This is a genomic window from Providencia sp. AGC89, from assembly GCF_053543535.1.
Window position 1 is genome coordinate 1 of record NZ_JBIXLP010000092.1, and the last position, 114973, is coordinate 114973.

The 114973-nt window shown below is 41.0% G+C and carries 97 protein-coding genes, 3 tRNA genes and 1 riboswitch; of the genes, 37 read left to right on the forward strand and 63 right to left on the reverse strand.

Going from position 1 to position 114973, the window contains the following annotated elements:
• Nucleotides 1-341: 341 nt before the first annotated feature.
• Nucleotides 342-908, reverse strand: a complete 567-nt coding sequence (gene gmhB / locus ACIPUA_RS21055; protein WP_071548564.1) for a D-glycero-beta-D-manno-heptose 1,7-bisphosphate 7-phosphatase — start codon at nucleotides 906-908, stop codon at nucleotides 342-344.
• A 171-nt stretch (nucleotides 909-1079) separates the two neighbouring features.
• Between gmhB and metN the strand changes: the two genes are divergently transcribed.
• The 6 genes from metN (at nucleotide 1080) to proS (ending at nucleotide 6724) form a co-directional block, all read left to right on the forward strand.
• A complete protein-coding gene (gene metN / locus ACIPUA_RS21060) occupies nucleotides 1080-2111 on the forward strand; it encodes a methionine ABC transporter ATP-binding protein MetN (protein ID WP_042848958.1) in 1032 nt (343 codons plus the stop codon).
• Nucleotides 2104-2757 (forward strand): methionine ABC transporter permease MetI, encoded by a 654-nt coding sequence (gene metI, locus ACIPUA_RS21065; protein WP_042848959.1) that lies wholly within the window; start codon nucleotides 2104-2106, stop codon nucleotides 2755-2757. The genes metN and metI overlap by 8 nt, the downstream gene beginning before the upstream one ends.
• A 59-nt stretch (nucleotides 2758-2816) precedes the next feature.
• Nucleotides 2817-3638, forward strand: coding sequence for a MetQ/NlpA family lipoprotein (locus tag ACIPUA_RS21070; protein WP_042848960.1), 822 nt, complete (start codon nucleotides 2817-2819; stop codon nucleotides 3636-3638).
• Nucleotides 3639-3765: 127 nt separating this feature from the next.
• Nucleotides 3766-4167, forward strand: a complete 402-nt coding sequence (rcsF, locus tag ACIPUA_RS21075; protein WP_042848961.1) for an Rcs stress response system protein RcsF — start codon at nucleotides 3766-3768, stop codon at nucleotides 4165-4167.
• Nucleotides 4168-4174: 7 nt separating this feature from the next.
• Nucleotides 4175-4894 (forward strand): tRNA (N6-threonylcarbamoyladenosine(37)-N6)-methyltransferase TrmO, encoded by a 720-nt coding sequence (gene tsaA / locus ACIPUA_RS21080; protein WP_042848962.1) that lies wholly within the window; start codon nucleotides 4175-4177, stop codon nucleotides 4892-4894.
• A 99-nt stretch (nucleotides 4895-4993) separates the two neighbouring features.
• Complete coding sequence (gene proS / locus ACIPUA_RS21085) at nucleotides 4994-6724, forward strand: proline--tRNA ligase (protein ID WP_048606330.1); 1731 nt, start codon at nucleotides 4994-4996, stop codon at nucleotides 6722-6724.
• A 54-nt stretch (nucleotides 6725-6778) separates the two neighbouring features.
• On the opposite strand, the gene chbG is transcribed toward proS, so the two are convergent.
• From chbG to nlpE, 7 genes are all read right to left on the reverse strand, one after another.
• Nucleotides 6779-7534 (reverse strand): chitin disaccharide deacetylase, encoded by a 756-nt coding sequence (gene chbG / locus ACIPUA_RS21090; protein WP_048606326.1) that lies wholly within the window; start codon nucleotides 7532-7534, stop codon nucleotides 6779-6781.
• Between the two features lie 31 nt (nucleotides 7535-7565).
• Nucleotides 7566-8921 carry a 6-phospho-beta-glucosidase gene (locus ACIPUA_RS21095; protein ID WP_449060134.1) on the reverse strand — a complete coding sequence of 452 codons (1356 nt, stop codon included), beginning with the start codon at nucleotides 8919-8921 and terminating at the stop codon, nucleotides 7566-7568.
• A gap of 108 nt (nucleotides 8922-9029) precedes the next feature.
• On the reverse strand, nucleotides 9030-9896 hold the full coding sequence (gene chbR / locus ACIPUA_RS21100; RefSeq protein WP_080750946.1) for a transcriptional regulator ChbR: 867 nt from the start codon (nucleotides 9894-9896) through the stop codon (nucleotides 9030-9032).
• Nucleotides 9897-9906: 10 nt separating this feature from the next.
• A complete protein-coding gene (chbA, locus tag ACIPUA_RS21105) occupies nucleotides 9907-10251 on the reverse strand; it encodes a PTS N,N'-diacetylchitobiose transporter subunit IIA (RefSeq protein ID WP_071548567.1) in 345 nt (114 codons plus the stop codon).
• 44 nt (nucleotides 10252-10295) lie between these two features.
• Nucleotides 10296-11654, reverse strand: a complete 1359-nt coding sequence (chbC, locus tag ACIPUA_RS21110) for a PTS N,N'-diacetylchitobiose transporter subunit IIC (RefSeq protein WP_042849009.1) — start codon at nucleotides 11652-11654, stop codon at nucleotides 10296-10298.
• 113 nt (nucleotides 11655-11767) lie between these two features.
• On the reverse strand, nucleotides 11768-12088 hold the full coding sequence (locus tag ACIPUA_RS21115) for a PTS sugar transporter subunit IIB (protein ID WP_042848968.1): 321 nt from the start codon (nucleotides 12086-12088) through the stop codon (nucleotides 11768-11770).
• 375 nt (nucleotides 12089-12463) lie between these two features.
• Nucleotides 12464-13120 carry an envelope stress response activation lipoprotein NlpE gene (gene nlpE, locus ACIPUA_RS21120; protein WP_048606323.1) on the reverse strand — a complete coding sequence of 219 codons (657 nt, stop codon included), beginning with the start codon at nucleotides 13118-13120 and terminating at the stop codon, nucleotides 12464-12466.
• Between the two features lie 271 nt (nucleotides 13121-13391).
• On the opposite strand from nlpE, the gene rof reads away from it, so the two are divergent.
• Nucleotides 13392-13655: a Rho-binding antiterminator gene (gene rof / locus ACIPUA_RS21125; protein ID WP_042848970.1), complete on the forward strand. Its 264-nt coding sequence runs from the start codon at nucleotides 13392-13394 to the stop codon at nucleotides 13653-13655.
• Between the two features lie 63 nt (nucleotides 13656-13718).
• Here rof and tilS read toward each other — a convergent pair whose 3' ends face one another.
• The 19 genes from tilS to rpsB all read right to left on the reverse strand — a co-directional run bounded on the left by tilS (nucleotide 13719) and on the right by rpsB (nucleotide 35708).
• Nucleotides 13719-15068 (reverse strand): tRNA lysidine(34) synthetase TilS, encoded by a 1350-nt coding sequence (tilS, locus tag ACIPUA_RS21130; protein ID WP_449060110.1) that lies wholly within the window; start codon nucleotides 15066-15068, stop codon nucleotides 13719-13721.
• Nucleotides 15069-15081: 13 nt separating this feature from the next.
• Complete coding sequence (locus ACIPUA_RS21135; protein ID WP_042848971.1) at nucleotides 15082-15972, reverse strand: DMT family transporter; 891 nt, start codon at nucleotides 15970-15972, stop codon at nucleotides 15082-15084.
• A 139-nt stretch (nucleotides 15973-16111) separates the two neighbouring features.
• Nucleotides 16112-17071 carry an acetyl-CoA carboxylase carboxyl transferase subunit alpha gene (gene accA, locus ACIPUA_RS21140; protein WP_042848972.1) on the reverse strand — a complete coding sequence of 320 codons (960 nt, stop codon included), beginning with the start codon at nucleotides 17069-17071 and terminating at the stop codon, nucleotides 16112-16114.
• Nucleotides 17072-17083: 12 nt separating this feature from the next.
• A complete protein-coding gene (dnaE, locus tag ACIPUA_RS21145) occupies nucleotides 17084-20566 on the reverse strand; it encodes a DNA polymerase III subunit alpha (protein WP_042848973.1) in 3483 nt (1160 codons plus the stop codon).
• Nucleotides 20567-20577: 11 nt separating this feature from the next.
• A complete protein-coding gene (gene rnhB, locus ACIPUA_RS21150) occupies nucleotides 20578-21171 on the reverse strand; it encodes a ribonuclease HII (RefSeq protein WP_449060111.1) in 594 nt (197 codons plus the stop codon).
• Nucleotides 21171-22328 carry a lipid-A-disaccharide synthase gene (lpxB, locus tag ACIPUA_RS21155; protein WP_042848975.1) on the reverse strand — a complete coding sequence of 386 codons (1158 nt, stop codon included), beginning with the start codon at nucleotides 22326-22328 and terminating at the stop codon, nucleotides 21171-21173. Before lpxB ends, rnhB begins: the two co-directional genes overlap by 1 nt.
• 45 nt (nucleotides 22329-22373) lie before the next feature.
• The gene (gene lpxA, locus ACIPUA_RS21160; RefSeq protein ID WP_042848976.1) at nucleotides 22374-23171 is read right to left on the reverse strand and encodes an acyl-ACP--UDP-N-acetylglucosamine O-acyltransferase; all 798 of its coding nucleotides are present in this window, start codon (nucleotides 23169-23171) and stop codon (nucleotides 22374-22376) included.
• A gap of 1 nt (nucleotide 23172) precedes the next feature.
• Nucleotides 23173-23625 (reverse strand): 3-hydroxyacyl-ACP dehydratase FabZ, encoded by a 453-nt coding sequence (gene fabZ / locus ACIPUA_RS21165; RefSeq protein ID WP_042848977.1) that lies wholly within the window; start codon nucleotides 23623-23625, stop codon nucleotides 23173-23175.
• A gap of 128 nt (nucleotides 23626-23753) precedes the next feature.
• Nucleotides 23754-24791 carry a UDP-3-O-(3-hydroxymyristoyl)glucosamine N-acyltransferase gene (gene lpxD, locus ACIPUA_RS21170; RefSeq protein WP_272692587.1) on the reverse strand — a complete coding sequence of 346 codons (1038 nt, stop codon included), beginning with the start codon at nucleotides 24789-24791 and terminating at the stop codon, nucleotides 23754-23756.
• Between the two features lie 3 nt (nucleotides 24792-24794).
• Complete coding sequence (gene skp, locus ACIPUA_RS21175; RefSeq protein ID WP_042848979.1) at nucleotides 24795-25289, reverse strand: molecular chaperone Skp; 495 nt, start codon at nucleotides 25287-25289, stop codon at nucleotides 24795-24797.
• Nucleotides 25290-25378: 89 nt separating this feature from the next.
• A complete protein-coding gene (gene bamA, locus ACIPUA_RS21180; RefSeq protein ID WP_042848980.1) occupies nucleotides 25379-27793 on the reverse strand; it encodes an outer membrane protein assembly factor BamA in 2415 nt (804 codons plus the stop codon).
• 42 nt (nucleotides 27794-27835) lie between these two features.
• Entirely contained in the window at nucleotides 27836-29188 is a 1353-nt protein-coding gene (gene rseP / locus ACIPUA_RS21185) for a sigma E protease regulator RseP (protein ID WP_042848981.1), read from the reverse strand.
• Nucleotides 29189-29196: 8 nt separating this feature from the next.
• Complete coding sequence (gene cdsA, locus ACIPUA_RS21190) at nucleotides 29197-30057, reverse strand: phosphatidate cytidylyltransferase (protein WP_042848982.1); 861 nt, start codon at nucleotides 30055-30057, stop codon at nucleotides 29197-29199.
• Nucleotides 30058-30069: 12 nt separating this feature from the next.
• A complete protein-coding gene (gene uppS, locus ACIPUA_RS21195) occupies nucleotides 30070-30822 on the reverse strand; it encodes a polyprenyl diphosphate synthase (protein ID WP_042848983.1) in 753 nt (250 codons plus the stop codon).
• A 186-nt stretch (nucleotides 30823-31008) separates the two neighbouring features.
• On the reverse strand, nucleotides 31009-32202 hold the full coding sequence (gene ispC, locus ACIPUA_RS21200) for a 1-deoxy-D-xylulose-5-phosphate reductoisomerase (protein WP_042848984.1): 1194 nt from the start codon (nucleotides 32200-32202) through the stop codon (nucleotides 31009-31011).
• Nucleotides 32203-32348: 146 nt separating this feature from the next.
• A complete protein-coding gene (frr, locus tag ACIPUA_RS21205; protein WP_042848985.1) occupies nucleotides 32349-32906 on the reverse strand; it encodes a ribosome recycling factor in 558 nt (185 codons plus the stop codon).
• Nucleotides 32907-33014: 108 nt separating this feature from the next.
• Nucleotides 33015-33743, reverse strand: a complete 729-nt coding sequence (pyrH, locus tag ACIPUA_RS21210; protein ID WP_042848986.1) for a UMP kinase — start codon at nucleotides 33741-33743, stop codon at nucleotides 33015-33017.
• A 243-nt stretch (nucleotides 33744-33986) separates the two neighbouring features.
• On the reverse strand, nucleotides 33987-34838 hold the full coding sequence (gene tsf / locus ACIPUA_RS21215; RefSeq protein ID WP_042848987.1) for a translation elongation factor Ts: 852 nt from the start codon (nucleotides 34836-34838) through the stop codon (nucleotides 33987-33989).
• A gap of 144 nt (nucleotides 34839-34982) precedes the next feature.
• A complete protein-coding gene (gene rpsB, locus ACIPUA_RS21220) occupies nucleotides 34983-35708 on the reverse strand; it encodes a 30S ribosomal protein S2 (protein WP_004257504.1) in 726 nt (241 codons plus the stop codon).
• A 679-nt stretch (nucleotides 35709-36387) separates the two neighbouring features.
• Between rpsB and map the strand changes: the two genes are divergently transcribed.
• From map to ACIPUA_RS21240, 4 genes are all read left to right on the forward strand, one after another.
• Nucleotides 36388-37185, forward strand: a complete 798-nt coding sequence (gene map / locus ACIPUA_RS21225; protein ID WP_042848988.1) for a type I methionyl aminopeptidase — start codon at nucleotides 36388-36390, stop codon at nucleotides 37183-37185.
• Nucleotides 37186-37293: 108 nt separating this feature from the next.
• Nucleotides 37294-39930, forward strand: coding sequence for a bifunctional uridylyltransferase/uridylyl-removing protein GlnD (gene glnD, locus ACIPUA_RS21230; protein ID WP_449060112.1), 2637 nt, complete (start codon nucleotides 37294-37296; stop codon nucleotides 39928-39930).
• Between the two features lie 62 nt (nucleotides 39931-39992).
• Nucleotides 39993-40820: a 2,3,4,5-tetrahydropyridine-2,6-dicarboxylate N-succinyltransferase gene (gene dapD / locus ACIPUA_RS21235; RefSeq protein WP_449060113.1), complete on the forward strand. Its 828-nt coding sequence runs from the start codon at nucleotides 39993-39995 to the stop codon at nucleotides 40818-40820.
• 432 nt (nucleotides 40821-41252) lie between these two features.
• Nucleotides 41253-41633 (forward strand): DUF3461 family protein, encoded by a 381-nt coding sequence (locus ACIPUA_RS21240; RefSeq protein ID WP_042848991.1) that lies wholly within the window; start codon nucleotides 41253-41255, stop codon nucleotides 41631-41633.
• 82 nt (nucleotides 41634-41715) lie between these two features.
• Here ACIPUA_RS21240 and ACIPUA_RS21245 read toward each other — a convergent pair whose 3' ends face one another.
• The 3 genes from ACIPUA_RS21245 to ACIPUA_RS21255 are packed head-to-tail and all read right to left on the reverse strand — an operon-like array spanning nucleotide 41716 to nucleotide 43290.
• Nucleotides 41716-42168, reverse strand: coding sequence for a flavodoxin (locus ACIPUA_RS21245; RefSeq protein ID WP_042848992.1), 453 nt, complete (start codon nucleotides 42166-42168; stop codon nucleotides 41716-41718).
• Nucleotides 42169-42185: 17 nt separating this feature from the next.
• The gene (gene truC / locus ACIPUA_RS21250; protein ID WP_042848993.1) at nucleotides 42186-42947 is read right to left on the reverse strand and encodes a tRNA pseudouridine(65) synthase TruC; all 762 of its coding nucleotides are present in this window, start codon (nucleotides 42945-42947) and stop codon (nucleotides 42186-42188) included.
• A 7-nt stretch (nucleotides 42948-42954) separates the two neighbouring features.
• Nucleotides 42955-43290 (reverse strand): YqcC family protein, encoded by a 336-nt coding sequence (locus ACIPUA_RS21255; protein WP_042848994.1) that lies wholly within the window; start codon nucleotides 43288-43290, stop codon nucleotides 42955-42957.
• Nucleotides 43291-43538: 248 nt separating this feature from the next.
• Between ACIPUA_RS21255 and ACIPUA_RS21260 the strand changes: the two genes are divergently transcribed.
• Complete coding sequence (locus tag ACIPUA_RS21260; protein ID WP_449060114.1) at nucleotides 43539-44435, forward strand: DUF535 family protein; 897 nt, start codon at nucleotides 43539-43541, stop codon at nucleotides 44433-44435.
• Nucleotides 44436-44962: 527 nt separating this feature from the next.
• Here ACIPUA_RS21260 and syd read toward each other — a convergent pair.
• Nucleotides 44963-45523 (reverse strand): SecY-interacting protein, encoded by a 561-nt coding sequence (gene syd / locus ACIPUA_RS21265; RefSeq protein ID WP_042848996.1) that lies wholly within the window; start codon nucleotides 45521-45523, stop codon nucleotides 44963-44965.
• Between the two features lie 138 nt (nucleotides 45524-45661).
• On the opposite strand from syd, the gene queF reads away from it, so the two are divergent.
• The 3 genes from queF (at nucleotide 45662) to xni (ending at nucleotide 48773) form a co-directional block, all read left to right on the forward strand.
• Nucleotides 45662-46507, forward strand: coding sequence for an NADPH-dependent 7-cyano-7-deazaguanine reductase QueF (queF, locus tag ACIPUA_RS21270; protein WP_042848997.1), 846 nt, complete (start codon nucleotides 45662-45664; stop codon nucleotides 46505-46507).
• Between the two features lie 97 nt (nucleotides 46508-46604).
• A complete protein-coding gene (gene ppnN / locus ACIPUA_RS21275) occupies nucleotides 46605-47972 on the forward strand; it encodes a nucleotide 5'-monophosphate nucleosidase PpnN (RefSeq protein WP_042848998.1) in 1368 nt (455 codons plus the stop codon).
• A 45-nt stretch (nucleotides 47973-48017) separates the two neighbouring features.
• Nucleotides 48018-48773: a flap endonuclease Xni gene (xni, locus tag ACIPUA_RS21280; protein ID WP_042848999.1), complete on the forward strand. Its 756-nt coding sequence runs from the start codon at nucleotides 48018-48020 to the stop codon at nucleotides 48771-48773.
• Nucleotides 48774-48823: 50 nt separating this feature from the next.
• Here xni and rlmM read toward each other — a convergent pair whose 3' ends face one another.
• The 3 genes from rlmM to ACIPUA_RS21295 are packed head-to-tail and all read right to left on the reverse strand — an operon-like array spanning nucleotide 48824 to nucleotide 51285.
• Complete coding sequence (gene rlmM / locus ACIPUA_RS21285) at nucleotides 48824-49927, reverse strand: 23S rRNA (cytidine(2498)-2'-O)-methyltransferase RlmM (protein WP_129466378.1); 1104 nt, start codon at nucleotides 49925-49927, stop codon at nucleotides 48824-48826.
• Entirely contained in the window at nucleotides 49920-50315 is a 396-nt protein-coding gene (locus ACIPUA_RS21290; protein WP_449060115.1) for a DUF423 domain-containing protein, read from the reverse strand. Before ACIPUA_RS21290 ends, rlmM begins: the two co-directional genes overlap by 8 nt.
• 28 nt (nucleotides 50316-50343) lie before the next feature.
• Nucleotides 50344-51285, reverse strand: coding sequence for a transcriptional regulator GcvA (locus ACIPUA_RS21295; RefSeq protein WP_042849002.1), 942 nt, complete (start codon nucleotides 51283-51285; stop codon nucleotides 50344-50346).
• A gap of 697 nt (nucleotides 51286-51982) precedes the next feature.
• Between ACIPUA_RS21295 and csdA the strand changes: the two genes are divergently transcribed.
• Nucleotides 51983-53188 carry a cysteine desulfurase CsdA gene (gene csdA / locus ACIPUA_RS21300; protein ID WP_048606314.1) on the forward strand — a complete coding sequence of 402 codons (1206 nt, stop codon included), beginning with the start codon at nucleotides 51983-51985 and terminating at the stop codon, nucleotides 53186-53188.
• A gap of 30 nt (nucleotides 53189-53218) precedes the next feature.
• On the forward strand, nucleotides 53219-53677 hold the full coding sequence (gene csdE, locus ACIPUA_RS21305; protein WP_048606312.1) for a cysteine desulfurase sulfur acceptor subunit CsdE: 459 nt from the start codon (nucleotides 53219-53221) through the stop codon (nucleotides 53675-53677).
• Nucleotides 53678-53718: 41 nt separating this feature from the next.
• On the opposite strand, the gene tcdA is transcribed toward csdE, so the two are convergent.
• A complete protein-coding gene (gene tcdA / locus ACIPUA_RS21310; RefSeq protein WP_449060116.1) occupies nucleotides 53719-54537 on the reverse strand; it encodes a tRNA cyclic N6-threonylcarbamoyladenosine(37) synthase TcdA in 819 nt (272 codons plus the stop codon).
• A gap of 30 nt (nucleotides 54538-54567) precedes the next feature.
• On the reverse strand, nucleotides 54568-55689 hold the full coding sequence (gene mltA, locus ACIPUA_RS21315) for a murein transglycosylase A (RefSeq protein ID WP_048606311.1): 1122 nt from the start codon (nucleotides 55687-55689) through the stop codon (nucleotides 54568-54570).
• Between the two features lie 232 nt (nucleotides 55690-55921).
• On the opposite strand from mltA, the gene ACIPUA_RS21320 reads away from it, so the two are divergent.
• The 3 genes from ACIPUA_RS21320 (at nucleotide 55922) to ACIPUA_RS21330 (ending at nucleotide 56233) form a co-directional block, all read left to right on the forward strand.
• Nucleotides 55922-55998, forward strand: a tRNA-Met gene (locus tag ACIPUA_RS21320).
• 63 nt (nucleotides 55999-56061) lie between these two features.
• Nucleotides 56062-56138, forward strand: a tRNA-Met gene (locus tag ACIPUA_RS21325).
• Nucleotides 56139-56156: 18 nt separating this feature from the next.
• Nucleotides 56157-56233 (forward strand) — tRNA-Met (locus ACIPUA_RS21330).
• 150 nt (nucleotides 56234-56383) lie between these two features.
• Here ACIPUA_RS21330 and amiC read toward each other — a convergent pair.
• The gene (amiC, locus tag ACIPUA_RS21335; protein WP_042845973.1) at nucleotides 56384-57634 is read right to left on the reverse strand and encodes an N-acetylmuramoyl-L-alanine amidase AmiC; all 1251 of its coding nucleotides are present in this window, start codon (nucleotides 57632-57634) and stop codon (nucleotides 56384-56386) included.
• Nucleotides 57635-57995: 361 nt separating this feature from the next.
• Between amiC and argA the strand changes: the two genes are divergently transcribed.
• Entirely contained in the window at nucleotides 57996-59339 is a 1344-nt protein-coding gene (gene argA, locus ACIPUA_RS21340) for an amino-acid N-acetyltransferase (RefSeq protein WP_071548571.1), read from the forward strand.
• A gap of 122 nt (nucleotides 59340-59461) precedes the next feature.
• On the opposite strand, the gene ACIPUA_RS21345 is transcribed toward argA, so the two are convergent.
• The 13 genes from ACIPUA_RS21345 to rppH all read right to left on the reverse strand — a co-directional run bounded on the left by ACIPUA_RS21345 (nucleotide 59462) and on the right by rppH (nucleotide 78935).
• Complete coding sequence (locus tag ACIPUA_RS21345) at nucleotides 59462-60031, reverse strand: hypothetical protein (protein ID WP_042845977.1); 570 nt, start codon at nucleotides 60029-60031, stop codon at nucleotides 59462-59464.
• A gap of 64 nt (nucleotides 60032-60095) precedes the next feature.
• Complete coding sequence (recD, locus tag ACIPUA_RS21350) at nucleotides 60096-61943, reverse strand: exodeoxyribonuclease V subunit alpha (protein WP_048606307.1); 1848 nt, start codon at nucleotides 61941-61943, stop codon at nucleotides 60096-60098.
• Nucleotides 61927-65556, reverse strand: coding sequence for an exodeoxyribonuclease V subunit beta (gene recB, locus ACIPUA_RS21355; RefSeq protein WP_449060117.1), 3630 nt, complete (start codon nucleotides 65554-65556; stop codon nucleotides 61927-61929). Before recB ends, recD begins: the two co-directional genes overlap by 17 nt.
• Nucleotides 65553-68450, reverse strand: coding sequence for a pitrilysin (gene ptrA / locus ACIPUA_RS21360; RefSeq protein ID WP_042845981.1), 2898 nt, complete (start codon nucleotides 68448-68450; stop codon nucleotides 65553-65555). Before ptrA ends, recB begins: the two co-directional genes overlap by 4 nt.
• A gap of 17 nt (nucleotides 68451-68467) precedes the next feature.
• Nucleotides 68468-71842, reverse strand: a complete 3375-nt coding sequence (gene recC, locus ACIPUA_RS21365; protein ID WP_449060118.1) for an exodeoxyribonuclease V subunit gamma — start codon at nucleotides 71840-71842, stop codon at nucleotides 68468-68470.
• Nucleotides 71820-72206: a type IV pilus modification PilV family protein gene (locus tag ACIPUA_RS21370; protein ID WP_042845983.1), complete on the reverse strand. Its 387-nt coding sequence runs from the start codon at nucleotides 72204-72206 to the stop codon at nucleotides 71820-71822. Before ACIPUA_RS21370 ends, recC begins: the two co-directional genes overlap by 23 nt.
• Nucleotides 72203-72646: a DUF2509 family protein gene (locus ACIPUA_RS21375; RefSeq protein ID WP_042845985.1), complete on the reverse strand. Its 444-nt coding sequence runs from the start codon at nucleotides 72644-72646 to the stop codon at nucleotides 72203-72205. Before ACIPUA_RS21375 ends, ACIPUA_RS21370 begins: the two co-directional genes overlap by 4 nt.
• Nucleotides 72646-73263, reverse strand: coding sequence for a prepilin peptidase-dependent protein (locus tag ACIPUA_RS21380; RefSeq protein WP_048606299.1), 618 nt, complete (start codon nucleotides 73261-73263; stop codon nucleotides 72646-72648). Before ACIPUA_RS21380 ends, ACIPUA_RS21375 begins: the two co-directional genes overlap by 1 nt.
• Entirely contained in the window at nucleotides 73257-73742 is a 486-nt protein-coding gene (locus tag ACIPUA_RS21385) for a prepilin-type N-terminal cleavage/methylation domain-containing protein (protein ID WP_225833046.1), read from the reverse strand. The genes ACIPUA_RS21380 and ACIPUA_RS21385 overlap by 7 nt, the downstream gene beginning before the upstream one ends.
• Before the next feature lie 316 nt (nucleotides 73743-74058).
• The gene (locus ACIPUA_RS21390) at nucleotides 74059-74910 is read right to left on the reverse strand and encodes a thymidylate synthase (RefSeq protein WP_042845989.1); all 852 of its coding nucleotides are present in this window, start codon (nucleotides 74908-74910) and stop codon (nucleotides 74059-74061) included.
• Between the two features lie 109 nt (nucleotides 74911-75019).
• On the reverse strand, nucleotides 75020-75916 hold the full coding sequence (gene lgt / locus ACIPUA_RS21395) for a prolipoprotein diacylglyceryl transferase (protein WP_042845990.1): 897 nt from the start codon (nucleotides 75914-75916) through the stop codon (nucleotides 75020-75022).
• Between the two features lie 235 nt (nucleotides 75917-76151).
• A complete protein-coding gene (gene ptsP, locus ACIPUA_RS21400) occupies nucleotides 76152-78398 on the reverse strand; it encodes a phosphoenolpyruvate--protein phosphotransferase (RefSeq protein ID WP_181468729.1) in 2247 nt (748 codons plus the stop codon).
• A gap of 3 nt (nucleotides 78399-78401) precedes the next feature.
• A complete protein-coding gene (gene rppH / locus ACIPUA_RS21405; RefSeq protein WP_042845994.1) occupies nucleotides 78402-78935 on the reverse strand; it encodes an RNA pyrophosphohydrolase in 534 nt (177 codons plus the stop codon).
• A 112-nt stretch (nucleotides 78936-79047) separates the two neighbouring features.
• A riboswitch (TPP riboswitch) is annotated at nucleotides 79048-79145 on the forward strand.
• A 52-nt stretch (nucleotides 79146-79197) separates the two neighbouring features.
• Here rppH and thiB point away from each other — a divergent pair.
• The 7 genes from thiB (at nucleotide 79198) to ACIPUA_RS21440 (ending at nucleotide 92191) form a co-directional block, all read left to right on the forward strand.
• Nucleotides 79198-80202, forward strand: a complete 1005-nt coding sequence (gene thiB / locus ACIPUA_RS21410; protein ID WP_048606295.1) for a thiamine ABC transporter substrate binding subunit — start codon at nucleotides 79198-79200, stop codon at nucleotides 80200-80202.
• A complete protein-coding gene (gene thiP / locus ACIPUA_RS21415; protein ID WP_449060119.1) occupies nucleotides 80178-81782 on the forward strand; it encodes a thiamine/thiamine pyrophosphate ABC transporter permease ThiP in 1605 nt (534 codons plus the stop codon). The genes thiB and thiP overlap by 25 nt, the downstream gene beginning before the upstream one ends.
• Complete coding sequence (gene thiQ / locus ACIPUA_RS21420) at nucleotides 81775-82485, forward strand: thiamine ABC transporter ATP-binding protein ThiQ (RefSeq protein ID WP_449060120.1); 711 nt, start codon at nucleotides 81775-81777, stop codon at nucleotides 82483-82485. Before thiP ends, thiQ begins: the two co-directional genes overlap by 8 nt.
• Nucleotides 82486-82547: 62 nt before the next feature.
• Nucleotides 82548-84899: a DNA polymerase II gene (locus ACIPUA_RS21425; RefSeq protein ID WP_449060121.1), complete on the forward strand. Its 2352-nt coding sequence runs from the start codon at nucleotides 82548-82550 to the stop codon at nucleotides 84897-84899.
• Nucleotides 84900-85288: 389 nt separating this feature from the next.
• The gene (gene rapA, locus ACIPUA_RS21430) at nucleotides 85289-88195 is read left to right on the forward strand and encodes an RNA polymerase-associated protein RapA (RefSeq protein ID WP_042846001.1); all 2907 of its coding nucleotides are present in this window, start codon (nucleotides 85289-85291) and stop codon (nucleotides 88193-88195) included.
• A 135-nt stretch (nucleotides 88196-88330) separates the two neighbouring features.
• Nucleotides 88331-88984, forward strand: a complete 654-nt coding sequence (gene rluA / locus ACIPUA_RS21435) for a bifunctional tRNA pseudouridine(32) synthase/23S rRNA pseudouridine(746) synthase RluA (protein WP_449060122.1) — start codon at nucleotides 88331-88333, stop codon at nucleotides 88982-88984.
• 468 nt (nucleotides 88985-89452) lie between these two features.
• Nucleotides 89453-92191: a winged helix-turn-helix domain-containing protein gene (locus ACIPUA_RS21440; protein ID WP_449060123.1), complete on the forward strand. Its 2739-nt coding sequence runs from the start codon at nucleotides 89453-89455 to the stop codon at nucleotides 92189-92191.
• On the opposite strand, the gene ACIPUA_RS21445 is transcribed toward ACIPUA_RS21440, so the two are convergent.
• Nucleotides 92168-93355, reverse strand: a complete 1188-nt coding sequence (locus ACIPUA_RS21445) for an MFS transporter (RefSeq protein ID WP_449060124.1) — start codon at nucleotides 93353-93355, stop codon at nucleotides 92168-92170. The genes ACIPUA_RS21440 and ACIPUA_RS21445 overlap by 24 nt on opposite strands.
• A gap of 168 nt (nucleotides 93356-93523) precedes the next feature.
• Between ACIPUA_RS21445 and ACIPUA_RS21450 the strand changes: the two genes are divergently transcribed.
• Entirely contained in the window at nucleotides 93524-94330 is an 807-nt protein-coding gene (locus tag ACIPUA_RS21450; protein WP_449060125.1) for an SDR family NAD(P)-dependent oxidoreductase, read from the forward strand.
• 212 nt (nucleotides 94331-94542) lie between these two features.
• The gene (locus ACIPUA_RS21455; protein ID WP_181468734.1) at nucleotides 94543-95343 is read left to right on the forward strand and encodes a nucleotidyltransferase domain-containing protein; all 801 of its coding nucleotides are present in this window, start codon (nucleotides 94543-94545) and stop codon (nucleotides 95341-95343) included.
• 357 nt (nucleotides 95344-95700) lie between these two features.
• Here ACIPUA_RS21455 and djlA read toward each other — a convergent pair whose 3' ends face one another.
• Nucleotides 95701-96516, reverse strand: coding sequence for a co-chaperone DjlA (djlA, locus tag ACIPUA_RS21460; RefSeq protein WP_042846004.1), 816 nt, complete (start codon nucleotides 96514-96516; stop codon nucleotides 95701-95703).
• Nucleotides 96517-96697: 181 nt separating this feature from the next.
• Between djlA and lptD the strand changes: the two genes are divergently transcribed.
• The 6 genes from lptD to apaH all read left to right on the forward strand — a co-directional run bounded on the left by lptD (nucleotide 96698) and on the right by apaH (nucleotide 103550).
• Complete coding sequence (lptD, locus tag ACIPUA_RS21465) at nucleotides 96698-99070, forward strand: LPS assembly protein LptD (protein ID WP_042846392.1); 2373 nt, start codon at nucleotides 96698-96700, stop codon at nucleotides 99068-99070.
• Between the two features lie 89 nt (nucleotides 99071-99159).
• Entirely contained in the window at nucleotides 99160-100542 is a 1383-nt protein-coding gene (surA, locus tag ACIPUA_RS21470) for a peptidylprolyl isomerase SurA (RefSeq protein WP_071548576.1), read from the forward strand.
• Nucleotides 100523-101518 (forward strand): 4-hydroxythreonine-4-phosphate dehydrogenase PdxA, encoded by a 996-nt coding sequence (gene pdxA / locus ACIPUA_RS21475; RefSeq protein ID WP_042846008.1) that lies wholly within the window; start codon nucleotides 100523-100525, stop codon nucleotides 101516-101518. Before surA ends, pdxA begins: the two co-directional genes overlap by 20 nt.
• The gene (rsmA, locus tag ACIPUA_RS21480) at nucleotides 101515-102324 is read left to right on the forward strand and encodes a 16S rRNA (adenine(1518)-N(6)/adenine(1519)-N(6))-dimethyltransferase RsmA (RefSeq protein ID WP_042846010.1); all 810 of its coding nucleotides are present in this window, start codon (nucleotides 101515-101517) and stop codon (nucleotides 102322-102324) included. The genes pdxA and rsmA overlap by 4 nt, the downstream gene beginning before the upstream one ends.
• 18 nt (nucleotides 102325-102342) lie before the next feature.
• On the forward strand, nucleotides 102343-102720 hold the full coding sequence (apaG, locus tag ACIPUA_RS21485) for a Co2+/Mg2+ efflux protein ApaG (protein ID WP_042846012.1): 378 nt from the start codon (nucleotides 102343-102345) through the stop codon (nucleotides 102718-102720).
• A gap of 2 nt (nucleotides 102721-102722) precedes the next feature.
• Nucleotides 102723-103550, forward strand: a complete 828-nt coding sequence (gene apaH, locus ACIPUA_RS21490) for a bis(5'-nucleosyl)-tetraphosphatase (symmetrical) ApaH (RefSeq protein ID WP_042846014.1) — start codon at nucleotides 102723-102725, stop codon at nucleotides 103548-103550.
• A gap of 58 nt (nucleotides 103551-103608) precedes the next feature.
• Here apaH and folA read toward each other — a convergent pair whose 3' ends face one another.
• A complete protein-coding gene (gene folA / locus ACIPUA_RS21495; RefSeq protein ID WP_042846016.1) occupies nucleotides 103609-104103 on the reverse strand; it encodes a type 3 dihydrofolate reductase in 495 nt (164 codons plus the stop codon).
• A gap of 248 nt (nucleotides 104104-104351) precedes the next feature.
• On the opposite strand from folA, the gene ACIPUA_RS21500 reads away from it, so the two are divergent.
• Nucleotides 104352-104966, forward strand: coding sequence for a LysE family translocator (locus tag ACIPUA_RS21500; RefSeq protein ID WP_042846017.1), 615 nt, complete (start codon nucleotides 104352-104354; stop codon nucleotides 104964-104966).
• 253 nt (nucleotides 104967-105219) lie between these two features.
• On the opposite strand, the gene ACIPUA_RS21505 is transcribed toward ACIPUA_RS21500, so the two are convergent.
• The 10 genes from ACIPUA_RS21505 to ACIPUA_RS21550 all read right to left on the reverse strand — a co-directional run bounded on the left by ACIPUA_RS21505 (nucleotide 105220) and on the right by ACIPUA_RS21550 (nucleotide 114949).
• Nucleotides 105220-105663, reverse strand: a complete 444-nt coding sequence (locus ACIPUA_RS21505) for a GNAT family N-acetyltransferase (RefSeq protein WP_048606288.1) — start codon at nucleotides 105661-105663, stop codon at nucleotides 105220-105222.
• A gap of 134 nt (nucleotides 105664-105797) precedes the next feature.
• The gene (gene ftsP, locus ACIPUA_RS21510; protein WP_048606286.1) at nucleotides 105798-107204 is read right to left on the reverse strand and encodes a cell division protein FtsP; all 1407 of its coding nucleotides are present in this window, start codon (nucleotides 107202-107204) and stop codon (nucleotides 105798-105800) included.
• A 355-nt stretch (nucleotides 107205-107559) separates the two neighbouring features.
• Entirely contained in the window at nucleotides 107560-108297 is a 738-nt protein-coding gene (locus tag ACIPUA_RS21515) for a 1-acylglycerol-3-phosphate O-acyltransferase (protein WP_042846393.1), read from the reverse strand.
• 113 nt (nucleotides 108298-108410) lie between these two features.
• Entirely contained in the window at nucleotides 108411-110666 is a 2256-nt protein-coding gene (parC, locus tag ACIPUA_RS21520; protein WP_105880881.1) for a DNA topoisomerase IV subunit A, read from the reverse strand.
• Between the two features lie 39 nt (nucleotides 110667-110705).
• On the reverse strand, nucleotides 110706-112601 hold the full coding sequence (parE, locus tag ACIPUA_RS21525) for a DNA topoisomerase IV subunit B (RefSeq protein ID WP_042846024.1): 1896 nt from the start codon (nucleotides 112599-112601) through the stop codon (nucleotides 110706-110708).
• Between the two features lie 88 nt (nucleotides 112602-112689).
• On the reverse strand, nucleotides 112690-113271 hold the full coding sequence (gene yqiA / locus ACIPUA_RS21530) for an esterase YqiA (protein WP_449060126.1): 582 nt from the start codon (nucleotides 113269-113271) through the stop codon (nucleotides 112690-112692).
• 7 nt (nucleotides 113272-113278) lie between these two features.
• The gene (gene cpdA, locus ACIPUA_RS21535; protein WP_042846027.1) at nucleotides 113279-114118 is read right to left on the reverse strand and encodes a 3',5'-cyclic-AMP phosphodiesterase; all 840 of its coding nucleotides are present in this window, start codon (nucleotides 114116-114118) and stop codon (nucleotides 113279-113281) included.
• Between the two features lie 322 nt (nucleotides 114119-114440).
• The gene (locus ACIPUA_RS21540; RefSeq protein WP_449060127.1) at nucleotides 114441-114587 is read right to left on the reverse strand and encodes a hypothetical protein; all 147 of its coding nucleotides are present in this window, start codon (nucleotides 114585-114587) and stop codon (nucleotides 114441-114443) included.
• A gap of 34 nt (nucleotides 114588-114621) precedes the next feature.
• Nucleotides 114622-114768: a hypothetical protein gene (locus ACIPUA_RS21545; protein ID WP_449060127.1), complete on the reverse strand. Its 147-nt coding sequence runs from the start codon at nucleotides 114766-114768 to the stop codon at nucleotides 114622-114624.
• 34 nt (nucleotides 114769-114802) lie between these two features.
• Nucleotides 114803-114949: a hypothetical protein gene (locus ACIPUA_RS21550; RefSeq protein WP_449060127.1), complete on the reverse strand. Its 147-nt coding sequence runs from the start codon at nucleotides 114947-114949 to the stop codon at nucleotides 114803-114805.
• Nucleotides 114950-114973 lie beyond the last annotated feature (24 nt).

Consider the following 114973-nt stretch of genomic DNA (forward strand, 5'->3'; position numbering starts at 1 on the left):
AGTCACTCTTCAAGACTTAAAATCAAATATTTTTTTGATAGTGTCCTGTGAGTGCCCACACAGATTGTCTGATAAATTGTTAAAGAGCGTTGCGACTAAATCTGTTTGATTTTCGACTTCGAGGTCGTTGTCGCGAGGAGCCGTATAATACGTTTTCCTCTGTGAGAGTCAAGCAATTTTTTGCTTTTTCTTTTCAGAATCTCTCGCTACCGTTTCAGTGTTCATCGCGCTTTGCGTTGTCTTGTTCCCGGTCAGTGGTGGCGCATTATAGGGAGTCAGAAAAATCTGGCAACCCTTTTTTTGCATTTTTTTTCTGACTGCTTACTTAACACTCAAAACGACTATTTTTTGATTCTTTTTAGGGCTTCTGGTAACTCAGCAATACTATTAATGACAATATCTGCATTCTCCATAGCCTCATCAGTGACCTGCTCACCACTTTTCACTAACACAGTGGTACCAACTTTAGCCGCTTTTCCCGCTAGTATATCCGCGAGTTTGTCGCCAACCATAATAGAAGCAGCCATATCTATATTTAAGAATGATTGCGCATCTAGTAACATCCCTGGCTTTGGTTTGCGGCAGTTGCAGTCTTGGCGATACTCTTCAATTTTCGCATCGATATGATGAGGGCAAAAATAGATACCATCTAAGTCAACACCGCGGTCGGCTAACGACCAATCCATCCACTCTGTTAGCTGCATAAACTGGTTCTCGGTATAAATACCACGACCTATGCCAGATTGATTAGTTACAATGACTAATGCATAACCCATTTTTTTTAATTCTAACATCGCTTCAATCGAGCCTTCGATAAATTCAAAGTCATCGATTTTATGAACATAGCCATGATCGATATTGATTGTTCCATCTCTGTCTAAAAAGACTGCGGGGGTCCCGTTACTCACCGATTTGCTCCTCAAATTTAATATCTTTTTAGTATCTCATGAAAAGAAAAGAAATGAGAATAGAATAAATAGAACAATCTTTATTGACTTAGACGTCTAGACGCCTTAACATCCAACAATATTAGATACACTATCTAAAAAAACAATTCAGATAAAAGTTAGAAAATATAAATGATAAAGCTCTCAAATATTAATAAGGTTTTCCAGCAAGGAAACCGTAACATTCAAGCGCTGACTGACATTAGCTTGCATGTTCCTGCTGGTCAGATATATGGCGTAATAGGCGCATCAGGTGCAGGTAAAAGTACACTTATACGTTGCGTAAACATGCTCGAACGCCCTACTTCAGGCCAAGTCGTCGTTGATGGGCAAGATTTAACAGCAATGACAGAAAAAACGTTGACGAGAGCACGCCGTGGCATCGGCATGATTTTCCAACATTTTAACTTATTATCTTCACGTACTGTTTTTGATAATGTGGCGCTTCCTTTAGAGCTTGATAATACGCCTAAGGAAAAAATTAATGAGCGCGTTAATGAATTACTCGAACTGGTTGGTTTAACCGACAAGAAAGATAGTTATCCTGCTAATCTTTCTGGAGGGCAAAAACAACGCGTTGCTATTGCGCGAGCCTTAGCAAACTCACCCAAAGTTCTATTGTGTGATGAAGCGACCAGTGCATTAGACCCTGCGACAACACGCTCTATCCTTGAGTTATTAAAGGATATTAATCGTCGTTTAGGATTAACTATCTTATTAATTACCCATGAAATGGATGTGGTAAAACGCATCTGTGACCAAGTTGCAGTCATCAGCGGTGGTCAGTTAATCGAGAAAGATAAAGTCAGTGAAGTGTTTTCTCATCCGAAAACACCGGTTGCCCAAGCATTTATTCAGTCAACATTAGTGATTGATATTCCAGATGACTATAAAGCTCGTTTAAAAGCTGAATCAGGCAGTGATTTATCGCCATTAGTGAAATTAGAATTTACAGGGCAATCTGTTGATGCTCCTTTAATTTCCATGGCTGTACGCAAGTTCGATATAGATATTAATATATTGAGCTCCCAAATCGACTACGCAGGCGGCGTTAAGTTTGGTGTAATGTTAGCTGAACTACATGGCATCAATGGTGGAGTAGAGTCCACAATTACATTTTTAAAAGAACACCATGTCAAAGTAGAGGTTTTGGGTTATGTCTGAGGGAATGATTTCACTACTTATAACAGGAACGATTGATACTATCATTATGACTTTCGTATCAGCGATCCTCGGTTTTTTATTAGGTGTACCGACAGGTGTTTTACTTTATGTCACTCGCCGTGGGCAAGTGATGGAAAATACAGCTCTTTATAGTGTAATTTCAGCGGTAGTGAACGTATTTCGTTCAATCCCGTTTATCATTCTATTAGTATGGATTAGCCCATTCACTAAATTCTTGGTTGGTTCGGCCATTGGTATTGAAGGCGCTATTGTTCCATTGACAGTTGGCGCAATTCCCTTTATTGCTCGTATGGTTGAAAATACATTATTAGAAGTACCAAGTGGTTTGATTGAAGCTTCAAGGGCTATGGGGGCAACACCGCTACAGATTATTCGTAAAATATTGTTACCTGAATCATTACCGGGGATTATCAACGCAGCAACTATCACATTAATTATGTTAGTCGGCTACTCAGCAATGGGCGGTGCTGTGGGTTCTGGTGGTTTAGGGCAAATTGCAATGCAATATGGGTATTACACCTACAATCCATTAGTGATGAATACCGTACTTGTTTTGTTAATCATTTTAGTTTTCATCATTCAATACACTGGTGAATACTTAATGAAAAAAGTATCACATCGATAGTAAGTAAAATAGCTGCGCCGTTAGGGTGCTTATAAAGTCCGTTTTAAAGGGGTATATCAATGTCTATTAAATTAAAATCTATCGCAGTTGTCGGCGCGCTATTAGGCACTCTAGTTCTCACAGGTTGTGGTGAGAAAGAAAAAGATGCCAACAGCATTAAAGTTGGTGTGATCATGGGCAAAGAATTAGAAGTTGCTGAGGTTGCACAAAAAGTTGCTAAAGAAAAGTATGGCTTAAATGTTGAATTAGTTTCATTTAATGACTTCGTTTTACCTAATGAAGCATTAAGCAAAGGCGATATTGATGCTAACGCATTTCAACACAAACCGTACCTTGATCAACAAATTAAAGATCGTAACTATAAATTAGTTCCTGTGGGCAATACTTTTATTTACCCAATTGCAGCTTATTCTAAAAAAATTAAATCAGTTGATGAATTAGCCGATGGTTCACAAATTGCGCTACCTAATGACCCGACTAACTTAGGCCGCTCTCTACTATTGTTACAACAGCAAGGTTTGATCAAATTAAAAGAGGGCACAGGTTTAATGCCTACTGTTCTGGATGTGGTTGAGAACCCAAAAAACCTGAAATTTGTTGAATTAGAAGCACCTCAATTACCACGAGCTTTGGATGACCAAAAAATTGCTCTAGCCATTATCAATACCACTTGGGCAAGTAGCGCAACACCAAAATTAACACCAGCAAAAGATGGTTTATTCGTTGAAGACAAAGATTCTCCATATGTGAATGTTATTGTTGCCCGTGAAGATAATAAAGATAACGAAAATGTGAAGAAATTTATCCAAGCATATCAATCGGATGAAGTATCTAACAAAGCTAATGAAGTCTTTGATGGTGGTGCAGTTAAAGGCTGGTAATCTTTTTTATTATTAAAAAAACGATTAAAATACTAGGTGGCGTAATGCCATCTAGTATTTTTTGCAATTTATAGACTACAAAACATAGCAACTTAATTTTAGTAACCATATAAGAAAGGTATAACTTATGAGACTGTTATTGCTCACCTTGGTGGCTTTTACGCTAGCCGGGTGTGGAATTAACCAATACACAAGTCCAGGGCAAAACAAAGGTTTCACTAGTATGAAATTGTCTAAACCTGTACCTCGTGTCACAGAACCAGACACCGCAAATGTCAAATTAATGAATAGCCCTGAAGAGCTGTTAGGCATGCCTTTCAAAGACTTAGGTGTTGTTTCTGGGGAATCTTGCCGTGAAAGTGTTCAAAGCCCTCCGGCAAATCTAAACACAGCAAAAAACAGCATGTTAACCCAAGCTGCTTATATTGCCGCCGATGCAGTGCTTTTACATCAATGCCAAACAATGACCTCACCGGGCTGTTATCAGGCAACCATTTGTGAAGGCAGTGCATTACAAATTGTTGAATAATAAATCAATGCAATCTTTTCAATTTAATGTTATTGGCCATATTGAATCACCTTATAAAGAAAAGTTTGCCATCCCGCGCCAGCCTGGACTCGTTCTAGGCGGTGTAGGACGCCTACATTTACACCCGCCTTATAATGACCCAAACACTGTTCGAGGGCTCAAGCAATTTAGCCATATTTGGGTTTTATTTATTTTTCATCAAACGATGGAAGGCGGTTGGAAGCCTTTAGTTCGTCCGCCGCGCCTTGGTGGCAACCAGAAAATGGGGGTTTTTGCGACGCGTTCAACTTTTAGACCAAACCCTATCGGTATGTCACTTGTTGAATTAAAAGGGATAACGGAAAAAGATAATCAAGTTATCCTTGACCTAGGTAGCCTTGATTTACTTGATGGTACGCCAGTGATTGATATTAAGCCTTATTTGCCCTTCGCTGAAGCGTTACCAGAAGCCATTGCAGGATACGCACAAGAGGCGCCTACAGACGATATGCAGGTTATATTTACTGTACAAGCCCAACAGGAATTAAATCTCTATCAAAGACAATACCCTAAATTGAAGCAATTTATTGAACAAGTACTAATGCAAGACCCTCGTCCTGCTTATAAAAAACAATCTACTGAAATTCGTGACTACGCTGTCCATTTATTAGATTTTAATATTCGCTGGCGAGTAATTCGTGGTGTGACTGAAGTATTCGCTATTGAACCGTATGAAAAAACGCGTTAACCCCTTTTGGCAAATGTCAGTCACTGGTAGACTAGCTCTCTATATACCTTGGTAAGCAAACGACTTATCATAATTTGTTGTTCTAATGGAACCTATACAATGCGTACTAGCAAATATCTGCTCTCAACTCTAAAAGAGACCCCTGCGGATGCAGAAGTTATCAGCCATCAGCTGATGCTGCGTGCAGGAATGATCCGTAAACTTGCTTCTGGTCTGTATGACTGGTTACCCACTGGCGTGCGTGTACTACGAAAAGTAGAAACCATTGTTCGTGAAGAAATGGAAAATGCAGGTGCTATCGAGGTATCTTTACCCGTAGTTCAACCGGCAGATTTATGGCAAGAAAGTGGGCGTTGGGAACAGTATGGTCCTGAATTGCTACGTTTTGTTGACCGTGGTGAACGGCCTTTCGTTCTAGGCCCAACTCATGAAGAAGTCATTACTGATTTAATACGTAATGAAATCACCTCTTATAAACAACTGCCTTTGAATTTATTCCAAATTCAAACTAAATTCCGTGACGAAGTTCGCCCACGCTTTGGTGTCATGCGTTCACGTGAATTTATCATGAAAGATGCATATTCGTTCCACATCAATCAAGAATCGTTACAAGAAACTTACGATGCGATGTACGAAGCGTATAGCAAAATTTTCACTCGCATTGGCTTTGACTTCCGTGCAGTCCAAGCGGATACCGGCTCAATTGGTGGTAGCGCTTCTCACGAATTCCAAGTACTTGCGAAAAGTGGTGAAGACGACGTTGTTTTCTCAACGGAATCTGATTTTGCTGCAAACATTGAATTTGCTGAAGCAGTTGCACCTACGGCACCACGTGGAGCAGCAACAGAAGAAATGCGTTTAGTCGATACTCCAAATGCAAAAACTATTGCTGAGCTGGTCGAACAATTCCATTTACCTATTGAAAAGACAGTTAAAACATTAATTGTTCACGCCAAAAAAGATTCTGGTCATACATTGGTCGCGTTGTTAATCCGTGGTGATCATGAGCTTAATGAAATTAAAGCGGAAAAACACCCTTTAGTTGCGAGCCCACTTGAGTTCGCTTCTGAAGAAGAAATTAGAAATGCGGTAAATGCAGGTCCGGGTTCTTTAGGCCCTGTTAATATGCCATTACCTATCGTTATCGACCGTAGTGTTGCAATAATGAGCGACTTTGGCGCGGGTGCGAATATTGATGGTAAACACTATTTCGGTATTAACTGGGAACGTGATCTACCGACTCCTGACACTTTTGATCTGCGTAATGTCGTTAATGGTGACCCAAGCCCAGATGGTAAAGGGGTACTACAAATTAAACGTGGTATCGAGGTCGGTCATATTTTCCAATTAGGGACTAAATACTCTGAAGCGATGAAAGCTTCTGTCCAAAATGAAGAAGGCCATAATCAAATCGTGACAATGGGTTGTTATGGTATTGGTGTAACTCGTATCGTTGCAGCAGCTATTGAACAAAGCCACGATGAGCGTGGGATCATTTGGCCGGATGCGATTGCACCATTCCAAGTTGCAATTTTGCCAATGAATATGCATAAATCTTACCGCGTTAAAGAAGTTGCAGAAAAACTGTATGCTGATTTAAAAGCCAACGGTATTGATGTTATTTTTGATGACCGTAAAGAGCGCCCTGGTGTGATGTTTGCCGATATGGAATTAATTGGTGTGCCATACACCATTGTTATTGGTGATCGTAATTTAGATAATAACCAAGTTGAATACAAATCTCGTCGCAGTGATGACAAAGACTTGGTTGGTCTAGACAATGTGGTTAGCTTCTTAAAAGAAAAGTTAGCAGCTCGTTTAGTTAAATAACCAAAACAATAAAAAGCCCCCAGCCATTGGTTCTCCAACTATTGGGGTTTTTTTTTAAATATCTCGATATGAACCAATTTTAAAGCCACGCTCTAAGATCCGCATCTTTAAATTCTCTGAGGTCAGCACTTCTAATTCATTCAACCGTGGATAGGCATAATTGCTTTTTAATAAAGCATTATCAATAAATGCAGGATGACTCATTATCTCAATGGAGCGATTTCCATGTAGTTTCGCTTCGTCTAAAATCTGCAAAAATAATGACTCACTAATTTTATCACCATAAAACTCACTACTAAAAGAATCAGTGCTAGCAACTTGATATGACAAAGGCGGCCAATTTTTTTCTAATTGACGATCAACTCGCAATGCAATACCTTTTTCCTGTGCAAAGTTAACAATGATAGGAAAGACCCCTTCTATCATATGCACATGGTGATGGCTATCTATGTGACTTGGCTTTCGACCGAAAACCTCAATAAATTTCTGGTATTGCTGATTTAGCTCTTCTTCAATTTCATTTAATGGCAATTCATTTGTGTCTATATCCCACAACCATTTACCAAGCAAACCATCACGACACAAAGATGGCATCGATGAAAAAGGTTTGCCCGCGGTCAAAACAAAATGCATACCTACCGCTAAATTAGGGTAATCATGACTTAATTTTGCGGCATCCGATATCGCGGGCATATTCATCATAGCCGTAGTTGAATGAACAACTCCATTTCGATGGGATTCAATGATCCCATAGTTTACAGCGCGACATAATCCAAAATCATCAGCATTAACAATAAGTAATGAAGACATAGTATTTCCCTTAACCCTGTATATAATCGCCCTATTTACTTGCCTGCTCTAATTTTTTTATCACTTCATCAAAGTTAGGCAGGTATTTTTTATGAGCAATTAACAATTCTTTTGAAATTAAACGAGCATCTTTATCAGAGTGAATTAATGGATTTAGATTCATAGCCAATAAGACATCATTAAAATCACCATTGGTTGCAGCTCTACTTGTTGCTATTTCAAAGTTTTTCAATGTATAAATTAACCCTAGTACCTTATCATCGAAATGCGTAATTCTTGGATGAGGCATAGCACCATCACGTCCAAGTATACAGGTCATTTCTACAGTCCAATCGCTTGGAATATTATCAATATGGCCATGGTGTGGGATATTTACATAGTGCTCTGTCTTTTTATCATTGTAGATTGCATTTATCACTTCACAGGCAGCATCCGAATAATATGCTCCCCCCCGCAGCTCTAATTCCTTAGGTTTAACATCGAGGGATGGGTTTTTATAAAGCTCGAAAAGTTGATGCTCAACTTTTTGCACAATTTGTGCTCGAGCCCCACCTTTATAATATTCGCCAAGCTCTATTGCTAACATTTCTTTAGGTTTAAAATAGTATAATAAATACGAGCAAGGGATTAGATTTAAGCCTCTGATTAACCCTTCTTCAAAGGCTAGGTCAGTAATGTTTTTTACTGAATTTGCGCTTAATGTCCCTGCGGCAATTCCTTCTAATAGTTCATCAAAGCGTGATACACCATTTACAATAACATCTTTGATAAAAACCATATGGTTTAAACCAAATAGATCTATTGATAACTCATCTTTTTCAGATAGTTGCAAAACATCTGTAATAAACATTTTCATACCGATTGGAATATTACAGACACCAATGAAGCGTTTAAAATCAGTATGACGATATACTGCTTCTGTCACCATACCTGCTGGGTTGGTAAAATTAATCACCCATGCATTTGGGCAAATTTCTTCAACATCTTTAATAATATCGAAAATAACAGGAATGGTACGTAACCCTTTAAATAACCCACCAGCACCGTTAGTTTCTTGCCCTAAATAACCATGTTTTAACGGAATTGACTCATCCAGCTCACGCGCTTTTAATTGACCAACCCTTAATTGAGTCGTAACAAAATCAGCATCTATTAATGCTTCTCTTCGATCTAATGTTTTATATAATTTTAAAGGGACTCCTGCATGTTTAACCATACGCTCACATAAGTTAAAAATAATATCTAACTTTTCTTTCCCTTCTTCAACATCAACTAACCATAATTCCGTAATAGGTAATTCGTGATACCGCTTAATAAAACCTTCTAACAATTCAGGTGTATAGCTACTACCACCGCCAATAGTGACAACTTTTAATTTCTGAGTCATATTAACCTCATTGAACCTTATAAAATGAATATAGAAAAGCACACCATCTTTATCAAAAGATGGTTATGCTTGAGTTTTCTTAAAAGAAAAATTAACTTAAATAAAAAATTAACCCACCATTTTTTGCTCAACACTAAATAGATTTTTTCTATAATCACTTGGTGTTAATGATGTTAACTCTTTAAATTTTTTCACAAATAAACTGGGGCTACTATACCCTGATTCAAATGCAATATCGGTAATTGAATAATTAGTTATTTCAAGCTGTTTTTTAGCAAAATTAATTCTTATATCATTAATAATTTGCATCGGCGTTTTGCCATAATATCGTTTTGTTGCGCGAGTTAAATACTCTTGTGATTTGCCAGTAATTGTTATCATATTTTGCAACGCACTTTCACTAAACATCGCGATATCATGCATTTCTTCCAATGTACTTTTTAACCATTGGGGGGCATCATCCCGCATACTTTTCTCACGAAAATGGCGTAACCGATTAACTACGTTAAATGTAACTAATTCAATAAATTCATTAAATTCACTATCGCGGAAGTTCAATGATGCGATTACCGATTCGATATAAGCCATAAATTCATTTTTTAATTGGTAGCTTTGTGATGCAACAAAGCAATTTGGTAATAATGGCAAATAATGCTTATCGAAAAATGCTTTGCTAATTCCGACATTTAATATCCGTGTAGGACCAAAGTCATAAGCACTTTCATGGTAGGAGCCAATTGGTAGAAATACAAAATCCCCACGCTCTAATAAAACTTTTTTTCCATTTATAATTTGATAACAACGACCAGTTAGAACAATCATATATTCATAATAATCGTGTTGATGCAGTCCACTTGCACTCTCAACTTTATTATAAATAAAGACATGAAAGGTTTTATTATTAAAAAGTTCACTTTCTTGAACCAATTTAATCTCAGCATTAGTGTCGGTTCTATTCATCAGTGTCTGCATCATGAGCCTCTCTCTAATGATTTATTTTTTCATGTAACTCAATTAATTCTGTAATTAATTCACGGGCTAACATAGCATTCATTAAGTGATCTTGAGCATGAACAAGAACTAAACTCACTTTGATTCTCCCTTCTCCCATATCACTTTCAATCAATTGAGTTTGTACTTTATGAGCTTCATTTAATGAAGCATGAGACTGCTCCATTAAACTTTTCGCTGTCACGAAATCACCCGCTTTGGCTTTTTTCAGCGCAGTGTAGGCTAAACTTCGAGCTTGCCCCGCATTAATAATTAACCCCATGACAACTTCTTCTAGTTCATTGCTTGCGTCTTCTTGGATATCATCAAGTTCAAACATATTTTTATCTCGACTTAAATGGGAGGAGCAAGCTCCTCCATATTTTAAAACTTCAGTGCATTCGCAATATCTTCTTCACTTTCTTCTTCATCTATCGTGTTTTGGGCTTTATTCGAAATGACCACAAACGGTAGATAAACAAGAACAGCAACACCAAGGTTGAATAAGGCAAGTAATAAGGCAGCAATACTTCCATTGGTGTTAAAGAAAGCAGCCAAACCTGTTGGCATCGTCCACGGAGCAATATTTGTCACCGGTGGGATGATCCCTAAAGAATATGCTGCCACCATTATTCCTGCCAATAATGGCTGAATCAAAATAAAGGGGATAAACATCACAGGATTCATAATGATCGGTAAACCAAAAATAATAGGCTCATTAATTTGGAAGATACCTGCAGGTAAAGCTAACTTAGCAACTTGGCGATGATCAGCACGACGTGAAGCAATAAAAATTGCAATAATCAGACCTAATGTCGCCCCTGTTCCACCTAAAAATACATAGGAGTCAAGCATAGGCTTCGCCCACATATGGAAGGATTTACCAGCTGCAATTGCTGCGTCAACTGAGCCATACTCTGCATATAAAGAAACGTTTTCTAATGCCCAAGGCGTCATAATACCGCTATCTAACGCCGTTAATGCTAATGAACCATGGATACCAAAAAACCACAGCAGCGACGTAAAGACCACATAAGCCCATCCAACCACATTTCCCATCGATGCTAAAGGCGTTGAAACACTATCCATGATAATTTGATGAAAATTAGTGCTAATCCCCGTTAGCGCCCATGACACTATTCCCATAATAGATAAGATAATAAAACCAGGAATAAGTGCAGAAAACGAACGTGAAACTGATGGCGGAACGCTATCTGGTAATTTGATAACCCAATTACGGCGGACAATAAAAGTGAACATTTCAGCGACGACTAACCCTAAAATAATCCCTGAAATGATATTTGCTCCACCCAACCAATTCGCCCCAACGGCATAGGCACCATTTACATCATAAGGTGTTACTGTCATAAAAGAAGCTATAGCAAGTAACCCTGCAGCTAGCGGGTCAACTTTGCGTTCTTCTGCTAATGCCATGGCAATAAAGAAAGGGGCCATTAGAGACATAATACCTAGTGTCCCATTATAAACATTTCCCCCTATCACTTTAAAACCGTTTAATGTTTCGATTGTTGAAGGTTCTAATCGAACACCTAAAGAATAAAAAAACGACCCTGTATCAAAACTAAGAAAAACATTATTAATTAGTACAAACATAGCCCCAACGAGTGTTAGAGGCATTATTCTAATAAAACCATTCTTTATTGCATTAACATGAGGCTGCTTTCCCAATCGAACCGCGAATGGAAGGAGTACCTTTTCAAGCGAAGTGATAACAAGACTCATAAAAATACCCTCAATTTTTTGAGTATGCTCCATTCTTAATTAGCTAAAGATCGTATTAGCACCAATATCGATGGAGTTATTATGTAATAGAGGTAGTTAGTAGCGCTCTAATATTAACCTGCTGTTTGGTTTTTAATGATTGCCACGGCCGCTTTTAACACTCCTAATCCATCAACCTTGCCGTACAAAAGTGAGTCAATCACCTCAACGGGTTTGTTCGGCAATAATTTTTGAATATCAGATTGCATCCAAGCAATTTGCGGCCCAAGTAATACCAAATCAGCATCGACACCTTTTTCTGCTGCTAAGCTTTCAGGGAAAGCTTCAATGTTGACTGGTACATCATATTTCTCTGCCTGTTGCCTCATTTTGTTAACTAGCAGTGAGGTAGACATCCCCGCAGAACAAAATAAATAGATATTTTTTTTCTTCATTCCTTATCCTTAGATTCGTTCTATCTTTTAATTACCGCTGTAATTTATAAGTTTTTTTGCAGACTTACAGCATTTACTAACACTACAAACTAAAAATAAAAATTCTTTCTAGTTGAATGAAGTATACGTACTTCCCCTAGTTTTCGATATTTCAATGTCATCAAGAATTGTCTCTCATTGACCAATCGTTATGACCCCCCTCACATTTATACAAATATTTTGCGTTAATAAAAAAGTTATATTGATATCAAAAAAGCAAAGGCTGGTGAATATATTGATAAATCGAAGGGATTTTGGCTGATATTTTAGATAGTTAATAAAAGAAAAAGGCTCAATATAACTATTGAGCCTTTAATAGAAATGGATGTACTAAGATTAGTTACAAGAAGCAGATTTATCGAAATTGATGTTACCTGTAGGAACTAATGCAGGATCAAATTGACCATCTTCCATTGATGGACGAACAGTATAATAACCTTCTAACTCAACATACACCGGTGTTCCACCATCAACACCTGTTTCACTATATGCTTTTTCTAATTCAATACCTGATGCTGAATATTGGCGCCCACTTTCACATTCAGTGAACACAGCAGCGTCCGCCATATAACGGTACTGACCTATTTTTTTGCTTGGCTTAACTTTCTCTAACGTATAATTCATTTGCGATTCAATCGGATTACCTTCTAAATCAAGTAAAGTAACCGACTTCCCATCCGCAGCTTGAGAGAAATAAGTATTCTCACCTTTTGGGTTAGTTGTGCGTAATTTGTTATCTTCAATAGCCCATTTACCTGAATCATGGAAAGCACTATCGCCATCCTTTGTTCCTAAATAGATCAATTGCTCAACATAGCTGCCATCTTGGTTAACTAATAAGGTTGCTTCAATACCAGAACAGTCTGCACAAGGTAGTACACCTGTGTAAACATTATCTACTGGTGATGATTCTGTATTTTTTGCAACTGTCTGACAGCCAGCTAACGTGACAGCCCCAACAGCCATTAATACTAACATTAGTGATTTTTTCATTATAATACCCTTAAAATCATACATTTTTATTCGTTAACCGATTTCTCAATCATAACATTTCAAAACTTAAAAAAACGGCAGGGATAAGAAAATTCGGACATTACTGATAAAATACGTTATGAATTAATTTAATGAATAAGAATTGTCTTTTTCCTCTAGCTACGATTATAGTTATTAAATTTACTGTGCTATTATCGTAGCAAGCGCTTTTTTGCTTGATACAACATGTTCAAGGCGGCAATAACCGCCACTAACACAGTGGTGAGGGAATATGTCTACAGATACTGAATATCAACCTATCAATTGTGATGATTACGAATATCTAGAAATTGCATGCCAACGTCAATTAAAGTTACAGATAAAACTTAATGACGGCGAGAATATTGAAGGGCAGGCCAGTGATTTGCTCCTGCGAAAAAAAGTCGAGTACCTGATTGTTGAAACGCATGAAGGAACCAAGGAACTACGACTGGATTGCATAAACTCCTTCAGTCATCCAGAAATCGGCACAATTGTTGTCGACCACTCTCACTAATACTCACATTATTGAGTCCTTCTATCCCCCCTTATGATAATCACAGTCATAAGGGGTTTCTCTTTATAACAGCGCCTTAAATACACTGCCTTGCTGCCAATCAATCGCTATCCCTAATTGTGTCTCATCAGCCAGCCCTTCAGGCGTAATAAAACAACCTACAGCCGTGATAAGCTGGTCATTATAATAAACTAGAGGCACTCGCTCACGCATCCACGGAGCAACCCCCAGTTCTTGCCATAGCTTTTTGCTACTTCTTGAACGATGGCGACCCACGATATTCAATGTGCCTTGCAACCCAAAGCGAATAGTTGCTGTTTCATGAGGCAACGGAGGGCGTATTTGCCCTTGCCCAGCCATAACATGAAGTACACCAAGAGATTCTGGCAATTCAAATGGTTTTGGATAATGCCATTGAAACTGCTTGTTCGCTAAACTATTAATACGCTTAATAACCCATAATGCCCCTTGGTACCGACGAACTTCAAATTGGCCTAATCGGCAAATTGGGTCGGCATCTTGTCGAGCTAAAGCAACTTCTTGCCAAATTCGTTCTAATTGGTTAAAAGGTGGCATCGGGAGTTGATGCAAACCTATCCAACGGCGGATTAATGCATTACGCTTTGATAATGAACAATCTTGTAGGTCATCAATAAATAGCCCACCTCGATAATCCATCATGCCTTCTAGCGTTTCCTTCAATAATTCATCAAGTAACGTTTCTTGTTCAGCACATAAAGCTGCGCTGCGAGCAACAGCATGCGAAAAGTGCGGCCAACGTTCTGTTAATGCAGGCATGATATGTAGACGAAGAAAATTCCTATCATAGCGATCATCTTGGTTACTATCGTCCTCAACCCACGCAAGTTGGTTTTCCTGCATGTAAGTTTCTAACTCAACACGTGGCGTTGAAAGTAACGGGCGCAATAGCCATGTAGCCCCACTCAAAGCAAGAAATGGTAACGATTCAGGCATAGATGATAACCCTGCGGGGCCACTGCCTCTCTTAAGCGCCAACATAAATGTTTCTGCTTGGTCATCAAGATGCTGTGCCGTCACTAGGATTTCATTTGCCATTAACTCTTCACGGTAAGCTTGATACCGCGCATCGCGTGCGGCTGCTTCAACCCCTTTTTGGCTGGGGTCAACCGTCACATGTCGGCAAATAAAAGGGATATCCCACTGTGAGCATAACTGAGCACAATGTTGTTCCCACGCATCCGCTTTATGGTTTAGCCCATGATGAATATGTATTGCGCGGATACTCAATGTAGGAAGGTGAGTTTGCCGAATTTGAAAAAGGGCATGCAATAACACCGTTGAGTCAATGCCGCCACTAAAGCCCACCAATAGCTGCTCAAAACCCTGTATTTTATTTAAAATACGCTCAATGATGATATTTGATTGCTGCACTATTAGCCTACCCTTATTCACGATTTCTGACTTTCCCTTTTATACCAACACATAAAACACCTGAAATGATCACAAGCAACACCCCTATGATATAGGCGATTTCAAACGGATCACTTAAAATTAATACCAACCACAGCACCGATAGTACAGGGGACAAAAACACGACAGAGGCGATTTTTGCCGAATGGCCCGTATTCATTGCTTTAAACCATAGAATATACGAAACGCCGTTGATTAAAATACCATTAATCAGTGTTGGCCAAAAAGCAGCTTTTGAGGGTAACTGTACTTCGCTAAACAGTAGCAGTAGCACAAGCGAGGTCAGTGTGGAGAAGATAAATAGCCATACTGTACTGATATAAGGGTCGATCGAATATTGCCGAGAAAAAACGGACATTAGCGCAAAACAAAAAGCACCACTAAAGACTAATAATAGCGCCGTTGGGTTTTCTACATGCAGCTGAGTAATTTGCCCCTTGGTAAAGGTAATTATCACGGCAATAAACCCAATAATAATGCCAACTATTTGCCTACCCGCTAACTTATCCTTTAATAATACCACTGACAGCAAAATAATAATTAATGGCCAACTGTACTGAATAACTAAGACTGCAATTCCATTTTCGATGGAATAACCGTAATACAATAGTAAGTAGAACAAACAATCCAAAAAACCAAGAATAAACACTTTTTTTATCGTGTTTCTAGGTAAAATAAACAGCTTACTCACTTTATAGCCAGAACCTAAAGCAACAATCACGACAGATATTGCTGATATCAAATTAGACCAAAATAGAAACTGAAAACTATCCATTCCAGCTTGCCCTAAACGGGAAACAATAGGAATAAAGCTCCATATCAATACACAAGCCAAAGCGTACATTAGGTAATTATATTGTCTCACTTTAGTTCCTATCTATTGTTCTTCTTAGCAGATAACCGAATGGCAATTTAGACCTTAACTTATCGGTTATATTAGAAAATAAAAAACGGGAGCAAGCAAAAGCAAACTCCCGTTTTTTTAACTAATTAACGACTCGCAATTAGCAGTAACCGTATTCCATTAAACGTTGGTAACGACGGTTTTTCAACGCTTCCGCGTCTAATAACTCTAATTCGTTAAGGTCTTCAGTGAGGCGAGCTTTTAAATGCTCTGCAATCTCATCATAATTACGATGAGCACCACCTAAAGGTTCAGCCACAACATTATCAATTAGTTTCAATTCTTTCAGACGAGGTGCGGTGATCCCCATCGCCTCAGCCGCTAATGGGGCTTTATCAGCGCTTTTCCACAGAATGGATGCGCAGCCTTCCGGCGAAATAACAGAATAAGTACTGTATTGCAACATGTTGACTTTATCGCCAACACCGATTGCCAGTGCCCCACCTGAACCACCTTCACCAATAACGGTACAAATAACCGGAACGGAGAGGCGTGACATCTCACGTAAGTTACGAGCAATAGCTTCTGATTGACCGCGCTCTTCAGCACCAACACCAGGGTATGCGCCTGGAGTATCAATGAATGTAATAATCGGTAGATTAAAGCGTTCAGCCAATTCCATCAAACGCAAAGCCTTGCGATAACCTTCAGGAGCTGGCATACCAAAATTACGACGGATTTTTTCTTTTGTTTCACGCCCTTTTTGGTGACCAATAATCATCACTGGACGACCATCTAAACGTGCCATTCCGCCCACAATAGCTTTATCATCCGCATAGGCACGGTCGCCCGCTAATTCTTGGAAATCGGTAAAAATGCGCGGAATATAATCCAAAGTATAAGGACGACGTGGATGACGAGCAAGTTTAGCAATTTGCCAAGCACCCAGATCAGAGAAAATTTTACGTGTCAGTTCAACACTCTTTTCACGTAAACGAGCAACCTCTTCATCTAGGTTGACTTCTAAGTTGTTATCTTGACGGCTAACCGCTGTTAGAGAATCAATTTTCGCCTCTAATTCCGCAATTGGCTGTTCAAAATCAAGAAAATCCAGACTCATAATATTCCTATTTTAGTCAAATTCTAATTCTACCTGCTCACTACCCAGCAGAGTTCGAAGATCGTTCAGAAGGGGATCTACGGGTGTCACACGCCAAACAACACCAAATTTAAGCTTAGCTCTGGCATCATCCTTCTGGTAATACAAATGAACCGGGATCGTTCCTGAACGGTGAGGTTCAAGAGTACTACGAAGCCGATTCAGTAATTGATCGTTAATTTGTTTGTCTGACAGTGAAATTGCAAGCCCTCGTGCATATTTTTCCCTTGCTTCACCAATATCCATTAACTCACGCACTGTCATTTTATTACCACCATTGAAATCATCAAAGCTGACCTGACCGGTGGCTATCAGGATATTGTCTTTTTCCAGCAGGTGCTGGTACTTATCGAGTGCATCTGAAAATAGCATAATATCCAGACGACCGGAACGATCATCAAGCGTACAAATACCTATTCTATTACCACGCTTGGTTGTAATCACTTTAGCTGAAAGTACTAAACCTACCACAGTTGTCACTTGACCACGAGGGGTTGGGTTCACATCTTTTAATCTAAGACCGTTAGTATAGCGTTCTATTTCGCTCAAGTATCGTGTTATTGGATGCCCTGTTAAATATAAACCAAGCGTTTCCCTTTCACCATCCAAAACCACTTGCTCGGGCCATTTCGGTACGCTAGCGTAAGAACTTTCCACCTGTTCTGGCGCATCCGCTAATACGCCAAACATATCAGCTTGGCCAATAGCTTCTGCTTTCGCATGTTGATCGGCAGCTTTTAATGCATCTTCTAATGAAGACATTAATGCCGCACGATGAGGGCCTAATCGGTCAAAGGCCCCCGCCATAATCAGTTTTTCCATCACCCGTCGGTTAATTTTTTTTATATCAACACGGGCACAGAGATCAAAAATTTCTTTAAAGAAGCCACCTTGTTGACGAGCTTCAACAATCGCCTCAATCGGGCCTTCACCAACCCCTTTAATCGCGCCAATACCGTAAACTATCTCACCCTCGTCATTGACATGGAAATGATAAAGCCCACTATTGATATCCGGTGGCAATACTTTTAATCCCATTCGCCAACATTCGTCAACTAAACCAACCACTTTTTCTGTATTATCCATATCAGCGGTCATTACTGCAGCCATAAATTCGGCTGGATAATGGGCTTTTAACCATAAAGTTTGATATGAAACTAATGCATATGCAGCTGAGTGAGATTTATTAAACCCATAACCGGCAAATTTCTCTACCAAGTCAAAGATTTTCATTGATAGCTCGCCGTCAACACCATTTTTGATTGCGCCTTCTTCAAAAATGGACCGTTGCTTGGCCATCTCTTCTGGTTTCTTTTTCCCCATAGCTCGACGCAGCATATCTGCACCGCCAAGTGTGTAACCAGCCAAAACTTGCGCAATCTGCATAACCTGTTCTTGGTACAGAATAATGCCATAAGTTGGTTCTAGAACAGGTTTTAATGACTCATGTTGCCACTGTACATCAGGGTAAGAAATTTCTTCGCGACCATGCTTACGGTCAATAAAGTTATCTACCATCCCTGATTGCAAAGGGCCGGGACGAAAAAGAGCAACTAAGGCGATCATATCCTCAAAACAGTCTGGACGTAACCGCTTGATCAAATCTTTCATTCCACGGGATTCTAACTGGAATACCGCCGTGGTTTCTGAGCGTTGTAACATATCGAAGCTTTTTTGATCATGCAATGGGATCGCTGCGATATCAATCGGATCTAAATTTTTCTTGGCTCGACGTGCGTTGATCATTTCCAACGCCCAGTTGATGATTGTCAGTGTGCGTAAACCAAGGAAGTCAAACTTCACTAACCCTGCGTATTCAACATCGTTTTTATCGAATTGAGTAACAGGGTTATTTCCTTCTGCATCACAATACAGCGGCGCAAAATCAGTAATTTTCGTGGGGGCAATAACGACACCACCCGCATGTTTCCCTGCGTTTCGGGTCACACCTTCAAGCTTACGCGCCATATCAATAAGCGCTTTAACTTCTTCATCAGCTTCGTATATTTCTGGCAATTGGGGTTCAGCTTCAAAAGCTTTTTCCAATGTCATACCTGGATCAGGTGGCACTAATTTCGAAATTCTGTCAACAAAACCATAAGGGTGACCAAGCACGCGCCCTACATCTCGGATAACCGCTTTTGCAGCCATCGTACCGAAAGTGATGATTTGCGAAACAGCATCGCGCCCATACATATGAGCAACGTGTTCAATCACTTGGTCACGTTTTTCCATACAGAAATCGACGTCAAAGTCTGGCATCGAAACACGTTCAGGGTTAAGAAACCGCTCAAACAGTAAGTCAAATTCCAAAGGGTCAAGATCAGTAATTTTTAAAGCATAAGCGACAAGTGAGCCCGCGCCTGACCCCCTGCCCGGCCCTACAGGGACACCATTATCTTTTGACCACTGGATAAATTCCATTACGATCAAGAAGTAACCGGGAAACCCCATTTGGTTAATAACGTTTAGCTCAATATCTAAACGCTCATCATACTCGGGCCTCTTTTCTGCCCTAACTTTTTCATCTGGAAAGAGAAATTCTAAGCGCTCTTCAAGCCCTTCTTTTGAGCGTAAAACCAGAAAATCTTCCGTTTTCATATCCCCAGTAGGGAATTGTGGTAAGAAATATTCACCAAGACGGATGGTCACGTTACAACGCTTAGCAATCTCTACACTGTTTTCTAACGCTTCAGGGATGTCAGCAAATAGCTCACACATCTCTTCTTCAGAACGTAAATATTGCTGAGGGCTATAATTTTTAGGCCTTTTAGGGTCGACAAGTGTAAACCCATCATGGATGGCAACTCGGATCTCGTGAGCATCGAAATCACTACTTTCAATAAAACAAACGTCATTGGTAGCAACAACAGGTAAGCCTTTTTTAGTGGCTAGCTCAACGGCTGCGTGTAAGTAGCTTTCTTCATCCGGTCGACCAGTTCTTATTAACTCTAAATAATAACTGTCTGGGAAATGGGTTTCATAAAATTCAAGACATTCATCGACAAGCGCCTGATTACCTCTTAAAAGAAATTGACCGACATCTCCTTTGCGCCCACCTGAAAGTAAAATCAGGCCTTCTTTATGTTTTGCTAACCAATCACGGTGGATTGTTGGGCCTATTGCCCCATAACCTTTTTGATAGGCTTCAGAAATCAGCAAGGTTAGGTTCTGATAGCCTTCATTATTACGCGCTAAAATAGTTAAATGTGAAATTTCATCGCCTAATAATTCACTTTCAACATAAAAATCTGCACCAATAATTGGCTTAATCCCTGCACTATGGGCAGCCCCATAGAACCTAACTAACCCACAAAGGTTAGTAAAGTCTGTGATTGCAAATGCGGGCATTCCCATAGCGGCCACTTTTTTAACTAATGGACCCGTTTTAGCTAACCCATCAATCATGGAATAGTCACTATGGACACGCAAATGAATAAAACGAGGAGATGCCATCGAATTTCTACCTACTGTGTTATATCTAAAGCTCGTCTCACTGGAGCAAAGCTTTTGCGATGGAATTCGGTTGCGCCATATTGCGCTAATTTTTCTAAATGGTAAGCCGTAGGATAACCTTTGTGCTTAGCAAAGCCATATTCAGGGAAGGTTTTATCTAGTTCGACCATTTCGCGATCTCTAATAACCTTCGCCAATATAGAGGCGGCACTAATTTCCTGTACAAGGCTATCCCCTTTGATAACCGCCTGTGCTGGCATCGGTAATTCAGGGCAACGATTGCCATCGATCAAAACAAACTCAGGAACAATTGCTAACCCTGCGACTGCACGTTGCATGGCTAACATAGTTGCATGCAGAATATTTATTTTATCAATTTCTTCAGGTTCTGCACGACCAATGCACCAACACAACGCTTTTTCCTGGATTTCATCAAATAGTTTTTCACGTTTTCTTTCCGTGAGTTTTTTTGAATCAGCGAGACCAATAATTGGATTGTTAGGATCGAGGATCACGGCAGCAGTTACCACAGCCCCGACTAATGGACCACGACCTACTTCATCCACACCAGCAATCAAATTGGCTTTTGGATAGATAAATTCCATTAATTTTTAACCAAATCTAGTACTGCCTCAGCAGCTTGTTTATCTGCATCACAACGAATACGTTGATGCAATTGCAAAAAGGTTTGTTTCAAGCTATCAACCTGCTCTCCGCCATCTAATAATGGAATAAGCTGTTGTGCTAATTGTTCAGGTTGACACTCTTCTTGTAGTAATTCTTTTACTATCTCTTTTTCGGCCAGTAAGTTAGGCAAAGAAACATAGGGTGTTTTTACTAAGCGTTTTGCTAACCAAAAAGTAAAAGGTTTCATACGATAACCCACAACCATTGGGCATTTTGTCAGCATACATTCAAGCGCAGCAGTGCCAGAGGCTAATAAAGTTGCATCTGCAGCTATCATTGCATCGCGTGCTTGACCATCAAGAATATGAACCTGTAATTCAGGCGCAGTACTTTGCTTGATAGCATCAAATTGCTGACGGCGTTTTTCATTCACCAACGGAACGACCACATGCAAGTCAGGAAACCGCTGCTGTAAAATTTTAGCTGTATTGAGAAAGTCTGCGCTGAGCATTTCCACTTCTGAATGGCGACTCCCCGGCAATAATGCTAAACATTTTACACTTTCAGGGATATTTAGACGAACTCTAGCTGCGTGCTTATCTGGATGTAATGGGATTGCATCTGCCATTGTATGACCGATAAAGCGACAAGGGACATTGAAACGATCGTAAAACGCTTTTTCAAATGGTAAAAATGCTAATACTAAATCAGTGGAACGACCGATTTTAAATACCCGTTTTTGGCGCCATGCCCAAACCGACGGGCTTACGTAATGGATCGTTTTGATCCCTTTTGACTTTAAACGACCTTCTAAGGTGATATTAAAATCAGGCGCATCAATACCAACAAAAACGTCAGGTTGCAACTGAGTAAAACGCTGAGTTAAATCTTTACGAATGGATAATAAGCGAGGTAAACGACCAAGGACTTCAACCACGCCCATCACAGCAAGCTCTTCCATTTCATACCAAGCTTCACAACCTTCAGCTTGCATAAGCGGCCCTGCAACACCGACAAAACGTGCATTAGGGACTTGCTCTTTAAGCGCTCGTATAAGGCCAGCGCCAAGAATATCACCAGAAGTTTCTCCGGCAACAAGGCCAATAGTAAGTGGACGGTTGCTATTCACCGAAATTCGCTCCTTAATAAAGGCCTAAGCTCGTTAACCCCAAAGTAGGGATTAACGGATAATACCACGTTTAGATTGCGCAGAATCTTCCAAGAAATCGCTGAATACTTTAACGTACTCATTAAGCTTTGCAGCTTCCGCGATTTCTTCACGAGCTTCCTCTAACGATTTCCCTGAACGATATAACGTTTTGTATGCATTACGAATTGCATGCAACGAGTCTTTTTCAAAACCGCGACGTTTTAAACCCTCAAGGTTTAAACCAAATGGGGTCGCATGATTCCCTTGCGCAATAACATAAGGAGGAACATCTTGTGCAACACCAGAGCAGCCACCGACCATAACATGTGCACCAATTTTACAAAACTGATGTACAGCTGTCATCCCACCAATTATGGCGTAATCACCTAATGTAACATGACCACCTAATGTCCCATTATTGGCAATGATGCATCGATTGCCAATCAGGCAATCATGAGCAACATGGACGTTAACCATTAACAGGTTATCATCACCGATTTTGGTCAGCCCTACGTCTTGGACAGTGCCTCGGTGAATAGTTACGCTTTCTCTAATACGGTTTCTATCACCAATTTCAACACGTGTTGGTTCACCTTGGTATTTAAGGTCTTGGTTTATTTCGCCAATTGATGCGAATTGAAAAATGACATTATCACAGCCGATCTTTGTATGGCCATTGACCACAACGTGGGATTTCAGCTCTGTACCTTCGCCAATTTCAACATTCGCGCCAATATAACAAAAAGGGCCAATTCTAACATTGGCTCCAATACTAGCCCCATCTTCTACAATAGATGAGGGATGGACATAGGCTGTTTTGTCAATCATATCAGACCTCACGACGACGGGCGCACATCATTTCTGCTTCGCAGGCCACTTCTCCATCAACTTTTGCAACACCTTTAAAACGTGCTACACCACGACGTTCTTTAATGAATTCAACCTCTAAGACCATTTGGTCTCCAGGTAGAACCGGACGTTTAAAACGTGCATTATCAATCGCAGCAAAATAGTACAGTTCACCAGGTTCTAATTTACCGGCGCTTTTAAACGCAAGAATACCTGTGGCTTGAGCCATTGCTTCTAAAATTAACACGCCAGGAAAAATAGGTTTGCCTGGAAAATGGCCTTGGAAAAATGGCTCATTAAATGAGACATTTTTTACTGCGCGCAAAGATTTGCCTTCTTCGAAATCTAATACACGGTCAACCAAAAGAAATGGATAACGGTGCGGAAGCAGTTCTAAAATTTCTTCTATATTCAGAGTATGATTATCACTCATCGAAATACTCTTCCTGTCTATTAATACGGTTTAATTAATGAATCGGCCCGCTTTAACCATAAATTAGGTTAACTGGCAGGCCGGAAAACGTAACTCAGATGACTATTTTAGCCTGAATTACAAAATGATTACTGATTTTTTTGATTTTGGCTATCTAATTCACGCTCAACATGTTTCAGTCGCTTATTCATCTCATTGATATTTAAGACTAAAGCAGCTGTTTTACGCCAAGCTTTATTAGGCTGTAAAGGAATACCTGAAGAGTAAACTCCCGGCTCAGTGATTGGTCTCATGACCATACCCATTCCCGTTACCGTTACCTTATCGCAAATTTCCATATGGCCATTGATTACACTGGCACCACCAATCATACAATAACGGCCAATTTTTAAACTGCCCGCCATGATGACACCACCAGCAACTGCTGTATTATCACCAATAATGACATTGTGTGCAATTTGACACTGATTATCGATGATAACCCCATTGCCAATTATTGTGTTATCCAATGCACCACGATCAATCGTTGTATTTGCGCCGATTTCTACTCGTGAACCAATAATTACGGTGCCTAATTGGGGGATTTTGACCCAATTACCACGATCATTTGCATAGCCGAACCCATCGGAACCAATCACTGTTCCGGATTGAACCAAGCATTGCTCGCCAATTTCAATATTGTGGTACACACTCACATTTGCCCACAAGCGGGTCTCTGCACCTATACGTGTGTTTTTACCCACAAAGCAACCTGCGCCAATCACCACGTTATCGCCTAGGGTTACACCACTTTCGATAACGGCATTTGCACCTATTGCCACATTCTCACCGAGTTTTGCGTCTTCTGCAATCACTGCGGAGGGATGGATATTTTCAGCTGGGCTCGGAGTTGTATCCATAATTTGAGCCATGTGCGCATAAGCAAGGTATGGGTTATCCACAACCAATGCTGCGACTTTACAGGCTGCAAGATCTTTTGCTGTGAGAACAACCGCTGCAGCTTGGCAATCAGCCAATTTATCACTATAACGGCTATCAGATAGAAAAGTAATCTGTTGATTATTCGCTGAATGCATTGGAGCAATACTGGTGATGACAATATCGCCATCACCATGTAGTTGCGCATTCAACTGCTGAGCAAGGTCAGCCAATCGAATTGAAGACATCTATTATTTAACCTGTTTTTGAACCTGACTGGTGATGTCTACGCTATCTTTTGCATAAGCAACTGCATTTGCATCGATAACAACATCATAGCCTTCTTTAGCAGCTACAGATTTAATAGAATCCTGAATACGTGTTAAAATTTTAGTACGCTCTTCACCTTGACGACGACGGTTGTCTTCTTCAAATTTTTGAGCTTTTTCAGCGAACTGGTCACGTTTAGTCATGAGTTCTGCTTCAAGTTTTTCACGTTCAGTTTTCTTCATAGTTGCACCATCACGGCGCAATTTATCAACTCGAGCTTGTAAATCTTTCTCTAGATTTTGTAACTCAGTTGCGCGACTTTTGAACTCACTCTCAAGCTGTTTAGCAACGGCTTCACGTGCAGGCATTTTTTGGAAAATTTCACCAACATTTACAATAGCGATTTTCTCAGCATAAGCACCCGCAGACATTGCTAAAGCAATACTAACACCCGCTGCACACAACAATTTTTTCACACTAAACTCCTTAACCCATATGTATGGCTGGAAATTTTGGTTGCTCCCACAAAATTATGGGAGCCTTCATAGATAGAAACTAGAGTAGATTACCACGTTCTACCAATATTAAATTGGAACTGTTCTGATTTATCCCCTTCGTAGTCCTTAATTGGCTGCGCATAAGAGAATACCAATGGCCCAAGAGGAGACATCCATTGTAAAGCAATACCCGCAGAAGCACGGACATTACTTGCTTTACCATAGTCAGGCATACCTGCACGCCAAGCAGCGGGAATACTGTTCCAATTTGTGTCCCATACCGTACCAGCATCGACAAACAAAGAAGTACGAACAGAATTCGAATATTTCTCGTCAATAAATGGTGTAGGGGTAATTAACTCAAATGATGCTGCGTACATAGCATTACCACCGACCGCATCACTTGATGGACTTCCAGGTTCAGGTTGATCTTTACCATTAATTTTCTTCAGGTAAACCGCTTTCGGACCGATATTGTTCGAGCGGAAACCACGAATGGTGCTAGAACCACCCGCATAGAAGTTTTCATAGAATGGCATTTGCTTACTACCGATACCATCCCCATAACCCGCTTGTGCACGGCCAAGAACCACCCACGATTCGTCTTCATCCAATGGGTAATACTGTGCTGTATCAAAACGCAGTTTATAGTATTCGTTATCAGAACCAGGAATAGTCACTTTAGCAGACAAGTTAGTTTTATTACCTGATGTCGGGAAGAAACCGCGGTTTAACGAGTTGTAAGTCCAACCTAAGTTAAGCGTGAAGTCATCTGCATCAAAACTTTCTTTATTACGCCCATTTTCTGTGACTGGTGGATTTTTACCCATAGAATCAAGGTAATCCCACATCGCAGCTTGTGCACGCATATCAGAAAGTCGGTTATGTACATAACCGGCACCAACACGGAAAGAGTTATTCTCATTGAATGGGAAACTTAAGAAACTATCTAAACCATACGTTTTGTTGTTATAGCCTGATAGATCTGCATCTTTCGCACTAAAATCATTATAGAAAATGCGCCCACCTAAACTCACACCGTTAACGGTGAAGTAAGGATCAGTAAATGAGAATTCAACGTTTGTTGAATAGTCATTCTTACTTGCGTTAATACCAACCGCATTCCCCGTTCCTAACCAGTTATCTTGTGTTACACCGACTTGGAAACTTACACCACTCTCAGTACCAAAACCGATACCAAAGTTCATAGAACCCGTATTACGTTCTTTAACTTTGTAGATAACGTCAACTTGGTCAGGGCTTCCTGGTACACGTTGAGTTTCAACATCAACAGTTTCAAAGAAACCAGTACGATTGAGGCGTTCTTTACCTAATTCGACAAGGTCATTACCAAGCCAAGCGCCTTCCATCTGACGCATTTCACGGCGCAGAACAGTATCTTTACTGGTATCATTCCCTTGGAAACGAATTTCACGTACATAGAAACGGTTACCAGCATCAATGTTGAGATGCAACTTAACTGTTTTATCTTCATCATTGATTTCAGGTTGAGTCATAACCCGAGGATAAGCATAGCCATAGCGACCAAACATTTCTTTAATTTGGTTTTCCATGCGTGTCACTTGCGCACCGTTATACAGCTCACCCGGAGTGATAGTGATTAGCTCTTGGATTTCAGCTAAGTGTTCTGCTGTATTACCATTAACCTCAACACCAGAAATTTTATACTGGTCGCCTTCGGTAATGTTAATCGTAATATAAATTCCTTTTTTGTCTGGTGTCAGACTAACTTGGGTTGAATCTATATTGAAACGAGCGTAACCGCGATCAAGGTAAAAACTGCGAAGTGTTTCTAAGTCACCCGCCAATTTTTGTTTCTGATATTTTTGGTCAGCAGCAAGGTTCCACCATGGTACATCATCACGCAATTGCAGTTTATTGACTAATTCTGCAGTCGTGTAATTTTTATTACCAACAATGTTAATTTGCTGAATTTGCGCAGAAACACCTTCAGAGAAAACAAATTTTAGGTCAACACGATTACGTGGTAAAGGCGTTACAACCGCTTTTACTGTCGCGTTATATTTACCTACACTGTAGTAAAAGTCTTCTAAGCCTTTTTCAATATTCGCAATTGTTGTGCGGTCAAGCGCCTCACCAACACGGATATTTGAAGCTTCCAAGTTCTGCTTAAGCATGTCATCTTTGACAGATTTATTACCTGTAAAAGTGATACTTGCGATAGTTGGGCGCTCTTTAACTTGAACGATCAGCGTGTTTCCATCACGCAGGACCCTAACATCTTCGAAGTTACCGGTTGAAAATAGGGAACGAATCGAACGACTGATATCTTCGTTATCAACCGAATCACCGACCCTAACTGGCATGTTCAATAATGCTGCACCAACGGCGACGCGTTGTAGACCTTCGAAACGAATGTCTTTAACTACGAATCCGTCTGAACTGTATGCAGTGGCGCTGCTGAAAAGCAGCGACGCTATGAGCAACTTTTTCATCGCCATCGTTGTTATGCGTATTCCTTACTGGTCCCCAGCTTATAAAAATTAGAAGCGAGAGAAATCATTAAAAAGTGCAAGTCCCATTAACAGAATCAATGCCATTGCACCTATCCGAAAACTAAAGTCTTGTACTCGCTCAGACACTGGACTTCCTTTAATTTTTTCAATTAACAAGAAGAGCAAGTGCCCCCCATCTAAAACAGGCAGTGGAAACAGATTGATGATACCTAAATTGACGCTAATAAGCGCAATAAACATCAAATAATACACCAAGCCTGATTCGGCTGATACCCCCGCACCTTTTGCGATAGATATCGGACCGCTTAAGTTATTGAGTTTGACATCCCCAACAACCAGTTTACCCATCATGTTGACCGTTAATTTCATTAACTGCCACGTTTTATCACTGGCTTGGTAAAACGCAGAAAATGGCCCATACTGCTGTACCATTTTATATTCATCCGCTAACGGTAACACTGAAAGTTCAACGCCCGCAAACCCAATTTTTTCACCACGCTGACCATTTTGGCTGTCAGGGGTTAGAGTGAGAGGGATCAAATGTTGTGACCGCTCTACCTCAAGTTTCAATGGTATTCCAGGGTTATTACGAATAATACGCGTCACTGGATTCCAAAGACCCAATGCCTCCCCGTTAACACTAACAATTCTATCACCCGGCTGTAAACCCGCACGTTCACCAGCCAAACCTTCAGTGACTTTTTGAATAACAGGGTCAATTCTCACAGATACTGGCATAATGCCAATAGACAGTATCGGGTCTTGTTTTTCTGGATCAAATTGCCAATTGGTTAAATCAACCGTTTTTGTAATCGGCTCACTGTAGCCCTGTGGCAATACTTGAGCCGTTAATTCACGGTCACCAATTTTACCGACCAATGCCAAACGCACTGAATTCCAATCAGGTGTTTCGATACCATCAATGGCTTTTAGTTCCATTTTTGGTTCAAAATTTGCTATGGCGGCGATAGAACCGCTTTTTACATCCTCAATAATTGGTTTCACCGAAGGAACACCAATCATAAATACTACCCAGTAGACAACAATAGCAAGTAAAAAGTTCGCAATTGGCCCTGCACTAACAATGGCAGCCCGCTGCCCAACCGTTTTATTGTTAAATGCTTGGTGCCGACGCTCAGGAGAAACTTCGCCAACTCGCTCATCAAGCATTTTGACATAGCCCCCTAGCGGGATCATTGCTAATACAAACTCAGTACCCTGTTTATCTACCTTACGCCATAACGTTTTCCCAAAACCAATGGAGAAACGCTCAACATAAACACCACAACGGCGAGCAACCCAAAAGTGCCCAAATTCATGTACTGTAATCAGCACACCAATCGCAATAATAAACGCCGCTAAGCTCCAAATAAATCCCATTTATCTTCCTAAAGACCAAAACCGTTAAAAACTAACAAATTTAGCCCAGCAAAAACTGGAATCGCTGCTGTCAGGCTATCAATTCGGTCAAGAATACCGCCATGCCCCGGAATTAAGTGGCTACTGTCTTTAATACCTGATTGACGTTTAAACATACTTTCTGTTAGGTCACCAAACACAGATACTACAACAACAATAATCGAAGTCACTAGCAAATAATCAGGCATCACAGGGATTGGTGCAAATGTGCTAAACAACCACGATATCACCCCTGCGGTAATCAAGCCCCCAATTAAACCTTCCCATGTTTTCCCAGGAGAAACTTTCGGCGCCATTTTATTCCGCCCAATGGTGCGGCCAAATGCATAAGCACCTGAATCAGCTCCCCAAACAAGTAACATAACGTACAATAACCACCATGCACCAAAGGATGTATCACTTTGATAACCAATAGTTCTAAGTACCATCATGCCGCAATAAAATGGAATAATAGTTAATGCACCGAACAGCAAGCGGACAATGACCGATTTACCCCACGATGCCGATGCAGGATAAGTCACGACTAAAAGAATTGCGACAACCCACCATGCCAGACCGGCCCACAAGCCGTAGAGGATCATCGGCTCAGAGGAAAATGATGTTATATCAGGAACAGCTAATTGAACCGCAAGTAATATTATTGCAAAAACAATAGCTAGCCCTATACGTTTAACTTGCGAATGCCAGCCTGCGAACTGCGCCCATTCCCAAGCACCTAATGCACAAACTGCAATCACGACAAAACCAAAATTTGCTGGAGAAAGCAAAAACAAAGCTGCAATAACGATTGGTATTAATACTATTGCAGTAAGTAAACGGTATTTCAGCACATCTTTCCCCTATTATTTGACGAGTTCATCATCTGATTCAGCTCCACCATAACGACGCTCGCGCTTACTAAAAGCATCAACTGCATCCTGAAACACCATTTCATCAAAATCTGGCCACAAAACGTTGGTGAAATAAAATTCCGCATAAGCGACTTGCCATAACAGGAAGTTGCTGATGCGATGCTCCCCTCCTGTTCTTATAACCAAATCGACATTTTCTTGGTCATGCATACAAATTTCACTATTAATGGTTTCTTCATTGATATCATCAATAGAGAGTTCACCATTTTGTACTTTCGAAAATACCTGTTTCACACTGTTGGTTATATCCCAACGGCCACCGTAATTTGCGGCAATATTCAGTTTCAAACCTGTATTGTTTTGCGTGAGTGCCTCTGCCTTATCGATTCTTTTTTTGAGACGATCACTAAAACGACTTACATCACCGATAACCTTTAATTTTACATTGTTTTTATGCAGGTTTTTAACTTCATTGTCGAGAGCAAAAACAAATAATTCCATCAAAGAACTCACTTCTTTTTCTGGCCGTCTCCAGTTTTCACTACTAAATGCATACAGTGTAAGGGAGCTAATTTTATTTTTTACCGCAAAACGCACTGAATTACGAACAGATTCAACACCTGCCTTATGACCTGTAATTCTGAGTTTTCCTCTCTGTTTAGCCCATCGCCCATTACCATCCATAATGATAGCGACATGCTTAGGTATCATCGAATCAGAGAGATTTTCACCACTAGAGTTCATTAAATGTTAATCCTTGTGAGTACTGCTTTAAAAATACAGCCCAATAATAACCACTATTATTAAGTTTGCTGATAAGACACATCCTTAATTCGCTACAAAATACTATGTTATCTTTCTTTTTTTAAACACATCACATATTAAAGATATAATGTGGCTATCAGCAACTAAATAAATCACATACTGAGGTTAAACTGCCTGAGCGATTATTTTTACCGCATTTTTGCGGGCTTGCTCATCGATTTCTAAGACCTCATCAATAGAAACTGGTTCAGAAAAAACTTGTGCATCTAGTACTTTGTGGTTAATTTTTGCTATATCTGTAAAACGAATTTTACCGTTAAGGAAAGCAGCAACGGCCACTTCATTTGCTGCATTTAATGCAGTTGTTGCCGCTTGGCCTTCATGGCAAGCATCTATAGCTAACTTCAAACAAGGATAACGTTGATAGTCTGGCTGAACAAACGTTAATGATGAAAGAGTGGCAAAATCGAGAGGTTCTGCACCAGACATTATACGTTGAGGATAAGCCATACTATATGAAATTGGTGTGCGCATATCAGGCGTACCCAATTGAGCAATCACACTGCCATCTTTATACCGTACCATTGAATGGATAACTGACTGAGGGTGAATAATGACCTCCATCTGCTCAGCACTCGCATTGAAGAAATAACAAGCTTCAATATATTCTAGCCCTTTATTCATCATTGTCGCCGAATCTACTGAAATTTTTCTTCCCATCGACCAATTCGGGTGATTGCAGGCTTCATCAGGTGTCACGTTATCAAAATGAGATAATGGGGTATCTCTAAAAGGGCCGCCTGAGCCAGTTAAAACAATACTTGATATACCAGAAGCAGATAGATCAGCAAACCCTAAATTAAGCTGAATAACTTCAGGTAAGCTTTGAAAAATAGCGTTATGCTCACTATCAATAGGAAAAACTGTCGCATTGTGTTGACGAATCTCATTAAAGAATAAACGGCCACTCGTAATCAGAGACTCTTTATTCGCTAATAATATTCTTTTGCCTTTTCTGATCGCGGCTAAAGTAGGAAGTAAGCCCGCCACACCAGTAATCGCTGACATAACTTGGTCAGCATCGTCAAGCCCTGCGAGCTCAATTGCAGCTTGGTTTCCTGACAACACTTCCGTTTTATTGTTATTTTCAGTCAAAATAGCCCGTAATGCTTTGGCTGAAGACTCATCCGCCATTGATACATATTTCGGATTAAACTCAAGGCATTGTTTAGCCATTTCAGCAACGTTTTGCCCTGCGACTAAAGCAAGAATTTGAAATTTTTCGGGGTTTTGGCGAACAACAGAAAGTGTATTTGTACCAATTGAGCCTGTGGAACCTAGGATTGTCAGACGTTTCATAGTGATTGGTTACTCTGTATTAAATCAATACTGAGATTATATCAGCTTAGAGGTTAGAAAGGATTTTTTAATAGATATGAAAACAACAAAGCCACACTAACACATACTTTTTACGGTATGCTTTGGTGGCTTTATATCAAGATGGATTAAAACTCCATCAATTCCGTTTCTTTTTGCGCTAATGACTCATCAACTTTCTTGATGTAGCTATCAGTCAGCTTTTGGATTTCATCCTGTGAACGGCGCTCGTCATCTTCACTAATTTCTTTATCTTTCAGTAAAGCTTTGACTTTATCGTTAGCATCACGGCGAACGTTGCGAACTGCGATACGGCCTTGTTCTGCTTCACCACGAACCACTTTGATTAAGTCTTTACGGCGTTCTTCCGTTAATGGAGGAAGTGGAACACGGATAACTGTACCTGCTGATGAAGGGTTCAAACCTAAATCAGAAGCCATAATCGCTTTTTCAATAGCCGGTGACATGCTACGGTCAAAAACAGAAATTGCTAATGTACGGGAGTCCTCAACCGTCACGTTAGCTAACTGACGTAGAGGTGTTGCTGAACCGTAATATTCAACAGTGATGCCATCTAAGAGGCTTGGAGATGCACGGCCTGTACGGACTTTGCTAATTTGGTTTTTAAATGCTTCTAGGCTCTTTTCCATACGGTCTTGAGCATCTTTTTGGATTTCATTAATCACGTTTTCAACCCTTAAGAACTGGTTATTAAAGGCCGCGATGCGACCTCGCTTAAATAGTCTGAATTTATGTTAGATAATACATTTAAACTCAGGTTATGTCTCTGAGTATTAATTGTGAGAAATCAGGGTACCTTCATTTTCACCCATTACGGCACGGCGTAATGCGCCCGGCTTATTCATGTTAAAAACACGAATAGGTAAGTTATGATCGCGCGCCAGAGTGAAGGCAGCTAAGTCCATCACTTTAAGTTCACGTTCCAGAACATCTTGATAGCTCAGGGTTTCATAAAGAACTGCTTCAGGGTCTTTAGCTGGATCTGCTGAATATACACCATCAACTTTAGTGGCTTTTAATACCACATCCGCTTCAATTTCAATCCCACGTAGACATGCCGCTGAGTCGGTTGTAAAAAATGGATTCCCTGTTCCGGCAGAAAAAATAACAACACGGCCGTGGCGTAATAAGCTGATTGCTTCTGCCCAGCTATAATTATCACAGACACCGTTTAGTGGAATTGCAGACATTAACCTTGCATTCACATATGCACGGTGTAACGCATCACGCATAGCGAGCCCGTTCATCACTGTCGCTAACATCCCCATGTGGTCGCCGACAACACGGTTCATGCCAGCTTGTGCCAAACCAGCACCACGAAACAGGTTACCACCGCCAATAACCACACCGACCTGTATACCCAGTTCTATGAGTTCTTTAATTTCCTGAGCCATACGATCTAAAACGCTAGCATCGATACCAAAACCTTCTGCACCTTGTAAGGCTTCGCCACTTAATTTAAGCAGAATACGTTGATAAACGGGTTTTGCATTGGTTGCCATGGTGTTCTGTCCTAACAGATTATTTATTGGGGTAACACACGTAGAATAATGGTTTTCTACGTACCTAAATTTAAAATTAGAATACGACAGTTATACACTAAATAGTTCGAGCTACATGTTGCTGTTATGTCAACGGCTCCGAGGGCGGAGTTATTCTCCGTTTGCAGTCGTAAAACAAGGCTAATACAGCTTGAAATATAACGTGTATAAAACAGAGCCGCCAATCGGCGGCCCTTAAGTTGCTTACTTGCTCATTGCAGCAACTTCTGCTGCAAAGTCAGTTTCAACTTTTTCGATACCTTCACCAACTTCATAACGGATGAAGTTAGAAACAGTAGCACCTTTTTCTTTCAGTAAGTCACCAACAGATTTGCTTGGGTCCATTACGAAAGGCTGGCCAGTCAAAGAGATTTCGCCAGTGAATTTGTTCATGCGACCAGTAACCATTTTTTCAGCGATTTCGCGTGGTTTACCAGATTGCATTGCGATGTCTAACTGGATTTGATGCTCATGAGCAACAACATCCGCAGGTACATCATCTGGAGTCACATATTCAGGTTTGCTTGCAGCGATGTGCATAGCAATGTGTTTTAGTAATTCTTCGTCTGCGCCTTCGCCAGCGACTAAAACACCAATACGAGCACCGTGCAGGTAGCTACCTACTTGTGCGCCTTCCAGAATATCAACACGACGGATATTGATATTTTCACCGATTTTAGCAACTAAAGTTGTACGAGCTTCTTCGAATTTTGCTTTCAGCGCTTCGATATCTGCATTTTTGTCCGCAACAACAGATGCTAAAACTTCTTTACCAAATGCTAAGAAACCAGCATCTTTAGCAACGAAGTCAGTTTCACAGTTCAGCTCGATCAGAGCGCCTGTTTTGCCATCGTTGAAAACTTCGGTCAGGATAACACCTTCAGCTGCAACACGACCTGCTTTTTTAGCCGCTTTTGCTTGACCTGATTTACGCATGTTATCGATCGCTAATTCGATGTCGCCATTAGCTTCAACAAGTGCTTTTTTACATTCCATCATACCTGCGCCAGTACGTTCACGCAGTTCTTTTACCAATGCAGCGGTAATTCCAGACATGTGATTTATTCCTCGATATTCCCCGTGAGAGTCTTCCTCACGTGGATAGTTCTGATTCATATATAAAAGGGGCCTTTATCAGGCCCCTTCTAACATATAGCAGTACCTGTATAGCAATACCTATAAATAAGGACTTAAGCCTTATTATTCAGCTTCTACTAAGCTTTCTTCTGCTTGAACAGCCAGATCTTGTGAACGGCCTTCACGAACGGTGCTTGCTACAGCGCCCAGATACAGTTTGATTGCACGGATTGCATCATCGTTACCAGGGATAACGAAATCGATACCATCTGGATCAGAGTTAGTATCTACGATAGCAAATACTGGGATACCCAGATTGTTTGCTTCTTTGATAGCAATGTGTTCGTGGTCTGCATCGATAACGAACAGAGCGTCAGGTAAACCGCCCATATCTTTGATACCGCCTAAGCTGTTTTCTAACTTACCAAGTTCACGAGTACGCATCAGCGCTTCTTTCTTGGTCAGTTTATCGAAAGTACCGTCTTGCGACTGAACTTCTAAATCTTTCAGACGTTTGATTGACTGACGAACAGTTTTCCAGTTAGTCAGCATCCCACCTAACCAACGGTGGTTAACGAAATACTGATCACAGCTGTTAGCAGCTTCTTGAACGGCTTCGCTTGCAGCACGTTTAGTACCGACAAACAGAATTTTGCCTTTACGAGAAGCAATTTTAGTTAACTCAGCCAAAGCTTCGTTGAACATTGGAACAGTCTTTTCCAGGTTGATGATATGAACTTTGTTACGAGCGCCGAAAATGAAAGGTTTCATTTTTGGGTTCCAGTAACGAGTCTGGTGACCAAAGTGTACGCCCGCTTGTAACATATCGCGCATGGAAACAGTTGCCATTTAATACCTCTGTATATAAGTAATTGGGGTTATGCCTCCACAAATCCCATGCTACCGACTCTATGGCTGCGTTTAAACGCATAAGAGCACCCCGGAGCACGTGTCGATTTGTGTGTGTTATTACACAATTGAGTTTAAGTTTATCGCATATCCAATTTTCTATCCGACTAACAACATTTGAGCAGCATTCATTGATGCACAAAAAAGTGAGAAGAAATAATATGGATTGCCGGCGCGCTTTATACCATAAATCCAACTTAGAAGCCAACTTTTGTTGTTTTTTTCGCTAACAGAAATGACAAAAAAGCAGATTGATTAAAAAGCGGTTCACTCGGGAAATATGATATTCCCATTAATCAATTATAGACGCTATTTGGGCAGGGTAAAAACGCTGGTAGAGTAAAAATCTTATTTTCTATCGGTGTTATTTCTCCGTTCAAGATATCTTCATCATTACTGTGCATTTTGTGCTATAAAACACTTAGGTTCGTATAGCCTCAGCGCCCTACTCACCTATCTAAAAAACACTTAATCTATCGGTTCCTATCGATAGCTAGTTGGCAGGAAATGCGGTGGCTGTTACCATAAGTGTTATTGATGTAAAAAAGGTACCAAACCTATTTTCACCCCCCTTTATTAAACATGCCATTAATATATGTGGCATGAATGGATTAAACTCATGGCTATTATTATCAAAACTGAAGAAGATATTCAGAAAATGCGTGTTGCGGGTAGGCTAGCAGCGGAAGTGTTAGAAATGATTGCGCCACATGTTGTGCCGGGCGTCAGCACTGGTGAATTGGACCGCCTCTGTCATCAACACATCGTTGAAACGCAGCAAGCTATCCCTGCCTGTCTTAACTATCACGGTTTCCCTAAATCCGTTTGTATTTCCGTCAATGATGTCATTTGTCATGGAATTCCTAGTGAAGATAAAATTTTAAAAGATGGTGATATCGTTAATATCGATGTTACGGTGATCAAAAATGGTTTCCACGGTGATACGTCTAAAATGTTCATTGTTGGGAAACCGACTATCCAAGGCGAGCGTCTTTGCCAAGTCACATTAGATAGCCTGTACTTAGCCCTACGTCTGGTTAAACCGGGTATTCGCTTACGCACCCTAGGAAAGGCCATCCAAGAGTTTGTTGAAAAACAAGACTTTTCAGTTGTACGTGAATATTGTGGCCATGGTATTGGCGAAGGGTTCCATGAAGAACCACAAGTTCTACATTATGATGCTGATGATAGTGGAGTGGTGCTACAAAAAGGCATGGCATTTACCATCGAACCTATGGTTAATACTGGCGATCACCGCATCCGTACCATGAAAGATGGTTGGACAGTCAAAACCAAAGACCGAGGTTGGTCAGCACAGTATGAACACACTTTAGTCGTTACTGATAACGGTTGTGAAATCTTAACATTACGTAAAGAAGAAGAGCCATTTATCTCAGCGGTTCTGGTTAACGCCTAATTCCAAGAAGACCCCCTCACATTAGGGGGTTCTTTTTCTGTTCATTTTTACTAAAAAACCGTAAGCTGATATAAGTTTTTCTATCGATATCACTACGGAAAGATAAAGATGACGGCACTTCCTACTCCCTATCTCTCACCAAACCAATTTGGTCCCCACGACCTTGAACTCAGTGCCTTAAGGCAACATGTCGATGATTTTGACCATTGGCTAGAGGAAGCATTCAACCAAGGTAAAGATGTCGTTGACCTAGTTCATATTCGCAGTGACTACCTCGATGCTTTACTGACTCGTCTCTGGCAATCATTTAAATTTGAAAAACAGTCAGGGATGTCACTGATTGCGGTTGGTGGCTATGGCCGTCATGAGCTGCACCCACTTTCTGATATTGATATCTTAGTGTTAAGTAAAGAGCCACTACCTGAGACATTAGCAGCTCAAATTGGGCAATTTATTACTTTATTGTGGGATCTTCGCTTTGATATTGGTCATAGCGTTCGTTCTTTATCTGAATGTATTGAAGCCGGCAATGCAGACCTCACAACCGCAACAAATTTAATTGAATCAAGGCTAATTTGTGGTGACATCGCCCTCTTTTTACAGTTACAAAAAACGATTTTCAGTGATGAATTTTGGCCTTCTGCTGTCTTTTTTGCCGCTAAAATTGAAGAGCAACAAGAACGCCATCAACGCTACCATAGCACTAGCTACAACTTAGAACCTGATATTAAAAGCAGCCCTGGTGGCTTGCGGGATATACATACCTTACTATGGGTAGGTAGGCGTCACTTTGGGGCAACAACCGTCGATGAAATGGTGGGTTTTGGTTTTTTAACCGAAGAGGAACACCAAGAACTCAAAGAATGTTTAGTCTTTTTATGGAAAATTCGCTTCGCCTTACACTTAGTGGTTAAACGCCATGATAATAGACTGTTATTTGACCGCCAGTTTAGTGTAGCCAATCTATTGGGTTATCAAGGTGATAAAAACCAACCTGTTGAGCGAATGATGAAAGATTTTTATCGCGTCACTCGGCGCGTTAGAGAACTAAATCAAATGTTATTACAACTATTTGATGAAGCCATTTTGACCCTCAACCCCGATGAAAAGCCTCGTCCTATTGATTCTCAATTCCAGCTTCGTGGCTCGTTAATTGATATGATTGATGATGACCTATTCATTAACCAGCCTGCCACTATCTTAAAAATGTTCTACCAAATGGCCCGCTATCCCAATATTACAGGGATTTACTCAACCACTTTACGGCAATTACGTTTTGCGCGACGAAATCTTGTGAAGCCGCTCTGTGAACTGCCAGAAGCACGAAAACTATTCCTAAAAATATTATGCCATCCAAGAGCAATCAAAGGTGCGTTTGTCCCTATGCACCTTCACAGTGTCCTAAGCGCTTATACGCCTCTTTGGAGCAATATTGTTGGCCAAATGCAATTCGACCTATTCCATGCTTATACCGTCGATGAACACACAATTCGCGTCTTGCAAAAAATTGATAGTTTTACCCTAGAAGAAAATCGCCGCGATCACCCGCTTTGTGTCAGTGTTTACCCTAAATTACTTCAACCTGAGATTTTACGGCTAGCCGCTATTTTCCATGATATTGCTAAAGGGCGTTCAGGAGATCATTCTGATCTTGGAGCCGAATTTGTGTATGACTTCGCCTTATTACATGGTTTTTCGAGCAAAGAAGCAGGTCTTGCCGCTTGGTTAGTAAAAAACCACTTACTGATGTCAGTAACCGCTCAAAGGCGTGACATTCAAGACCCCGATATCATTAAGCAGTTTGCAGCTGAAGTAAAAACAGTTTCGCGTCTTAATTATTTAATGTGTTTGACCGTCGCTGATATTTGCGCGACCAACAGCACATTATGGAATAGCTGGAAACAAAGTTTAATCCGCGAGTTATTTTTATCCACTGAACACCAGTTAAATCAAGGGATGCAAAGCACGCCTGATTTGCGCCAACGTATCCGCCATCACCGTTATCAAGCTTTATCATTATTACGGCAGTCCCCTACTAACGAAGAAAAATTGCAAGCGCTTTGGTCCCGTTGTCACGCCGACTATTTTTTGCGTCACACCCCATCACAACTGGCTTGGCACACCAAACATTTGCTAGCGCATGATTTAAGCCAACCGCTTGTCCTGATAAGCACCCAACCTAAACATGGTGGCACTGAAATTTTTATTTGGTGCCATGATAAACCCCATTTATTTGCAGCTGTTGCTAGTGAACTTGATAGGCGTAATTTAAGTATTCACAGTGCGCAGATCTTTACTAATAAAGATAATATGGCAATGGATACTTTTGTGGTGTTAGAGCCTAACGGGAATGCATTGTCGAAAGATAGATATGAACATATCCGTAAAATGTTGTTGCTAGCGGTGCAACAACCTGAAATTTCGCTACCAAAACCACGCACTATTCCATCTAAATTACGTCATTTTACGGTTCCAACAAAAGTCAATTTTTTACATTCAACGAATGATCGCCGTACCTATATGGAATTATTTGCCTTAGATCAACCAGGGTTATTAGCGCGAATTGGGCATGTTTTTGCTCAAATGGAAATTTCGCTATATGGCGCACGGATCACCACTATTGGCGAAAAAGTTGAAGATTTCTTTGTGTTAGCAGATAAAGAGCACCAAGCCTTAAGTAAAAATATGCAACAAGAGTTATCAGAAAGGTTGACAGAAGCCCTAAAATCGAAGGATAAAATATAGCGCTCATCGCATTATTGCGGTCAACGCTTACTTTCATGTCATTCAAGAGGGAAATACAATCAATGCAGCATTTACAGGCGATCATTGAACAAGCATTCGAAGATAGAAGCAGTATTACACCAAATACCGTCTCTATCCCAGTAAAACAAGCCGTTTTAGAGACTATTGCATTACTTGATAGCGGTAAATTACGTGTCGCAGAAAAAATTGCTGGTGTTTGGGTTACACATCAGTGGCTCAAAAAAGCCGTGTTGTTATCATTTCGTATTCAAGATAACCAAGTCATTGATGGCGCTGAAAGCCGTTATTTCGATAAAGTCCCAATGAAATTTGCCGACTACGACCAAGCTCGCTTCGAAAAAGAAGGTTTTCGCGTTGTTCCACCAGCCGCTGTACGTAAAGGGGCTTACATTGCTAAAAATAGCGTCTTAATGCCATCATACGTCAACATAGGGGCTTATGTTGATGAAGGCACCATGGCTGATACATGGGCGACAGTCGGCTCTTGTGCGCAAATTGGTAAAAATGTTCACTTATCTGGCGGCGTTGGCATTGGTGGTGTTTTAGAACCATTACAAGCAAACCCGACAATAATTGAAGATAACTGCTTTATTGGTGCTCGCTCAGAAGTGGTTGAGGGTGTGATTGTTGAAGAAGGCTCCGTTATTTCAATGGGGGTTTATCTGGGACAAAGCACAAAAATTTATGATCGCGAAACTGGCGAAATCTTTTACGGTCGTGTACCTGCGGGGTCTGTCGTTGTTTCCGGTAACTTGCCTTCCAAAGACGGTAGCTATAGCCTTTACTGTGCTGTTATTGTTAAAAAGGTCGACGAGAAAACACGGGGTAAAGTAGGGATCAATGAATTATTAAGAAGTATTGATGAATAATTCCTATCAGCCACTACTTACCATCTAAAAACCTATTACTCAGTTTTTGTAATCATTTCATAGTAATTAGGTTAAACATGAAGCTATCCCGAAGCGCATACCTTGTATGCAAATCGGGTGGCCATATTCAATACACTTTCGTTAATATTTCATTTTGTGGTTCATCTGAGCGCATTAATTGCAAAGAGAAGTTTGTCAATTTCAAGAAATCGCGCATAATATGTCCGTGACTTTTGCCGTTTACCATCAATAAAACTGTATTATTTTATTTTTCATTATAATGATGCTATTGCAAAATGACGTAATAGGGTATTTCCAACCTACGTCTTTAAACCAGTAGTACCATAAAGGGAAATAGACCGATATTGTTACGGCCTTGCTCACACTATCACTTTGTTTACCGACTCTGTTCCTACATTAAAGCGAGCTAACATGTACGATAATTTGAAAAGTTTAGGCATCAGTAACCCCCAAGACATTGACCGCTATTCCTTGCGTCAAGAAGCGAATAATGACATTTTAAAAATCTATTTTCGCAAAGATAAAGGGGAGTTTTTCGCTAAAAGCGTAAAATTCAAATACCCACGCCAACGTAAAACGATTGCCGATGGCGGTAATAATTTCAAAGAAATTAACGAGATCAATACTAACCTACGTTATGCGATTGAAGAACTAGACCAAATTTGCCAAACAGAGCAAACTGATATTGATTTAAAACACAAAATTCTTGATGACTTACGCCATTTAGAACATGTTGTTTCAAATAAAATTGCAGAAATTGAAGCTGACCTCGAAAAACTTACCCGTAAATAATTTACAGGCGAAGTGATTATATACTGCGCCGTAGCATTACCGCTATTTATTATAAATATGGGTAATCCCACGGTGCAGGCATTTAAAGTAGCTCAGCCCAAGCTTCAATCCAACTCTTCGCATATTCTTCTGGCGTGTCCACTTCAATTGCATCAATAAATAAAATATCACCAATACGTGTAGCTGATTGTTCGGCTAATAGTTCATCAAAACGGACCCCAGCCCCGCAAAAACTTTCATAACTGCTATCACCTAAAGCAATTAGGCCGTAACGTAAATCAGGTTGATAACCAACAACATCGTTAATTTCACTAAACAACGGCGCTATAGTATCGGGCAAATCCCCTTGGCCTGTAGATGAAGTCACAATTAAGGCAATTTCTTCACCTGAATTGTAGTGTTGCCAATCATTCAAGGTAGGTTCGTCAAAGACAACCACTTCATGCCCTTGCTGTTCTAAAATTTCTTGTGCCGTTTCTGCAACAGCCAAAGAGTTACCATAGACAGTTCCAACAAAAATGCCTATTTTTGACATAACACCCCCTCTATTTCTTATTCATTTGACGAATTAATAACGTTTATTCCTAACTTTACAACCTTATCTGACCACCCAAATTGTTCAATTAATGACAACCATTGTGTGTCCCACGGCGCAACTAGTGATATATTTTCTTTTGTTATCGGGTGATTTAAATTTAATAAACTGGCATGCAACATCAGTCGTGATACTGAAAAATTCGCATTAACTCCCCGGTTCTGCCGCAAATCACCATGTTTACTATCGCCAATAATAGGATGACGAAGGTGAGACATGTGCCTTCTTAGTTGATGCTTACGGCCTGTTTCCGGCCTTAATTCAACCAAGCTGAACCTAGATGTGTCGTAGCGCCCGATAGCAATAGGGCATTCAACGGTGGCGATTGGCTTACAATGAGTAATACATTCCTGTAAAACGGGCTCACGAGACGCGTGTTTATCCGCAATTTTATCTAACTCTTCTAAGAGTGGATAATCGATGGTTTGCTCTTCGGTTAAATAGCCACGAACGATAGCATGATATACTTTTTCTAACTGGTGGCTTTCAAACTGTGCAGCTAACAGCCTTGCAACCTCACTCGACAACGCAAAAAGCAATATACCTGATGTAGGCCTATCAAGCCGATGAATGGGATACACATATTGCCCAATTTGATCTCGCAGCGTTTGCATGACAAACACCGTTTCTTTGCTATCTAACCAACTGCGATGCACTAGCATACCTGCCGGTTTATTCACCGCAACCATATACTCATCGTGATAAATGATTTCCAGCATTAATTATTCACCCGCTCGTTTTCGCTGAAAAAAGGCCGTCTAGCTCACGCAAGTGATGAATAACCAATGTATAACGCTCTTCTTCGTCATGCTTATAAGCCTCTTCAAAATAAGGGGCAACTGCAAAGCTTGTCGGCAATACCGCTTTTTGCTCAATCAGTATCTGCAAGCGAGGGATCAAAACCCATTGTAACCATTCCGAAGCTTCCATTGTATCAATACAAAAGGGTTCAACACTTTTAAAAGCTTCAGGACTTGGTGGCTGTTCATTCCAAAGGGATTTTAATTTCATTTCCTCTTCTAGATGACAAAGTTTTTCAATAATGCGTTGTTCAATATTCATGCTTAAACCTATTTAATTATCACAAAGCAAATATACTTTATTTTTCATCACAATTCTGTCGGATAAATGGGGTTAAAAACGAGGAAATACAAGTTTATTGATATCTCTATACCATTATTTTCTGCTTAATTATCTGCTCGACTTAACTTGATAAGTTTCGTTGATGATTTGTTTCGATTGATAAAAGTAAAATCAAATGTTTTTCAATTTAATACAAACAAAATAATTAACAATAAAATGGTTTATCTATGGGATTACTAAAGCAGTGGCGTAAGGAAAGTAAAGTTTGGCGAGCTTTTAACTCAAAATATGTTGAATTAAAAAGAAAAATTCGTATTACTAAACTTCCTACTGAGCAATATAAACACTATCAGGTAATGTGCCAAAACTACCGTTGTGCTCAATTTTCGGCGGCAATTGAAGGTGTTCCTCATTTCATTGAACGACCGATTAATAAATACCTTCATAAGGCTTGGACTGGAAAGCAAAAGTTGCTTACGGCTAGCTATACACTTAATTTAGTTGAAACAACATTTAAACCTGAAGCTATCGAAGCCATGTTTTGTGATAAACGTGAAGGGCTTGTTGTGGCTAATATTGAGTTAAAATCAGGGGATTTTGCTCAATTAACCTTAATATATTCACAATACCCAAGAGAAGGTGACCTCACTCTACACCTGAAAAATGAAACAGGTGATGAGATCTATTTAATGAGTTTTTCTTTCGGCCCTGAAGGCCAACTTTATGTATGCTCCTTACAAGGGCCTTCAACCGAGCAAAGTGTTGACCAAGTTAGGTTAATTACTAAACAAATGCACGGTATGAGACCTAAGAATTTATTAATGTCCGCAGTTTATGCTGTCGCTACTTTTTTCCATGTAAAATCAATATTAGGCGTTTCTAACCAATGCCATATTAAGAGCCAACATTTAAAATCAAGTTATGATACTTTTTGGTTAGAGTGCAATGGGACGCAAACCGCAGACGGCTGGTTCCAATTGCCAATTCAAGAGCCTGTACGCGATATAGAATCAGTCAAAAGCCAACGCCGAGCTGAGTTTCGCCGTCGCGAAGCGCTGCGCGATGCAATGACCCAAGAAATTATTATGTCATTAACTAAAAACTCCCAGCATAACAGCCATTAATATTTCGTTCGCAGGCCCTGCGTTAGCAAGAATGTAAATGATAACTAGCCGTTAATAAAAATGCCTTGAAGAACCATAACCAATAAAGCCTATTATTAACTCTATAATATTTATCAGGAAAAAAGCCAGTCAACCTTGGTTGACTGGCTTACGCTTTAGGACTTATGCATCCTGCAAAATGACATCCTGTCACTCAACATCCTGTTGAATAAAAGCATGTTAATAGGTGTTTTAACCTATTTAGCAATCCCTCGCCTTACTTTTAAAAATTTTTACACCCTATAATTAGGTATAAAAAGCTAAACTGACTTACCCTGTCCAGCGAGATAAGAATGTATGAAACCGCTTACTAAAACAACCTAGTATGGCTTGCAATAATTCAATAATATTAAATGAAATATCACGTACGGTAGTAACGCCATGAAATAAAAAGTTAAATAATTATCATTCTTATAAAAGAAGAAAACTTTAAGATATTGCTTAACTTAATTGTAAGCTTTTACCTACACCAAGTTGTAATAAAATGCTTACCCCTTTGGCTCCACAATGACAGTCAGCTCTTCAAGAAAACAGGTTAAATTCGAAGAAAGTACTCGTCTTTCTTTACTACCAAATTTTTCTAGGATTATTTCACCACTAAGATTACACATTGATATCATTTCAAGTTCAGAATCTAAGGTTGCAATAAACAACGTTGGCGGCAGCTTTAAACGCTTTTGAGTGACCAAATGGCCAATTAAATTTTCCTGTAAGCGAATAAAGTCATCCTCATTCCAAACTTGCACTAAATTAAGGGTAATATCACGAAATGTCGCTTTCATATCACCAGCTAACTGAGTGGTATAAAAAGTGTGGATATCACTTTGCAAATTGATATCTAATGCAGTAGCGACTTTATCCAGGGTTGCACCCTTAATTGGAAATGTTTGAGGCTCCCAATACACCCAGTTTTCGCCAGTGCGAACAATACAAGGGGATGGAATACCATATAAATCCGTTGAAGCGGGCGGTAAACCAGTTTGTTGTTGCCATTGAGAAACATATTTCTCAGTAAAGTTATGCAATGCGACAGAAAGTGTTGTATTCATATGGTTTTATAGCTGCGTTAAATTGAAAGACGTCAACAAGGTGGATAAATGGTATTATGGCAGAAGTTTACGGGCGAATAAAATGTACCAGTTTCTGCCTTTTAACCTCATTCTCGTTTATGAAGTACAAGGACCAATATGTCACACTACCAGAATAATCCCGCACTTGATAATTTAACGTTAGGGAAAAAAACGGCTTATCATGACCAATATGATGCAACATTACTCCAAGCCGTTCCTCGCAGCCTAAATCGCTCTCCTTTAGCGATCTACGCTGATGCTCTTCCCTTTCATGGTGCAGATATCTGGACAATGTACGAGCTTTCTTGGCTAAACCAACGTGGTGTCCCTCAAGTTGCGATTGGTTCAATCAGTGTTGATGCCCATAGTGAAAACCTTATTGAATCCAAAAGTTTTAAGCTATATCTCAACAGCTTTAACCAAACATGCTTTGAAACTTGGGAAAATGTGCGAAGCGTTTTGCAAAATGATTTAAGCCGCTGTGCTAATGGTAAGGTTAGCGTTACACTTTATAAATTAGATGATTTTTCCCATCAACCTATCCAACCATTGCAAGGGATATGTATTGATGATCAGGAAATTGATATCAATAATTATGAATTTAACCGTGACTACTTAGCAAATAGTACGCAAGAAGATATCGTCGAAGAAACCTTAGTTAGCCATTTGTTAAAATCAAATTGTTTAATTACTAATCAACCTGATTGGGGCTCCGTACAAATTCACTATTGCGGTGCGAAAATTAATCGTGAAGCCCTATTACGTTATTTAATTTCATTTCGCCATCATAATGAGTTTCATGAACAATGTGTTGAACGTATATTTAATGATATTACACAACTGTGTAAACCCGATAAATTAAGTGTTTATGCACGTTATACTCGCCGTGGAGGGCTTGATATTAACCCATGGCGAAGTAATGAGGATTTTACGCCTGAATTAGGTCGTTTAGCACGGCAATAAGTATCCATGTAGTTGAAAAACAATTGAAAGTAAATGTTACCCATGCATTTACAGTACAATTCACATATCAAGAACCCACTGGGTAAAGGAGTACTACTTGATTACTCATATCAGTCCATTAGGATCTATGGATCTACTATCTCAACTTGAAGTTGATATGCTAAAACGTACGGCCAGTAGCGATTTGTACCAATTATTTAGAAATTGCTCTTTAGCCGTTCTACACTCAGGCAGCCTTACTGATAGCAGTAAAGAGCTATTAGAAAAAAGCAAAGATTTTGATATCAATGTATTACGTCGTGAGCGCGGTGTTAAACTAGAACTTATAGACCCGCCAGAAAAAGCCTTTGTTGACGGTAAAATCATCCGTACATTGCAAGCAAACCTATTCTCAGTATTACGTGATATCCTGTTCGTTCATGCACAAATTACCTACGCAAAAGAACAATTCCATTTAGACCTTGAAAATGGAGCTCATATTACTAATATGATTTTCTCCATTTTGCGTAATGCCCGCGCATTACATATTGATGAAGACCCAAGCATGATTGTGTGCTGGGGCGGTCACTCCATTAATGAAATCGAATACCAGTATGGTCGTAAAGTTGGTAACGAACTTGGCTTACGTGAGCTCAATATTTGTACTGGCTGTGGGCCAGGAGCAATGGAAGCACCAATGAAAGGTGCTGCTGTAGGGCATGCTCAACAACAGTATAAAAATAGCCGTTTTATTGGTTTAACAGAGCCATCAATTATTGCCGCAGAGCCACCTAACCCACTGGTAAATGAGCTGATTATTATGCCTGACATTGAAAAACGCTTAGAAGCGTTTGTTCGATTAGGCCACGGCATTATTATTTTCCCTGGGGGGGTAGGAACTGCTGAAGAGCTACTTTACTTACTGGGTATCTTAATGGACCCAGCCAACAGCGAACAAGTTCTGCCGCTTATCTTAACGGGTCCAAAAGAAAGTGCTGAATATTTTACCGTTTTAGATGATTTTATCCGTCATACCTTAGGTGAAGATGCCAGTAAGCATTACCAAATCATTATTGACGATGCCCAAGAAGTCGCCCGAGTAATGAAGCAAAGCATGCCAAAAGTTAAAGAGAACCGCCGTAGCACAGGTGATGCCTATAGCTTCAACTGGTCAATTAAAATTGCTCAAGATTTACAACACCCATTCGAACCAACGCATGAAAATATGGCTTCATTGAACCTTCATCCTGGTCAAGAACCTGAAAAACTGGCCTCTGATTTACGCCGCGCTTTCTCTGGGATTGTTGCTGGTAACGTAAAAGAGTTTGGTATGAAGGCAATAGAAAAGCACGGGCCATTTAAAATCCACGGTGATACCGAACTCATGAAACGAATGGATATTTTACTGCAAGGCTTCGTAGAACAGCACCGCATGAAGCTACCAGGTGGTACAGCTTATGAGCCTTGCTACGAAATTGTAAAATAAGTATGGTCTACAAGTAAGGATAAACATTTTAGGTATGGCGTATTTATGATCCATTTATTAATTATTGATGCACTAAACTTAATACGCCGCATCCATGCGGTGCAAGGAAGCCCGTGTGGTGAAACCTGCTTATCTGCCATATCCCAATTATTAAATCATACCGCTGCAACTCATATTGTGGCGGTATTTGATGAGGAAGGGCGGCATCAAAGTTGGCGTCATGAAAAACTACCCGATTACAAAGCGGGTCGACAGCCTATGCCTGAGGATTTACAAGCTGAACTGCCAACTCTGATTGCTCTTTTCCAAGAAAAGGGGATACATTGCTGGCAATCTGAAGGAGATGAAGCAGATGATTTAGCGGCGACCTTAGCAACACGCATTGCTGGGTCGGGGCATACAGTTACCATCGTATCCACAGACAAAGGTTATTGCCAATTATTATCTCCGAATATTCGAATTCGTGATTATTTTCAAAAACGCTGGCTCGATGTTCCGTTTATTGAAAAGGAATTTGGCGTTACACCTGAGCAACTCCCTGATTACTGGGGGCTTGCCGGTATTAGCAGTAGTAAAGTGCCTGGAGTTGCAGGGATTGGCCCTAAAAGTGCAACGCAGCTTTTACAACAATATCATTCAATTGAAAATTTATTTGCTCATTTATCGGAACTAGAAGAAAAATGGCAAAAAAAGTTAGTCGATCAGCAGCAAATTGCATTGATTTGCCGTGATATTGCAACATTAAAAACAGATATAGCTTTGCAAGGTAATTTAAATCAACTACGTTACTACACTAAATAAACACACAAAAAAGGCCACACTTGGCGGCCTTTAGAATGGCAGTACACTAACTAGTAATATTCACGCGCCATTGGGTTGGCAGACCAAATTCTCATCACATGTACAGTGACTTCTTCTCGGTCATGATAAAGTTGCTTAGCTTGAATTAACACATTCACACCTTGCTCTTTTAGCTGTGTTTTCATCTTTTCCAGAATATGTGAAACTTCTTCATAACGCTTTTTCATTGGCAACTTGAGATTGAAAATAGCTTCCCGACACCAACCTTGTGCTAGCCAATCAGTCATCAGTGCAGCCACCTTCGCCGGTTTTTCAACCATATCACACACTAACCAAGTAATGTTTTGTGAACTTGGCTGAAACTTAAAACCATCAGCTCGGTGGTGTTTAACTTGCCCAGTATCCATTAAGCTTTCTGCCATTGGGCCATTATCTACGGCATGGACCATCATACTGCGCTTCACTAATTGGTATGTCCAACCTCCCGGACATGCCCCTAAATCAACTGCGTTCATACCGCTTGCTAACCGCTCTTCCCACTCTTCATACGGAATAAATACATGAAAAGCTTCTTCGAGTTTTAATGTTGAGCGACTTGGCGCATCTGATGGAAATTTTAATCGCGGGATACCCATATAAAAATTCGAACTATTATTGGTATAGGAATACCCTGTATAACAGCAACCCGGAGCAATAAAAAATACATGGATCACTGGGCGCTTAAAATTTTCAAGAGGAAGTAAAATTTTCTCTTTACGTAATGCATTACGTAAAGGCACCGTAAACTTACGGCAGAACTTCATTAACTCTTTAGATTCATTCGTGTCTGCCACTTCAACACGAATATCACCCGCTCGAGCAACTTGCTGGCTCAGCGCGTTTATAATCGGGGTAATACGATCCTCTGGCGGCAGATCTTTTAGTAAATCCCCCACCACAATCATTTGACGAGCAAAAATTAACTCTCGAAAAGGCAACGTCCGCGCGAGTGTATCTGCATCTTCTGCTTGGTAACACTCAAAAATAACATAACCACTATTTTCTTTTACCCGAGCAAAACCATAAATTTCTTTTTGCCCGGCTTTGTCTGTAATCTCTGCTGCACACTCTTTCTCAAAGCCTGGACGGCAATATAGTGCAATTTTATTACTCATTACGTGACGCCGATTTCCTTAGACGCATAGCGCCAATTACTACTAACAGCCAGCCAATCAGGAAACATACTCCCCCTATTGGCGTAAAATAAGAAAAGTATTTTACCTGCAATAGGGCCATACAATAAAGACTACCGCTAAAAAGAAGTATGCCAACTGAAAAAAATACCCCTGACCAGTAAAACCATAGAATCACTTTACGCAATAAAACTGCACCTAACACCATAAGCGCAACAGTATGTAACATCTGATAACGTAAGCCTGTTTCAATCCAGTCCATTTGGTGGACACTCATGATTGACGACAACGCATGAGAGCCTATAGCCCCAAAAGCAACAGTAAAGAAGCCACTAATCCCAGCAAAAATTAACATCAAACGACTATTCACAGTAACACCTTTTTATTTAACTACTTGATTACTGAATAAGCGCCACATCTTGGTCACCCGTAATAAAGCCTAATTTTTCTTGTTCACTCGCTGCTTGCCCTAAGATCCACTGGCGAAATGCCGCTATTTTGCCCAAATCTGCTTGGCTTTCTTGGCAGACTAAATAAAATGCATTTTTACTCACCAATACTTCACTGAAGGGGCAAACTAAACGCCCTGCATCAATTTCATTTTTGGCCATCACATTATTTGTTAATGCAATACCTTGCCCATGTACAGCAGCTTGGATAACCATAGCACTATGACTAAAAATAGGCCCTTGCTGTACATTGACCACATTCTGTAACTCTAGTTGTTTAACATACGCTTGCCAGTCTCTTCGAGAAGAATCGTGAAGTAACGTATGTTTTGCTAAATCTTCGGGATTTTTAAGTTGGTTATCACCTGTTAATAACGATGGTGAACATACTGGCATTAGATATTCAGCATACAGCCGATCCGTTCTTAACCCTGACCAATTTCCTCTACCGTAGAAAATAGCGACATCAACATCATCTGCCAATTTATCTTCTTCTCTATCCACAGCCTGTATTCTTACATCAATACCAGGATAAGCTTGGTTAAAGCCTGAAAGCCTTGGTACAAGCCATTGGATAGCAAAGCTTGGTGACAAACTTACTGTTAGAGCCCCTTTCGCGCTTCGCGCTTGAAGCTTGCGTGTCGCCTCATTTAAAGAAGAGAAAATTTCTTTAATATCAAGATAATAGCTCTGGCCTTCTTCCGTTAATAATAATGAACGATTACGTCGGCGAAACAGCTTGAGCCCAAGAAAATCCTCCAAACTTTTCATTTGGTGACTAACAGCAGCTTGCGTTACAAATAATTCTTCTGCAGCCTTAGTAAAACTTAAATGACGAGCTGCTGCATCAAAGACTCTCAGTGCATTCAGGGGCGGTAATCTTTTAGACATAATCACTTCTACTTGGCATATTGTTATTCATTAGTTTTTTTCATCCGAAGCATTATAATTTGTCCCTTGAGGATACGCCAGTAAATACCTATAGTATGCACACTTCCTAAGCCGGAACGAAAAGTTACAGAGTTTAGTTACTTTGGAACTTTTGGCTTTGTGGTTGTGATGTTGTGTTTGCAAGTTGTCTGGTTCAGCCAGACTTTGTAGCTTTGCTACTGTTTTTTCACTTCCTGTACATTTACCCTGTCTGTCCATAGTGATTTTTATAGTGCACCGCCAACGCGCGGTGCTTTTTTTTTGCTATTTATTTAAACCACTAACAATAAATACTTAAGCAATTTAACGTAATAAATACAATAATCTATAGATAACTACTAGTGTACCGAAAAAACTTTCAGTTAGATATTTAAGATAATTCTTGAAATATGTTCGTAAAGGATATCAATAAAATAATTTCTGAATAAAAAGGATTGCATTGTAATGCAAAACGCTAAATCATTTTAAAAAACACATTCTAGATAATTGATAACAATTAATACCAAACGTAACAAAATATTTCAATGCTTAGGTTGAAAATGATATGTTTAAATTAATCAAAAAAATAACTATAAATGTACTAATAAATGTACAATCAAATTACACCACACTCAGCAATAGCCAATAACAGATAAATTTTGACTAAAAGAAAGAACTCATGGACCATTTTAGCGCCGCTTCATTTCGTCTCGCATTTCCTGCTTTAGACTCATCGACTCTATTTTTTGATAGCGCAGCTACCGCATTAAAACCCATAGCCATGATCGATGCTTCAAATAATTATTACCGTTTATCAGGTAGTTCTGTTTATCGGGGCCAATCCCCTGACGCCTTAAAATTAACTCGTGACTATGAACAAGGCCGTGTCCGCACTGCCAAATTGATTAATGCCCCCAGCGAAAAAAATATTATCTGGACGCGTGGAACTACTGAATCAATCAATTTAATTGCTCAGTGTTATTTTCGCTCAAGATTACAACCCGGTGATGAAATTATTGTAAGTGAAATCGAACATCACTCAAATTTATTACCTTGGATTATGCTAGCTCAACAAACTGGCGCTAAAATAATTAAATGGCCTGTTGAAAAAGACTTAACATTAAGCCTTGATGTGCTCAAATCAAAGCTCTCCACAAAAAGCAAACTTGTTGCTATCACACAAATGTCCAATGTAACGGGATATCAAACTGATTTACATGCTATAACTCAGTTGGCTCACCAAGTTGGGGCACTTGTTCTGGTTGATGGAGCACAAGGTGTAGTACATAGCCCAATAAATGTAAAAAAGCTGAATATTGATTTTTACGCATTTTCAGCCCACAAATTGTATGGCCCTACAGGGCTTGGGGTTTGTTATGCGAAAACTGAGCTATTAGAACAAATGAGCCCTTGGCACGGAGGAGGTAAAATGCTGACTGATGTCACATTTGACCATTTTACCCCTGCGCCTATCCCACAGCGTTTTGAGGCTGGAACACCAAATATTGCTGGCGTCATTGCCTTTTCTGCTGTCCTTAAGTGGCTAGAAGGTGTCGATTTAACTTCTGCTGAAGCTTATGCATGTTCCTTGGTGGAATACGCCAACGAGAAGCTGTCATTACTCCCCAACTTTATGAGTTATCACCCTTCTCACTCCCCTTTATTATCATTTAATTTTAAAGATATTCATCATAGCGATTTAGGTACCCTCTTGACCGAGCAAAATATTGCATTACGCTATGGTCAGCATTGTGCCCAACCCTTAATGGATGCATTGAATATTAGTGGGTGTTTGCGCATTTCAGTAATGCCTTATAACAACCAGCAAGACATCAATAAGTTTATCGATGCAGTCACACTCTCACTTTCTATACTAAATGATTAAATGAAGACTAAAGATACAGAAGGAAGCCTAATGACTTCGACTAAACATGATTTTGCTCCGCACCCTTTTGGTACAGAGATTGGAATTCAAGAAATAGTTGAACAATTTTCAACGTACAAAGCATGGGAAGATAAGTATCGTTTGCTCATCCAGCTTGCTAAAAAGTTACCACCATTAACTGACGATGAAAAGCAACAAACTCAAGAGGTTAAAGGCTGTGAAAACCGCGTCTGGATAGGTGCACTGCTCAATGATAATAATACGTTCCACTTTTATGGTGATAGTGAGGGGCGTGTAGTAAAAGGTTTATTTACCATTTTACTCGCGGCGGTAGAACAAAAAACAGCGCAGGAAATCATAGATATTAATTTTAATGATTTACTCACCCAAACTGGCTTACCGGCACAGCTAAGTGAATCCCGCCAAAATGGCATTCAATCACTCATTAGTGCGATTCAAAATATTGCCAGTGAAATGACACCAGCATAATCAATGCTAGAAAGAGGCTATTTTATGGCCTCTTCCTATTCTTACTCACTTTGACTTGCCTTCCTTTGCGCTTTTGCAACCATTTTTTTGAGTGCATGAGAAACTGCGATAAAGCCAAAGCTCGCAGTTACCATGGTTACTGCGCCAAAACCTGCTGCGCAATCCATACGCTTAGAACCCTCGGCGGTGCTTTTAGCGGCACACACCGTCCCATCACTTTGCGGGTAAACTAATTGCTCAGTTGAGAAAACGCAATCAATACCAAGCTTGCCTTTGCCATTTTTCACGACATTAAAATCAGATTTCAAACGTTCACGTAGTTTGGCAGCTAATGGGTCCTGTATAGTTTTTGCGAGATCTGAAACTTGGATTTGCGTGGGGTCAATCTGCCCCCCGGCTCCCCCGGTCGTTACCACAGGGACTTTAAAGCGCCTGCAATACGCTAGCAGTGCAGCTTTTGGCCTAACACTATCAATCGCATCAATAACATAGTCAAACCCCGTACTAAGGTATTGAGCAGCATTATCAACAGTGATGAAATCATCAATCACATTCACTACACATTCAGGGTTTATTTCCAAAATGCGATTTTTCATGACTTCAACTTTGGGTAAGCCCACTGTCGATTTTATTGCATGTAATTGGCGGTTTGTATTGGTTACACAAATATCATCCATATCAATCAAAGTAATATAACCAATACCTGAACGAGCTAGCGCCTCAGCTGCCCATACACCAACCCCACCGACACCAATAACACAAATGTGAGATCGTGCAAAAAGATGAAGGGCTTGTTGCCCATATAAACGCCCGATCCCAGCAAAACGCTGCATCCAAGCATCTGAAAGCTTAGCTTGCATAATAACAAACAACCTTAGTTAAAACGTTAACTACATTGTACCAAAAAGCGGTTGGCTTTTTTTCAACACCCAAACTCGCCCATAATGATTATAAAAACCTGCCATTTTCCCAGCTTCATGGCCCGTTCCATGGTAAATATCAAAATGATGTCCTTTAATTGCCCCTCCGACATCTAAGGCAACCATCATACGCATTTCATACTGCCCCGTAAATTTACCATTACCGTCTAATACGGGGATTTCTGCAAGTAATGCGGTCCCAGGCGGAATTAATGTTTTATCTGATGCCACTGAAGCTTTAGCAATTAAAGGTACTGCACTCGCCCCCCTAACAGGGACAAATGATTGAGGCTTAAAGAAAACAAACGATGGGTTTTCTTCTAATAATTGGCGAACTTCTTGCTCACTGTGGTTATTTGTCCAATCATGGATAGCTTGCAAAGACATTTGGTTTAATGGTACTTCTCCACGATCAACAAGCACTTTACCGATACTTTTGTATGCATGACCGTTTTTACCTGCGTAACCAAAGAAATTAAGTGGGCTGCCATCACCAAAGTCAACATAACCACTTCCTTGTACCTCCATCATAAAATTATCAACGACAGAGTTACTATAAGCTAAAATTAAATTATCACTCAATGCACCATTGTAAATAGCTGCTCGGCTAGGTAAGCGGGATTTTCTTTTCGGTGGCATACCATATAGAGGGTAACGAAATTCACCTTGTGGGACGCGTCTAGCCTCGATAACAGGCGTGTAATAACCAGTAAATTGCACATTCCCATAATTATCAGCTCCTTCCATTTGAAAAGCTGTTAAATTGAAATTAGCTAATTTCGCAGGTTCTCCCCCCGCCATTAACCAATTCTCGATAGCATGGTAGGTATCGCTGTTATTTTGAAATAAACGGGGTGATGCATTTTTGATCTCAACAACTTGTTGATTAAAATCAGGTGCATTAATAGGCCGACCTTGAACATTCACTTGGTTAACTTTTTGCAGGTCTTGTACTAAACGCCCATCTTTATATTGTTGGCCTTTATCCGTTGGATGAGTTTGGCATCCTGCCAATAAAGAAAAAAACACACTGATTACCAACCCATTTTTTACTGCTCGCTTATTTACAATTTTTGTCAGTCCTAAATTCATTCTCCACCACCCAAGCGCATCCAACAATCCAATATGAAACGCACAATAGCAAACCCAAATTGGGAATGAAACGAGTAAACATATTTAGTTCAGTTATTTTTCTCAACACTCCCACTAAAGATTAAAAAATAGACATTCAGTGCGGATTTTGTTCTGTAGATGCTGAAATTTGAAAAAAAAACACGAAAAAACTTGCATCAGATCTCATCCCGAGTATAGTGCCCGAATCGGACGCGGGGTGGAGCAGCTTGGTAGCTCGTCGGGCTCATAACCCGAAGGTCGTTGGTTCAAATCCAGCCCCCGCAACCAATTACTGATTTTATCAGTAAAGTATTAAAAGTAGTCAGCAGTATAAAGATGTAAAAATTCAGTCGCGGGATGGAGCAGCATGGTAGCTCGTCGGGCTCATAACCCGAAGGTCGTTGGTTCAAATCCAGCTCCCGCAACCAATTTTTTACTTCTTCAGTCGCGGGGTGGAGCAGCATGGTAGCTCGTCGGGCTCATAACCCGAAGGTCGTTGGTTCAAATCCAGCCCCCGCAACCAATTCTTTCTTAGTTTCCTTCCTTGAATAGCAAATCACCTTTAGTCTTTATCCTGTATAAACCCTTATTTTTTTATTTATGCAAATAAAAAAGGCGACTCACAAATTAGTTCATCACCTTTATATCAACATATACCTAATAGCTCACTCGATTAGTTACGAATAGCTAGCTCTCCACCATTGCGGAAATAGGCTTTAACCCCTTCAAAAATAGATTCAGCCATTTGTTGCTGGAACTTAGCTGTTTTAAGCTTTCGCTCTTCTTCTAAATTACTAATGAATGCGGTTTCAACTAGAATTGATGGTATTTCAGGCGCTTTAAGTACCGCAAACCCGGCTTGGTCAACTTTGTTCTTATGCAATTTATTGACTTTACCCATGAGTTTTAATACTTCATCACCAAACTTCAAACTATCATTGATCGTTGCCGTTTGGACCAAGTCAAGCATTGTATGGTCAAGATATACATCTCCACTCTTACTTACCCCACCAATTAAGTCAGCTTCATTCTGAGTTTGCGCAAGATAGCGAGCCGTATTACTGGTAGCCCCTTTCGTTGATAAAGCAAAGACAGAGGAACCGCGTGCTGAACGATTAGTAAATGCATCAGCATGAATAGAAACAAATAAATCTGCTTGCATCTTTCTTGCTTTCGCAACACGAACCTTCAACGGAATAAAAACGTCTTCATTTCGTGTCATATAAGCCCGCATTTTAGGGTCTTTATCAATTAACGCTTTTAAACGACGTGCGATTTGCAGGACGACATCTTTTTCTCGCGTTTTATATTTCCCTATCGCACCTGGGTCTTCACCACCGTGTCCCGGGTCTATCATAATAATAATCGGGCGATCCCTTCCCGCCTTCCCTGGTTTTTTAGCTTGAGCTGGCATGTTTTCTTCGAGATCACCTTTATTGTAATCCTCAAGTAGTGCCAACAGTGGGTCATCATTGGTATCGACACCTTTGCCCGGATAAAAATCAAGCACTAAACGATGTTTAAATTCACCAACAGGCGTTATCGTAAAGAACTGAGGGCTAACTCTATTTTTTACTTCAAAAACTAAACGAACCGTTTGAGGATCAAACTGCCCTACCCGAACCAACTTCAAATACGGGTCACGAGTTTGGATCTGAGTCCCCATCTGTTTAAGCACATTATTTAACTGCACCCCTTCAAGATCGACAACAATGCGCTCAGGGTTATTAAGCACAAACTGGCGATACTTTAACGGGACGCTGGATTCTAGCGTAACTCGGGTATAGCTTGATGCAGGCCAAATACGCACAGCGATGACGCTGCTATTTGCAGAAAAACCGAATGGGCTGACGCTCAGTAACATAACTGCAGCTGCGCCCTGTATAAAACGGCGCTTCGATGGGCTGTGATCTTGATGACTCATCAATAATTCCGAACCTAGAACTGAGAAATAAAGTGATTTAAGAATAACTGCCAATAGCTTGACCAGAAATAAGCACTCTAACTAATCATTTGTGCTCTGTCATTAAGAATATACAAGACATCTATAGACTTACCACTATAAGCATAACTTAATCATACCTAGAGAAAATGTTTTTGAGTGACTTTCTGTGTCAATTTTAAGCAATTTAATTTCCGTAGAGTATATATAGTTAAATTTAGAGATATGTAAACGTCAAAAATAAAATTGTTACTTTTTTTATACCATCTTTTACTTGATATTCTGCGCCAAAAAGAATAAAAATACATTATTAGCGAATAAAAATTCATTTAAGAGGGTCGTTATGAAAGAGCGCAGTACCGAATTGGTTGATGAGTTTCGCCATTCGGTCCCTTATATAAACGCCCACCGCGGCAAAACTTTTATTATTATGCTTGGTGGTGAAGCAATTGCCCATGAAAATTTCCCTAGTATTGTCAATGATATAGGGTTATTACATAGTTTAGGCATAAGGATTATCGTCGTTTATGGCGCTCGGCCTCAAATCGAAGATATCCTAGCAGAGCATAACTATGACGCTGTTTATCACAAACATACTCGCGTAACTGATGCCAATACACTTGAATATGTCAAACAAGCCTCAGGTGCTTTACAATTAGATATTACAGCTCGGTTATCCATGAGCTTAGGTAACACTCCGTTACAAGGCGCGCATATTAATGTAGTTAGTGGTAATTTTGTTATTGCTCAACCATTAGGTGTCGATGACGGTATTGATTATTGCCATAGTGGTAGGATACGCCGTATTAATGAAGAAGCGATTAATAACCAACTCGATAACGGTTCCATTGTACTCATTGGCCCTGTTGCCGTTTCTGTTACTGGGGAAAGCTTTAATCTCACCTCAGAAGAGATAGCCACCCAACTCGCTGTAAAAATGAAGGCTGAGAAACTTATCGGTTTTTGCTCTTCGCAAGGGGTTGCTGATAAGAACGGTAATATCCTGTCTGAGTTATTCCCAAATGAAGCGGAAAACCTCATTCAACAGCTGGAATCTGAAGGGGATTATTACTCAGGAACTGTACGCTTTTTACGCGGTGCAGCAAAAGCTTGCCGTCGTGGTGTTCGCCGTAGCCACTTATTGAGCTACCAAGAAAATGGGTCTTTAATCCAAGAGCTGTTCTCCCGCGATGGTATTGGTACCCAAATAGTAATGGAAAGTGCAGAGCAAATCCGCCGCGCAAATATTAACGATATTGGGGGCATTTTAGAACTTATTCGCCCACTCGAGCAGCAAGGCATTTTAGTACGGCGTTCACGTGAGCAGCTTGAAATGGAAATCGACAAATTTACCATTATTGAACGTGATAGCTTGGTGATTGCTTGTGCGGCTCTCTACCCATACCCAGAAGAAAAACTTGGAGAAATGGCATGTGTTGCAGTTCACCCTGACTACCGCAGCTCTGCCAGAGGGGAAGAACTACTTAATCGAGTGGCAGCTCAAGCAAAACAATTTGGCTTAGACAAATTGTTTGTATTAACAACACGCAGCATTCATTGGTTCCAAGAACGTGGCTTTACCCCTGCTGAAATTGAAATGCTACCATTGAAGAAACAAGCATTATATAACTACCAGCGGCGTTCTAAGATTTTAATATTAGATTTAAAAACCCAATCAGATAAATAACTATTTCGACACTATTTGAAACCATAGCTGGTTAATTATCCTCTCCCACCCAAATCATATGGATGTATAATTTGGGTGGGCACTTTTACAACTTTAACTCTAGCTAGGAATAAATTACACAGTTAAGCTATTTGTACAACCCTTGCCTTTTGGCATAATGGGATTGTATCTAAATGGGGTTTTAATGCAGCTTCCATTTCAGCAAAAGAAGTGCCGTAAAAGTAAAATGCTGTTTCTGTTGGCCCATCCCAAACACCATGGATACTACCAATATCTTCAACTGCTTCATCAAGTATGTCAAAGACCTCATTGATATCTCCGTTTTCATAAACCTCATCGGCTAATTCTGTTCCATTAAAATAAATTGCCAGCCCTTCATCTGTACCAAAATCAATCCGGACATCTTCACCATGAATAAATAAACGAGAGCCCTTCGGCGCTAACATTGAAGTAAATAGCTGGATAATTAAGCTGATATTTTCGTCACTAGCATCCGCAATAGCGATTTCTATATCGCATTCTTGTGCCTCACCATTATCATCAAGTGACGTACCACCACCAGTAACATGGATATCTTTCCCCATGCTTTTCATGACTTCATCAAATGCATCTTCTAAATCTGCACGCCTAATCGGCTCAAGCCTTGCATTTAATGTTAGGGTTATTGCGGTCATTTCTTGCTGGTTATCCATCTTATTACCTTTAATCTATGGTTATAAATTATTTAAATATAACTGTCACTTAAGTATATCTTAGTCACATTAATTGTATCGCCAAACCACTGCGCCGTTTTGTCGGCGTTTCAATTGCTCGACGTAATACTTTTGGGCTCCCATAAAGGGACAATTCTTTTTTTGCTCGGGTTATTGCGGTATAGACGAGTTCACGTGTAATAACAGGTGAATATACCTGCGGTAACACTAATGCGGTATGAGCAAACTCCGAACCTTGTGATTTATGAACCGTCATCACATAAGCGGTTTCATGCTGTGGTAGACGGTTCGGTTGTATTCCACGAATAGTGCCATCTGGAAATTGAAAGTAAGCTCTCAGGCTATTATTTTCATCAGGTAATATGACACCAATATCCCCATTGAATAAACCTAGTGGACTATCGTTGCGGCTAATCATGATTGGCCGGCCAGCATAGTGTTTATTTAATAAATTATAGGGACGGTTTATTAACCCTTGCCGATGTAATAATTTTTCTAATTTATCATTCAGGCCTACTACCCCAAAAGGGCCTTCCCGTAAAGCGGTTAATAAACGATATTGATTAAACTTTTTTAAAACCTGAGCCGGCGTTTCCTTTGATTTTACAGCCAATAAATAATCTTTATAATTTTCAGAGGCATTTAATAAAATTTGTGCATAATCATCTGCCGTTTCTTGCACATAATTATGCACATCAAAACAGCCTTGCTTTAATAACTTTTGAACACCAAGTACATTTCCCGCATTTACAGCAAAAGCAAGTTTCCCAATTCCTGAATCAGCAGAAAAACGGTAGCTTTTGCGCAATAAACACAAACTATCGCGAATTATCGGACCTGTTGTCGAAGAGTATTGATCGATAGAATAACCCGATATTTCAGAAAGCTGAGCCGCTCGTTCAAGGCTGTAGCCATTATCTGCAAACTGGCAAATATCCCCGAGTACAGCCCCTGCTTCAACAGATGCAAGTTGGTCCTTATCACCAAGAAAAATAAGTTTTGCATTTTCAGGCAGCGACTCAAGTAATTTACCCATCATCGGTAAATCGACCATTGATGCCTCATCAACAATTAAAATGTCTAGCGATAATCGGTTATCTCGGTTATAGCGAAATTTTTGGCTTTCAGGCTGAGCACCAAGTAAACGATGAAGTGTTTTCGCTTGATGTGGTAATAACGCCCTCTCATCATCGGTTAAAGGCATATGTTTCATTGCCTCTCCTAAAGATTCGGTTAACCTTGCAGCCGCTTTACCTGTAGGCGCCGCAAGCTCAATTCTGACCCTATACTCATGCTTAGTTTCCAGTTTAATTAATGCAGCGAGGATACGCGCGACCGTTGTTGTTTTCCCTGTTCCCGGCCCCCCAGAAATTATGGAGACTTTACTCGTCACGGCAACAGCAGCTGCAATTTTCTGCCAATCAATCTCATCTGAGATCGGAAATAAATTATCTAAAACCACCTTGATTTGTTGGTTATTTTTATCATCTATTGGGGTGTTAGAAAAATAATGCGCAACATACTGCTCATATTGCCACATTCGTTGAAAATATAAGTAATCTCCCGACAGAACCAACGGGGACGTTTTATTTTCATTTCCTAACGAAACTGCATTTGCTTGCAGCAAAGTTTGATAAACCGTTTGCTCATCTGGCTGCCCCATTTTGTGCCAAAACTCCGCGGCCAGTTCAGGATGCCGACCTGCAAATAACTTTTCAGGCATGATGTCAGATAACGCTAAGCAAACATGCCCTGCCATCGTTTCCGCACTAAGAATAGCAGTAACCATCAGTAGTATTGGGTTTTCATCCTCTGATAGGCTATAGGCAAATTGCACATCAAGTGGAGTAAAAATACGTTCTTCAATTCCCCGATTAAATAGTGCTTTCATTCAGCACCTCCCCTTGTTGCCTACCTTGAAAAAGGAGATCCAATTCCCCAATAAAAGCTTCTAAAGGCCGATAAAAAAAGACCCCATTATGCGAATTTACCTTATCAATCCCTCTTAGGAATAAGTAATACACACCACCGAAATGCGTTTCGTAATCATAATTAGGTAACCTTTGTTTTAAATAGCGGTGTAGTGCCAAGGAATATAATTGATATTGTAAATCATATCGGTGATCGATCATGGCTTCGGCCATTGCTTCTTGAGTATAAAAGCTGGCATCCTCACCCAGGTAATTTGATTTATAATCAAGAAGATAAAATTTTCCACCCCAAAAAAAAGTCAAATCAATAAACCCTTTTAAAATCCCTTGTACCTTTTCAAAATTCAACGGAGGGCAACGCTGAGATAGCGGGTCATATTGATGGGCAATTTTATCAAAATGATTAGCCGTGAGTTCCGATTCTATAGGGATATAAAATTGCATTTCATCTAACTGATCTTGTGGCTGTAATGCAGATAAACATAAGCCATCATCTGCTAACGGAGCCTGAACAATCGCATTTAACCACTCTTGCAACATAGGTGCCCATTGAATACCAAACCCTGCCGCTTCTAATTTTTCAGTTAACCATTCAACCGAAATTGCTTCAGAGAAATCAATCTCTTCCATCAGAGTATGTAAAAAGGTCCCCGGCAATGCCCCTCTAGGGAATTGATGTGGCGTTAAAAATTCAGCCGAATTTTCACCTTCTTGTTGCTCAAGATCAACGCTGACTTCAGTATCCATATTTGGTGCTAGTGAATTTGCAAATTGTAGAGCGGATACCGCTTGCCCGTCTTCTGAATGGCTAGAACCATAACTTAGCCCCGAATAGCTGGTAACACGCCAGTGGTCATCAAAATAGCGAGTGACTTCCCTTGCCGCTAAGTTTTCATCATGATTTGACTCAAGAGTTAAACGTTCAAATTCAGGTACATCAATGACAGTAACATTAATTACATCGTTACTGAGTTCATCGAGCATCTCATTTAACAGTTGGCTATCTCCTGCCTGCCCTTTTTGTATGACGTATCCAAGCGCAGATAAATGTAAGTCCGTTTCACCACTTTTCTTTCTATTCCCTTTAATCAGCGGCGCAACCCCCACACTACAGTGATAGATAGCCCGAGTTAAGGCTACGTATAATAAACGCAAATCTTCAGCTAATCGCTCTTCATCAGCCAAGGCCACGGTATCTTCACCATCAGACAAGTCTAGCCTTGTACCGAAATCTGTTCTGTCGTGATATAACCCTTTGGACTGAGGTAAAAAATTACTGGCAAAAGGTAACCAAACAATTTTGTATTCAAGACCTTTAGATTTATGAATTGTACTAATTTGAACCAGATGTTTATCACTTTCAAGGCGCATTTGTTGCGCATCTGATTGATGGTCTGGGTGTGCAATCTGCTGCGCTAACCATCGAGTAAGTGTGTGCTCACCTTCAAGTTGTAGTGACATTTCTTGCAACAGTTCACCAATATGCATTACATCCATCAATCGGCGTTCGCCATCAATTCCAGATAATAATGTTTCAGCGATATGCCTCTGAGCCATCACCATGCGAAGCATTGGGAGTACACCACGTTTTTGCCACACTTGTGCATAACGAGCGAATTCATCTACTAATTGTTCCCACGCTTTCTCATCGTGATTAAGGTCATCTATTTGCTTTGCTGATAAACCTAATATCCCTGTGGCTAATGCACTACGCAAAACGCGTTCTTTTTCAGGGGATAATACCGCCTGCAATAACCACAACAGATCCCTAGCTTCGGGGGTGGAAAATACGCTTTCCCTATTGGATTGAAAAACAGAAGCTATATTCAGTTGATTTAAAGCATCGCGAATTAATACGGCCTCTCGCCGGCTACGTACCAAGACGGTAATATCTGAAGCTGCAACAGGAGTACACTTACCTTTATTATCAAAATAAGTATCCCCTCGCAGCCCACCTAGTAAATACTGAGCTATTTGTGCCGCACATTGTGACGCTATTGCTTGCTCATATTCCGCGACAGAACCCCCCTCAGCACCCAATTGCCAAAAAGTGAGAGCGTTAACTTCATCACCATTATGGACCAATTTTTTCCCACTATTTTGTGGGGCAAAGTTAACTGGTTGAAAAGGTATTTGATCAAATATGAACGGAGATTCGCAATGACTAAAGATATGGTTAACGGCCTCAACCATACTTTGAGATGAACGGTAATTAGTCTCTAATGTGTAGTGAGCACTAACTTCTTTTTTGGCTTCAATATAAGTAAAAATATCTGCACCACGAAAGGCATAAATAGCCTGTTTAGGGTCACCGATAAAAAGTAAGGCGCTGTTTTCAACACCTTGGTAAATCCGTTGAAAAATACGGTATTGTTGTGCATCTGTATCTTGAAACTCATCAATCATTGCCACAGGAAAACGCTGGCTAATAGCATGAGCTAAAAATTTCCCACTCTCTTGGCTAAGAGCACTATCTAAACGAGTTAATAGGTCATCAAACCCCATTTCTCCCCGATTGTGTTTTTCTCGAGTAATAGTTTGCCTAACTTCAGAAATCGCGAGTGGAATAATAAGGTCTTTAAGTGTTAATGATTGAGAAAGTAGGTTGTCTATATGTTGAAAAACAATATGTTCTGGCCCAGAACCGCTTTTAGATTTTTCATGCAATGTAGTTTGTGAAAAACGAACGAGATCCTTTGGTAACTGATAATCCTCAGTAGGCTCTTGCGCCCACTGAGCTATTTTTGTCAACCAAGAAGGTAAGAAACGGGAACTATAACTTCGTTTATCAACATCAGAATCTGTAATCAGCTTTTCGAAATCAGCGGAATGTTCTAGCCAAGATGCTTTAACTGAATCAATTAATGAGATTAACCGCTGGTGTCGTTCCTCTAGTGTTTCTATTTGTTGAGGCTGATTAATAATAACTGGAATATCACCTTGCAAAAAAGGTTTTATCTCTGTTAACAATGACTCAGGGCTGTTCCACAATGACTGAATGACTTTCGTCATCGAATAATTTAACGGATAAAAATGACGACGCCAGAAATCTGCACAAGCTTGCTTTTGAATCGGAAATTCGTCTTGAACCATTGTTTGCTCAAATAACACACCTGATTCAAATGCATTATGAACCAACATTCTTTGGCAAAAACCATGAATAGTGTAGATAGCAGCTTCATCCATTTGCCTTTCTGCCGCCAATAGCCATTCTTGGGCAAATTCCCTTTGTAAACCCTCGGGAAGTTCACTTAATAGTTCAAGATATTCTGGCTGTGATTCAAAACCAACGCCATTTCTTAAACACACTAAGCGCATTTCATGTATCCGCTGACGAATACGACCGCGTAGCTCATTCGTTGCTGCTTCAGTAAAGGTTACAACTAAAATTTCCTCAACACTCAAAGGCCTAGAGAAAGCATTCGCCCCCCCTAAACCTAATAAAAGACGCAGATAAAGTATACCTATTGTGTATGTTTTACCGGTTCCTGCCGATGCTTCAATTAAACGCTGCCCTTGCAACGGTAATGAAAAAACATTCAGTAATTGGGACCCTATCTGCGCGTTATTCACTCAGCATCTTCCTTTATTGGTAAACTCTTTTGTAATTCTGAAGCTGTTGGGTACAGCCGCCAATTTTTCAATTTAGCGTACCCTGCTTTTCCATCAACACCATGCCCTATAACCTGAGAGCTAAGTGCTAGCCCTTTGTGTTTGATAACTGCATCTTCATAGTATTTGATTACCTGTTGTTTAGTCGCAGAACCAAGCGTAGCTATTACTTTTTCTCGAGTATCAAAGCTGAAAATATTACGTGAGAAATCGGAAGAATAGCGACCAACCTCCTCATAGAACGTTTGTGGTGGTTGTTTCATTTCAGTAATCATCGATTGTTTATACTGATTAAACTCATCTGTTGGTAATTTTTTCAACCTTTCCAAGGCATTGGTATAAAATTCCTGATAACGAGTATTCAGGTAGTTCGGCGTTTTAGCATTACTTTGCAATAAAAAGCCAATTCCCCACTGATCGCCCAGGCCCGCTTTAAAAGCAAACACGGCATAACCAAGCTGTTCGTTTGTCCTCAGTTGGTCATAAAACCAAGGTTGGATCACCTTCGCGAGAATGCCACCAAAAACAGCGCCATCAATGCGATTATAACCATCTGGAATAAAGATCTCCGCTAATGCATTATCGGAGCTATTCCCTTGTTTATGAAAATCAGCTAAATAGCTTTTATCAATAACAATGATATCCCCACGCCACCAGTTTGTTCCTTCGCTTTTGAGTAGCTGTTGAGCATCTTTAATGGTCTCAATACTTTTTTCTTCCGTGATATTACCGAAAACAAGTGCTTGTAATGCAGCACTCTTAACCAGCATCTCACGATAATCAGTAATTTCTTTAAGCGTAATTTTATCTAATTCAGCAAGACGCTGTTCTTGCTCAAAATATGGTACGCTATTGATGCGCTGCAGGGGCTGCATTGCCAGTTCATAAGCTTTAGCATTGTTAGCAACCGCTATTTGCTCTTTGTACCAAGATTTTGCTTGAGCTAATTCCTGCTCAGTCGGTTCAAAGCTAAGATACAGCTTAGTCATTGACAAAAAGAGTTCAGGTAAGTGTTGCGTATAGCCACTCGCATTTAACTGCAATCCAACGCCCTGAGAAACAGAGACAGACATACCTGCAACAGACGCCTGATATTGCAGTTCATCCATTTTTAATGATGAAATATATTGCAACAAGGCCCCTGTAACTTGTTCTTTAGCATCCTTGTCACCTTGGTTTGAGCGTAATGATAAGGTAATGCTCGCTTTGGGTTCATCTGCAAAATATTGACTTGGCATATATAAAACACGCGTATTCCCATCCTGATAAATAAACTCAGGGTGTTTATAGGCTTTATCTGTTTTTATTAACGTCAATTTATCCGCAATATATGGGTTTAAAACCGGTAATTTAAAACCCATTTTAGATTCTAAATTAGACCAATGATTAAATTGTTTTTGTGTGATTTTATCAACTTGATAAGGCGCATCAACAAAGTAAGCCTTTTTGTTACTAGGCTCATCCGGGCCAATAAACCAAACTCGTGCATTTTGTGCAGTTAACTCCGATAAGCGTTGTTTAATCGCTTCTGGATCATATTTGTCTGCAATATAGTCTGAATCAAGAACATGTTTAACTGGAACATCAATCATCTGGTCAGAGAGCCATTCAATATAATTCATATCCCTTACAATCGACCCATACTTAAATGACAAATTGAGCACGTTTGCTATTTCGTCAAAGTAATTTTTATTGACCCCCTCTTTCTTGATCAGATCAAGATAGGCAAAAATAGCGGCAATAATTTCGTCTCTGTTCTCTAAGCCTTTATCAGTCAATGTGACATATATGGAAAAAGAACCATAATTTCTATCTGCATTTGGTGAGGCTGATGCACTAATACCCTCAGCAAAGCCTTGTGATATCAACCAGTCCGCTAATGTCCCAGGGCTTCTATTCCCGATCAAGTAACTAATATAGCTATCACTTTTGCTACGAAAGTCTGCCATATTATTTTTGATGCTAAATTCAATTTGTAGCGCTTTTTGTGGTTGTGCGGGGACATAATGAATAATGATGCCCTTTTCTTTATCTGTTACTGCTGGAATATCAAGAACCGGTACGCTCGCATTAAAATTAGGGATACGACCAAATGTGTCTTGGGCAATTTTAGCTAATGATTCAATAGATTGATCACCGTAAAGAACACCATTCATTAAATTTGCAGAATAATAGTGCTTATAAAAGCCCACTAATTCGTCTTGTAATTTACTATTCGCTTTATCTTTTAATGTATCAAGATTCCCCCCAGAAAAGCGTGAATTTGGGTGTTGGGGATTTAATGTTTCCGAGCGCACTTGCCATAGACGCATGCCATCACGAGAACGCGCCATTGTAAGCTCTGCATTGACCGCATTACGTTCTCTATCGGCATTTATAGGGTCTAAAAGTGGTTCTGCTAAAGCATCAGCTAGTCTATCTGTCGCTTCCTGCAATGCCCCATTTTCAACTTCAAAATAATACGCAGTACGGTGAGGTGCAGTACTCGCATTGTGGCTGCCACCATGCTTTTGTAAAAATTCCGAGAAACTACTTGGCTCTGGGTATTTTTTAGACCCCATTAAGACCATGTGCTCTAAATAATGAGCTAGCCCTAACTGGCTATCTGGGTTTTCAATACTGCCAACAGGTATCGATACAGCAGCTAGCGATTTCGTTGCTTTGGCATCTGAAACCAACAAGACAGTCATGTCATTGCTTAGTTTTATTGCTTTATATTCCCTAGGATCACTTTCACTCTTATTAATCGTTTCTGGTAGTAATTCCCAGAGTGGTTGCGCTGCTAATGCACTACCACACACCAAGATGGTGAATAATAAGAACAAATGAGCGATTTTTTTGGATAAATGTTGCATCCTATGGTGCTCTCCCGTTATTTCAAGTATTTTGTCATCGGCAATAAGAACCGCTGAGTGTTTAATAAAAGCGATTGGATCATAGCGCTATCAATATTTCTGCATGCTCGCAACACATAATCATCTTCCATCTCACCTTTTTTCATTTGGCTTCCTTGCAAACTTTGAAGCAAAGCCGACAGTGCTTTTTGTTGTGTTTCTTCATTTGAAAAATCATACTGCTTTGTCTTTTTATCAAAACAAGCCGTTATCCAATTCCAACCACTTTGATTTAGAAGGATTAGGGGCGAATCAAAACCCTCACAGTACCCTGCTATTAGGTCTTGTAGATACCCCAAGGCATCCTCTTTGCTAATAGATGAAAATTGCCAAATACTATTATCCCTACCTAGTGATAGGCTGTCCCCTTCACCAATTTGCGAGTTAAATAATAAATGCTCAATCCATAACTGGACCCCATCATTAGCGGTTAAGTAAGCTGGTCGATAGCGTAATAAACCTGTCTCGTGAACATTTTTAAGTACCCCAGTAATTTTTACCCTATTTATTTCAAAATCAATAGGGTAGTCAAAAAGTTGCCTGTCATATTCTTTAACCTTTTCAGCTAATGGTAAAATCTCAGTTAACTGCTGCTCCCAAAAAAGCTGGCCAAATTGCTTAGCCGGTAACTGACCTGAAGCTTTCAAAGCGAAATAAAATGGATCTGGGCTTTCATCTTTGACAAGCAAATCTAAAATTTGATCATTAATTTTATAACGTTGTAACCGACCAAGGGTAAATGGCTCTTCTTCTGGTAACTCTGTTTCTTCAATTGAAAAATGCACTTTTAACCGTTGTTGGAAAAACGCCCGAATTGGGTGACGATAAAATCGTAACAATTGTTCGAGAGAAATATCCGTAATAGGTTCTCGAGTTTCAAGTACAGAGCAAAATGGTTCATCAACTCTATTGGCTGTTTTTGCTGCGAGTAACCACTCACTAGCAAAGCTTTGGTAAGGTGTTTTAGGGAGGAAATTTTCTTTTGCGAATGGTACTCTATTATGTTGAATAACTAACCTTTGATTTAAACGCTTAGCACTTTCATCGATGGTAAGCGACTCATCGCCTACCAAACAAAAACTTTGGCAAATATAATCAAGCAATTCCGTCACTAATACTGATGGATTACAAGGTTGATTATCACGAATAGATAGCCCTATATAACTAATATAGAGTTGTTTAGCTGCTGAGTTCAATGCCTCTAAAAATAGATAACGGTCATCGTCCCTCCGTTTTCTATCCCCTCGGACTGATTTTTCAGCCATTAAATCAAAGCCTAGCGGTGGAATATTTCTAGGATAAGCACCATCATTCATGCCTAATAAGCAAACAACTTTAAATGGGACTGAGCGCATTGGCATCAAAGTACAAAAGTTAACCGAACCTGCTAAAAAACGCTGGCTTATCTTCTCGTCATCAAAACGCACTGAGAGTTCATCACGGATTAAACGAAGTGGAATGAGCTTGTCGTATCCTGATGTTATCGCATTATCAATAATTTGATGCCATTGTTCTGTTAATAACGTTAATACTAACTCAGTTTCGCTATCAACCATAAAACAGCTATCCAGTAATGGCTGACAAAGCTCCTTCCATTCACTCAGTGAACGTTCTTGCTCTAATAAGGTTCGCCATTCCCTTAATGTATTTATTAATAATGCGAGTTTGCCAGCAAGTTGCGCGGCTAACCCACTACATTCATCATATGGTAAAATACCATTCCAAGGACCATTTCGGCTATCCATTGCATAACCAAGCAACATCCTGCTTAAGCCAAATTCCCAAGTATTCTGGCCAATAACAGGGAGAGCAAAAGAGCGTACATTATCATCATCAAGCCCCCAGCGGATCCCCGATTCATTAACCCATCGACGCAATAAACTTAACTCGCTTTCATCGATCCCAAATCGGCGGGAAAAAGAGGAGACTTCAAGCAAAGAAAGCACCTGTTCCGTCGAAAAACGGCTTTGAGGTAAATCGAGTAGCGTAATAAATGCTTGTAAGATTGGGTGAGCTTGTAGTGCTTTTCTATCTGAAATTGAAAATGGAATATAGCGAGAGGATGCCGTATTACCAAAAACAGCCTGAATATAAGGTGCGTAGCTATCGATATCCGCAACCATCACAATAATATCACGCGGAGTTAATGTCGGATCTTGCTCAAAAAGTGCTAATAACCGGTCTTGTAATACTTCAACTTCCCGCTGCGCACTATGGCACGAATGAAATGTTATAGATTCATCCAGCTCACTTATTGGACGTTTGCCTGAACTCGTTTCATAACTTTCTAATGTCGTTCCTAGCTGTGCATGATTTTCCAGATCTAAGATATCTTGCTGTATATTTTCTAATAAATTTGCACGCTTTGTATCTACATACGCAGAAATTTCATTGGCGTTATCAAGTTGGGCAATAAAATATAAATTGTCTCTACCAAGTTTCCCCCACGACGCTAACAATGGGTTAGCAATATTTTGCTCACCATTTTCATTAAATAAGGTCGGGCTATGTTCTTCGGCCTTAAACCGAGAAATTTCATGTTTATCAAGATAATGACGTAGCTTACGCTGTTGTAACTTAGCTAAAAATGATGCACTTTGAATATCCCCCCAATAATAGCGGCAGGGGTTATTAAACATTAAATGAACGTCCGTATGTTCTGCAATAGCATTAAGAGCCTGCAAATACGTAGGTGGAAATGATGAAATGCCACAAATAAAAATACGTTTTGGTAGCATTTTTCCTAAATCAGGTACTTCTAACAGCTTATTAATGAAGCTTTGGTATAAATTTGCCCTGTGCCAAGGCGGTTGCTTTAATTCGTTTGAATAATCAACAAGGCATTGCCACAAGCGCTTTTGCCATAATTGATTCGAGCTTAACCCTTCAATCTCTTCATTTTGCTGCCATTTTTCAACCCATTGAGGACGATAAACTAAATACTGGTCAAATAAATCAGCAATTCTCCCTGCAAGCTGATGCAGCTTGCGTTTGTCTGTATCTTGCTGAAGATAATGCCTTAAAGGTTCAAACTCTTCTTCATCAATCACGGTTGGCAATATTGTCATCAATTTCCATGTCATTGCTTGTTTCGTATATGCACTTTCTTTAGGAATATCAGGGAGTACCCGCCTAAACATGTCCCAAATAAATGTTGCTGGCAATGGATAATTAATATTTGCAGCAATGCCAAATTGCTTTGCTAACTCGATTTGTAGCCACTGAGACATACCTGGGCTTTGCACCAAAATAATTTCTTGCTCAAAAGGGTGAGGAAGTGGTTCATTTTTCATTAAATGAGCAATTAACTCTTTTAATAAATCTAATTGATTAGAATGATAAACCTGAAACATGATGCTCTCCTATTGAGCAGTACCAGCGGCTTAACGAAAATCGCTGCCTTGAAATTAGTAGTGAAGCCATCGACTCTGTACAATATTTAACAGGGTGCGTAAGAGTTTGCTCTATTTTCCATTCAGGGTAACGTAAAACCTCCCCAATGGAAGAGATTTCCTCAGAATAGGTTTCATCACCGACTGCCCCCTGCTTTTCTAATCGACTATGCAAGACCCTTACCGCCGTTGAATCTTTATACAATTGATTAAAATTCAATACGATATATTGCGTATAGTTTAGCAAAGCTATTAATAAGATAGCAAAAACTGCGGTTGCAATGATTGATTGTATTAATGCAAAGCCTTGCTGTTCTATTTTCACTGGCAAAACCCTTTTTTTGTCACAGGGCAATAGTCTAACCAGCCCTTCGAACGCGGTATAACTTGCTGCTTATTAACATCCAATATAACCCAACGATAAACTTTTATTTCTAAACCAAACTGATAATCACTTTGCCCCGATAAAATAAAATTTGAACCTTTGTAATGTTTTAGGCAAGTTTTCCATTTCCGGTTTGTATTTTGCTGGCAAAACCAAGTTTTATAGTTACGTGAATGGATATCCCACAATAGTGTAGCTCCCCAAGCAAGTGCCGATTCTGCTCGATTAAACCCGCTAAAATACCGAACTTCTTTGCGCCATTCTTCGAAAGCCCGCTCTTGGTAAAAATGCAGTGATTTAATGAGTATCAACCCCATGGTCATTAGCACAACCACCATCACTAAAGCGACACTCCCATTTTGCTGCTTTATTAGCCCCATTATAGATTCCTAAGAAATACAGCAAACTGGTAATTAAATACTTGATTAGGTAACAACCGAGTTTCTACTGCTAAAAACACTTCTAATATTCGCTTGTTTTTCAACAAATTGAACGATAGCCGTTTGACCTTAACAACATTAGGGTCGAACAATGATTGCCAACGAGTTCCATCACAGTTTCTAACATTTCGGTTAGATTCTAATTTCTCACCATTAAAACGATAGCTAAAATAATCAGTCTCTGTCTTTTTTGATTTAATATTTTCCCACTGCCCAGACAGGTCTTGGTCATAAGCAAAAATTATGCACGAGTTATTAATTTTACTCAGGAACTTAGCACTAATTTTTATTGGCTCACCAGTACAATGAGCACTGCTACAGTAACCAATACGCCTGAAGTCTTTTTCCATATTCAGCAAGACCTGCCTAACTTCTCTATCAAGTTGATATTGGAAATAAGCGCGATAAGTTTGCTTAAAAATGGCGGGGATACTATTCATAGCAGCAACACATACAAAGCTACTTATTACTATTGCTATTAACATTTCAATTAATGTAAAACCACCTTGGTTTTTATCTGGTGTTTTATTTCCATCAATGCTAGCCCTGTTTAACATTTGGGTAACCCAACAATATTTTTCTTACTGCAAGCCCTAATCCGCCCTAAGGCCGAAATATAAATAGAAATATCAGTATCTTTATTTCTTAATTCGAAGCTAAACGCGCGGCTTGTACCTTGCTTGCCATATAAATCGACTGAGTGACGACTAGCCCTAATAAGTTCAATTCCTTGATACTTATCTGCTGTTATTTTCCCTATTTCTTGGCGGGTATTCGCATCCTTTACAGATATCCCCCAGCCCTCCTTACCAATCTTGATTGATAACAACTGATGCCTATTTAAGTAAACACCTTCCATCATATGACTATAAATAAACTCAGATAGTTGCCTTGCAGCATCAATTAACCGTTGCTTTTCTAGATGCTGTTTCCACTGATGCATACCAGATAAAGTTGTTAAAGAACAAATAAATAACACTGAGAGGATTTCAATTAAAGTGAACCCATGTTGGGTATGACTTTGCTTCTGTTTCATCGCCTTTTCTTCCATGTTTTATACACAAAGTGGATATTGGCGAAAAAAAACTATATAGCGAGTTAGGTTGATCCATCTTGCGTAGAGCTTCGCAACCTCATATGGAATTCACACAATGTTTAGCCATGTTTGCGAAGCTTTTCGCAAAAAAGTAGTCATGTAGAAATAAACACAAGAAAAAATTTTGATAGCCAGACAAGATTGGATTCAACGAAAGGATAGAAACAACCAAAGGAGGGAAATGTGGTATGCACGAATAAAAACACTAAGGTGACTTTTACTTTCAGGCCACCTTAGCTATCAAACAATTTATTTATTACACAGTGAAAGGGTATTTAATTGCTTCATGGCATTGGTACCCTTCCAAAGTAAAATCATTTGTGGTTACCCAAGTTTCAATATCATCCAATGACTTAATTTGAGGGTTAATAACCAATGAAGGAGACGCAAAAGGTTCACGTTTTAGCTGAACATCTCGCATTAAAGGCAACTGATTTTCGTAAATATGTGCGTTTACAATTTTATGGTAAGCCTTACCTGCTTTATGACCAGTAATACGAGCCATTAATGCAAGTAAAACAAAGCACTGAACTTGATTAAAATTAAGACCAAGCGGAACATCACAACTACGTTGATAGGATGTCAAATAAAGGGTGTCACCTAACAGTGAAAACGTATGAGTGTGCATACAAGGACGCAGGCAACCCATTTCAAATTCGCCGGGGTTATAAAAAGTGATGATTTCCGCGCGGTCATCAATGCCATTTTTTAAATTATTAACGACTTTTTTCAGTTGGTCTAAATACGTACCATCGGGACGTTGCCATGAGCGACCTTGAACACCATATACTCGCCCCATGTCATCTTCCCCTTTACGATGGGGGTTATTTAACCATGCTTGGTTTTCATTGGCATTAGCATTCCAAGTATTGCAACCAATTTCGCGGAATTGAGCTGCATTATCATAACCGCGTAGATACCCAAGGAGCTCAGCAATTGCAGCCTTATAAAAGCTTTTACGAGTCGTAATCAAAGGAAACTGGTTATTGCCAACATCGTATTCAAGGTCAGCATTGATAACCGTTAAGCAGCGAACACCTGTCCGCTCGTTTTCAACCCACTGTCCTTTATCAATAATACGTTGGCATAACTCAAGATACGGCTTCATAGTCACTCTCTTATTCAAAATAACTTAAGTGGCTAGCTAGCACCCTACCCTTTTCCTTTAATAAAAGAGTCGTTTTAAGGTGTACAGCTAGCCCTTACAATCGGGTTAATTAACTGTTTTTAGGCTCTTTTAATGGCTTGTGTGCTGGGATGTTTTTACCATATTTATAAGCCCATACAATCATCAAAATACCAACAATAATCATTGGGACTGATAGAATTTGCCCCATACTGATCCCACTAAATAACCCTAATTGGGCATCTGGTTGCCTAAAGAACTCAACTATGATCCTAAATGCACCATAACCAATTAAAAATAGCCCGGAAACACTCCCCATTGGGCGAGGTTTACGAACAAATAAATTAAGAATAAGGAATAGGACAATACCTTCTAAGAACATCTCATAGAGCTGAGACGGGTGCCTTGGTAGCACACCATACTGTTCAAGAATAGGTAATAATGACGGGTCTTGGGCTGCAAGTTGAATATCTTCACTGCGCGAATGAGGGAATAAAAATGCCCATGGCGTATCCAGTGTCACTCGTCCCCATAGCTCCCCATTAATAAAGTTACCTATACGGCCCATACCTAAACCAAATGGGATCAATGGAGCAACAAAGTCTGAAACTTGTAAAAAACGGCGGCGTGTACGGTGGGCAAACCACATCATGGCGCATATTACACCAATTAAACCGCCATGGAATGACATCCCGCCATCCCAAACTTTAAACAGATAAAGGGGATCATCAAGAAAAACAGGAAGATTATAAAAGAAAACGTAACCAAGTCGGCCACCGACGAATACACCTACGAACCCAACATAGAGTAAATTTTCAACCTCATTTTTTGTCCATCCACTATTAGGCTTTGCGGCACGTCGCCCAGCCAACCATAGTGCAAAAACAAAACCCACAAGGTACATAAAACCATACCAGTGCAGCGATACTGGCCCAATTGAGAACATAACAGGATCAATTTCCGGAAATGCTAAGTAGCTGTTACTCATCGTTCCCCACTTTTAATAATTAAGCCAATCAGTCATCGGCTATAAAATATTCAATAGACTTCAATTTATTCGAAGCACACGAAAGCATACAATAAAAAGTATAGTAATTTATACTCAAAATTATTTGCTCCCACCTAATTTAAACACTTAATTAAAATAGCGCTCCCTTGGCTTCATAAGCGCCAATAGCAGAGAGGCACTCATCATTGACGTTAGTCCAGACATGATGACTGAATTAAATTCCACCACGTACAAAGCCACCTAAACGATGTTTCTCCATAAACTCACTTGCCTCCTGTCTGATGCTATCACAGGTTTCTGCGGCCAATAGTTTTGGCACTAGCTCAGACATCAAGGCTGGGTCTAGCTGACGGATTAAGTATTTCATACGAGGAACGCTACGCCCGCTCATACTTAAAGAACGATACCCCAGCGCAATCAATATCATGGCACTAAGTGGCTGCCCCGCCATTTCACCGCAAACACATACAGGCAGCTGAATACGTTGACATTCTTCACTCACTTTCGCTAAAAAACGCACAACCGCGGGATGAAGATTATCATATAGTGCCGCCACATGTGTGTTGTTGCGGTCAACAGCAAGTAAATATTGTGTAAAGTCATTGGTACCAATCGAAATAAAATCAACCCGCTTTTTTATTTCTGGTAGTAAAAATAATAGGGAGGGAACTTCCAGCATTACCCCTATTTGCGGCATATTGATAGGTGTTCCTAGCAACAGGCTCACTTCTTCTTTTGCTCTTTTGATCAAGACAATAGCTTCATCAATTTCATTTATACTGGTTACCATCGGCAATAAAATACGCAAATTGCCTGAAAGCGCGTTAGCTCGCAGCATCGCCCTTAATTGGATCAAAAATATTTCTGGCTGGTCTAGCATGATCCGGATCCCTCGCCAACCTAAGCTCGGGTTCTCTTCACTAATTGGCATATAAGGTAACTGTTTATCTGCACCAATATCCAAAGTTCTTAGTACCACAGGCTTTGAGGGAAACAGTTGTAGTACTTCCTTATACAGCTGTTTTTGTTCATCTTCTGAAGGAAACCCATTATGTAGCATAAAAGGAAGTTCAGTACGATATAAGCCAATACCATCAACACCAGTATTAATTTGTTGCTCATAACGGGGGCTTAAACCTGCATTGAGATAAATACAGACCTGTTCACCATCTTTCAGTGTTGCATCTTGCTCAAGGGTGCCTTCCGCCAATCGGCTAATAACATTTTCTTCCTCAATGATTTGCTGATATTCCTGAATAATCAGGTTTTCCGGCTCAATGAAGACTTCACCACGATAACCATCTAAAATTAAATGGCGATTGTGCAATAACGAAGGCTCAATATCTGCCCCCATAATCGCAGGTATCCCCATTGCGCGGATCAAAATAGCAGAGTGTGAGTGTGTTGCCCCATCACGCACTATTACACCCATTAGTTGCTCAATCGGTAATTCAGCAAGTACGCTAGCACTGAGTTCATCCGCAACTAAAATAAAACGTTCTGGCCACTGTTCGTTCAGTGTTAATGAGTCATCAAGATGGAATAATAAACGCTGGCCTAACGCTTTCAGGTCTGCGCCTCGCTCTCTTAAGTACAGATCACGTAAGCGAGAAAATTGCTCGACATAATTTTCAATGACTGTTTTTACGGCCCATTCTGCGGTTGCTTTATCTTCAATAGCTGCAAAGAGATGTTTTTTAAGTTGAGGATCACTTAACAAGTGATTATAAAGATCAAATATTGCAGCGCTTTCTTTTGCAGAGCTAGCCATAAAACGTTTACTAATACGACGGCATTCCGCAGTTGCACTTTCTAAGGCAGTAATAAGGCGCTGTTTTTCCCCTTCAATATCAATAGCACTAGCTTGACTGATACTTTCAAAAGATGGCTGAGAGTTATCTTGCCAACCATAAGCCATTGAAATCCCCTGTGAGACGGGTATGGCTTTAATTCTATTTTGTCGATATTGCCCAAAAACACCTTTTGTTTGAGCTTGCGATAGGATCACCGCGAGTTGCATCGACAACGTCACCATGAAAGATTCTTCAGTTTCGTTAAATAGCCTTTTCTCTCTCTGTTGCACGACAAGAACGCCTAATAGCTGACGCCGATAGACCACAGGTACACCTAAAAAAGCTTTGAGCTGTTCTTCTTTGAGTTGAGGAAGGAATTTATATTGGGGGTGCTCGCGGATATCAGCCAAATTGAGCATTTCAGATTGACGCCCGACAGCGCCAACCACGCCTTCATCAAAACCAAGGCGTATAGCAATCCCGCTAGGTTTTTTTAACCCGCGGGTTGCCATTAAGTAATAACATTGGCGAGGGTGATCAGCTAAGTAAATTGAACAAACATCCGTCCGCATCGCTTTGCAAGTTTCATTCACCAATATTTCTAGTGCATCTGCCAAACTAGTTGCCATAGCAACTTTTTCGACAATGTCACGTAAACGCATCAACATCGGCTACTTTGCCCCACGCCTACGATTATTAAAAACAGGCCGTTGCGGTAATTTTTGTTCCTGTAGAGGCATAACAACTGGCGCAAACTCTTTCATCACACGGCGATAAACTTCCCGCTTGAAAGAAACTACCTGCCTGACAGGATACCAATAACTGACCCATCGCCAGCCATCAAATTCTGGCGATTTACTGCGCTGCACGTTTATATCTGCATCATTGCATTGAAGTTGAAGTAAAAACCAACGCTGTTTCTGCCCGATACAAACAGGTTTTGTATCCCAACGCACCAAACGCTTGGGTAATTTGTAACGTAACCAATTACGGGTAGATGCCAATAACCTGACATCTTTACGCTGTAGCCCGACTTCTTCGTATAACTCACGATACATCGCCTGTTCTGGCGATTCCCCTGGATTGATGCCTCCTTGAGGAAACTGCCAGGAATGCTGACCATAGCGGCGGGCCCATAGAACTTGCCCTTGCCGATTACAAATTACAATTCCTACATTCGGGCGGTAGCCATCATCATCAATCACAGACTACCTCAATAACCAAATTTGAAAGATGCCTAATTGTTTCACACATACCCAAACTGGTAAACCTATATCAATACAGTTTGCAGATATGTCTGAAGTCTCTACAATAGTGAACGTCTCAACGGGGTGCCAAATATGTTTAGGCTGAGAAATAACCCGTAGAACCTGATCCGGTTAATACCGGCGTAGGGATTTGAGCTACCGATATGCATCGGTTTCCCCTCAAATCCTGTGTCACTATTTTTTTAGCGCAGGAAAAAGCATGTTAAAAAACAAAATTATAGCATCAGTTTTTACGCTTAGTGCACTTAGTTTTAGCCAACTCGCTTGGGCCGAAAAACCCACACTCACTGTCTATACCTATGATTCCTTTGCTGCGCAGTGGGGGCCGGGCCCACAGATTAAGAAGAATTTTGAAGCACAGTGTGACTGTGATTTAAAAATAGTCGCATTGGGTGATGGTGTTGCTTTACTCAATCGCCTAAGAATGGAAGGCAAAAAAAGTAAAGCTGACGTCATTTTAGGCTTAGATAACAACTTGTTAGATTCTGCGGAAAAAACAGGTTTATTCGCACCCGCTGACATCAATACCAACGCCTTAAAACTGCCTATTGAATGGGATAGCTCAACCTTTATTCCTTATGATTATGGCTATTTCGCATTCATATACGACACAAATAAAATAAAACAACCACCAACCAGTATGGATGATCTGCTAACTAGCGATAATAATTGGAAAATTATTTACCAAGACCCACGAACCAGTACGCCAGGGCTTGGGTTAATGCTATGGATAGAAAAATTATATGGTGATAAATCTGCCGATGCATGGCAAAAAATGGCGGCTAAAACGTTAACGGTCACTAAAGGCTGGAGTGAAGCTTACGGTTTGTTTTTAAAAGGGGAAGGTGACTTTGTCCTAAGTTATACTTCATCTCCCGGTTATCAAATGCTAAATGATAAAAAAGACAATTATGCAGCGGCATTATTTAGCGAAGGCCACTATATGCAAGTTGAGGTGGCAGCAAGGCTTAAAAACAGCCCTCAACCTGAACTAGCTAAGCAATTCTTACAGTTTATTTTAACACCTGAATTCCAAGATACATTACCAACCACAAACTGGATGTATCCGGTTATTGATACCCCATTACCTGAAGTGTATAACCAATTACCACTCCCTAATAAGGCGCTGCAATTTAGTTCGCAAGAAGTTGCCAAACAACGTCAGACATGGACTCGTTTATGGCAAGCCGCCGTCAGTCGTTAATGAATCGGTCCTTACTGCCGGGGGCACTCGCCTCCGGCTTATTAATCACTGTTGCACTTCTTAGTCTTGGTGCACTTTGGTTTTTCGCGCCTGAAGTATCGATTAATGAAATTATTAGCGATAGCTATTTATGGCATGTGATTGGCTTCACCTTCTGGCAGGCTTTTTTATCTGCCGTTCTTTCGGTAACCCCTGCTATTTTTTTGGCTAGAGCCCTTTATCGCCGCCGCTTTGTAGGAAGAACTTTATTCCTACGTTTGTGTGCAATGACTTTAGTATTACCAGTTTTAGTTGCAGTATTTGGTATTTTATCGGTCTATGGGCAAACTGGTTGGTTAGGAAAATTAGCCCAATTATTCGGTATCAACTACCAATTCTCCCCTTATGGCTTAAAAGGCATTCTGTTGGCTCACATATTCTTTAATATGCCCCTAGCTACTCGTATGCTATTACAATCATTAGAAAATATAGCTATTGAGCAGCGGCAAATTGCTGCACAACTTAGGTTTAATGAATGGCAGCAATTTACGATTTTAGAATGGCCTTATTTGCGTCGGCAAATTCTGCCTACTGCAGCCTTAATTTTTATGTTGTGCTTTGCCAGTTTTGCTACAGTTCTTGCCCTCGGCGGTGGCCCCGCTGCCACAACCATTGAACTCGCGATTTACCAAGCACTCAACTACGATTTTGACTTAGGAAGAGCCGCTATTTTAGCGCTTATCCAGCTTTTTTTCTGTGTCGGCCTGATGTTTATTTGCCAAAAAATTAATGGTTTATTTTCAGTTGGTTTTAGTCAACAAGCTCAATGGGTTGACCCAACAGATAATTGGTTTCGCCGTATTCGTGATGCATTGTTTATCATTGTGGCCATGCTATTGCTACTCCCCCCGCTTTTAGCCGTTATTTTAGATGGCTTAAATGGGCAACTTTGGTCTGTTTTACAACAATCAGCGCTTTGGCAAGCCACCAGCACTTCCTTATTCATCGCTCTATGTGCCGGCTTTGTTTGCGTTATATTGACCTTAATGCTGTTATGGAGCAGCCGTGAATTGCGTTTACGTCAAGCCTTACGCCTTGGTCAAGCTATCGAACTGAGTGGGCTAATTATTCTGGCTATGCCAGGGATCGTATTAGCAACAGGCTTCTTCATTTTTTTCAATGAAACGATTGGGTTACCAGAAACACCCTACCCTTTAGTTATTATGACAAATGCCTTACTCGCTATTCCTTACGCATTAAAGGTTCTCGAAAACCCTATGCGGGATATGGCAGAACGTTATAATCCTTTATGCCAGTCATTGGGTATTTCAGGCATCAACCGCTTTAAAATCATTGAATTAAAAGCATTACGTAAACCTATTGCACAAGCTCTCGCATTCGCTTGTGTTATTTCCATCGGTGATTTCGGTGTTGTCGCCTTATTTGGTAATGAAAACTTCCTTACCCTGCCTTATTACCTGTATCAACAAATTGGTGCTTATCGAACAAATGATGGTGCAGTCACTGCGATGTTACTATTATTGCTCTGTTTTTGCTTATTTAGCTTGCTAGAACGCATTTCAGGAAAACATTATGATTAAACTGACCCAACTGAACTACCAATACGATAACCTAACTATGTTATTTGATTTTTCAGTAAAATCAGGGGAATGCGTCGCTATTATGGGGCCCAGTGGTGCAGGGAAAAGTACGTTATTAAGTTTAATCAGTGGGTTTCAATTTGCTAAAACTGGGGCTATTGAATTAAATGGCGAAAACCATACCTTTACCCCCCCTGCAAAACGCCCTGTTTCCATGTTATTTCAAGAAAATAATTTATTTGCACATTTAACCGTTAGGCAAAATATTGGTTTGGGGCTACACCCTAGCTTGCGGCTTACTCAAGCACAAATGCAACAAGTAGAGCTGATGGCTGATCATGTTAGCCTGCGCGATTGTTTAGATAGATTACCAGCACAGCTTTCCGGAGGGCAGCGTCAGCGTGCTGCCCTTGCCCGTTGCCTTATCCGCGATCAACCAATCTTACTGCTTGATGAGCCCTTTTCTGCTTTAGACCCTGCCCTACGCAGTGAAATGCTCTTGTTGCTTAAATCAGTTTGTGAAGAAAAATCAATCACCTTATTAATGGTTTCACATAATATTGATGATGCGCTACAAATAGCACCACGCTCATTGGTCATTGCTGATGGTGTGATTGCCTACGATGGTACGACTCAACAGTTATTGCAGGGTAAAAGTCCTGCCTCAACCTTACTTAACATCTCGACACGAACTCACAATTAATACTGTATAAATTCACACTATTCGCGTATATTTATAGGATATTTTGTCACGCGAGTAGCTAAATGTCTCAACTTATGACCTCCGCAGAAAAAGGCTTTATTCTTAGCCGCCACTGGCGAGACACCCGTCAAGGTGTCGAGGTCACTTATTGGTTGCTTACCGACACACGCCCTCAAAAAATTACTATTCCTTATCAAAAAGCGATTGGTTTTTTACCCGAATCTAAACTTTCTATTGTAAAGCCTTTGCTAGATAGCCAACCTAATGTCACCTATCGGCGGGTTGAATTGGCCGATTTTCAACGGGAAAAAGTGTATGCCATTTATTGTCATCAATACCGCCAATTACAAAATCTCAGCAAAAATTGCAGTGAATTAGGCGTCGAATTATTAGAAACAGACATTCGCCCTTGTGAACGCTACTTAATGGAGCGCTTTATTACTGCGCCAGTCTGGTTTTCTCAGACTCAACAAGGTGAGTATCAACTTAAACCCTGTGAAGGTTATCGTCCCGCTATCAAAGCAGTATCTCTTGATATAGAAACGAGCCAATATGGTGAGCTATATTCAATCGGCTTATCAGGGTGCAATGACAACGTCGTGTTTATGTTAGGCCCAGTTCAAGGGCCAGCGCGAGGGGGGGATCACCGCCTAGTCTATGTGAATAGCCGGCCTCAATTAATTGAGAAACTTAATGAATGGCTGAAACAATACGACCCTGATGCCATTATCGGCTGGAACTTAATCCAATTCGACCTACAAGTTTTACAAAAACATGCTGAGCGTTATGGCATTCCACTATTACTTGGCCGGCAAGGTAAAAAACTCGAATGGCGGGAACATGGTTTTAAACAAGGGGTATTTTTCGCTTCCGCTGAAGGCCGGTTAATTATTGATGGCATTGATGCCTTAAAAGCAGCCACTTGGAGCTTTTCGTCATTTAGCTTAGAATTTGTTGCCCAAGAATTGCTTGGTGAAGGTAAAGCGATTGATACTCCATACGACAGAATGGATGAAATTAACCGCCGCTTCGCCCATGATAAACCCGCTTTGGCTCACTACAATATTCAAGACTGCATTTTAGTGCATCGCATCTTTGCAAAAACAGATTTAATGGCATTCTTGCAAGAACGCTCAACTGTAACAGGCCTTGCCGTGGATAAAATGGGCGGTTCAGTGGCTGCATTCTCTCACCTGTATATTCCACGTTTACACCGCCTTGGTTTTGTTGCTCCAAATTTGATGGAACAAAAATCCCAGCTAAACCCCGGGGGCTTTGTCATGGATTCTCAACCTGGGTTATATGACTCCGTATTAGTTTTGGATTTTAAAAGCCTATACCCTTCAATTATTAGGACTTTTTTAATTGACCCCGCAGGGATGATCGAAGGGTTAGCACACCCAGACCCACAACATTCGGTTCCGGGTTTCCGCCAAGCATGGTTTTCCCGTAAAACACATTGTTTGCCTGATATTGTTAGCCATATTTGGCAAGAACGCGATAAAGCCAAACAAGAACATAACGCTCCGTTATCTCAAGCGCTTAAAATTATTATGAATGCCTTTGCTGGGGTATTGGGCGCAGAAGGTTGCCGTTTCTTCGACCCAAGGCTAACAGCGTCGATTACCATGCGTGGGCATGAAATTATGCGTACCACAAAACGCCTGATTGAGTCCCAAGGTTATCAAGTTATTTATGGTGATACCGACTCCACATTTGTCTGGCTACGTGAGGCTCACAATGAAGAACAAGCGCAAAAAATAGGGTTTGCCTTACGTGATTACGTGAATAACTGGTGGAAAAACCATTTAAGGGATGAGTTGCAATTAAATGGTGTTTTAGAACTGGAATATGAAACCCACTATCGCCGATTCTTAATGCCAACTGTACGTGGTGCGGAAATGGGCAGTAAAAAACGCTATGCGGGGTTGAGTAAAGACACTATGGTATTTAGGGGGCTAGAAACTATCCGCTCTGACTGGACGCCACTAGCCCAGATATTCCAAAAAGAGCTGTACACCCTCATTTTCCATCGTCAGCCATACCATGAGTTTATTCGCGAATATATAAAAAACATTCGAACAGGGAAGTATGACGACCGGTTAATTTACCGTAAACGCCTACGGCGCAAACTAACCGATTACCAAAAAAATGTGCCCCCCCATGTTCGAGCAGCCCGCGCTGCGGATGACTATAATTTAAAATTGCAACGCCCTTTACAGTACCAAAATGGTGGCTGGATCAGCTATATCATTACCCAAGCAGGGCCAGAACCCCTCGAAAAAATCACTGCAAAGCCAGATTACGAACACTATATTTTGAAACAAATTAAGCCAATAGCTGATGCCATTCTCCCCTTCTTACAAGATGACTTTGATGCCTTACTCACTGGGCAAATTACACTTTTGTTTTAAAATTTAATATCGCTTTGGTGTTTTTTTAACAGGTGACGATAAGCTCTGGTTGAATTAATATATCGCCCCTTTGATGTATCGCACATCTGACTGCACAAATAATGCGCGATAATCAACGATACTCGTTATAATTCAAATGGTATGCCTTGTGATAAACCCACAACAGCCTTTCCACTTAACGATATGGGTCTATTCACTCACATTGCTGCAATTTGAATTATTAAATGTGTATAATTAATCATCAGGTACTGACTTTTTTTAAAAATAACTCGAACTCTTCCTTGTGTGACTCATAACGGGTTATACCAATAATGAGCGAAGATACCGATAAAAATTGTCTTAAAAAATCTAAAAATAAACTCTCAATTTTATGGAATTAAATTAAATCTATGCCATTTACTCTTGGTCAACGCTGGATCAGCGATACAGAAAGCGAACTTGGATTAGGTGCCGTTGTGGCGATTGATGCCCGTATGGTCACGTTACTTTTCCCTGCAAGTGGAGAAAACCGCCTCTACTCACGCAGCGATGCCCCTATTACCCGAGTAATGTTTAATGAAGGTGATACCATAACTAGCCATGAAGGCTGGCAGCTTCAAGTTGAAAGCATTGAAGAAGACAAGGGATTATTAACTTACATCGGCACTCGCTTAGATACACAAGAAAAAGATGTAAGTCTTAGGGAAGTGTTTCTTGACAGTAAGCTCACGTTTAATAAACCGCAAGACCGCTTATTCGCTGGCCAAATTGACCGTATGGATCGCTTTGCCTTGCGTTATCGTGCGCGTAAATTCCAAAGTGAGCAAGTTAAGCACCAAGCGACAGGGTTACGTGGCATTCGAGCCAGTTTGATCCCACACCAATTACATATCGCAAATGAAGTGGGTAAACGCCACCACCCTCGTGTGTTATTAGCCGATGAAGTTGGCTTAGGAAAAACCATCGAAGCAGGGATGATTATCCACCAGCAATTAATCGCTGGGCGTGCTGAGCGTGTATTAATTATTGTACCAGATAGCTTACAGCACCAATGGTTAGTCGAAATGCTACGCCGCTTTAACCTACGTTTTTCTTTATTTGATGATAGCCGTTATAGCGAAGCACAACACGATAGTGATAACCCATTTGAAACTGAACAACTGGTGCTTTGTTCACTCGATTTCGTGCGTCGCAGTAAGCAACGCTTTGACCAACTCGTTGAAGCTGGCTGGGATATGATGGTTGTTGATGAAGCACACCACTTACAGTGGAGTGAATCAGCCCCTAGTCGTGAATATCAGGTTATTGAAACATTAGCTGAAAATGTTCCTTCTATTCTGCTACTTACCGCCACACCTGAACAACTAGGCCAAGAAAGCCACTTTGCGCGTTTACGTTTGCTGGACCCTAGCCGTTTCCATGACTATCAAGAATTTATTGCAGAACAAGAAAATTATCGCCCTGTTGCCGATGCCGTTTCATTACTGCTCTCTGGTGAAAAACTGACAAACGACCAGCAAAACTTGCTCAATGAATTAATTAAAGAGCAAGACATCGAACCGCTATTAAAAGCGGCAAATGTTGAGAGTGAAGATGGTACGGCTGCGCGCCAAGAGCTAATTAACATGTTAATGGACCGTCATGGGACTAGCCGGCTGCTATTTCGCAATACGCGTAACGGAGTAAAAGGCTTTCCTCGCCGCGAATTGCATTCTTTAAAAATGCCATTGCCAACCCAATACCAAACAGCGATTAAAGTTGCAGGTATTATGGGAGCAAAAAAAGACACCGAAACACGCGCCAAAGAAATGCTTTATCCAGAGCAAATCTACCAAGAATTTGAAGGTGAAAATGCAACTTGGTGGAACTTCGATCCACGCGTTGAATGGTTGATGGGCTTTTTAACCGCTAACCGCCATGAAAAAGTATTAGTAATCTGCGCGAAAGCTGCAACCGCACTTCAATTAGAACAAGTCTTACGCGAACGCGAAGGTATCCGTGCAGCCGTATTCCATGAAGGGTTATCACTATTAGAGCGCGACCGTGCAGCAGCTTACTTTGCTTCCGAAGAAGAAGGCGCACAAGTGTTACTCTGCTCTGAAATTGGTTCTGAAGGCCGCAATTTCCAATTTGCAAACCAATTAGTGATGTTTGATTTACCCTTCAACCCGGACCTCTTAGAACAGCGTATCGGCCGCTTAGATAGGATTGGCCAAAACCGTGATATCACCATCAACGTCCCGTATTTAGAAAATACGGCACAATCCGTTCTACTGCGCTGGTATCACGAGGGTTTAGATGCCTTTGAGCATACCTGCCCAACGGGTCGAGCAATTTACGATAAGTACTATCAGCCATTATTACAATTTATGGCCGACCCAACGGTAACCGACGGTTTCGATGAGTTTATCAAAACCTGTCGTGAAGAACATGACAGCTTAAAATTACAATTGGAACAAGGGCGCGACCGTTTACTGGAAATGCATTCCAACGGCGGGGAGTCTGGTAACCAATTGGCTCAAGAAATTGGTGAAGGTGATAATGACACTGAATTAGTCAATTTCTCACTAAACTTATTTGATATCGTTGGAATTAACCAAGAAGATAAGAGTGATAACTTAATTATTCTGACGCCTTCTGACCATATGTTAGTCCCTGATTTCCCTGGCCTTCCTCAAGATGGCTGTACCATTACTTTTGATAGGGAACAGGCACTTTCACGCGAAGATACGCAATTTATCAGTTGGGAGCACCCAATTATCCGTAACGGCTTGGATTTAGTGTTATCCAGCGATACAGGTAGCTGCGCGGTTTCTTTATTAAAAAATAAAGCTCTCCCCGTAGGTACTTTACTGACAGAGTTAATTTACGTTGTGGAAGCTCAAGCGCCTAAGCACCTGCAAATTAGCCGTTTCTTACCCGCTACGCCTGTGCGTTTATTAATTGACCTAAAAGGCAATAACTTATCGTCTCAAGTTGAGTTTGAAAGTTTTAACCGTCAATTAAATGCGATTAACCGCCATATGGCGAGCAAATTGGTCAATGCGGTGCAAAATGAAGTGCATTCTGTACTGCGTTTATCTGAACCTATGGTAGAAACAGAAGCCAAAGCCTTGATAGAGAGCGCTAAAGAAGCCGCCGACAAAGCACTAACGTTGGAGTTTTCTCGTTTAGAAGCCCTTAAAGCGGTTAACCCTAATATTCGTGATGAAGAACTGGATATTATCGAGGAAGAGCGCCAACAACTGATCACTAATATTGACCAAGCAACATGGCGTTTAGATGCTATTCGCTTAGTTGTGGTGACGCATCAGTAAGATGTATACACGGCAGCCCATTCATATCGATTATTATTAACGGTTTGAATTATAGCTAACCTAATTTAAAATCATGACTGACTTCTCCCTCATCTGAGGGAGAATTTTTTAAGAGCTTTGGGAGCTACATATTTTATGATGGAACCCTATCATCCCGCCATTGAACCTTGGCTATTTGTGTTATACCAAGATGACCACATTATTGTGGTGAATAAGCCAAGCGGGCTACTCTCTGTGCCGGGAAAAGCGCCAGAGCACCATGACAGCATTATGAGTCGTATTCAGCGTGATTTTCCTACGGCAGAATCTGTCCACCGTCTGGATATGGCGACGAGTGGCGTAATGGTTGTTGCCCTGCATAAAGCCGCAGAACGGGAGCTTAAACGCCAATTTAGGGAACGGGAGCCGAAAAAAGTCTATATTGCTCGAGTATGGGGCCATTTAGAAAAAGAAGAAGGCTTAATTGATTTACCACTAATTTGTGATTGGCCAAACCGCCCTAAGCAAAAGGTGTGTTTTGAAACGGGGAAATCAGCTCAAACGCAATACCAAGTTTTGCAATATGAAGAGCAAGCAACTCGCGTTAAGCTTTCACCAATTACAGGCCGCTCCCATCAATTACGGGTACATATGTTGGCTTTAGGGCACCCTATCCTTGGTGATCGCTTCTATGCTCACGAAGAGGCAAAATCCCTAGCACCACGCTTACAGTTACATGCTCTGGAGTTATATATCACTCATCCTGAATATGGCACACCAATGCATTTTACCTGCCAACCCGATTTTTAATATTATTTAATCGGTTGATTACCCCCTATCCTTGACTTGTTTGCCCCGCAGCCAATAATGCTGCGGCGTAAAACATCAAGGTTTTTTGTTACGCCCCTGATATGACATTATGCTAAAGCCCTCTGCGGATAACCGTTTACGTAACGTTCAATAAGCTACACTATTTCAACTTTGTTCGAAGATAACTTAGGTTCTGCGATAAGATTTCATTATTTTGCGATGCCTAATTTTGTAGGCCTTTTAAGCTTTTCAGTTCTCTATACAAGCCGTTTAGTGCCTAATGTGGGCATGGTTTCTCCACATGCTTCTATTCAATGATATGGTACTTTATATAACTCATCTGGATGTGATGAAAAATCCCCCATGTTATCATTGTTGAATTAACTACTGCGCAATACGACAGGTTGCCCCTGATTTTATACTACCACTGCTCTACAACAGAGGCTCCTGACAAAAGAGAGTGACGCCATGAAATCTACCGATGAAATCCGCTTCGCTGAGTGGCAAATCTGGCCTCAATTAAGGGTCCTACTGCACCGCGGTAAGCCGGTTAAAATTTCGGCCAGAGCCTTTGATGTACTGATTGTTCTGGTCAGTGCAGAAGGTCAAGTGGTCAGTAAAGACAGGTTGCTTACTCAGGTATGGGGGAATGAAATTGTTGAGGAAAATAATCTTCAGGCGCAAATTTCTGCGATCCGTCGCGTACTTGGTGACGATCGTAATCTTCTAACGACTGAATTTGGTTCCGGATACCGTTTTAAACGTTTGCCCAGCCCCGAAGTAATATTGCCAGAGCACTCCAGAAAATCACCCGTTGTATTCCCTTTTCTGACATCAATTTTAGGGCGAGACCAAGCAGTGCAGGAGATCTGCAACTTAATCCGTCAGCACCCTCTAGTAACCATCACCGGTCCAGGCGGCGTGGGTAAGACGCGTCTTGCTTGGGAAGTCGTTAACCTCGTCCGGACAAGGTACCCAGATGGCGTTTGTGTGGCTGAACTGGCACACATTTCCGATGCCTCCAGTCTTCTTTCTGTTTTCTCACAGGCCTTACATTTGCCACTGACCGCAGCTCATAATAGTTGTGATTTATCTCACCAACTTGCCCAACGCCAATGTTTGCTGATGATTGATAATGGTGAGCATGTTATTAAAGAATTAAAACCAGTAATTACTCGGCTACTGAATGCAGCGCCACATATTACCATGTTGCTTACCAGTCAGGAGGCAACAGAGATTGCGGGTGAGCAACAGTACCGCCTACCGCCACTCCAAGTTCCGCAAAAAGAAGAGTCCAACTTACAACGCCTACTAACATTTCCCAGTATCCGCCTGTTTATTGAACGAGCTCAGGCTCAGCAATTTGGTTTTCATCCGTCAGATGCTGACCTGCCGGTGATAGGTGAATTATGCCGTCACCTTGACGGTCTCCCCCTAGCAATTGAACTTGCAGCCTCTCGGTTACCCATTATGAGTGTCAGCGAGATTTATCATTGTCTGGAAGATCGTTTTCAGCTTCTGAATCACAGTCAAAGCGTTCGAGTATCCCGACATCAAAAAATCAAGACTACACTGGAGTGGACTTATCAATTACTCAATCCACGAGAACAGACATTATTCTGCTCTTTGGGGATCTTCACCGATATGTTCACAGTAAACGCTGTTATCGATTTCTTGCAGACTGCTAAAGAAAATAGTTGGCAGGTTGTCGATGACCTCCAACGGTTGCTCTCCCTGTCACTGATTCAGGTCAGCACTCAGGTACCTGTTACTCATTTTCGTTTACTGGAAACCCTCCGTCAGTTCGCCTGTGATAAACTCAGGCAGCAAGGAGAATACCCAAGGCTTGTGGCTCGGTTTGCTGACTATTGCCACCATCAAGCGGAGCAAGCTCAGCACGATTGGTATAGACTGCCAACAGAACAGTGGCGAACACGTTATGATCCTATCCTTAATGATTTACGCAGTGCTTTGCAGCGCACCTTAACTGAAGGAGCTGATCCTGCCAAAGGACTTAAAATATTACAGGCCATGACGCCATTCTGGATTGAATATTCACTTTATAATGAATGCCAGCGTCATATTTATCCGCTGCTTAGTGAAGTACGTTTGCAGGAGGTTTTAACATTACATCAAAGAATGAATCTCAGCGCAGAAGCGGGTAAAGCATCCACTTGGGCAAAAGGCCCCACACCTGAAACGCGCGTCACTTGGCAAACAGCGTTGTCACTAGCAGAACAACTCAACGATAACGAAATCCGCTTACAAGCTTATTACGGGCTATGGTTGTATTACTTACGAACTGGAAAATTGGACCTGTCGCTTCATCATGCGCAGTCAATGTGTACACTCGCTCGTGCAATTAATGATACTAACGCACTGGCTACAGGGTTGCGAATTTTGGGTGTATCTTGGCATTTTTTGGGTCAGCATGTCCTCGGTCGCGATTATCTGCAACAATCACTGGACAGATTTGCCATTGACGGTTCCAACCACGCTTTTCGTTTTGGACTCGATCAAGAGACCGCCGGTGAGGCATTTTTATCCCGTGTACTATGGGTGCAAGGTGAGTATAGAGCAGCTAAACAGGTTGCATGGCGAGCCGTGAAAAAAGCGGCGCGTTTACAACATGTTTGTTCGCTGTGCTGTGCTCTGGCTGAGGGTGCCTGCATGACAGCAGCGTTAAATCGCAACCCACGCTGGGTAAGAAAAGCCGCTATCTGGCTTATTGAACTGGCTGAAAAACATGATCTCTATTTTTGGAAAACCTACGGTGAGTTGTTTCTCCATTGGGCTGAGCAATTCAGGCATACCAATATCAAGCAAACGACATTATTTAGCTCATTGCGTGCCGTGGGATTAGACTGGCAGTACTCCCCTTTATTATCCGAAATAGATGCCAGACTTTCGCAACAAACTCCGCATGAAAACTGGTGTACTCCCGAATTAATACGTCTTGCCACAATACATCTTCCCCCCTACGCCCAGCGCCAGAAACTGGAGCTGGCACTGAATAAAGCATACCAGCAACAGGCATATGGCTGGGCTTTACGCATTGTTTGCTCACTAGCGACGCTACTGATTGAAACTGATGACAACGTGGCGGCAAAACAGTTAATCACGGAGGTGTTAAGCCATATCGATGATTCTCAACACTCAGCAGATATTAGAAATGCTGTCGTGCTATGTGCCCGTCTGAAAGGATGACGGTTTACGTCTGATAGCGATTAACATACCCAGCATCACAAGCCCGGCCCCAGCAGTAACGATCAAAGTCCAGTTATGCGTGGTCTCCCATAGCCAAGTGGCTGTCAGTGATCCGCATGCCCCACCAATAAACATGACACACATAAAGAGTGTATTAAGGCGGTTTCGTGCATCGGGGCTCAAAGAATAAATAGTGTGCTGATTTGCAATCAGGACACATTGTTCCCCCGCATCCAATAGCAAAACCCCCACTGCCATACCCGCTATGCTGTTCCAACCCCAGAAAACAACCCAAGCCAGCAGCATGAGTACTACGCCTAAAATGACCATTCGAAAAGGTCCTTGACGGTCACTGACACTTCCTGCCAGAGGCGCGCACAGAATTCCGATTAACCCCAGCGCTGCCAGAGACCCAGTAATACCCGCACCGTAATGGTAGCGGTGGGCTAGCCAGAAAGGAAGCACCGTCCATAGCATGCTGAAGGAAGCAAATAACAGGGCCTGTGTCAGCGTGGCATTCCGCAGTTGTGGCTCATTTTTCCACATCAGCCCTAAGGAGCGCAGTACAGCGAGATAGTTAAATTTTTGAGTGGGTAACTCCTGAGAAGGCAAAATACGAGCGATGAAAAATATCGCCAGCAATGTCATGATCGCACCCGATAAAAAGACCCCTCGCCAATCAAAATACTGACCGATAAAGCCGCCAATAGCCCGCCCCGCTAAAATCCCTGCTAGCACACCACTCATTACCATGCCCACCGTTTTCCCGCGTGAGGAGCTTCTCGATAGTGAAGCTGCAAGCGGCACTATCTGTTGGGCGACGGTTGCAGCAATGCCCGTTATAAAGGAGAAGAATACCAGTACTGATGCCGTTGGAGACAATATCATGCCAATCAGCGCCAAAAACAGCACTTGTGCCTGACGCAGTATAAGTCGTTGACGCTCGATATAATCGCCCAGCGGGATCAGCAAGAACAAGCCTACCGCGTAACCTAACTGGGTAGCCATGGGGATCAAAGAAACCGCTTTCCATTCTTTAGGAAAAGAACCGGCGATCAGATTTAGAACAGATTGATTAAAATAAATATTAGCGACTACGATACAGCAAATAATCGCCAACATTAGGGTCTTGCCCGAAGAAAGCTCGTGGCTATCAGCGCACATGTTCACACCTCATTCTAAACTCAGTGCTACCTACTCTATGCAATGCCAATTCTCGATTCTTTGACCACTTTTTTCAGACGTCTGAATTTTGTTCCCCAAGTCTCTGAAACAAAAAGTTGCTACTAATGTTGTTCACTTAATCACTAGGAATAATGTAAGGAGCTAAAAATGGATTTAAAACTGGCTGGAAAAGTGGCTCTAGTAACTGGGGCTCGAACTGGTATTGGTTTCAGCATTTGCGAAGAACTGGCAGCGAATGGTGTGCATCTGGTCATGGTTGCTAGACAAAAAGCAGAATTAATATTGGCAGCGCAAAAAATCACAGATAAATACGGTGTAACAGCTTTACCTATTGCTGGGGACGTGACCGATCCTGAATTGCCAGAATTGGTGGTAAAACAAGCCGAAAGTATTTTTCAGCACATTGATTTGCTCGTAAATAATGCAGGAAGAGCCCATGCGGGCACGCTGCTAACCACATCAGAAGAAGAATGGCAGTCGATGACGGAGACTAAGTTTTCCGCAATGCGACGTTTTTGTAAGGCAGTCATACCCAGAATGCAGGCCCGAAACTGGGGCCGCATTGTGAATATCTCATCTATCGGCGGGATATATCCAAACCCCCAACTGACTGTTTCACATGCCCTGAGCGCGGCAATCAATAACCTGACCCGTAGCTTGGCACTGAGTGTTGCGCCTGATGGAATTTTGGTCAACGCGGTGGGGGTGGGCGCTGTCACTACAGATAACTGGGCCCAGAATATGCTGCCGAATGTCCGTAATCGTCGCCCTGAGCTGGCTGACAAAACTGATAAAGAGGTCATGGCATTACTAGGTAAAGAAAAAACGCCTGTAGGCCGTTTTGGATTACCAGAAGATATTGCGGCAATAACCGCATTCTTACTTTCTGATCGAAATCAGTTTGTTACCGGTCAGACCATTGAAGCTTCAGGTGGAGCTGACCGATTTATGTAATATGCAGGATATCCCTTGCAAACACTGGCTGATTCATGAGTATTTTCAGGTCAGCCAGCGTGACAAAATAAACAGTGTAGGGCTATACAGAAGAATTTATCGCTTAAGAAAAACTCTCCAAAGAGATGACTACGCCTTACAAAATATCTAGCCTAAATATATAGAACTCGTTAAGCTGTAATGCTTTGTGTTTTTTGTGAACAGGAAAAAATATGCTAAGTATGTTACCCGATTTACACAGAATTTTTACAGAGCAGCTCAAGCTAAAATTACAGTCTGACTCGCGGATCCACTCCCTTCTCGCTGGTGGCTCGATTATCCATGGCGGATTTGATAAATACTCCGACTTGGATTTTGTCGTTGTGGTAGACACTCTCTACTACGACGAAATAATGGCACAGCGCTTTGTGTTCGCTGGGACACTGGGGCATCTGCTGCATGCTTTCACTGGGGAGCATGTCGGAGAACCTCGCCTACTTATATGCCTGTATGGCCCTGAACTCCTCCATGTCGACCTAAAATTTGTCACAATGGAAATGCTCACTCAACGTGTCGAAGAGCCAGCGGTATTATTTACCCGTGATAACCGCGCTTTAGAGCGACAGCTAGCAAAATGTAGTGCTCACTGGCCTAATATGACGCCAGAGTGGTTTGAGTCCCGAGCTTGGATCTGGCTTCATTATGCAGTGACTAAACTGGGAAGGGGCGAACTCTTTGAAGCGATTGGTATGCTGTCATTTTTCCGGGAGCAAGTGCTGGGGCCTATGCTGAACCGCCGTGCTAATCTACCTCAACGTGGGGTTCGCCGCATTGAGCTCCACAATATTGATCCTGAAAATCTGCTACCGCCCACGCTGGCAACGCACGACCATAACGCCGTTAGCATTGCAATAAAAAAGGCTATTAACGCTTACATCAATCTGCGAGCTGATGCTCTGCCTGAAAATATCGCAGATGATGCAGCACGACACGCGCTCCTTGCCATGCTGGAAGAGTACTCTAATATAGTTTAAGTCCATACTTCCTGTCTCTTACACTTTAATCACGTAAGCGACCAGAAAGTGTAATCACTATCCAAATCACGGGATGGACGTCTAGACCTTAAATGGTTCTATAAGGACAAATCCATCCTGATTCAAATGCAACGTTTGCACCTCGCTCAAAGTGGCTATCACACCAACTGAAAAATGGGCTTAACATAGGATGTTTTCCGTTTTCTAGGCGAACCTTGTTAATGGCTTTTACGAGTTATACGTTTGAAAATACTAAAAAACTTGCCAGCGCTGCTATATTAGATGCCCCTGTGGGATACCTAGTAACACTATCTGCCGCAGCCAACAATGCTGCGACGCAAAATATAACGGGGAAATTTATTTGAAGCCCAGCTCCTTCTTGACTAGGTCATAAGCCGCTTGAATTGATTGGGCTTTTTGTTTAGCAATTTCCATCATTTCAGGGGGTAAACCTTTCGCCACCAGCTTATCTGGGTGATGTTCACTCATTAATTTACGGTAAGCACGTTTAATTTTTGTAGGGTCATCGCTAGGAGACACACCAAGCACTTTACAGGCATCTTCTAAGGTTGGGCCATTAGATTGTTGATAATAGCCCCCAGATTGCTGCTGAGAGTACCCTTGGCCAAATTGGCGACCACTTTGAATCATATCTAAGAACTGCTCAAATTGGGCTTTTGAAATCCCTAACTCTTCCGCGATAATAAACAACACTTTTCTTTCATTCGGATGCAACTGCCCATCCGCAAAAGCGGCTTGTAATTGAATTTCCAGAAACATCTGAATTAAGTCAAAACGACCATAGCAGGCCATACGTAATTGCTTTAATACATCACGTAATGGGAAGTCAGGAGATTTACCTTCTCTAAATGCCTGTTGGGCAGCTTTTCGGGTCTCTCCATGCAATTGCATTCTATCCATCAAATTTGATGCAAGCTGAATATCTGTCTCAGTTACACGGCCTTTCGACTTCGTTAAATGACCTAAAATTTGGAAGGTACTCGCAAAGAAAATGATTTGCCGATCACGTTTGTTCATCGCCCCAGCGAACTTACGTTGTATCGATGCTTTATCAAAACCGTGCCCAATAATTAGCCCTACTAGCGCCCCCCAAAAGCCCAATCCAGAGACGATTGCGAGTACAACGCCAATAATTTTACCCCAATAGTGCATATATCCCTCAATTCTTCAATGCTCAGAATGCAATTTTGCATTATCATACTATTCATTCTGCTCTATGCATAACTACCCGCGCGTAAAGTTTTTTACATTATACTGGCGCAAAGTGGTTGGCTAAGTTAGTCTTTGAGCGTTTGCTGGCTGTGCCAATTATGACGGAACCGCATATTTAATGATGAAAAAAAGCTATCCAACACTACTTGCCACCATGGTATGGGCGGCAATTTATAGTCAGCAAGCACATGCTGACCTTGCACAGCAGTGTATGCTGGGTGTCCCTGTATATACAAAACCTATTGTAAAGGGTGACCCCAACAACCTGCCTATTCACATAACTGCTGAAGATGTCCGTGGCGAATACCCTAATTTTGTTGAATATGACGGTAATGTCGATATTCAACAAGGGAACCAGACATTAACCGCTGATAACGTCAAACTCACCCAAACAGAAACGGCGGGTGAGCCTCCTGTACGTGAAGTGACCGCAACCGGTAATGTTCATTACGATGATCCGCAAATTATCTTAAAAGGCCCTTCAGCATGGTCGAATTTAGATAACAAAAATACCGATGTAAATGATGGTAACTACATGATGGTAGGCCGTCAGGGACGTGGTGACGCAACAAAAATGAAGATGCGTGATGAAAACCGTTATTCCATTATGGAAAATGGGACTTTCACCACCTGCTTACCCGGCAATAATAGCTGGAGCGTTGCTGGTTCAGAAGTAATTATCGACCGAGAAGAAGAAGTCGCTGAAATTTGGCATGCGCGCTTTAAAGTTGGTGATGTGCCAATTTTTTATAGCCCATATATGCAGTTGCCTATTGGTAACAAGCGTCGTTCCGGTTTCTTAATTCCAACAGGTAGCTATTCAACTAATGACGGTTTAGAGTTTTCTTTACCTTATTATTGGAATATTGCACCGAACTACGATGCAACTATCACCCCACAGTTTATGACACACCGTGGTGTTAAGTTAAATAATGAATTCCGTTATCTAATAACACCAGGAACAGGTACCGTTGCATTTGACTTTCTGAAGCATGACAGAGCCTACAGTAAAGATAAAGAACGTGGTAAACGTGAAAAGCGTGACAGCGATGACCGCTGGTTATTCTACTGGCGCCATTCAGGTACCTATGCAGGGCATTGGAATTTTAGCTCAGACTATACCAAAGTAAGCGACCCAAGCTACTTTACAGATTTTAGTTCCCAATACGGTAGTACCACTGATGGTTATGCCACCCAAAAATTCAGTGCCGGTTATTCAGATACTAACTGGAATGCTAAAGTTACCCATAAGCAGTTCCAGATCTTTGCTGATAACCCAAACAAACGCGCATATAAAGCGGAGCCGCAAGTTGACTTTAATTATTATAAAAATAATTTAGGCGCTTTCGATTTTCATACCTATGCGCAAGCGGCTCGTTTTACTAGTGTGGGTAAAAACAACCCTGATGCAACACGTTTACACTTCGAACCTGAGGTGAACCTGCCATTATCAAATGGCTGGGCAAATATGAACAATAGCATTAAATTGTATGCTACCCATTACGACCAAGACATACCCCGCTCTAATACTGATAAAAATTTAGAGAAAAATGTAAGCCGTGTTCTCCCAATGTTCAAAAGTGACGCAAAAGTCGTTTTTGAGCGCGACCTCTACCAAGGAAGCGATTTTATACAAACATTAGAGCCACGCGTACAGTACCTGTATATTCCGTATAAAGATCAGGACAATATCAATAACTTCGATTCCTCATTATTACAATCGGATTACAGCGGTTTGTTCCGTGACAGAATATACAGTGGTCTTGACCGTATAGCCTCAGCAAATCAGCTCACTACGGGTGTTACAACTCGCCTCTATGATGATAGTTTAGCTGAGCGCTTTAATTTCTCCGTTGGGCAAATTTATTATTTCGAACGCCCTCGTGCGGGTGACTCTAACCGCCCAATTGATGATAAAAGTAATACCGGTTCCTTATTATGGGCCACTGATACCATGTGGCGCATCGATGATAATTGGGGAATGCGCGGTGGTTTACAGTATGACCGTCGTCTAGGCAATGTCACTATGGGGAACGCTGTTGCAGAATATCGTTTAGATGCAGATAGATTAGTTCAGTTGAACTACCGTTTTGTTGACCGCGATTATATTCAAGCAACCTTCCGCCGTGATGATGTGGCAAATGGTGGCTACACCTATACCCTACCTGAATATCAACAAGGTATTTCACAGGTAGGTACGGTTGTTAGTTGGCCATTGAATGATCGCTGGGGTTTTGTCGGCTCATATTATTATGATACAAAACAAAAACAATCCGCGAGCCAACTGGTTGGGTTGCAATATAATACCTGTTGTTGGGCAGTCAACCTTGGCTATGAACGTAAGATTGTCGGTTGGCAAAAAGAAAAGTTCAGCAGCGAATATGATAATAAATGGTCAATCAATGTGGAACTTAGAGGCCTAAATAACAATCATAGTTTAGGTAGTCAGGAAATGTTGAGCCGAGGTATTATGCCTTATCAACGTGCTTTCTGATAACAAATAGCATCGTTTATTCTGAATAATTTGAGATGCATTTACTCTAAATACTTCGAGGTGCAGTCAACAACACTACAACTCGAAGTATGGCGAGTAAACACGTATTAGCCCGCATTTTGCGGAATCAAAGTCAATATTATAGGACCATTATGAAGAATTGGAGAACGCTTATTCTGGGACTGATGTTCGCAAGCTCTGCTGCCTTGGCTGCGCCGCAGCAAATGGATAAAGTGGCTGCGGTCGTCAACAACGGAGTTGTGCTGGAAAGTGACGTCCAGAATATGATCAATACGGTAAAAGTGAACGCTCAGAACGCACGCCAACAGGTGCCTGATGATCAAACCCTGCGTCATCAGATCCTTGAGCGTCTAGTTATGGATAACATCATCTTGCAGATGGCTAACCAGATGCAGATAAACATTCCAGAAGAAGCCGTGAATGCGACCATCGCTGATATTGCTCGCCAGAACGGTTTAACTCTGGAGCAAATGCAAAAGCGTTTAACTGCTGATGGCATCAATATGGCTCAATATCGCAGTGAAATTCGTAAAGAGATGCTGATCGCTGAAGTGCGTAATAATGAAGTACGCCGTCGTGTGACAATTTTACCGCAAGAAGTTGATTCTCTTGCTGAACAAATGAGCTCACAAGCAAACTACGAAATGGGGGTTAATCTCAGCCATATCTTAATCCCATTATCCGAGAACCCAACTCAAGAGCAATTAAAAACAGCGGAAGCGTTAGTAGACAAAATCTTAACTGAACTAAAAAAAGGTGGGGATTTTGGTAAATTAGCGATTGCCTACTCAGCAGACCCGCAAGCGCTGAAAGGCGGCAATATGGGTTGGTCACGTTTACAAGAATTGCCAGTTGTCTTTGCTGAACAATTAAAAAATGCGAAAAAAGGCAATATTGTCGGCCCAATTCGCTCTGGTGTTGGTTTCCATATTTTGCGCGTAAATGATGTCAGTGGTGGTAGCCAACCGATTTCTGTAACAGAAGTAAAAGCACGCCATATTTTGATTAAATCATCTCCAATTATGGATGATACTCAAGCTAGACAGAAACTAGTGAAAATAGCCCAAGATATCCGTTCTGGCGCAATCACATTTGAAGATGCGGCAAAAGAGAATTCAGAAGACCCAGGTAGCGCCTTAAAAGGCGGTGAATTGGGTTGGAACATGCCGGATATCTATGACCCAGCATTCCGTGATGCTCTGATGAAATTAAACAAAGGTGAATTAAGCCAACCTGTTCCTTCAAGTTTTGGCTGGCACTTAATTCAATTAGAAGATACACGTAAGGTAGATAAAACAGATGCGGCACAAAAAGACCAAGCGTACCGCCTACTGTTTAACCGTAAATTTAATGAAGAAGCGCAAAGCTGGATGCAAGAGCAGCGGGCTTCTGCTTACGTAAAAGTCATCGATGGTCGTGACAACCAATCTAATGATGAAAAATCTAATTAAGCCTATTGTTATCACCCCCGGTGAACCTGCCGGGGTTGGTCCAGATTTGCTAATCCAACTCGCTCAGCAGGCATGGCCTGTTGAGTTAGTTGCATGCGCTGATCCAAACTTACTTCTTGAACGCGCTAAAACGTTAAACTTACCACTCACTCTGACCGAATATGAATCAAGTAAGGCAGTAAAAGCCCATACTCCAGGTCATCTATCCATTATACCCGTTGACTTAAATACCCCGGCGAAAGCAGGCGTACTCAATGTGGCCAATGGTAGTTATGTGGTTGACACATTAGCACAAGCCTGTGATGGCTGTTTAAAGGGTGAATTTTCAGCGATTGTAACGGGGCCAGTGCATAAGGGCATTATTAATGATGCCGGTGTTCCCTTTAGTGGTCACACCGAGTTTTTTGCAGAACGTAGTGGTTGTGAGCGGGTCGTTATGATGCTAGCAACCGAAGAGCTTCGTGTTGCCTTAGCCACCACACACCTACCACTTAAAGATGTTTCAGGTGCCATCACGCAACAAAGTCTACGTGAAGTGATCACCATCTTACATCATGATTTACAAACAAAATTCGGTATTGAAAAACCTACAATCTATGTTTGTGGCTTAAACCCACATGCAGGTGAAGGTGGCCATATGGGTACCGAAGAAATTGACACCATCGAACCCGCACTTGAAAGCTTACGTGTAGAGGGGGTTCATCTCGTTGGGCCATTACCCGCGGATACCCTTTTCCAACCTAAGTATTTAGATCACGCAGATGCAGTTTTAGCAATGTATCATGATCAGGGTCTTCCTGTGTTAAAATACCAAGGTTTCGGCAGAGCGGTGAATATTACCCTCGGTCTGCCTTTTATCCGTACCTCTGTCGATCATGGCACTGCGCTTGAACTCGCGGGGACGGGTCATGCTGATGCGGGGAGTTTTATCACCGCATTAAAGTTAGCTATCCAAATGACATCTAAAAATACATGAATAATCGAGTCCATCAGGGGCACTTTGCCCGCAAACGTTTCGGGCAGAACTTTTTAACTGACCAGTTTATTATTGACAGCATCGTAGATGCAATGAACCCGAAACCGGGCCAATCCATTGTCGAAATTGGCCCTGGCTTAGGTGCCTTAACAGAACCGGTTGGTAGCCGAATCGACAAAATGACCGTCGTTGAACTCGACCGTGATCTCGCGGCACGGTTACACGTCCATCCGCAACTAAAAGATAAACTCACTATCATTCAGCAAGATGCGATGACTGTGGATTTCGGCGAGCTAGCAAAACAAGCAGGTCAACCCCTGCGGGTATTTGGTAACTTACCCTACAATATTTCTACCCCATTGATGTTCCACCTATTTACCTTTACTAACTCGATTGCAGATATGAATTTCATGCTGCAAAAAGAAGTGGTTAATCGGCTGGTAGCAGGCCCTGGGAGTAAGGCTTATGGTCGTTTAAGTGTCATGGCGCAATATTATTGCCATGTGGTTCCAGTACTCGAAGTGCCGCCAACAGCATTTACTCCAGCACCAAAAGTAGATTCTGCGATTGTGAGGTTAATCCCTCATCGTGAAAACCCTTATCCAGTAAAAGATATTAAATTCTTAAGTCGTATTACTACCCAAGCTTTTAACCAACGCCGTAAAACGATCCGCAATAGCTTAGGGGATTTATTTAGTGTTGAAGAGTTAACCAATTTGGGTGTTGACTTAGGTACCCGTGCAGAAAATATTTCTGTTGAACAATATTGCAAAATGGCAAACTATCTTTCTAACCGGTCAGAATAGTCTGTTGAAGGAGGCACTATGCTTAATGAACCAAATGTAAGCATCCAAGTTCAGAGTGTCTACATCGAAAGCCAATCTCAACCCGATATTGCAAGGTATGTGTTCGCTTATACCATCTGTATTCGCAATTTAGGGCGAGAACCCATCCAATTAATGAGCCGCTATTGGCTCATTACTAACAGTGATGGCCATAAAACTGAAGTTCAAGGTGAAGGCGTGGTGGGTGAACAACCCGTCATTCCTCCTGGAAAAGAATATCGTTACACCAGTGGTGCAATTCTTGAAACACCAATGGGAACGATGGAAGGTTATTACGTGATGCTAAGCACTCAAGGGGACCATTTTCACGTTGATATCCCCGCTTTTCGTCTTGCAATTCCAACATTGATTAATTAATTATGTCGACATATTTAGTAGGTGATATCCACGGTTGCTATCGTGAACTTCGTGAACTAATGGACAGGGTCAATTTTGATCCAAACCAAGACACATTATGGCTTACTGGTGACTTGGTTGCCCGAGGTTCTGGGTCACTGCAAGTTTTACGTTATGTTAAAAGTTTAGGTCCCGCGGTGCGTTTGGTTCTCGGTAACCATGATCTCCATCTTCTCGGGATCTACTGTAAAATTAGTCGTAATAAACCTAAAGATCACCTTGATGAATTATTGCATGCCCCTGATCTAGACGAACTAATCAATTGGCTACGTCGTCAACCTTTATTGCAAATTGATGAAGAAAGAAAAATAGTGATGACGCATGCAGGTATAACGCCACAGTGGGATATTGAAACCGCACGGATGTGCGCTAGGGAAGTCGAAGCCGTCCTTTCCAGTGATGCTTACCCGCTATTTATCGATTCAATGTATGGCGATATGCCAAATAATTGGTCGAGTAGTTTAATGGGGTTAGCACGCTTACGTTTTAGTACCAATGCTCTCACACGTTTACGCTACTGCTTCCCGAATGGGCAGCTTGATATGATTTGCAAAGAAAACCCTAAAAAAGCGCCCGCACCATTAAAACCTTGGTTTGATTTACCAAGTCAAATTCCTGAGGATTATTCGGTGTTCTTTGGCCATTGGGCATCCCTTGAAGGGAAATGTACACCAGATAACGTTTATGCTTTAGATACTGGCTGCTGCTGGGGTGGTGACCTAACCTTATACCACTGGGAAACAAAACAATTTTATCGCCAAAAATCACACCAAAAAAGCCGTAAAGAATAGTTTTGGCTCTATTAAAAACAAAATGGCGCATTAAGCGCCATTTTTGTGAAATGAAAATTTAAACTCTTTTGGTTAGTATCTCAAAACAATAGCCGTGCGTATTGTTTTCATCCGCTTCGTGATATTCGGTAAAAATCGAATCCCATTCATCTGGCTCATAAACTGGGAAATGAGTATCCCCAATGACTTCTGCATCAACATGAGTCAGGTATAATTTATTCGCTAGAGGTAAAAACTGCTGGTAAACCTTACCGCCACCAATCACCATGATTTCCTCAACATTCTCTACCGCTTGTGCAGCAGCTAGCGCTTCTTCCATAGAGGTCACCCAAACAACGTTAGAGTCTGCCCCTGGCTGGCTAGTTAATACGATGTTGACGCGTTGTGGTAATGGACGCCCGATTGATTCATAGGTGACACGCCCCATAATAACAGGCCTATTTAACGTATTTCGTTTGAACCACGCAAGATCACCGGGCAAATTCCAAGGCATCGCTTTTTCCATGCCGATAACCTGATCGATCGCCATTGCTGCGATTAAGCTAATATTCATCTACTCACCTTAGAAACTAATATAAAAATTGAGCACACTATACGGAAAGAGAATTGCTTCGTCGACTAAATTTAAGCTTCCTTAAACAGGTTTGAATCACTTATACTCGAATTGATAAATTTAGGACTAAAAATAACATTTAAAAACAAAAGAGATACCTCATCCTGCCTCAATTTACGGGTATTTAGCAAGGTATTGCAAATTCTAAAAATTGGGTTAGTAAGGGGCTATAGAAAAGAGAATATCCCATGTACGAAACCAGTATTATGATTGCCACCATAGCAACCCTAGGGATGCTATCGCCAGGTCCTGACTTCTTTTTAATTGTTAAAAATGCCGCACGATACCAACGTTCAGCGGCTCTCATGACAGCCTTTGGTGTTATTGCTGCAATTGCATTACATATGACTTACTGTGTCGCAGGCCTTGCAGTGCTCATTACCACCACCCCTTGGTTATTTAACATTTTAAAGTATGCAGGTGCAGCGTACTTAATTTGGATTGGTATTAAAAGCCTACTGCCACATTCAAGTCATTTAGTTGATTTAAATACTCGTAAACATGAGATTGTCTCGTTCAAAAAAGCCTTTATGCAAGGCTTTCTCTGTAATGTCCTGAACCCGAAAGCAACCCTTTTCTTCCTTGCTGTGTTTACTCAAGTATTGGACATCAATTCAACTGTTGGCGAAAAACTATGGTTTGCTTTTATTATTTGGGGGCTCGCCGTTATTTATTGGCCAATTTTAGTCTTTTTAATTCAAAGTGCCCCAGTTAGAAAAGGGTTAGCGAAAGTGCAAAAATATGTTGATAAAGTGCTGGGAGTTATTTTAATTGCTTTTGGAGTTCGCGTAGCGCTTAGTTAGTTCATTAAGATAAAATGCAAAAAACAATAGCCTAATTTATCTGTCTATACTGTTTATTGATTAACGATAGCTTATAAATTCCTTTCCTTTTTCAAAGGAACACAAATTCAATTTCTGATGACTTCCACTCTATTTAATAGGGTGGGAGACCCTTCGTACTATTAAAACGGCATAACTTTGTGTTACCGAATAAATTATTCTTTGATAGTTCAAGATAAAAAAGAGCCGCAATTTCCATGCGGCTCGCTGATTTTTAAACTAAGCAATACTGAGCTAAATTCTCCCCCCAATCTGCTAAGCCTTGGGAAACAAACCCTGTGCTTTGATAAAAATAGTGCGCAGTATTATTTTCTGAATGATAACCAACCATCAAAAAGGGAATATTCGCTGTATTTTCCTGCTGAATATCCGCTATCAACAAAGCCATTGCCTGCTTTGCATAGCCCTTACCTTGATGTTTTTCATCAATCATAAAACGATAAATCCAGTAATTACCATCATCGGGGTCAATACCATACATTAACATCCCAATCATCTCATCACGATGGCATATCCCTTTCACGACAAACCCCGTTAGAAATTGCACTTCAGCAATAGAATAAAGGTTCGACGCAATAAATGCGGATTGCGCTGGTGAAACCTGTAAATCTGCGCACTCTTCCCAATTTTCAGGGGTTAAAACAACCAATGTTACCATTAACTTCTCCTAGTGTTAGAGAAGCAAATACCTCTCTAACTAATGATTATTATACAATTTAACGCTCTAGCTCTTGTGTTTGGCATAATAACCTCCTTAATAGTTCTTATTGATGACATTGCTATTTCATTTAACTACTCTTGTGGTGAAACCACCAACTGACCCGCTGAACCTAAATCCGCTTTTTCCAAATTTTGGCTATAGAATAAGAATGGAAAATGGTTATACGAAGGTTGCATCATTTGAACTAACAACTCGGTACGACCATCTACCCATACGGTGTCTTTCCAACCATAATCTTCAGGCGGAGTCGGTTGACCATTGCGGTTCAGCACTTTAAACCTCACACCTTCAATATGAAACGCTTGCGGAACATTTGTTGTAATAACCCAACGTTCCCAATTTCCTTGACGGCTTGTCATATCGACTCTATTAGTATCAAGAACCGCATTATTAATACCAAAGCCGTCATTAAGGTGGATTTCACGTTGCATTATACTGGATGTAACTTGCGTTTTGTCTTCAGCTAATTGCGTTGGTAAGCCATCAGTCACTAACGACATTAAGCCTGTGGCTTTAATCGTCAACACATTAGTAGAGATTAGGCTATTTGACGGCTCAAATAACCCTTTTACTCGGTCCATAAATGTTGCAGACTCGCCTGCTGTGATGGTCAACTCTTGAGTTTTCGCCATGTCAATCAGCACTTCTCGCCTTTCACCTGGGGCGAGTGGTAATGCTTGAACATTAACAGGCACAGTGAGTAAGCCTTGGTCTGATGCGATCATCGAAAATGGGCGACCATCACTAATTTTCATTACATAATGACGTGAATTCGATGCATTTAACAACCGTAAACGCACCCATCCGCGAGAAACTTCGACATACGGGTCCTGAACACCATTAACTAATAAGGTATCGCCAAGAAAACCGTCTTCGCTCGCTTTATATTCAGGCACACCAAAGTTATCTAGCCGCTTGTCTTGAATAATAATAGGAAAATCATCGACACCATAGTGCTTAGGCAAACGCAAATTTTTAGTCACATCATCTTCTATGATCCACATGCCTAATAACCCATTGTGGACTTGTTCACCCATTTTTCCTTGGGTATTTGCATGATACCAAAGTGTCGCTGCATTTTGACGAATAGGGATCACGGGGGACCAATCTGCATTTGGTGAAATCAGCCTTGCAGCCCCACCGATCTGAGTCCCCGGGATTTGTAACCCACTGATGGTCATTGAAACAGCTTCAGGTAATCTATTGCTATAAATTAGCTTTAAATCATCACCATTTTTGACTCTTATCGTTGGTCCTGGTGAAGAACCATTGATTCCCCAAATATCGGCTGAGTATTTCCCATCAAAAGACCAATGGATTTTTTGTAATGTCAAAAAGAGTGGCTGACCAGACCGAGATTCTAATAACGGTGGCACAGGTAAAGCTATCGCCCCCTCTGCGCTTACATTCATTGGCACATAGGACATACATAGAGCCAACCCTGCCGCTACAAGGGTTTGGCATCGATTGAATGACATAAATTCTCCGCTAAACAAAAATTCCAGCGCATTTTATTATTTAATATTAGAAACTTTCAGCCAATAATGCGGCTAATTTTGAATTGGCGCTAGTAAAATAACTACTTAGATACAACAATATAGTACCGTAATATTATGTCAGCCATGATATCGCGAAAAAAGGGGAAATTCTAAAAATATCTTCTAATATATAAAAATATAATTAATAGCTTTACAAGTAGTAGGGTTAATTAATTAAAAAGGAAAAAATTATACGAAATGCGATTCAAGTTTGATGAGCAAACTCGGTTTTGGATAATAATGCGGGCAATAATTTTTACTGACCGCATTATTGAATATTAGGCTTAATAACGCACTATTTTTGGGATTGCTTCGCCATTTCAGCGACTTCTAAATCTAACTCTTTTATTTTAGCTTCCATTAAGGAATGGCAGAGTTCTGACAGTTCGCGAACCTGTTCACGGCTATACACTGACGTATCGATAGGGTCTAGCATCTCAATGATCACATTGCCGTTATTCCAACGGTTTAGTTTAATCTTGCCTTGCGTACTAGAAACACAGACTGGCACGATAGGTACCCCAGCAGCGATAGCAGCATGAAATGCCCCCGTTTTAAAAGGCAATAGACCGCGCCCACGGCTGCGCGTCCCTTCTGGAAACATCCACACTGAAATTTTACGTTTTTTTATCTGATCCGCCACTTGAGTAATCGTATTATGTGCTTTAGAACGATTAGCGCGGTCAATTAGAATATTGCCAGTGATCCAATATAAAAAACCGAAAAATGGAATATAAACTAAACTTTTTTTGCCCACTGTTACCGTTCTTGGCTGCACACCATTTGACATGGTCACCATATCGTAATTGTTTTGGTGATTACCAATATAAATGCTTGGGCCATAGCTTTTGGCTTTTTCAGGGACACGGTTGATCACGTTAATCCCAAAAACTACAGATAACCGACCAAACATATGGCCAAACGTCATCACATGTTTTGGATTGCGTGGGCTAAATAGACAGTAAATACCGCCCCCGATACAAACAGCAAGCGTGTAGATAATAACTATAATCGCTCTAATCAGCGCTAACATACTAACCCCAAATTCAACGGGGCCATACAGCCCCAATCTATTAATATCACCCACTTATTCACCAATCAAATCTGACTGAGCAGTGAATAAATAGGAATTTATTACTTAACTAATTATTCAGCACCTAAAGGCTCAATATCAATACGTTCAATATTGTGCATTCCTCGCGGCAAGGAGGTCCCTTTGCGGCCGCGCTCTGAACGATATTTTTGCAGATCTTCAGCTTTAAATTTCAATTTTCGCTTACCAAAATGCAAAGTCATTGATGCACCTGTAGGTAAAATCATAAGCCAAGTCAACAAATCATCACCACTTGCAGCTTGAGCGCCAGCTATGTTGATAATTTTATTCCCTTTACCTTTCGACAGCTGTGGTAAATCTGAAACAGGGAATATTAACATACGCCCTGCTTTGGTTATTGCCAACAGCAAATCTTCTTGTTCATTATGTAGCTCAATGGGGGCTAACACTTTTGCGTTATCTGGTAACGAAATTAAAGCCTTACCTGCTTTGTTTTTGGTTACTAGGTCATTGAAAGTACAAATAAAGCCGTAACCAGCATCAGACGCCATCAAATATTTTTGCTCTTCAGGTGCCATTAACACATGTTCAATGGTTGCACCTGGTGGCAATGACAGTTTCCCTGTTAATGGCTCGCCTTGACTACGCGCTGATGGTAGTTCAAGCGGGTCAACAGAATAACTACGCCCTGTTGAATCAAGGAATACTGCGGCTTGGTTCGATTTGCCTCGAGCTGCGCCTTTAAAACCATCGCCAGCTTTGTAATTGAGGTTCGTCGGCTCTATATCATGGCCCTTAGCACTACGTACCCAGCCCATATCAGAAAGCACAACGGTAATAGGCTCTGAAGGGAGAATTTCATGCTCACTCATGGCCTTAGCTTCTTCACGCTCATGTAATGGTGAGCGGCGATCATCGCCATAAGCTTTAGCATCAGCCTGAATTTCTTTTTTAATTAAGGTATTTAATTTACGCTCTGACCCTAAGATACCTTGTAACTCATCACGTTCTTTTGCTAATTCATCTTGCTCACCACGGATCTTCATTTCTTCAAGCTTCGCTAAATGACGTAGTTTTAACTCTAAAATAGCTTCTGCTTGTGTATCCGTAATATTAAAGCGAGACATTAGGACAGCCTTTGGCTCGTCCTCTGTACGAATAATTTCAATAACTTCATCAATGTTAAGGTAAGCGATTAATAAACCATCTAAAATATGTAAACGCCTTAACACTTTGTCTAAACGGTGATTTAATCGATTACGAACTGTTTGGCGACGATAAGTAATCCACTCAGTTAAAATTTCAACTAACCCTTTAACTGAAGGACGATTGTCCAAGCCAATCATATTCAGGTTAACACGATAACTTCTTTCTAAGTCGGTAGTCGCAAATAAATGCGTCATCACTTGGTCAATATCAACACGATTACTACGCGGAACAATAACCAAACGAGTTGGGTTTTCGTGGTCAGATTCATCACGTAAATCTTCAACCATGGGTAGCTTTTTCGCGCGCATTTGGCTAGCAATTTGCTCTAATACTTTCGCGCCAGAAACTTGATGAGGCAACGCTGTTATCACTGCATTGCCGTCTTCTTTTTCCCACACAGCACGCATACGAACAGAACCACGGCCGTTTTGGTAAATTTTACGGATATCACTTTGTGAAGAAATAATTTCAGCTTCGGTCGGGTAATCAGGACCAGGAACAAACGCCATGATATCGTCAAGACCCAGTGTTGGTTTCTCCAACAATGCCACTAGCGCATTTGCCACTTCTCGGGCGTTATGAGGCGGAATATCTGTCGCCATCCCAACTGCAATGCCCGTTGTGCCATTTAATAAAATATTTGGCAGACGCGCCGGTAACATTTTAGGTTCGTTTAACGTACCATCAAAGTTAGGTACCCAATCAACCGTGCCATGAGCTAACTCGCTCAGCAAAACTTCCGCATACTTTGATAAGCGCGATTCGGTATAACGCATTGCTGCAAACGATTTAGGGTCATCCGGTGCCCCCCAGTTCCCTTGCCCGTCCACTAGTGGGTAACGGTAAGAAAACGGTTGAGCCATTAATACCATCGCTTCATAACACGCACTGTCACCATGTGGATGGTATTTACCTAGTACGTCACCGACAGTTCTTGCTGATTTCTTATATTTTGCTGTGTTGCTCAAACCAAGTTCTGACATGGCATACACAATGCGGCGCTGAACAGGTTTAAGCCCATCGCCAATAAAAGGTAATGCCCTATCCATGATGACGTACATCGAATAGTTTAGATAGGCATTTTCAGTAAAGGCATGAAGCGGTAGGCGCTCCACACCATCATGAGTAATTTCACTCATTTAATTAATTCCTTACGCTTTCTCATCGCAATTCGGATGTTAGACATCAATTTCAGCCATATCGCCTTTTTCTTGTAACCAATTACGGCGGTCTTCAGAGCGTTTCTTCGCTAGAAGCATATCCATAACGGCAAGCGTTTCTTGGTAGTTTTCATCATCGATGGTTAACTGAACAAGGCGACGAGTATTTGGATCTAATGTGGTTTCGCGTAATTGTGGTGGGTTCATTTCACCCAACCCTTTAAACCGTTGAACATTCGGTTTACCACGCTTACGGCTAAGACGCTCTAGCACCGCATTTTTTTCGCTTTCATCAAGGGCATAGAAAGTTTCTTTGCCTAAATCGATACGGTACAACGGCGGCATTGCCATATATACATGCCCCGCTTTGACTAAAGTCGGGAAATGGCGCACAAATAAAGCACACAATAACGTTGCGATATGTAAACCATCGGAATCCGCATCCGCAAGAATACAAATTTTACCGTAACGTAGTTGGCTGAGGTCTTCGCTATCAGGGTCAATACCAATTGCCACGGAGATATCATGTACCTCTTGGGAAGCTAAAACTTCGTCAGAAGACACTTCCCATGTGTTTAGGATTTTACCGCGTAATGGCATGATAGCTTGGTATTCACGGTCGCGGGCTTGTTTTGCTGACCCGCCCGCCGAATCCCCTTCGACAAGGAAGAGTTCTGTCATGCTAAGGTCTTGCGAGCTGCAATCTGCCAGTTTACCCGGCAATGCAGGGCCACTGGTTAGCTTCTTACGCACTACTTTTTTCGCCGCACGCATCCGGCGTTGTGCGCTCGATATTGCCATTTCCGCCAGTTGCTCAGCCACTTGCACATTTTGGTTTAACCACAGGCTAAAGGCATCTTTAACAACACCGGAAACAAATGCAGAACATTGACGCGATGAAAGGCGTTCTTTCGTTTGCCCTGCAAATTGAGGGTCTTGCATTTTTACGGAAAGTACATACGTACAGCGTTCCCAGATATCATCCGCCGAAAGCTTAACACCACGAGGTAAAATATTGCGGAATTCACAAAATTCACGCATCGCGTCCAATAACCCTTGGCGTAAACCATTAACGTGGGTTCCACCTTGCGCGGTTGGAATAAGGTTTACATAGCTTTCAGTTAACAATTCACCGCCTTCAGGTAACCATAACAGCGCCCACTGAGCACCTTCAGTTTCCCCTGAGAACTCCCCAGTGAAAGGTTTTGCGGGTAATGCTTCTAGCCCGTCTATGGATTCCATTAAGTAATCAGTTAACCCATCACTGTAACACCAGCTTTGCTCTGTATTATTGAGCTTGTCCTTAAACGTGATTTTCACGCCAGGACATAAAACGGCTTTGGCTTTTAAATTATGAGTTAAACGCGAAACTGAAAATTTTGGGCTATCAAAATAGCTTTCATCTGGCCAAAAATGCACGCTAGTCCCTGTGTTACGCTTGCCACAGGTACCGATTACATGCAAATCTTCTACTTTATCGCCGTTTTCAAAGGCAATTTGATACACTTGGCTATCGCGACGCACTGTAACTTCAATACGTTTTGATAACGCATTGACTACGGAAATACCTACCCCGTGTAGGCCCCCGGAAAACTGGTAACTTTTATTGGAGAATTTCCCCCCCGCGTGCAGCTGCCCTAAAATTAACTCTACGGCTGGCACTTTCATTTCAGGGTGGATATCAACAGGCATACCACGCCCATCATCGATCACCTCAAGGGATTGATCGGCATGTAAAATAACTTCGATGTGCCCCGCATGCCCAGCAAGGGCTTCGTCGACACTATTATCAATTACTTCTTGAGCCAAATGGTTCGGTCGGCTGGTATCAGTATACATCCCCGGACGACGGCGAACAGGCTCCAAACCACTGAGGACTTCAATGGCCTCTGCGTTATAACTAGATTGAGTCATGTTGTCATTCTGCGGTAAATAGGTGGCTAATTGAACTATTCAATCAGTGAGTTACTGTTGATAATAACAGTGTTCATGTGTTTTGACACTATTTCTCTGCCAATTGTAAAAAATGAACAATTTGAGGAAAGTATGCTTCAAAACCAACAAATGCATGATTACCGTCAGGTTCTACAGTCTGTTTACACTTAGAAAGATAGGTAACAGCTTCACGATAATCAAGTACCTCATCCCCCATTTGCTGTAGTAACCAAATAAGATGAGGAGATGTTAACTTTTCAATGTATAAGGATTTTAGCTCATGAATATGTTTGTTTTCCAACACATATTTTTCGTAAGTATAGGGGTTTGTATTCTCCCCTAAATAGTCTTGTAGTAAGTCAAAGGGTCTTACAGCAGGGTTGACCACCACTGCAGGAAGTTGATAACGCTCACTGAGCCAAAGAGAAAAATACCCTCCAAGGGAGGAACCTACTAGGCCAATCTTCCCATGTTTATGTTGTAAGACAATATCTTCTAATATGGCTTGAGCTTGCCGAGGAAAATTCGGTAATTGCGGCACAACCATATTGATATGTGGGTAGTTTGCATCAACCCATTTCTTTAAGCTATTTGCTTTAGCTGATAAAGGTGAGCTATTAAAACCGTGAATATAAAGTAAAGTAGACATAAGGTGATTAATAACCGTCGGAGTCTAAATCAGGACTGAATTCTCTCGTCTCTAAACGATGCACACTCGTTTTGATATGCCTATGCCCTTGTTCATCCACACTGAGTTCCAAATAGCGCCAACCAGGTGCTACGGTATCTAGCGCAAAGTTAGTACAATGTGGTTTGAATTGCACGCAAGTTGAAGGCGTGGCTAACAAACGTATTCCATGCCAAAGCACATCCATTTCTTGATGAATATGCCCACACAGCATGGTTTTAACATTTGGATAGCTTTTTAGGTAATCCGCTAATATGTGCGAATTTCTTAAGCTGTGTTGATCTAGCCATGTACAACCCGAAGGCAATGGATGATGATGTAGCATTACTAACGTTGTACGGTCAGGTTGCGCATCTAAGCTCTGCTTCATCCATTCTAATTGTTGCTCAGAAAGTTCACCATGGGGGACGTCTTGCAATTGGCTATCTAACATTAGAATTTGCCATTCATCGCCAATTAAAATTTGTTTAGCGCTTGAGATACCAGCCACCCTAAGGGTTTCAACCATGGCTGGCGGATAATCATGGTTTCCAGGAAGCCAAACACAAGGCGCAGGAATACGCTCAATACCATCTGCAAAATGTTGATAAGCTTGTGGCGATTGGTCTTGAACCAGATCCCCTGTCGCAACAATCAAATCAATTGGGAGATTTTCTTTTGCAATAGCGCCAAGCACTGCTTGATAGCTATCATAAGTATTTACACCTAAAAGGGTGTTCTCAGTGTTAGCAAAAAGATGCGTATCCGTAACTTGTAAAATTCTCACGATCTTCGAGTTCTTTGCAGTCACTTCAAGCTGGCTGTCCAAAAGTATTCCTTATCCGTAAATATTATTTATGCCTAATTAATTATATTCATTACAACTATACACAAACTCAACACACTGCCGCTTGCTGTAAAATACACCGTAATTATTCTAAAGGGTAATTTGCCAACGCGCCAACTTAGCGCTGTATTACTTTAAATAATTCGAGTGGCAAGCTGAGCTACCCCAAGGAGCATACACCAGTATGTGACTTGGGTAGCGAAGCGCGGCCAACACACTTGCAGCTTGTTGTACTCCTTGCTTTAGTGCGCCTTGCCTCGCTGCAATCACCTTAAAGCATAATTTTTAACTTACTCGAATTACTCTAAATAATTCGAGTTGCAAGAAGGCGGCAAGCTAAGCTATCCCAAGGAGCATACACCAGTATATGACTTGGGTGGCGAAGCGCGGCCAACACACTTGCAGCTTGTTGTACTCCTTGCTTTAGTGCGCCTTGCCTCGCTGCAATCACCTTAAAGCATAATTTTTAACTTACTCGAATTACTCTAAATAATTCGAGTTGCAAGAAGGCGGCAAGCTAAGCTATCCCAAGGAGCATACACCAGTATATGACTTGGGTGGCGAAGCGCGGCCAACACACTTGCAGCTTGTTGTACTCCTTGCTTTAGTGCGCCTTGCCTCGCTGCAATCACCTTAAAGCATAATTTTTAACTTACTCGAATTACTCTAAATAATTCGAGTTGCAAGAAGGCGGCAAGCTAAGCTATCCCAAGGAGCATACACCAGTATATGACTTGGGTGGCGAAGCGCGGCCAACACACTTGCAGCTTGTTGTACTCCTTGCTTTAGTGCGCCTTGCCTCGCTGCAATCACCTTAAAGCATAATTTTTAACTTAC

Bases quoted from the DNA above. Each gene is read 5' to 3' on its own strand.
- folA (WP_042846016.1), bottom strand. From the start codon at position 104,103: ATGAATATTAGCTTAATCGCAGCAATGGCGATCGATCAGGTTATCGGC.
- pyrH (WP_042848986.1), bottom strand. From the start codon at position 33,743: ATGGCAACCAATGCAAAACCCGTTTATCAACGTATTCTGCTTAAATTA.
- syd (WP_042848996.1), bottom strand. From the start codon at position 45,523: ATGAATACAACACTTTCTGTCGCATTGCATAACTTTACTGAGAAATAT.
- rsmA (WP_042846010.1), top strand. From the start codon at position 101,515: ATGAATAATCGAGTCCATCAGGGGCACTTTGCCCGCAAACGTTTCGGG.
- rpsB (WP_004257504.1), bottom strand. From the start codon at position 35,708: ATGGCAACTGTTTCCATGCGCGATATGTTACAAGCGGGCGTACACTTT.
- surA (WP_071548576.1), top strand. From the start codon at position 99,160: ATGGCGAGTAAACACGTATTAGCCCGCATTTTGCGGAATCAAAGTCAA.
- ACIPUA_RS21515 (WP_042846393.1), bottom strand. From the start codon at position 108,297: ATGTTAGCGCTGATTAGAGCGATTATAGTTATTATCTACACGCTTGCT.
- lpxA (WP_042848976.1), bottom strand. From the start codon at position 23,171: ATGATTGACAAAACAGCCTATGTCCATCCCTCATCTATTGTAGAAGAT.
- recD (WP_048606307.1), bottom strand. From the start codon at position 61,943: ATGAAAGCACTATTTAATCGGGGAATTGAAGAACGTATTTTTACTCCA.
- thiP (WP_449060119.1), top strand. From the start codon at position 80,178: ATGGCAAGCCGCCGTCAGTCGTTAATGAATCGGTCCTTACTGCCGGGG.
- ACIPUA_RS21425 (WP_449060121.1), top strand. From the start codon at position 82,548: ATGTCTCAACTTATGACCTCCGCAGAAAAAGGCTTTATTCTTAGCCGC.
- ACIPUA_RS21245 (WP_042848992.1), bottom strand. From the start codon at position 42,168: ATGTCAAAAATAGGCATTTTTGTTGGAACTGTCTATGGTAACTCTTTG.
- lgt (WP_042845990.1), bottom strand. From the start codon at position 75,916: ATGAGTAACAGCTACTTAGCATTTCCGGAAATTGATCCTGTTATGTTC.
- glnD (WP_449060112.1), top strand. From the start codon at position 37,294: ATGACGGCACTTCCTACTCCCTATCTCTCACCAAACCAATTTGGTCCC.
- uppS (WP_042848983.1), bottom strand. From the start codon at position 30,822: ATGAACTCTAGTGGTGAAAATCTCTCTGATTCGATGATACCTAAGCAT.
- djlA (WP_042846004.1), bottom strand. From the start codon at position 96,516: ATGCACTATTGGGGTAAAATTATTGGCGTTGTACTCGCAATCGTCTCT.
- chbR (WP_080750946.1), bottom strand. From the start codon at position 9,896: ATGATGCAGACACTGATGAATAGAACCGACACTAATGCTGAGATTAAA.
- rcsF (WP_042848961.1), top strand. From the start codon at position 3,766: ATGAGACTGTTATTGCTCACCTTGGTGGCTTTTACGCTAGCCGGGTGT.
- ftsP (WP_048606286.1), bottom strand. From the start codon at position 107,204: ATGTCATTCAATCGATGCCAAACCCTTGTAGCGGCAGGGTTGGCTCTA.
- ACIPUA_RS21440 (WP_449060123.1), top strand. From the start codon at position 89,453: ATGAAATCTACCGATGAAATCCGCTTCGCTGAGTGGCAAATCTGGCCT.
- lpxD (WP_272692587.1), bottom strand. From the start codon at position 24,791: ATGTCTTCAATTCGATTGGCTGACCTTGCTCAGCAGTTGAATGCGCAA.
- pdxA (WP_042846008.1), top strand. From the start codon at position 100,523: ATGATGAAAAATCTAATTAAGCCTATTGTTATCACCCCCGGTGAACCT.
- ACIPUA_RS21380 (WP_048606299.1), bottom strand. From the start codon at position 73,263: ATGTTAAACAGGGCTAGCATTGATGGAAATAAAACACCAGATAAAAAC.
- metI (WP_042848959.1), top strand. From the start codon at position 2,104: ATGTCTGAGGGAATGATTTCACTACTTATAACAGGAACGATTGATACT.
- ACIPUA_RS21500 (WP_042846017.1), top strand. From the start codon at position 104,352: ATGTACGAAACCAGTATTATGATTGCCACCATAGCAACCCTAGGGATG.
- rluA (WP_449060122.1), top strand. From the start codon at position 88,331: ATGATGGAACCCTATCATCCCGCCATTGAACCTTGGCTATTTGTGTTA.
- csdE (WP_048606312.1), top strand. From the start codon at position 53,219: ATGACTTCGACTAAACATGATTTTGCTCCGCACCCTTTTGGTACAGAG.
- xni (WP_042848999.1), top strand. From the start codon at position 48,018: ATGATCCATTTATTAATTATTGATGCACTAAACTTAATACGCCGCATC.
- yqiA (WP_449060126.1), bottom strand. From the start codon at position 113,271: ATGTCTACTTTACTTTATATTCACGGTTTTAATAGCTCACCTTTATCA.
- recC (WP_449060118.1), bottom strand. From the start codon at position 71,842: ATGTTTCAGGTTTATCATTCTAATCAATTAGATTTATTAAAAGAGTTA.
- ptrA (WP_042845981.1), bottom strand. From the start codon at position 68,450: ATGCAACATTTATCCAAAAAAATCGCTCATTTGTTCTTATTATTCACC.
- thiQ (WP_449060120.1), top strand. From the start codon at position 81,775: ATGATTAAACTGACCCAACTGAACTACCAATACGATAACCTAACTATG.
- ACIPUA_RS21295 (WP_042849002.1), bottom strand. From the start codon at position 51,285: ATGTCTAAAAGATTACCGCCCCTGAATGCACTGAGAGTCTTTGATGCA.
- csdA (WP_048606314.1), top strand. From the start codon at position 51,983: ATGGACCATTTTAGCGCCGCTTCATTTCGTCTCGCATTTCCTGCTTTA.
- ACIPUA_RS21450 (WP_449060125.1), top strand. From the start codon at position 93,524: ATGGATTTAAAACTGGCTGGAAAAGTGGCTCTAGTAACTGGGGCTCGA.
- tcdA (WP_449060116.1), bottom strand. From the start codon at position 54,537: ATGCAAGCTAAGCTTTCAGATGCTTGGATGCAGCGTTTTGCTGGGATC.
- ispC (WP_042848984.1), bottom strand. From the start codon at position 32,202: ATGAAACGTCTGACAATCCTAGGTTCCACAGGCTCAATTGGTACAAAT.
- metN (WP_042848958.1), top strand. From the start codon at position 1,080: ATGATAAAGCTCTCAAATATTAATAAGGTTTTCCAGCAAGGAAACCGT.
- tsaA (WP_042848962.1), top strand. From the start codon at position 4,175: ATGCAATCTTTTCAATTTAATGTTATTGGCCATATTGAATCACCTTAT.
- rseP (WP_042848981.1), bottom strand. From the start codon at position 29,188: ATGGGATTTATTTGGAGCTTAGCGGCGTTTATTATTGCGATTGGTGTG.
- argA (WP_071548571.1), top strand. From the start codon at position 57,996: ATGAAAGAGCGCAGTACCGAATTGGTTGATGAGTTTCGCCATTCGGTC.
- dapD (WP_449060113.1), top strand. From the start codon at position 39,993: ATGCAGCATTTACAGGCGATCATTGAACAAGCATTCGAAGATAGAAGC.
- rapA (WP_042846001.1), top strand. From the start codon at position 85,289: ATGCCATTTACTCTTGGTCAACGCTGGATCAGCGATACAGAAAGCGAA.
- ACIPUA_RS21375 (WP_042845985.1), bottom strand. From the start codon at position 72,646: ATGGGGCTAATAAAGCAGCAAAATGGGAGTGTCGCTTTAGTGATGGTG.
- ACIPUA_RS21445 (WP_449060124.1), bottom strand. From the start codon at position 93,355: ATGTGCGCTGATAGCCACGAGCTTTCTTCGGGCAAGACCCTAATGTTG.
- proS (WP_048606330.1), top strand. From the start codon at position 4,994: ATGCGTACTAGCAAATATCTGCTCTCAACTCTAAAAGAGACCCCTGCG.
- nlpE (WP_048606323.1), bottom strand. From the start codon at position 13,120: ATGAAAAAATCACTAATGTTAGTATTAATGGCTGTTGGGGCTGTCACG.
- ACIPUA_RS21070 (WP_042848960.1), top strand. From the start codon at position 2,817: ATGTCTATTAAATTAAAATCTATCGCAGTTGTCGGCGCGCTATTAGGC.
- rof (WP_042848970.1), top strand. From the start codon at position 13,392: ATGTCTACAGATACTGAATATCAACCTATCAATTGTGATGATTACGAA.
- ACIPUA_RS21345 (WP_042845977.1), bottom strand. From the start codon at position 60,031: ATGGATAACCAGCAAGAAATGACCGCAATAACCCTAACATTAAATGCA.
- tsf (WP_042848987.1), bottom strand. From the start codon at position 34,838: ATGTCTGGAATTACCGCTGCATTGGTAAAAGAACTGCGTGAACGTACT.
- chbG (WP_048606326.1), bottom strand. From the start codon at position 7,534: ATGTCTTCATTACTTATTGTTAATGCTGATGATTTTGGATTATGTCGC.
- ACIPUA_RS21455 (WP_181468734.1), top strand. From the start codon at position 94,543: ATGCTAAGTATGTTACCCGATTTACACAGAATTTTTACAGAGCAGCTC.
- ACIPUA_RS21095 (WP_449060134.1), bottom strand. From the start codon at position 8,921: ATGACTCAGAAATTAAAAGTTGTCACTATTGGCGGTGGTAGTAGCTAT.
- lptD (WP_042846392.1), top strand. From the start codon at position 96,698: ATGAAAAAAAGCTATCCAACACTACTTGCCACCATGGTATGGGCGGCA.
- ACIPUA_RS21255 (WP_042848994.1), bottom strand. From the start codon at position 43,290: ATGAATATTGAACAACGCATTATTGAAAAACTTTGTCATCTAGAAGAG.
- chbA (WP_071548567.1), bottom strand. From the start codon at position 10,251: ATGTTTGAACTTGATGATATCCAAGAAGACGCAAGCAATGAACTAGAA.
- thiB (WP_048606295.1), top strand. From the start codon at position 79,198: ATGTTAAAAAACAAAATTATAGCATCAGTTTTTACGCTTAGTGCACTT.
- truC (WP_042848993.1), bottom strand. From the start codon at position 42,947: ATGCTGGAAATCATTTATCACGATGAGTATATGGTTGCGGTGAATAAA.
- ACIPUA_RS21115 (WP_042848968.1), bottom strand. From the start codon at position 12,088: ATGAAGAAAAAAAATATCTATTTATTTTGTTCTGCGGGGATGTCTACC.
- apaG (WP_042846012.1), top strand. From the start codon at position 102,343: ATGCTTAATGAACCAAATGTAAGCATCCAAGTTCAGAGTGTCTACATC.
- rlmM (WP_129466378.1), bottom strand. From the start codon at position 49,927: ATGAGTAATAAAATTGCACTATATTGCCGTCCAGGCTTTGAGAAAGAG.
- rnhB (WP_449060111.1), bottom strand. From the start codon at position 21,171: ATGGAATTTATCTATCCAAAAGCCAATTTGATTGCTGGTGTGGATGAA.
- accA (WP_042848972.1), bottom strand. From the start codon at position 17,071: ATGAGTCTGGATTTTCTTGATTTTGAACAGCCAATTGCGGAATTAGAG.
- mltA (WP_048606311.1), bottom strand. From the start codon at position 55,689: ATGAATTTAGGACTGACAAAAATTGTAAATAAGCGAGCAGTAAAAAAT.
- ACIPUA_RS21385 (WP_225833046.1), bottom strand. From the start codon at position 73,742: ATGAAACAGAAGCAAAGTCATACCCAACATGGGTTCACTTTAATTGAA.
- ACIPUA_RS21390 (WP_042845989.1), bottom strand. From the start codon at position 74,910: ATGAAGCCGTATCTTGAGTTATGCCAACGTATTATTGATAAAGGACAG.
- dnaE (WP_042848973.1), bottom strand. From the start codon at position 20,566: ATGGCATCTCCTCGTTTTATTCATTTGCGTGTCCATAGTGACTATTCC.
- ptsP (WP_181468729.1), bottom strand. From the start codon at position 78,398: ATGTTGATGCGTTTACGTGACATTGTCGAAAAAGTTGCTATGGCAACT.
- map (WP_042848988.1), top strand. From the start codon at position 36,388: ATGGCTATTATTATCAAAACTGAAGAAGATATTCAGAAAATGCGTGTT.
- parE (WP_042846024.1), bottom strand. From the start codon at position 112,601: ATGACTCAATCTAGTTATAACGCAGAGGCCATTGAAGTCCTCAGTGGT.
- ACIPUA_RS21260 (WP_449060114.1), top strand. From the start codon at position 43,539: ATGGGATTACTAAAGCAGTGGCGTAAGGAAAGTAAAGTTTGGCGAGCT.
- parC (WP_105880881.1), bottom strand. From the start codon at position 110,666: ATGAGTGAAATTACTCATGATGGTGTGGAGCGCCTACCGCTTCATGCC.
- apaH (WP_042846014.1), top strand. From the start codon at position 102,723: ATGTCGACATATTTAGTAGGTGATATCCACGGTTGCTATCGTGAACTT.
- bamA (WP_042848980.1), bottom strand. From the start codon at position 27,793: ATGGCGATGAAAAAGTTGCTCATAGCGTCGCTGCTTTTCAGCAGCGCC.
- ACIPUA_RS21240 (WP_042848991.1), top strand. From the start codon at position 41,253: ATGTACGATAATTTGAAAAGTTTAGGCATCAGTAACCCCCAAGACATT.
- amiC (WP_042845973.1), bottom strand. From the start codon at position 57,634: ATGAGTCATCAAGATCACAGCCCATCGAAGCGCCGTTTTATACAGGGC.
- fabZ (WP_042848977.1), bottom strand. From the start codon at position 23,625: ATGAGTGATAATCATACTCTGAATATAGAAGAAATTTTAGAACTGCTT.
- queF (WP_042848997.1), top strand. From the start codon at position 45,662: ATGTCACACTACCAGAATAATCCCGCACTTGATAATTTAACGTTAGGG.
- ACIPUA_RS21505 (WP_048606288.1), bottom strand. From the start codon at position 105,663: ATGGTAACATTGGTTGTTTTAACCCCTGAAAATTGGGAAGAGTGCGCA.
- chbC (WP_042849009.1), bottom strand. From the start codon at position 11,654: ATGAGTCTTGTTATCACTTCGCTTGAAAAGGTACTCCTTCCATTCGCG.